The following is an 88,654-nucleotide window of genomic DNA, read 5'->3' on the forward strand; positions in this document are numbered from 1 at the left end:
CCTGCGGAAGTAGCTCAGTTGGTAGAGCTCCAGCCTTCCAAGCTGGTTGTCGCGAGTTCGAGCCTCGTCTTCCGCTCCAAAAACTTGATGAAAGTTTCTAAAGATCATCACCTGCGGAAGTAGCTCAGTTGGTAGAGCTCCAGCCTTCCAAGCTGGTTGTCGCGAGTTCGAGCCTCGTCTTCCGCTCAACAAAAAAGCCTGCATCTGCAGGCTTTTTTTTATTATATAGGGTAAAGACTGCCTCTATGGGGGTATGTCCTGTTTTTTTACTCTTGTTCAATCTCTATTTTAACGTACTTAAGTCAGTATCGGGATCAACTTCATATGCTGCTTTGTTCTGTTCAAAAATACGGGCAGCTAATGTCCCTTGCAATAGAATGCGATCGCCATAAACGGTGAGCCAGCTTCCCTCACGTAAGCCTACAACTGGCTGAGAATTTAGCGTGTGAAATTCATTAATTCTCGTTTCTCTTGTTTCCCCCATATGCGTAGATCCTGCTAATGGATCTAAATAATGTGGGTTGATATTGAAAGGAACGAAACCAAAAGTTTTGAACGAAGGAGGATAGGTAATCGGCATGTCATTAGTCGTTTCCATGGTCAATCCACAGATATTACTTCCTGCACTACAACCCAAATACGGTGTTCCATTTAGGACAACTGAGGTAATGGTTTGTACCAAATCATGCGCATACAGCTGTTTCACTAGCAAAAAAGTGTTTCCCCCTCCAGTAAAGATTCCCGCTGCTTGTTTGATCGCCTCTTTGGGATCGTCAAATTCGTGTAACCCTTTCACCTCTACCTGGATCGGTTTAAGCGCTTCTCTTACTTTTGCTGTGTAGTCGTCATGACTAATTCCTCCTGGACGGGCATACGGTATAAAAACAATTGTCGATCCCGCCCTAAAGTGGTTCGATAAAGTTGGTAATAGGTACTCCAAGAAACCCTGATTGTGTAAGGTTGAAGTACTCGCTATGATTATATTTTTCATGGTTACTCATTTAGAAGTAACAAAAATAGACTTTATTCGTCAAATGAAAAAGAAGGATTGATTTCAGTTCTTTTTATATTTAACATAACTTTACACGATTATAATTTTGCTTTATGCGATTATAAGATATTTTTACAGACTTCATTAATATATTAGTAGATGAAATTAGTTTTAACCTTTTTGCTGTTGATACTAGGTGTGGGGGTATTTGCTCAAGATAGAGTCCCTTTACACGGGAAAATCGTTTCTCGAAGCAAAGATCTCAAGGGGATTTACGTGTCCAATATTAATACGGGTGATGCTTTGGTAACAGAACAAGGTGGATATTTTACTATTCAAGCACAGGAAAACGATACATTAATGTTCTCCGGACCTTTGTTTATCGGGTACCGCTATGTTTTGGATGACATTGACTTTAAACGCGATATTATATTAATTCCCTTGGAGCCGAATGACTTGAATAGGCAATTGAATGAAATTGTCATTACCCATATGTCTTCTTCCTCTTTGGGACTCGTTCCATCAAATGTAAGACGGTATACTCCTGCGGAAAGACGACTCTATACGGCAACTTCCGGTAGTGGAATTATCCCAGTGAGTGCAATTGTCAATTGGATTAGTGGACGTACAGCTATGTTGAAAAAAGCCTTGAAGTACGAAAAACAAGAGATGAGAAAAGAGAAGTTCCTGAGTGTCATGGATGAATATGTGTTAATTAAAGAATACAGTATCCCCAAAGATTACGTGATTGGTTTTGCGTATTATGTTTCGGATGATGATTTGATGTCGGGCTTTTTAACTGCTAGTGTTGTGGAAAAAGAAAAAATAGCTTCTAGGACAGGAGTACTGGCAATGGAATTTCTCGATTTACTAGGCGATAAAATACATGCCACTGAGGTAAAGGATACTTTAACAATAGAATAGCGAAATTTAAGTCGATAGATTGTGAATAAAAAATAATAAACGTTGTAGATTTGTATCTTAACTAAAAATAGAGTTATGTTTGGAATAGGAGGCGGAGAACTTTTTTTTATCATATTAATCATTTTAATGCTTTTTGGTTCAGATAAAGTACCAGAAATGGCGCGAGCTTTTGGTAAATTCATGGCTCAAGTAAAAAATGCTACAAATGATATTAAACATGAAATCAACAAAAGTGCTGACGAATCAGGTATTAAAAAAGATATAGAAGAAGCTTTGAATTTGGAAGAGCATGTTAACCCGATTAAGGATATGCAACAAGAGCTCGAAAAGCAGAAAGAAGATATTGAAAATATTACAGGGCCAATTAAAAGAAGAAACTAATGTTAGATCGTCTTATTCAACTCGATAAAGAGTGGTTGATTTTTTTTAATGGATTAGGCAGTGAAGCCTATGATCCTTTTTGGTTGTTTATTACCAAACAGCTCAATTGGCTTCCATTTTTTGTGCTATTACTTTATTTAACCTATCGCAAAGTTTCCCTCAAAAAATTAGGAGTTATTTTGTTGCTATTAGCAGGACTTGTCGCTTTTACAGATCAAATGACTAACCTAGTAAAATATACTGTAGGACGACCTAGGCCGTGTAATACAGAAGATATTCAAGCTATGATTCGCATTGTGAAATGTAGCCCTAGTCTGAGTTTCTTTTCTGGACATGCATCAAACTCCATGGCTAATATGCTATTTATGTTTTTGCTGCTAAGACGCTACTACAAACACGGGTATTTGGTGTTTATATTTCCACTGATTTTCGCTTATAGTAGAATCTATCTAACCATGCACTTTCCCTTTGATATTTTAGTGGGGTATTGCTTCGGGTTAGCCGCAGGTACACTCTTCTATCAGATCTTCTTGTGGATCGAAAGAAAATATGACGATAAATTGATCTAATACAAAAAGGGATTTGGTTGCTGCCAAATCCCTTTTTTATTTATCGTACGCGAGATACTGTTAATCCATCTCGAATCGGAAGTAAAACCGTTTCAACTCGAGGATCTTCTTTCAAAAGCTTATTGTATCGATCTAAGGCAAGTGTGCTTTTGTCATTGGCTTTGATTTCTTCAATCACTTTGCCTGACCACAATACATTGTCCGACAAAATAATTCCTCCAGGATTCATTTTATTAATGATCAATTCAAAGTAATTGCTGTAATTTTGTTTATCAGCATCAATAAAAACTAAATCGTATTTTTTGTCAAGTTGTGGAATGATGTCTAACGCACTTCCCAAGTGTTGAGTAATTTGTGAGGCATAGGGAGATAGGTCAAAATACTTGCGCTGAAAATCGTACAATTCTTCATTGACGTCAATGGTGTCTATCGTTCCTTCTGCTTTTAATCCTTCCGCTAAGCTCAAGGTTGCATAACCAGTAAATGTGCCTATTTCCAAAATGTGCATAGGGTGTACTAGTTTGGAGATCATACTTAAGAAACGGCCTTGAAAATGACCACTAAGCATACGTGGTTGTAATACTTTTTGGTGTGTCTCTTTGTCGAGTTGAGCCAGTAATTCAGGTTCGTTCTCACTGTGTTTTGCCGCGTAATCTTCTAATTCTTTGGATATAAAGTGCATATAAGAAGCAATTTTAAATTAAGGGAATTGAGTTGCAAAGATAAAAGGCTTTTGGCAATTCAGCCCTATTTTGACGATTTTATAAGATTGAAGGCTAAATCCTCAAATTCAGCGAAAAAAATTGGTACATTTAACTATCAACAAGAATAATTGATTATGAAAATACTATGGAAATTCCTAAAAGGATTGCTTATACTTATAGCTGGAATCGTCCTACTGGCTTATTTATTTAAGGTAGATTACTTATTTACCGCTGTACGCACGATTTATTTTAATGGTTATAAAACGGCGTTTTTAGATGATTATCACTATTTTCCAACACGAAATATTCCAGCAGGTGAGGCACAACCTTGGCCTGTAGCGAAGGATTACAATACTGTTGCTCCTACAGCCGTTTTGGCAACTACCCACAAAGAGCTGCAAACCATTGGTTTTTTGATTATCAAAAACGACAGCCTTTGGCATGAGGCGTACTATGATTCTTATACAGCAAATAGCAAAACGAATTCGTTTTCCATGGCAAAGAGTGTGGTATCTGCTGCTTTGGGAAAAGCAATTCAACGCGGGGAGATTAAAAGTTTAGAGGATAAAGTAATTCAATACTTACCCGAGTTAAAGGGAAAATACAGCCAAGAGGTTACGGTGGGAGATTTGTCTTCGATGGCTTCTGGTTTGGATTGGGACGAAGGCTATTACAGCCCTTTTTCTATTGTAACGCGTGCCTATTTTGACAAAGATCTCAGAGGGGTGATGATGGGATTAGAGATAAAAGATCAACCAGGACAAGCATTTATCTACAAAAGTGGGGATACTCAATTATTGACCATGGTCTTGGAAAAAGCAACAGGTAAAACGCTAGCGGAGTATGTTTCTACTTATTTTTGGAAACCAATGGGCGCCGAAAATGATGCTTTATGGCAAATCGACCACAAGGGCGATGGAATTGAGAAATCATATTGTTGCTTTACGAGTGGAGCTAGAGATTTTGCTCGATTCGGCAAATTATATAAAGACTATGGCAAGTGGAATGGTGAGCAAATTCTCGACAGTGCTTTTGTAGCTAAATCAATTGTCCCTCGATTTCAAGCAAGTCCAGAGTATGGCTATGGATGGTGGTTGAAGCACTACAAAGGACAAGATTTCTTCTATATGCGTGGCCATCTCGGTCAATTTACCATCGTATCGCCTAAAGACAATGTAATTATTGTGCGTTTAGGTCATGTCAAAGGAGTGCAAACGGAAGAAGATCCGCATAGCAACGACCTGTACACCTATATTGATGAAGCTTATCAAATGTTAGCCCAACGAAATAAATAACCATGTTAGACCGAATTAATTTAGCGCATATTCTCTTTTTAGATATTGAAACAGTTCCTCAAGAGCGCGCATTTAGCATGTTGGATCCAGCTGTACAGGAGTTGTATGAAGAGAAAACGCGCTACCAACGCAAAGGCGAAATTCCTGCAGAGGAGTTTTATGCACAGGCAGGAATTTGGGCGGAATTTGGTCGTATCGTCTGCCTATCTGTCGGGTATTTTACCTACAAAATGGGAGACCGCCAATTTAGAACAACTTCTTTTGTTGGAGAAGAAGTAGATATTCTACAAGCATTTGCCAACTTGTTGAACGCACATTTTAATAGGGCAGAACACCTTTTGTGTGGTCATAATGCAAAGGAATTTGATTTCCCCTATATTGCCCGACGCATGATCATTCACGGACTGAAAGTGCCAGCCAAACTAAATCTAATGGGAAAAAAACCGTGGGAAGTTCCGCATTTAGATACCATGGAAATGTGGAAATTCGGTGATTATAAGCACTATACCTCCCTCAAATTATTGGCGCATATTTTGCAGATTCCCTCCCCTAAAGATGATATTCACGGAGCTGATGTCGCCCGTGTATACTATGAGGATCAAGATCTAGATCGCATTATGCGCTATTGTGAAAAAGATGTTATTACAGTGGCACAAATCGTATTGCGTTTAAGAGGTGAAGCTATTTTAGAACCGGATGAATTGCTGTCAGTCTAAAAAAAAATAGTTAAAAATATTCGTAAATTTGCTTTTTAATAAAAAATAATTTCTAGCTTTGTAGGCAGTAAAAAATAGAGAAAAATATACAATGTTAACAATTCAATCTTATTTTCATAAATCAATGTGGTGTTCAGCTCCAGAGGTGAATGGATTGGGATTGTTATTTTAATGAAGTAAAATAATAAAACAATATACAAAAAGCCTCTGTTGATTCAACAGAGGCTTTTTTTTAAAATTTTATATGATGAGCACGCGAATTCAGTATGTATCCAACCCAGTATGCTATATGTGGATGTTTAGAAAACATTCGCCTATGCGCTCGTTGCCAGAACTGAAGCAAACATCATCGTGTATTTTTTGATAAAAATAATTCAATGTAATATTTCAAGTCCTTTTGGTAACGTACGACGACCAAAAGGGCTTTTTTTTTGAGGTAAAGTGTCGTAGTAAAAAATTAGAAAAAATGAGTAATAAAGTAGTAAAAGTATTGGGATTTTCAGTACGAGAAAGTCAGTTGGCAATCAAAACAGCAAACTTTTCCTTCACTGTAAAAGATGGAAAAGAATTGGTCAAAGAAGCCCAAGTGAATTCAGAAGAATTAATCTTAGCCAAATTAGCGGGAAGTATCCATGCAATTGGAAACTTAATCGGTTTGACTTTAAACGTCGATTTAAAATCAATTCAAATTGAAGTAAGTGGCGTAGTAGATGAAGCTTTGCAGCAGCAACATTTGGATGCAGGGGTATTTAAAAAAATAGAGGTGGTTGTTAAACCGACGTCAACGGCTTCTATTGTTCTATTGAAAGAATGGATTGATGCGGTGAAATTAGCTTGTCCGGTGTTCGCAAATTTTAAACAACAAACACCAACTATCGTAACGTTGGTTAAGGAATACGATCATGTAAATGTAGCTTAATATGTCTGACTTTTGTTTTTTAATTGTGATTTGGTGTTCGTGCTAGAGCGAATCGCTTGTTGCTGCGACATTAAATCACAATTAATTATCTTATTTTTGTTTTGGACACCGTTAACTCATTTTTATGTCAGAACAAACACCGCTACTTCAGGTAAAGGATCTTCAAATTAGTTTTCAACAGAACAAAGATTGGAAACCGATTGTACACCAAGTGTCCTTTGATTTGTACCCCAACCAAATATTGGGGATTGTAGGCGAATCCGGATCGGGGAAATCGGTCAGTTCATTGGCTATTCTGCGGTTGTTACCTGAAAATCAAAGTAAAATTGTTGGGGATATCGTGTTTAATGGACAAGATTTGACTGCTTTTACTGAAGAAGAATACCGACAAATTAGAGGTAATAGAATCGCAATGATTTTTCAAGAACCTATGAGTGCACTCAACCCTTCGATGCGCTGTGGATCTCAAGTGGAAGAAATGCTTCGCTTACATACTAATTTAAAGGGAACTGCCTTAAAGAATAGAGTCATTGAATTGTTTGCGCAAGTAAAACTGCCTGAACCTGTAGAGGCATATCGAAAATATCCACATCAATTATCTGGTGGGCAAAAGCAACGGGTAGTGATTGCTATGGCAATTGCGTGTAAACCGACCTTGTTGATTGCCGATGAACCCACCACAGCACTAGATGTGACAGTTCAAAAAGAAATTATACAGTTGTTAAAAGCTTTACAAGCCGAAACCCAAATGGCGATGATTTTCATTTCCCATGATTTAGGTTTGGTATCGAGTATTGCCGATGAGGTGATGGTGATGTATCGCGGTCAAGTGGTTGAAAAGGGATCGACCTCGTCGGTTTTTAATGCGCCTAAAGAACGTTATACTCAAGCGCTATTGGCAGCACGTCCTTCGAGTCAGGTGCGTTTACAGCGCTTGCCTACGATTCAAGACTTTGTTGACAATCAAGTACCAACAGAAGTAATTAGCCCAGCAGAACGACAAGCTGCTCATGTTCAACTATATGCCCAATCGCCACTTTTAGTGGTCAAAGATGTGGCCAAAGACTATATTTCAAGTGTAGGCCTATGGAGCAAGAAAACCTTTCGCGCCCTAGATCAAATTAACTTCGAAGTATACGAAGGAGAAACATTAGGGCTAGTAGGCGAAAGTGGCTGTGGAAAATCAACCTTAGGCAATGCTATCTTGCAATTGGATCCCGCCTCTTCTGGCGCTATTTTTTATCAAGGAAAAGATATTACACAATTAAAAGGCAAAGCACTTCGTGCATTGCGCAAGGATATTCAAATTATTTTTCAAGATCCTTTTTCTTCTTTAAACCCCAAGCTAACAGTGGGACAGGCAATTATGGAACCCATGATCGTTCATCGATTATTCGGCAATAAAAAAGAGAAGAAACAAAAAGTGCTGCAACTTCTACAACAAGTAGGTTTAACGGAAGAAGCCTTTGATCGTTATCCCCATGAATTTTCAGGCGGACAACGCCAGCGTATCGGGATCGCACGCACCATTGCTGTACATCCCAAATTAATTATCTGCGATGAGTCTGTATCAGCCTTAGATATTTCGGTTCAAGCCCAGGTGCTCAACTTGTTGAATGAACTCAAAGAACAATATAAATTTACCTATATCTTTATTTCACATGACTTAGCTGTTGTCAAGTATATGTCAGACCAAGTGATGGTGATGAACAAAGGACAAATTGAGGAAAAAGGAGAAGCGGATGCTTTGTATGCTCATCCTCAAAAAACGTACACAAAAAAGTTGATTGCTTCTATTTTGGAGTAGGTTTGTGTACGAGGAAAATTATTAGTTGTTTGTTAATTTCAAAAAAAAATCAACACATACCCTTTGTAAGGTTGCAATGAGAATACACAGCAAAGCTTGTGGTAGATTACTGAAATGAAGGATCTAAAAGCATAGGGTGTTTCGATATATTATCATTTTTGTCTAACGGTCGATTGGCAATCGAAAGTGTTTCGTCAAAGTTGCTTTTTTTACTACTGTCTTACAGTGGTAGACGGATTCTTTGGATTCCTACATAGAATTAGACGGTGAAAAAGAAAGAAACGGAGAGAAGCTAGATTTTTTAACTCCCGGTTTTATTTTCGATATGAAAGTTACTCAAGAAAAATTAGTCTTGACTAAGTACAGTGGAGAAACCTTACAGTTTAAGCGTTCAACAAAAATGCTTGATGAGGTTGAATATCCTGCAATTTCAGTATCGGATAAAAAAGCATTAAATTCAACTAGCTGGAGATTGGAAAAGATTCAAGCATTTACTGGAGAACACCGATCTTTTGACCAAGGTGAACACGTGATTTATTCCTTTGGCAGCGATGGAGTGTTTGTGATTAAAAATGCTACTGCTGTGGAAGATAACACATTTGAACGGTTTCTAAAACCTAGAACATTGTCTTATTCGTATCGTTACGATTTTGCATTAGAAAATAGGGAGATACTCTATATAAATGATTTAGGCGGATATAGGATATTATTCACAAATGATGAGCTGAGGCTGGTACAAAATGATGGCTATCTACTTACATTCACGAAGGCATAAAAACGAAAAGGTCAAAAGCATTGCTTTTGACCTTTCTGATTAGAATCCTTGATATTCTACTTCTTTTTCGTCGAAAACGATGCCGTTTTCTTCTAGTTCTTTTAGAATCGGAGCATATACTTCCTCTTCAATTGGCATTTGTACCCCTGGTGTACTAATAATGCCTTTTACTATTTTTAAAGCGGCGATGGCTAACGGTAAACCTACAGTTTTAGCCATAGCTGTATAGGTTTGGTCATCTCCGATACAAATCATTGTCGAGTCAATTTGTTTCTTCTCTCCGTTTAATTCGTATCCAATTTTGTGATACATCACAATCATATCTTTGTCCTCTGGATCTAATGTCCAGCTATCGGCTAAGATTTTTTCCAAAATCTGTGCTGGAGTAGCATTTTTTAAACCAATGATTTTATCTGGATTAAACAGATCTAGTTCCAATAATTTTTCCCAAACAATATCATCTTGATCAATGTTTAAAGCGAGGCGCAGTTTCGTTTCTACAGTATCCGAAGGGTGGTATGGAAGATATAGGTTGATAAACTCGCGGTAAGACATCGTTTCAGAGTTGTCAATTACGTATGTATCATCCGTAATCCCTAATTCTACAAACAAGTTCCACGCTCTAGAATAGCCTACGCGGCGAATGGTACCTCTAAAGATGGTTTTCGCATCGTCTAAGCCGTAAACGCTTTGGTATTTTAAAGAATCGCGGTTGGCATAGGCTTCAAATTTCCCATAGCCTTTTACGTCTAAGAATTCAGTTCTTCTGAATACTTTGTTGTAGGGAATGTATTTATATTGTCCTTCTTGGATGAATTTAGCAGCACCACCTTGTCCCGCTAAAACTACATTACGCGGATTCCAAGTGAATTTGTAGTTCCATAGGTTGTTGTCAGATTCTGGAGCCATTAATCCTCCACAAAAAGACTCAAAAGAAATTACTTTTCCTCCTTTTGCTTTTACCTCGTGAATAATTTTCATGGCACTCATGTGATCGATACCTGGATCTAATCCAATTTCATTCATGAACACCAAGTTGTTGGCTTTTACTTCTTCGTCTAAAGCCGCCATAGCTGGGCTAATATAGGAAGCAGTTGCTAGGTGCTTTTTAAAGCGAATACAATCTTTAGCCAATTCAATATGCAAGGCTGCAGGAAGCATTGAAATGACAATATCGGATTGTTGTACCAATTCTTGTCTTTGTTCGGTATTAAATAAATCAAATTCCTTTGCCGTAGCATTTGGATGTCCCATTGCTTTTTTCTCTGCTAATGCTAAAGACAAGTCGCAAATGGTTAAATGAAGGTTTTCTGTCGTAGATTTTTCAAGTAAATACTTAATAAGTGAAGAGGCAGAACGGCCAGCGCCTACGATTAATATTTCTTTCATTATTTTGTTTTTGGTTGTTTTACGAGTTACGAAAGTAAGGAATTATATAACAAAGGGATATACTATTTGCTAAAAAAAGTTTTGATTGAAAATTGCTGTTACCGAAGAAGTAAAGCAAATTTTGCTTGACTAGTAGCGCATAGGAAGAGCTACATCTGTGTTCAATTGTTCCGGTTTGATTCTACTACAAAAGAAAATATATCTTCTCATTTTTGTACTTGCGATAGGGAGAGAGGACTCTTTTTTTTGATTTTATGGCGTTGAACTCCAGTAGGCTAGTTTAGTTGTGGTTGTTGATGGTTGTGTATAAAGTAAGAGGAAGTCACTATTTAAAAGGGTTTAGTTTCATTATGCGAAGGTTTTATCACGGGTAAAGCATGTTTTGTGTAGATTTATTTTCGGTCTTTCTCTCCTTGTGTTTAAAGGATAATTTGTATCTTCGATCTAAAAATAAATGGGACGAAAAATTATTATAACAGCAACATTATTAGGGGCACTAGGGATCATACTAGGAGCTTTTGGTGCACATGGTTTGAAAAAGATCGTTAGCGAATCCGCTGTAGCTTCCTATGAAGTAGGGGTGCGTTATCAAATGTATCACGTCTTTTTCCTTTTGTTTGTTGGACTATCTACTTTCTTTTCTGACAAGGTAAAAAAGAGAATTTTTACCTTAACATTGATAGGGGTATTGTTGTTTTCAGGATCAATCTACCTACTAACATTCAACGGTTTACCCGGATTTAACGTTAAGTTTTTAGGACCAGTGACGCCAATTGGAGGTGTCTTTATGATTGGAGCATGGATTTATGCTGCAGTTCAGACCCTTAAAACAGGAAAAAGTACGAAAAACTAGTTTTGTGTATCGTTATATTAAATTTATTTCTAAGTTTGCATATTAATTAAAAAGACAACATAACATAATGAAAATGGCTAATACGCAATCAATTTCACTTGAAAAATATGGTATTAAAGATGTTGTAGAGATTGTATATAATCCTTCCTACGATCTTTTATATAATGAAGAAATTAAGTCTGACCTCCAGGGTTTTGAAAAAGGACAAGTAACTGAATTAGGAGCTGTAAATGTTATGACAGGTGAGTTCACTGGTCGTTCTCCAAAAGATAAATACATCGTAAAAGACTCAGTTACTGAGAATACGGTTTGGTGGAACTCTCCAGAATCGCCAAATGACAATAAGCCAATTGACCAAAAAACGTGGGAAGCTTTAAAAGCAACTACTGCCACTGAGTTGTCAGGAAAAAAACTTTATGTTGTTGACGCTTTCTGTGGTGCGAATGAAAATACGCGCTTGAAAGTGAGATTCATTATGGAGGTAGCATGGCAAGCACATTTCGTGAAAAACATGTTCATCCGTCCAACAGAAGAGGAATTGGCAAACTTTGGTGAGCCCGATTTCGTTGTAATGAATGGTTCTAAAGCGACTTTTAAAGACTACAAAGCATACGGATTAAATTCAGAAGTATATATCGCATTCAACTTGACTGAAAAAGTACAAGTGATTGGTGGTACTTGGTATGGTGGTGAGATGAAAAAAGGATTGTTCTCTATGATGAACTATTACTTACCATTGAAAGGAATGGCTTCGATGCACTGTTCAGCAAATAAAGGAAAAGACGGAGATGTTGCTGTGTTTTTCGGCTTGTCTGGAACAGGTAAAACAACCTTATCTACAGATCCAAAACGCGAATTAATCGGAGATGATGAGCATGGATGGGATGATGAAGGGGTGTTTAACTTTGAAGGAGGTTGTTATGCAAAAACAATCAACTTGAGCAAAGAAAACGAACCGGACATCTTCAATGCAATCCGCAAAGATGCTTTGTTGGAAAACGTTACGGTAGACGCTAACGGAATCATCGATTTTAACGATGGATCAGTAACGCAAAACACCCGTGTTTCTTATCCAATTGATCACATTGAAAATATCGTAAAACCTGTGTCAAAAGCTGGTCACGCAACAAAAGTTATCTTCTTAACAGCAGATGCATTTGGCGTTATGCCTCCAGTTTCTAAATTGACACCGGAACAAACTAAATACTATTTCTTGTCTGGATTTACTGCTAAATTAGCGGGTACGGAAAGAGGAGTAACTCAGCCTGAACCTACTTTCTCTGCTTGTTTTGGTAAAGCATTCTTGTCTTTACATCCAACAAAATACGGTGAAGAGTTGGTAAAGAAAATGGAAGAGCACAACGCTACGGCTTATATGGTTAACACCGGGTGGAATGGAACTGGAAAACGTATCTCAATTAAGGATACACGTGCGATTATCGATCGTATCTTAGATGGTTCTATCGAAACTGCAGAAACGAAGATTATTCCTATCTACAACTTCGCAGTGCCAACTGCTTTAGAAGGTGTAGATACTAATATCCTAGATCCTCGTAACACCTATGCTGAAGCTAAAGAATGGGAAGACAAAGCTAAAAATTTAGCAGAGTTGTTCATCAAAAACTTCAACTTATACACAAATAACGATGCAGGGAAAGCGCTTGTAGAAGCAGGACCTCAATTGTAATATAGTACAAAAAAGGAAGCCAGTAGGTTTCCTTTTTTTTTTAGAAAAGGGAAAATGGAAAGGAGAGATAAGTCATGTCTTTACTCACTATGACGATCGTTAGTTGTTTGTTGGGAAGGCTAACATGAAAGAGGGTTTAGGTTCTACTTGAGATTATGCCCTCTTTTATTCTCCTATATCCAATCCAATCTAATAATAAAAAAAGGCTTCCACTTGTGGAAGCCTTTTTTTATTATTTATTTACCTTTTGAATGTATTTTTCAAGAGCCATAGTCATCGATGGTGCTTCAGGTGAAGGCGCCATAATATCTACGCGTAATTCGTGATCTAAGGCTTCTTTTTGTGTTGTTGTACCAAAAACAGCAATTCTGGTGTTGTCTTGGGTAAAATCAGGGAAGTTCATGAATAATGATTTGATTCCCGTTGGACTAAAGAAGGCTAATACATCGTATTTTACATCAGCTAAATCCGATAAATCACTCATAACAGTGCGATAAAACGTTCCTGCCGTCCAATCCACTTTTAACTCACCTAAAATTGTAGGTACTTCTGCATTTAATTGATCTGAAGCGGATAATAAGAATTTCTCGTCTTTGTATTTTTTAATCAAAGGAGCCAAATCAGCAAAGTCTTTTTGTCCGACATAAATTTTTCTTTTGCGATACACCACATATTTTTGTAGGTAAAAGGCAATCGCTTCTGATTGACAAAAGTACTTAAGCGTTTCAGGTACTTTATAGCGCATTTCTTCAGCAACACGAAAGAAATGATCAACTGAGTTCCTACTCGTCAAAATTACAGCTGTAAAGTTGTTTAAATCGATCTTTTGTTGTCTTACGTCCTTAGCTGGTACACCTTCAACGTGTATAAAAGGCCTAAAGTCAATTTTTACTTTATATTTTTGTTCGATTTCAAAGTATGGAGAGTTTTCTACTTTAGGTTCTGGCTGAGAAACCAAAATTGTTTTCACTTTCATAGTTTAATTCTTATTTAGGCTCTAAAGTTTTTAAATGCAAAGTATATTATAAAATAAGGAGCTATTTCAAGGGTGCAAAGATACAAAATAAAATAGAACAACTTATTTAATATCGTTTTTCGATTGTTTTTTATAAAAATAACGTATAAACTAAGATTTGTTAAGATTAACGTAATTCCAATTAGGCTAATGATCATTTGATTGACTATATCGTTGTAAAACAAGATCAAGTCAAGGCCCAATAGATACATGCCAATGTAATTTCTATAGGTTGCTTTTTGTAAATTAAAATGATCTACAAAGTCCTCTATCCCGAAGGTAATTCCGATAATTTTATCGATGAGGTATTTGCCAATAACAAAAAAACAGGTAAAATTCAAAATCTGAATAAAGGACAGCAAGCTATACTGCTCAATAAACCCAAACGACTTAGCAACAATTTGCAAAAAGAAGGTAATGGACAATAGTTGAATAGTCAGAAAAGAAAGGGTAAAACTATTTCGCAGGTTCGTATTGTCTTTGTAGATTTTGAGGTACTTGTCTGAAATAGCCAAGCGTGTAAATTCAGCAAAGCGGATGCTAAAAATAGTTCGGTTTATAGCAATGATGGAAAAGCCCACAAAAAATAGTAGGGTAGCCCAATCCTTGTTGGTTACAATTCTTTCAGTTAATAGTAGATTGTCCATATCATTTGCAAAATTAGCAAAAAAATGTATTTGTCTGACTTTGGTAATTATTTAAGGGTTAACTTTCTATAAAAAGGTTATTTTTGTATCCAAAGTAAAGACAATGAATGCAGGACTAGTTATTATTCCTACCTATAATGAGATTGAAAATATAGCGCAAATAATTGAGGCAGTACTTGAATTGCCCGAGTGTTTTCACGTGCTTATTGTGGATGATAACTCACCTGATGGTACAGCGGCTGTGGTAGAACAACTACAAGCGGAGTACGCAGGCTTACACTTGTTGAAACGAGAGGGGAAAAATGGACTTGGCACAGCCTATGTAGATGGTTTTAAATGGGCCTTGGCTCGAAATTACGCCTATATTTTTGAAATGGACGCTGATTTCTCTCATAATCCAAAGGATTTAAGTCGACTGTTAGCTAGCTGTCAAGCCAAAGGAGGGATGGCTGTGGGGTCGAGATATGTGACAGGCGTGAATGTAGTCAATTGGCCTTTGAATCGCGTATTGTTATCGTATGGCGCCTCCATTTACGTGCGTTGGATCACGGGTATGCCCATTAAAGACACCACGGCGGGCTTTGTGTGTTACACCAAAGAAGTCTTGGAAAGCATGGATCTCGATCGCATACGATTTGTGGGCTATGCCTTCCAAATTGAGATGAAGTACCGCGTCTACGTCAAAAAATTTCCGATCACTGAAGTCCCTATCATTTTTACTGATCGCACAAGAGGAGAGTCTAAAATGTCCAAAGGCATTATCAAAGAGGCCATTTTTGGGGTGATGAGCTTGAAAATTAGAAAACTACTAAACAAACTATAATGAACAACTACTTAATTAAAAACGGAAACTTAGTCAACGAAGGAATCGTCAAGAAAGGAGATATCCTGATTCAAGAGGGGAAAATCGCACGTATAGCCGATTCAATTGAAGCGACGGAAGGGATGCAGTGTATTGATGCAACGGGAAAATACGTCATTCCTGGGATGATTGATGACCAAGTGCATTTTCGCGAACCGGGATTGACGCATAAAGGTGATATCGAATCCGAATCAATAGCAGCTGTTGCTGGGGGGATTACCTCTTTCATTGAGCAACCCAATACGGTTCCTAATGCAGTAACCCAAGAATTGTTAGAACAAAAATATGATATTGCTGCCTCTAAATCTTATGCGAATTACTCGTTTATGATGGGGGGAACAAACGATAACTTAGCGGAATTATTGAAAACTAATCCGCGCAATGTAGCGGGGATTAAACTATTTTTAGGGTCTTCTACAGGAAATATGTTAGTGGATCGTCAAGATGTTTTGGAAAAAATATTTTCTAGTACGTCTATGTTAATTGCCGTACACGCAGAAGATGAAGGCACGATTCAGGCTAATCTGCAGCAACACAAAGCCCAATATGGCGAAGATATTCCCGTGCAATGCCACCCGATTATTCGCAGCGAAGAAGCGTGCTACTTGTCTTCTTCTAAAGCGATAGAATTGGCGAAGAAAACGGGCGCTCGTCTACACGTATTTCACCTGTCTACAGGGAGAGAAACGGCTTTGTTTCGCAATGACATTCCGCTAAAAGACAAAAAGATTACAGCCGAGGTTTGTGTGCACCACTTGTGGTTTACTGATAAAGATTACGATTCAAAAGGGAATTTTATCAAGTGGAACCCTGCCGTTAAAACGGAAAAGGACAGAGAAATGCTTTGGGAAGCGTTGTTGGATGATCGTATTGACGTTATTGCAACGGATCACGCTCCACATACCAAAGAGGAAAAATCAAAGGCATACGGACAAGCCCCCTCTGGTGGTCCCTTGGTTCAACATGCATTAGTTTCACTTTTTGAAGCCAAAAAACAAGGTCGAATTACTGTGGAAAAAATTGTCGAAAAAACAGCGCATAATCCAGCCATTCTCTTTCAAGTAGAAAAAAGAGGATTTTTAAAAGAAGGATATCACGCTGATATTGTGTTGATTGATCCAACGAACAGTTGGGAAGTGAACAGCTCGAATATATTGTATAAATGCGGATGGTCGCCATTTGAAGGTGAAACATTCTCTTCTAAAATAACCCATACGTTTGTCAATGGTTGCTTGGTTTATGAAAATGAACAAGTAAAAGATATTCGTTGCGGACAAAGATTGCTTTTTGAACGTTAGTAGTACAAAAATGAAAAATATACTAGTTGCCTTTTTTGCGGTTCTTTTTTTGTCGGCCTGTCAGGACAAGATAACAAAGCCCAATCCATTTATTGAGGAGTCGAAAATGGAAAATATCTTATATGATGTAACGCTATTATACGGTACGCAAAATACCAACTCCTTTTTTGCTGATACTGTACAGCCTATACGCATGGGGGATATTTTTAAAAAATACGATATTGATAGCTTGACCTTTGTCGAGAATAACCGCTATTATATCGCCTTAAAAAAGAATGTGTATTTCGATATGCAGACACGGGTGATGAATCGATTGAAAAAAGAAGAGCAACGCCTTGACACGCTTTCAAGTAAACCAGAACTAGAAAAAGTAAATGTATTGAAGCAAGCTAAAGAGCTTTACGATCCAACGTCAGATTCTTTAACTAGTACTACAGGAAGCAAAGCTGCGAAAGGCGATACACCTACTGCAGTGAAACAAATAAACAAAAGTTTGCTTAAATCTGCACCAATAAGTCGAAAAGTACAAGGAGTCGAGGAGGAGTAAATTAAGCATAAAATTGAAACTACTTAAAATCTTTGCTAGTAGCTGCTAAAAATTCGGTATAAGGCGAAAAAGTAAACGACAGCGTTTGTTTAATTTTCGAAGAGTCATAACAATACTTACTAAGAGAAGCTTTCGCGATTGCACGTGTAAAGCTTCTTTTTTTTGGGGTGACTAAAGAAACAAAGCCATCCAATCGCCAGGCAATTGATAGTCCAAGGCGGTTAACTTTAAAACGCGCGGTTTTTTTATGCAATAAATTGGCGATTTCACTTAGCAATTCTCGATTGGATACATTGGCAGCAACGAGCAGATAACGTTCGTTTTTACGAGGGCTGTGCATCAATTGACGCATAGCTGAAACCACATCTTCTACGGCTACGATTGCAGTAGTTCCCGCGGTATAAAAAGGAAATCCGCGCCCTACTTTAGAAAATAACGCACCACTGCCTTCGCTTTCAAACCCACGCCCAAAGATAACGCCAGGGTTGACAATTACAACGGATAAACCTTCTTGAGTGCCTCGCCATACTTCCATTTCTGCACCAAACTTACTCAAGGCATAATCGCTGTGGTAAAGCTCAGGATTCCATTCTGTTTCTTCTGTAATGGGAATTTTTGGGTCCAATGATTCGCCTACTGCGGCGATGGAACTGACATGACACAACTTTTTGACTCCATAAGCCAAACATAAATTAACAATATTAGCCGTACCTTCAATATTGGTTTTGCGCAATTTTTTTTCGTCTTTTGGATCAAAAGACACAAGAGCCGCACAGTGATACACATGGGTAACTGAAACAAAAGCTTCTTCTAGGGCAGGTAGATCTAGGATATCAGCTTTTTGCCAAGCGATGTGCTCAAATAATTCAAGGGCTTGATGTAAAGCAAAGACGTTTTTCGTTTTTGCTATACGCTTTTCATCTCGATAGATTGCACGAACATCTTGCTCCCCCTGTTGAAGAAGATGTAAAAGAAGGTAACTCCCTACTAAACCTGTGGCACCTGTAACCAATATCATAATAAACAAATGTAAAGGTTATGTTTTAGATTGTGAAAGAATAGGAGTAAAAGTTTTAAAGTAACGCCCGTATTTTCAGTGGATTGTTTTGAAGAGTTTGAAAGCAATAAAAATGCAGATGTATCAAAAAAAAGTTCTAATCACGCAAGGAATTGAACTATCTTTGCATAAAATATAATTAAATGAAAAATTTTATTGAAGAAGTGACTTGGAGAGGAATGCTCCACGACGTTATGCCAGGCACTGAAGAACATTTGTTGGAGCAGATGCGTGCAGCGTATGTGGGAATTGACCCAACAGCGGATTCATTGCATATTGGACATTTAGTAGGTGTAATGCTTTTAAAGCATTTTCAGATGGCAGGGCACAAACCAATTGCCTTAATTGGTGGGGCTACTGGAATGGTAGGAGATCCTTCTGGAAAATCTAATGAACGCAATTTATTGTCGGAAGAAGCTTTGCGTCACAATCAGCAGGCAATCAAAGCCCAATTAGAACGTTTCTTAGATTTTAACTCTGGTGCAGCTAACGCAGCAGAACTAGTGAATAACTACGATTGGATGAAAGATTTTTCGTTCCTAGAATTCATTAGAACCGTTGGAAAACACATTACAGTAAACTATATGATGGCGAAAGATTCTGTAAAGAAACGCCTAAATGGTGAATTCCAAGATGGAATGTCTTTTACTGAATTCTGTTATCAATTGTTGCAAGGGTACGATTTCTTGCACTTGTTCCAAGCCAAAAACGTAACCTTGCAAATGGGAGGTTCGGATCAATGGGGAAATATTACGACGGGAACGGAGTTAATTCGCCGTACGATAAGCGAAAAAGCTTATGCGTTGACTTGTCCGCTCATCACAAAAGCAGATGGAACAAAGTTTGGTAAATCAGAAGGTGGAAATATTTGGCTGTCAGCTGAGTATACATCTCCGTATAAATTCTACCAATATTGGGTAAATGTGTCAGATGCCGATGCTGAAAAATACATCAAGATCTTTACTTTTATCGGTCGTGAAGAAATTGAAGCTTTGGTAAAAGAACATCTCGAGGCTCCTCATTTACGCGTATTGCAAAAGCGATTAGCTGAAGAGGTAACAACGATGGTACACGGCACAGAACAATTGGAAAATGCAATTAAAGCATCGGGGATCTTATTCGGAAATTCATCTGCAGATGACTTGAAACAATTAGATGCTAAGACATTTTTAGAGGTTTTTGACGGAGTTCCTCAAGCCGAAGTAACCAAAGCTGATGTAGAAGCAGGAATGCCAATCATCGAAGTCCTAGCCGCTAAAAGTGGTTTTATGCCATCAAATGGTGAAGCTCGTCGATCACTTCAAGCTAACGCTATTGCTGTAAATAGAGAAAAAGTAACCGAAGACTATGTGGTTACTACAGCAGATTTGATCAACGATCAGTTCATCCTCCTACAAAAAGGAAAAAAGAACTACTTTGTTTTACATGTAAAGTAATCAAAATAAACACAATAGAACAAAAAAAGGCTATCTCTATACAACAGAGATAGCCTTTTTTGTATAAATCTACCATATACATGGTATTTACTCCATTGATCTGAGCTCTTATCTTTGCCCTATCAAAACAAAATGATAGTTCCTTGAGGCGACCAAGTTGGTCCGTCGATGGGATCAACATCTAAAAAAGTAGTATTATGCAGTCAATCGTTTTTTTACCTACAATGACTTCTTCTTTTTCTTATGATCAACATGGAGTGTCTTCTTCAGTGTCGATGAAGTGCTGCATGAATTTGTGTTGCATTTAGCACGCCTTCATTTCTAGGGTTTCCCGGGGGGGAATAAACCCATATCTTTTTAATTATAACATTTTTTTTATTAATGTATTGATGGAATTATTCGTCAATCAAAGGGATAATTTATGCAAAAAATTTTACAAATTGTTTTTGTTCTGATTGGAGTATATCAGATGCAAGCACAAGAAATTACGCTAAAAGGTACAGTTTCTGATGTTGGAGGAAGTTTACCAGGAGTAAGTGTAATCGTGGAAGAAACAGGTAAGGGAGTGGCAACAGATTTCGATGGAAATTACGCCATCAGAGTAGAGCCAAACCAAACCGTTGCCTTCTCGTTTATAGGGTATGTAACGAAAAAAGTAAAAGTTTCCAATCAAACGGAACTCAATATTTATTTAGAGGCGGCGGCCGAAAACTTGGAAGAAGTTGTTATTCATATACCGTATGGTACAGCGAATAAGAAAACGTATACAGGATCAGTTGGATTAGTTAGCGCTAAAACGATTGGACAGTCTCAAGTGAGCAATGTGTCAAGAGTTTTAGAAGGTTCGGTAGCAGGGGTTCAATCGTTTGCAGCAAGTGGACAACCCGGTTCGGAAGCGGAAATACGCATTCGTGGGATAGGTTCAGTCAATGCAGGTAGTAGACCTTTATATGTAGTAGATGGAGTGCCTTATGAAGGGGGTCTATCTACTATTGCACCGGCAGATATTGAATCTATTTCCGTTTTAAAGGATGCTACATCCGCAACTTTATATGGATCTAGAGCGGCAAATGGTGTGGTGATGATTACCACCAAAAGAGGGGTGAAAAATCAAGATCCTCAAATCGAAATATCGGCCAAGTACGGAACCTCTAGTAGAGCGCGAAGTGATTATAAAACCATGGGAACCAATCAATACATGGAAATGTATTGGGAAGCAATGCGAAATGGACGCATGGACACCGCGGGAGAAGATTGGGCAACTGCTTCTCAATATGCAACCGCAAACTTAATAAATGCTATAGGAATCAATCCCTATGGTTTAGATAACCCTGAACCTGTTGGAACAGACGGGAAGTTACGTGCTGGCTTACGTCCGTTGTGGAATGACGATTGGACAGATGCCTTGTCTCAAAATGCCAATTATACGGATTTGAATATTCGTGTATCGGGTGGAGGAGAACGTACAAGGTATTTTGTGTCGGGAGGATTCTTAAACAACCAAGGATATGTAAAAGAATCGGGCTTTAAGCGATTTAATTTCCGATCTAATATTGTGATGGACGCCAAAAGTTGGTTGGAGTTAGGACTGAATGCTTCGGCTTCACATTCCATTCAAGATTATCCTAAACAAGATGATAGTGCAATCTCAAACGTAATCGGATTTGGACGAAATATGCCTTCTTTTTATCCGATTTATGAACGAGACCTAACAACAGGAGCTTATATAATAGATCCTGAAACGGGAAGTCGAGTATTTGATTTCGGTAACTACAGAGCGAGTTCCTATGCACGTCACAATTTAGTGGCTACGCTTCCGCTAGACAAAGCAGAAAACAAAACGGACTTTGCATCTGTTCGCACCTACGCCCAAGTGAAGTTCTTAGATAATTTGAAATTTAAAACTTCATTAAACGTCGATTACAACAGTGTGTATAATCACAATGTAACCAACCCAGAAGTAGGACCATCAAGTTCTACCGGAGGTGGAGTAAGTATGAGAAATACTCGTACCACAAGTATGACCTATAACAACGTATTGAATTACGACCTCGACCTCGATGATAAAAATAGTATAGGTGTTATGGCTGGACAAGAGTTCTACCAATACAAATCCAACTATTTTGGCGGAATGAGAGAACAGTTAATTATGTTGGGCTATGAACAACCAGATGCGGCTTCTCGATTAGCTGATTTCTACGGAAAAGCAGATGAGTATAGCATCTTTAGTTTGTTCGGAAATCTGCAGTATTCATACGATAAGAAATACTATGTATCGGGATCTTTCCGCCGAGATGAATCTTCTCGTTTCGCTCCGGGACATCGTGCTGCCTCATTCTGGTCCTTAGGTGCTTCTTGGCGACTGATAGACGAAGACTTTATGCAAAAGTATAGAGATTCGTGGTTGAATGAATTAATGGTTCGCGCTAGCTATGGAGCTCAAGGGAATGACAATGTGGAATACTATGCATATCAGGCATTATTCGCCATTAATAATAATTTAGGTGATCCAGGTTTGGTTGCTTCTCGTTTAGGATCGTCCTCTGTAAGCTGGGAGACCAATATGAATCTAAACGTAGGTTTCGATTTCGGCATGTTCAATAACCGATTAACTGGTACACTAGAGTATTTCGAACGCGCATCTAAAGACTTGCTGTTTAATAAAGAATTATCACCTTCCCTTGGCTACAACTCTGTCCTGCAAAATATTGGGAAAATGAAAAACTATGGATGGGAATTGTCGTTAGAAGGAACTCCGATTCTGACAGATGATTGGAAATGGAGCGTTGGAATGAATATCACTACCTATAAAAATAAAATTCAAGCACTTCCAACAGCGGAGATGTTTAGCGGTACAAAAAAATGGGTAGAAGGAGGTTCGCTATATGATTTTTACTTGATTGAATGGGCAGGTCTTAACCCGGAGACAGGAAGACCTAGATGGTATGGAACAGATGCTAATGGCGAGCGTTTTATCACAGAAAATTACAGCGATTTAAAAGATAAAGACAAAGTGAAAAGTGGAAATTCTCTACCCAAGTTTTCAGGGGGATTCCAAACGGATCTTTCCTATAAAAATTGGCAGTTAATCGCAAACTTTTCCTATGCTGTTGGAGGGAAAATTTACAATAGCGATAAGTTGAGTTTGATGAGGCAAAACGCTGGAGGTACTTCGTGGAGTGTGGATATGTTAGATCGATGGACTCCAGAAAATACAGGTGCTGATGTAGCGCGATTGACAACGTCATCGGCTAATAGCTGGACCAATACCTCCACTCGATTTTTAGTAGATCGCTCGTTCTTAAAGTTGAAAAACTTGTCCGTAGCCTATAATTTTCCAAAAGAGTGGTTGCAGAAAGTAAACATAGGACAAGCTTCTGTTTATTTACAAGCTGAAAATCTACTTACCTGGACCAAACAACAAGGGTTAGACCCGGAACAAACGTATGATGGAACAACCTATTTCCGCTATCCTGCGATGAAAACAATTTCAGTGGGAGTAAACTTAAAATTATAAAAAGATGAAAAATTATAGCCTATATACTAAAACCTTATTCCTGCTATTTTCTTTTGTACTTATTTCTTGTGATTTAGATACTTCTCCTACTGATGCAGTAGAAGAAAAAGAAGTGTTCAAAACCGTTTCAGGAAGCGAAAAAGTACTAAATGGTAGTTGGGGGCAACTAATGGAAACATTTTCAACTTATGCAAACCCTGGTTTCGGATCTTTCTTGCGTACCAGTGATGCTATGGGGAACGACGTTGTATTGCAAACCAATAAGTATGGTTTCGGAAATCATTATCAATTTAGTGCCTTATATGGAAAAGGAGGAACTAATTCCCATAGCTGGAATTTGTCTTATAAGACCATTAATAATATGAACAATATTTTGGCTTATATTGACGATTCTAAGGGGGACGCAGGTGAAAAAAGAAGAATTAAAGGACAAGCCTATGCCTTGAGAGGGTTTATGTATTTGCATTTGGCCTCTTCCTATGCCTTTGCCATAGACAAAGATCCCAATGCATTAGCGGTGCCTATTTACTTAAAACCAACTACGGCTAATACTCAGCCAGGCAAACGCGCAACGGTAACAGAAGTGTATAACCAAGCCCTTGCTGATTTAGAGGAAGCCTTAGTACTAATCCCCGAAGGATATGTTCGCAAACAAAAATTTCAAATCGATCATACCGTCGTTTTAGGGTTGTTGTCAAGAGCTAATTTATATGCTCGAAATTGGCAGAAAGCTAAAGATTATTCTGATCGTCTATTGGTAAAGAACGATTATTTAATGACCGAAAATGAATATAAAACTGGATTCAATGACGTCAATAATCGCGAATGGATTTGGGGACATCCTCAAACGCCAGATCAAAGTGGGGCTTCCTATCAATTTCATTATTTAGATGTAACATCAACCGATAGTTTTTACTATAGTTTTAATGCTGATCCGCATTTTAAAGATCTATTTGATGACGGTGATTATAGAAAATCAATGATCAATTGGGCCCCTGATCCAGGTGCTAAAATAGAAAATGCCTCAGTGGTTTGGATGCGTTATGCAAAATTTAAATTTAAAGCAGGACAACTTGCCGATATCGTGTTGATGCGTACTTCAGAGATCTACTTGATCAATGCAGAAGCAAAAGCCAGACTAAACGATGGTGATGCGATCAATAAATTAAACGAAGTAAAACGAGCGCGTCATGCAGCCTTGGCTTCGAACCTGTCTGGAAATGATTTGGTAGAAGCGATCTTGCTTGAGCGAAGAAAAGAATTATTTGGCGAGGGATTTAGCTTAGTTGATATCGTAAGAAATCAAAAAAGCGTGGTTCGAAAAAAATACGAACTCGACAAGGTGGACTATACCTATGTGGTAAAGGATGAACAAGGCAAGGAGGAAGTAAAGACAAAAGTAATGACCGCTAATGGGCATTATGCGTTGAATCTACCTGATCAATCGCCTTTCGTGGCTAATAGTCCGTATTACCTCTATCAAATACCAGCAGTAGAAGAAAGAGAAAATCCGAACCTATAAAATAGTGAGTGGTTCATTAGTTGTTTATTTTATTCAATCAGTAATGGTGGAAAGAGGGTGTCTCAAAAGGCACCCTCTTTATTTTGTCTTAAAATGTCCCGTGTTGTATGTTGAATAAAATCAACAAGGTCAGTTTAAAAAAATCAAATACATGGATGGCTACAAGGTATTTTGGTTAGTATTAGAAGCAGATTCGCCAAAAAAGCTGTACAGTTATAGTAGGACGAGACAGGATGAGTCCATACTGTGTCCATACTGAGTCCATAGTGAGTCCATTAAAAACCACATTTCTAATAGACTCACTATGGATGCACAACGCAGGTATCCTAGTAGCAATAGTACGATACCCTCTAGAAAAAAGTTTACAACTAAATACCGTGGCTTTTGTGTATGTAGAGAAACAAGAGCCAACCATAGTGAACGAGAGTTGATTGAAGTGTCGTTTACTGTACACTATAAATAAACCACTTATTTTTAGGCCGCCTCTTTTCTATTTAATTTAGACTGCCTTTCTTTTGGACGTCTTAATTAGTCCTATAGAGCCGTCGAAATAGCAGGGCAATTAGAAAATAGCAACCTATCACAGGAACAATTTAAGTTTGCCTTTGTTTTCAGTGTGGTGCCAAAGAAAAGAAATGCCCAAATTGAAAAAGAAGAAAAGCGATTGTTTAGGAAAGTATTTTTCCGTTTATTCCTGAGATTATTTCCTTAATTTTGTAAGAGAAAGGTATGTTATGATGCACATTGCTATTTTAGAAGAAAAAGAATTGGTTCGTTTGGGCATCAAAACGATAGCAGAACAGGTGTGTCAAGAAGAAATTGTCTGGCATGATTTGCAAACAGTGCAAGAAATCCACTTGTTTTTGAAAAAGAACAGCACTGGCTATGTCTTTTTTAATCCGACTACTTACCACTTATTACAAGAAGTAGAGGCTATCTATGAATTGAAGACAGACTATGAACGCAGTACTTGGATTATGTGGTTGGAGGAATTGCCAGAGGCTTGGTTAAAAAAAATACTTCAAGTGAAATCGGTGATTGGATTTAATATGGTTCAACAAAGAAGCACGGTTCACGACCTCAAACAGGCGCTAACTGTAGTTTGTAAGAAAGAACACTATATAGCACCTTGTGTACAAGAGGTGCTCAATTCATACAGAACAACAGCCTTTAAGGTAGATCAAGTATTGACGAATGCGGAAAGGGAAATTTTAAAGGAAATTGCCACGGGAAAAATGACCAAGGAAATTGCTGCAGATCGCAACATCAGTATTCACACGGTGATTACCCATCGAAAGAATATCTTTAAGAAACTCGAAGTGAATAGCGTACACGATGCTACGCGTTATGCAATTCGAGCCGGAATTATTACAGTGAATGATTACTATATTTAAAAACAAAAAAAACTGCCTAGGCAGTTTTTTTTTATATCGGTAGTGGATTTTTGAAGATGTCTTGGTTTATTTCGTCAATATAGGCCAATACTTCGTCTCGTCCTGTTTTATCTTCTGATGAGGTTACAAAGTAAGGAGGCATCTCTTCCCAAACACTATTCAGTAATTGTTTCTCGTAATCAGCTACTAATTGGTGTACTTTGGTTTTTCCTACCTTATCTGCTTTAGTGAAGATAATGGCAAAGGGTATGCCTGACTCTCCTAAATACTCCATGAATTCCAAATCAATTTTTTGTGCTTCGTGTCGTATGTCAATTAAGACAAAGGCAGAAACCAATTGTCTGCGTTTTTCGAAATATTCTGTAATGAATTTTTGGAAAACGCTTTTGGTCTTTTTTGATACCTTAGCGTACCCATATCCAGGTAAATCGACCAAGAACCAATTCGAATTAATCTTGAAGTGATTGATCAATTGTGTTTTTCCTGGTCTAGAGGAAGTCTTAGCTAAGTTTTTCGAATTAGTAAGCATGTTGATAAGGGAAGATTTTCCAACGTTGGATCTCCCGATAAAGGCATACTCTGGTAAAGGCTCATTTGGGCATTTACTAACTTCAGAGTTGCTCATTACAAATGCTGCGGTATTTACTTTCATTGTTTTATATGTTGCGTTCGTTGAACCACTTGATCAATAGTTCATTGAATTCATCTGGGTGCTCCATCATGGCTGCATGCCCGCATTTATCAATCCAATATAGATCTGAGTCCGGTAGTAATTCGTGAAATTCAACAGCAACCTCTGGTGGAGTTACTTTGTCGTTCTTTCCCCAAATTAAACAAGTAGGAACATTTATTTTTGGTAAGTCTTTGGACATATTGTGTCGAATTGCACTTTTTGCAATTGTCAAAGTCTTAATCAACTTCATGCGATCATTTACTGTGGCAAAAACGTCGTCTACAATTTCTTTGGTTGCTACGGCAGGATCGTAAAATACGTCTTCCGCTTTTTTTCGGATGTATTCGTAGTCTCCACGCTTTGGATAACTATCCCCCATAGCACTCTCGTATAGTCCAGAACTTCCAGTCAAAACCATAGCTTTTAAATGTTTCGGATACATTTTAGCAAAGTACAAAGCAATATGTCCCCCTAAGGAATTACCTAATATAATAGCGTCTTCATAACCAATGCGTTCAATAAAGTCTTTGACAAATTTAGCAAAGGCTTTTACATTCGTTTTTAAAATGCTATTGGTGTATAAAGGCAATTCAGGGATAACAACTTTGTAGCCTTTTTGAGGAAAGAAATTTGTAACTCCATCGAAATTACTAAGACCTCCCATTAATCCATGTAAGATGATAATTGGTGTTCCTTCACCAACTTCCACATATCGGAATTTACCGTCTTCTTTTAAAGTTCGCTCCATTAGCTCTTACTTGCGATTTTTAAATTCTTACAAATATACATTTTTAATAGAGACATTTATTGTAATAAAAGGATAAAATCGAGTAAGGTGTGAAATAATTCAGAATATATAAGCTCTCGGCTATTCCTTTGTTTCAATTGCATAGGGCAAGTGTCAAACAACCCATTGATACCGCTGTGTCATAGAGTAGTTCTACCGAGTACAAATACTGTCAGCTGTAAGTGTACTTGGGTAAACGATAAGAAAGAAACTCGAAGTGAAGTGAGTTAATTTTAGAGTTTCTCTAACATAATTTCTCTTTTTCTCTTTCTTAAGCGAGGCGATAAGTGAGGGCGAAAAGAAAAACTGATTCAAATGTTTATGGCGGTTATCGACTATAGCACGGGTGAAAAATATAGCAGCATCAAGTAAGTTTTACCGCGGGAGTACAAAGGGGAGTTAGGATTAAAAGCGAGTAAATGAAGGCTTGTTTTTGTATGAGTAGGCGTTTGGTCGACAGTTGTTAAAAATATGAAAAAGCTGTATAGATAACAGAAGCACGGCATAATTTATGAGTATAAATCGCGCGAAACCAGCAAGTACGAACCATTGGTTCAGCTGATTGATTCTAGATAAAAACGAATCGTGAAAAAGGGGAAAAGCAACGGCTAGTAAAATGGATTAGATTGAAGTTTTTCTCTGAACATTTAGGCTGATTTAGGTTCGCATCCCGCAAAGCAAGTGCTGCATATTTGAATCTTTCAGCGGTTTATTCTTTGCTATCTCGTGGACGAATACGGCTTTTGGGTTGTGGAGCATAGGGTTAGATTTCAGAAAAAATAATGTGTTTTGCGATTAGTCGCCAATAAGATAGCCTATTTGGTTTTAAAAAAAAGACATCTCCAAATGAAACACTATTTAACACAAAGGGTGTTCTATTATTTTGTATTCCTTTTTTGTCTCCATGCTTCCGTAGTATAAAAGTAACGATTCCCTCAAAAGTGCCAGTGCGCTCGGGTGAAGTGAAGGAGCGTATTTTTTTTGTTTGCCAAGAGATTGAGCACCATGTTAAATCAGGTATCAAAAATCAAGACAACCAAAATAAGGTGTTTTGTCATCAAGAGCAATGAATTATAGGATTGTTTTTACGTATGCGGATGCTGTATCCTATAGTTTTGTGGTAGGCGGTGTGAAAATCGTTAATAGCAGGCTTTTTTTAGACAAAGGCGGGTGGTGAAATACAATATTCAAAGGTGTTTTTCTAAAGTGAAATTCACTTCTGTTTTGTGCGTTACGTTTATTTTAAAAAAAAGGTAAAATATTGGTTTTTGTGCGTTAAATATGTTTTTTAAGTTAAAAGTGTGGTAATTAATAAAAAGGGGTAGGTAGAGGAAATGAAACATCACTTTTGGTGATAAGTGAGTTCAAATCAATTAGTTTGATCGTAAAATGCGAGGATTTTGGTGGTAGAATCGCTGATTGAGGTCAGTAAATACGGTATATTTAGAAAACTTATCAACAAAGTGGGTAAAAGTGGGTAAAAGTGGTAAAAAAATAATTACATTTGCTAAGTATACATAAAATTAAATTTTGACGTCAATTATCGGTACATATGAATGTAAGGTCGATACCAAAGGTAGGGTATTGGTGCCTGCTTCTTTGAAGAAGCAGTTGCCTGCTATGGCCGATGGTTTCGTGCTGAAGAGATCGGTATTTGAAACGTGTTTAGAATTGTGGCCAATGGCTGAGTGGGAGAAGATGATGGTGAAGATCAATAAATTGAATCCCTTTGATAAAAAAGTAGATACGTTTATCCGTGCTTTTATGGCGGGGGTTAAGTTAGTTGATATTGATGATGCAGGTCGTTTGCTAATAGCAAAGGATCTGTTGCAGTTTGGTAACATTACAAAAGAGATTGTAATGGCATCAAAAGTGAATATCGTAGAGATATGGGATAAAGACCTGTATGAAGCTACTTTAGAACCGGATGATTTTGATTTTGGTGCATTGGCGCAAGAAGTAATGAGTAATATAAGTTTTGATGACTAACGATTTATACGCATATCATAGACCTGTTTTGTTGACAGAAACTGTAGATGGACTTAATATTCGTCCAGACGGTGTTTATGTTGATGTGACTTTTGGAGGAGGAGGGCACTCACGTGAAATTTTGAGCCGCCTGGGGGAAAACGGAAAATTATTTGCCTTTGATCAGGACGATGATGCCGTAAAAAATGCAATTGATGATCCACGATTTGTTCTGATAAATCAAAATTTCAGATACTTAAAACGTTACTTGAGATTTTACGGTGTGCGTGAGGTGGATGGAATACTGGGAGACTTAGGTGTTTCTTCCCATCAATTTGATGTAGCAGAGCGCGGATTTTCCACTCGTTTTGACGGAGAGCTTGACATGCGAATGAACCAAAATGGAGAGTTGTCTGCTTATCACGTGGTAAACGATTACGAAGAAAAAGATTTGAGATATGTGCTTAGCGTATACGGAGAATTGAAAAATGCAGGCTCAATGGCGTTTGCTATTGTAAAAGCAAGACAAGAGGGAGAAATAAAAAACACAGATCAGCTCAAACAAGTTTTATCGCGTTTTTTACCCGCACATAAAAGTGCAAAAATATTAGCACAAGTGTATCAAGCTATTCGAATTGAAGTCAATCAAGAAATTGAAGTCCTAAAAGAATTACTTGAGCAAAGTGTTGAGGTGCTAAAACCAGAGGGACGATTAAGTATAATATCCTATCACTCACTGGAAGACCGCTTAGTGAAGCGCTTTATGAAAAACGGTATGTTTGAAGGAGAGCCAGAGCGCGACATGTTTGGACGATTTGAAGTGCCATTGAAACAATTAGGTAAATTGATTGTGCCAACGGATGAAGAAATAGCAGTAAATAACCGAGCTCGATCAGCGAAGTTGAGAGTTGCAGAGAAAAAATGAAAAAAAATATAGCAAGTCCTGTAGATATAATAAAAGCAAAGATTCTTGTGAACGAGAATTCAGCAAAAACCTGGGGCTTTATTATATATGTGATTGTGTTGGGGATGATTTTGATTGGAAATACACAGCGATATGAATCCAAAGTATTTAAAATCGGGAAACTAACACATGAGGTGAAAATGCTACGTGCTGAGTTTGTGGCGACGCGTTCAGAACTAATGGAACTGAAAATGGAGTCGACAATCACGCGAAAATTAGAAGAAGAAGGAATATACCCTTCGGAAACACCCCCGCAAAAGATAAAGGTGTTGAAGGAGGAAGAAAATAAAACAGTGTGGAGTAAGCTATGGCCTTAGGTAACAAAAATATTTATATCAATATTTATGTCGTCACTGCGATAGTATTGCTGTTAGCAGGAGGGGTGGTTTATCGGTTGCTATTAATTCAGGGAGTAGAAGGGAGTGAGCTTCGACAAAAAGCGCGAAGTGAAAACCGAGTGAAAGAAGAAATAATAGAGGCCAATAGAGGAAATGTTTATTCTGCTGATGGAAGCTTATTAGCGACATCAGTACCGGTCTTTGAAATACGTTTTGACGGGGTTGCTCCCAAACAAGAAGTTTTTGAGAAGGAAGTAAAGCCTTTGGCTGATTCCTTAGCTGCGATGTTTACGAAGACTAGTGCTCATTATGAAAATTTGTTGCGCAAGGGAAGGGCATCGAAAAGCAGGTATATTCTAATCGCTCGAAATTTGAGCTATGTAGACTATGTGCGAATCAAAAATTTCCCCCTTTTTAAACGAGGAGGAAATGGCGGTGGATTTATATCTTCTCAGAAAACAGTTCGCCAGCATCCCATCGGAAGGATTGCGAAACGCACCATTGGGTATGAGCGCAAAAATGAAGATGGAACATTCGGAAGAGTGGGAATTGAGGGAGCCTTTACGGATTACCTCAGTGGTTTTGATGGCAAGCGAAAAATGCAAAGTTTGGCGAAGAATCAATGGAAACCCATTAATGATGAAAATGAAATTGAACCTATCGATGGAAAAGATGTTATCTCGACTATTGATGTGTACATTCAAGATATTGCCCATCACGCCTTGTTACAGTCGTTGGACAAATACAGTGCTGACCACGGTTGTGTGATTGTGATGGAAACAAAAACAGGGGCAATTCGCGCGATTTCAAACTTAGGGCGAGATCCACAAACAGGGGCTTATTACGAAACGGTTAATTATGCCGTTGGGGAAAAGCACGAACCAGGATCGACCTTTAAAATTGCATCGCTCTTGGCGCTCTTAGAAAAAAAACAAGTAGATACGGCCCGTGTTTACGATACGAATAACGGGATGGTTCGCTTTTACAACGCAAGAGTTCGCGATTCCAAACACGGAGGATATGGACAAATTTCGTTGGCAAGGGGAATCGAAGTCTCTTCGAATACTGTGATTACACAAGCGGTTGATGAGGCTTTTAAAAACGATCCCAAAGTGTTTACAGATTATTTGGGCTCATTGTGGATGGATAAGCCACTCGGAGTGAAAATAAAAGGAGAAGCAACACCTTACGTACCTAAACCAGGACAAAAAGGTTGGAGTGGACTAGCGTTGCCTTGGATGGCTTTTGGATATGGATTGTCTGTAACGCCTCTGCAAACGCTTACCTTATATAATGCTGTGGCAAATGATGGAGAAATGGTGAAGCCTTATTTTGTATCTGAGATCAAAGAATTTGATCAAACGATAGAGAAATTTGATAAGGTGGTACTGAATCCGCAGATTGCCTCGCCCGATGTAATCGCCCAAGTACAAGCTATTTTGGCGAATACAGTAAAGAAAGGAACCGGGAGAAAATTGTATTCCCCTAACTTTTCGATGGCAGGAAAAACAGGAACGGCACAGGTTAATTACGGCAAGGGAAAAGGATATGATTCAGATATGTATTACTCCTCTTCATTTGCAGGGTATTTTCCAGCAGAAAATCCAAAGTATTCTTGTATCGTGGTGATTCACAAGCCAGATCGATCCAAGAGTTATTACGGAGCAGATGTAGCAGGACCCGTGTTCAAGCGTATTGCACAAAAGATTTATACCGATGTGCCTACGACAAAAGAGCTAAGAGAATCAAATGATGTACCCGAGCGTATTGCCTCAAGTTATCAGTCTTTTACGCTTCAAAATCAGTTAGGTGATTCGGTAATGCCAGATGTGAGAGGAATGCAAGCGATGGATGCCTTGCCTTTATTGGAAAACTTGGGGTTGAAAGTCCAAGTAAAAGGAGTGGGAAAAGTGAAAACACAGTCCATTATAGCAGGACAGAAAATAAATAAGAATCAAAAAATAGTTTTAGAACTATCGTGAAAAAGATAAAAGACATCTTATACAAAGTAGAGATAGCGTCTATTGTTGGATCAACAGATTCCACAATAGACCATTTGGCTTTTGACTCGCGTCAAGTTAAGCCAAATACTCTGTTTATAGCCATTGTAGGAGAAGTAGCCGACGGACATGCCTATATCCAACAAGCTATAGAAAAAGGTGCAACGGCTGTTGTATGTCAAGAATTGCCAAGTGAATTGGCGTCAGACGTGGTTTATGTTGTGGTGGAGGATAGCAATCGAGCTTTAGCAGTTCTTGCAGCGAATTTCTATGAAAATCCCTCTCATAAACTAAAGCTAGTAGGAGTAACAGGAACCAATGGTAAAACGACTATTGCAACTTTGTTGTATACGATGTTTACCAATTTGGGATATAAGGTAGGGTTGTTGTCAACGGTAAATATCCGCATAGGCGAAACAGTATACGATACTTCGCATACCACTCCGGATTCAATTACGATCAATGCGTATTTGAATCAAATGGCAGAAGAGGGATGTGAGTTCTGTTTCATGGAAGTGAGTTCACATGGGGTGATTCAACACCGTACGTTCGGTCTGCAATTCGCAGGGGGAATATTTACCAATTTGACCCATGACCATTTAGATTACCACAAAACGTTTGCGGCCTACCGCGATGCAAAAAAAATGTTCTTTGATCAATTGAAAAAAGCAAGTTTTGCTTTAACCAATATCGATGATAAAAATGGACCGATTATGGTTCAAAACACCCAAGCCAAAGTATGTGCCTATGCCCTGAAAAATATGGCAGATTACAAAGGACAAATTTTGGAAAGCCAATTCTCGGGTATGTTGATGAAAATCAACCAACAAGAATTGTGGGTACAACTAATTGGCGCATTTAATGCCTACAATTTATTGGCCGTATTAGGTGCAACAGTAGAGCTGGGCATTCCGATGGAAGAGGCTTTAGTACAATTGAGTAAATTGACTAGTGTGGAAGGGCGTTTTCAATACATAGTTTCGTCTAAAAACGTGACGGCAATTGTAGATTACGCACACACGCCTGACGCCTTGGCCAATGTTATTGACACGATTAACAGCATCCGCACCAACAATGAACAGTTGATTACAGTTGTAGGTTGTGGCGGGAACAGAGATAAAACGAAACGCCCAGAAATGGGAAAAATAGCATCTGATTTAAGTAATAAAGTGATTTTTACATCAGATAACCCTCGATTTGAAGAGCCTGCAGCTATATTAAACGATATTGAAGCAGGTGTTGAACCCCAACACAAGATGAAAACGGTGGTGGTAGAAGATCGAAAACAAGCCATTAAACTGGCTTGCCAACAAGCTTCCGCAGGGGATATTATATTGATCGCCGGAAAGGGACATGAAACGTATCAAGAAATAAAAGGAGTACGAAGTCATTTTAGTGACTTAGAAATAGTAAAGGAGTTTTTAGAACTATAGAAAAAGAAAAACAATTATGTTGTATTACGTATTTCAATACTTAGATGGATTATTCAAGATACCTGGAGCAGGGGTGTTTCAGTATATCACGTTTCGTTCGGGCATGGCGATGATCTTCTCTTTGTTGATCTCGATTATTTATGGAAAACGCATTATTATGCGCTTGAGAACTATGCAAATCGGAGAAACGGTTAGAGAACTAGGTTTAGAAGGACAAAAAGAAAAATCGGGAACTCCGACAATGGGGGGAATCATTATCATCATAGCAACCTTAATCCCAGTGTTATTGTTTGCTAAGCTAGATAATATCTATGTTCTATTGCTTATTTTAACAACAATATGGATGGGAATCATCGGATTCTTAGACGACTATATTAAAGTATTTAAAAAAGATAAAGAAGGATTGAAAGGCCGATTCAAAGTAATTGGTCAAGTGGGATTAGGCCTTATCGTGGGGGCTGTTTTGTATTTTAATCCAGCTGTAACAGTTCGCGAAGTGCCAGCCAAGCATATGTTGAGTGAAGTGGCTGTAAGTCAATACGATGTAAAGTCTACTGCTACAACAATACCTTTCTTTAAGAATAACGAATTTGATTACAGCATGTTAATCAGTTGGATGGGAGAAGGAGCGGCAGATTATGCGTGGTTAGTTTTTATTCCCATTGTGATTTTTATCGTAACAGCCGTGTCAAATGGCGCAAATCTTACAGATGGAATCGACGGTTTAGCCGCAGGAACTTCCGCGATATCCACATTTGTGCTGGGTATTTTTGCCTTTATATCGGGTAACGTTGTATTTGCGAATTACTTGGATATAATGTATATCCCCCATTCGGGAGAAATGACGGTCTTTGTCTCCGCATTTATTGGAGCACTGATCGGATTTTTGTGGTATAATACCTATCCTGCACAAGTTTTCATGGGAGATACAGGTAGTTTAACCATAGGGGGAATTATCGCTGTATTGGCTATTGCTGTGCGAAAAGAATTGTTAATACCCGTATTGTGTGCCGTGTTTTTCGCCGAAACACTATCCGTGGTATTGCAAGTAAGTTATTTCAAATACACCAAGAAGAAATTTGGAGAGGGGAGACGTATATTTTTAATGGCGCCTTTACATCACCACTTCCAAAAGAAAGGGTATCACGAGAGTAAAATCGTTACTCGTTTTTGGATTATAGCCATTCTATTGGGTGTTTTTTGTGTGATATCATTAAAACTGAGATAAGAAAATGAGGGTTGTTATTTTAGGAGGAGGAGAAAGTGGAGTTGGTACAGCCTTATTGGCTGTAGAAAAAGGATATGACGCCTTTGTTTCAGATTATGGAGTAATTCAAGAAAAGTATAAAGAAGTTCTTATACATAACGAAATCGATTGGGAAGAAAAACAGCATACCGAAGCGAAGATTTTAAACGCAGACGTAGTGGTGAAAAGCCCTGGAATACCAGATAAGGCGCCCATCGTACAAAAAATTGTAGCAAAGGGAATTAAAGTAATCTCAGAAATTGAGTTTGCTTACCCTTTTAATGAGGCGTTGTCGGTAGGAATTACGGGTAGTAATGGAAAAACGACAACTACGATGTTAACTTACCATGTATTACACCAAGGCGGCCTAGATGTTGGCGTTGGGGGCAATATTGGTCAAAGTTATGCGGAGCAAGTAAAGGTGGATCCTGCAAAATGTTATGTTTTGGAGTTGAGTAGTTTTCAGTTAGACGGAATAGAAACTTACAGACCCCATATTGCAGTAATCACTAATATTAGTCCAGATCATTTAGATCGATACGACTATAAATATGAGAATTATATCGCTTCAAAGTTTCGAATTACGATGAATCAAACAGCAGAAGACTACTTGATTTATGACTATGACGATGTGGAAATTCAGAAATGGCTGAGCGAGCATGAGGTAAAAGCACAAAAGTTGCCTTTTTCTATCAAACATAAGTTAGAACGAGGCGCCTATGTGGAGGACGATAAAATTATAGTGAATATGAGTGATGAAAAATTTATATTACCTATTAAGGACGTGGCACTAGAAGGGATGCACAACGTAAAAAATGTTATGGCAGCAACAACAATAGCGCAGTTAAAGCGAATTAGAAAGAATGTAATACGAGAAAGTCTGTCTGATTTTCAGGGTGTGGAGCATCGTTTGGAAAAAGTATTGAAAATTGAAAATGTTCAATACATCAACGATTCAAAAGCAACCAATGTCAATGCTACATTTTTTGCATTAGAAAGCATGAAAACGCCAACCGTTTGGATCGTTGGTGGAGTGGATAAAGGGAATGATTATGATGAGTTAATGCCCTTGGTGCGCGAAAAAGTAAAAGCGATTGTTTGTTTGGGGATCGACAACCAAAAAATAAAAGCTGCTTACGAAAAGGTGGTAGATGATTTGGTTGAAGTACAATCCATGCATGATGCCGTTATTCAGGCAAAAGCATTAGCCGAAGGGGGGGACACCGTGTTGCTTTCACCCGCTTGTGCGAGTTTTGACTTGTTTACTAGCTATGAAGATAGAGGTAGACAGTTCAAAGAAGAAGTATTGAAATTATAAAATAAAATAAAGTAAAGGTAAATGATGAAAAAACTACTTTCATTGTTGTACGGAGATAAAATTATATGGGCATTAGCAATTTTATTGGCCATGCTCTCTTTTTTACCCGTGTATAGTGCGAGTACGAATCTAGTTTACACCATCGGAACAGGAAAGGCTACAACCGATTATTTGTTTCGACATTTCGTTCATTTATTTATTGGAATTTGCATCATGTGGTATTTTCACAAAAGAGACTATGCACTCTTTCGGAAAATCGCCATCATAGGTATGCCTATTATTGCTTTGCTCCTGTTGTATACTTTGTTAAAAGGAAATACTATTGGAGGAGCCAATGCAAGTAGATGGTTGAAAATCCCCTTGTTAGGACAATTTCAGCCTTCTTCTACCGCAGCGATTATTTTGCTGATGTATGTAGCGCAATACCTTACAGGTATTAAGGATGAGGTAGTTACGTTTAAATCGTCTTTTTGGCAATTATGGGTTCCTGTATTAGTCATTATTGGTTTGATTTTACCGGCAAACTTCTCCACAGCAGCCTTGATTTTTTGTATGGTCTGTGTACTGGTATTTATCGGAAAATATCCCTTTAAATACTTGATGACCATCATCGGAATTGGCGCCTGTTGTATGCTTGTATTTGTCTTAGTAGCCAAAGCTTTTCCCGGAGCATTTCCCCATCGTGTGGATACCTGGATTAGTCGTATTGATCGCTTTACTGGACCAGATGATGGAACGCGAGATTTGTATCAAGTAGAAAATGCTAAAATGGCCATCGCCAATGGCGGATTGTTCGGAGTAGGCCCCGGTAAAAGTGTGTTGAAAAACTTTTTACCTCAATCTTCTTCCGATTTTATCTTCGCTATAATTGTTGAAGAATGGGGATTATTTGGAGGACTATCTATTTTGGGTATATACCTCTTGCTGTTTTATCGCTTTCTCATTGCGGTGCATAAAGCGCCAACACTCTTTGGGAAACTCTTGGTAGCAGGATTGGGTTTTTATCTCATCTTCCAAGCCTTGATCAATATGGGTGTCGCTGTTTCACTTTTACCAACCACAGGTCAGGCCTTGCCCTTGGTTAGTAGTGGAGGAACCGCCATCTGGATGACTTGTTTTGCAATTGCGGTTATTCTCAGCGTGACCAAAAAAGAAGCAGAAATCCAAGCAGAAGAACAAAAAAGACAAGCAGAAGAGCAACTGGAACAAGAGATGTTACACGATTTGCACTTAGAACGATTAGAAAAAAATAGTAAAGAAGAATAAAAGCAAATGGAACGCAAACCGAAGTTTATACTAAGTGGAGGAGGAACAGGAGGACATATCTTTCCTGCATTGGCAATTGCCGATGAATTAAAGGTGAGATTTCCCGAAGCAGATATTCTTTTTGTAGGTGCAGAAGGAAAGATGGAAATGCAACGCATACCTCAAGCAGGTTATCCTATTGAGGGATTGTGGATCTCAGGTATTCAACGCAAATTGACCTTCGATAATTTAATGTTCCCGTTTAAGTTGTTGAGCAGCTTAAACCGTTCGAGAAAAATTATCAAGCGTTTTGCCCCCGATGTAGTAATCGGTACAGGTGGATTTGCAAGTGGAGCTGTGGTGAAAGTCGCAGCAGGAAAAGGAATTCCGACCTTGATACAAGAACAAAATTCCTTTCCAGGAATTACCAATAAACTGTTGGGAAAAGAAGTAGATAAAGTCTGTGTAGCTTATGATGGATTAGAACATTTCTTTCCGGCACACAAAATAATAAAAACGGGAAACCCAGTTCGTCAGGGGTTACTCGATATAGCAACAAAAAGAGACGAGGCCATCAGTTATTTTGGATTGGATCAATCAAAAAATACGCTGTTGGTGATTGGTGGAAGTTTAGGTGCTCGTAGAATCAATCAGCTCATCGAAGAACAATTGCCTTTGTTTAAAGCAATGGGGATTCAATTGATCTGGCAGTGTGGGAAGTTCTACTATGAGGAATATAAACAATACGACTCAGCCGATGTGCGTGTATGCGCATTTTTAGATCGCATGGATCTAGCTTATGCTGCTGCTGATAGTATTATTTCTCGTGCAGGAGCTTCATCAGTATCGGAACTTGCCTTAGTGGGTAAAGCCGTACTGTTTATTCCTTCGCCCAATGTAGCGGAAGATCACCAAACCAAAAATGCAAAAAGCATCGTAGAACAAGATGCCGCACTTTTGATTAAAGAAAGCGAGTTGAATGAAAAGTTTGTTTCGACTTTTACAGACTTGTTTAACGATAAAGAGAAACAAAATAGCTTGGGACAAAATTTTAGAAGATTAGCCTTGCCTCAAGCAACAAAAGATATAGTAGATCAGATCGTAGAATTAATGAAGAAGTAAAAAATGGATATAAATAGCATTAAGAGCGTATATTTTATTGGAATTGGAGGCATTGGGATGAGTGCTTTGGCTCGTTATTTTAAGTTCATTGGAAAAGAAGTCGCTGGATATGATAAAGTATCTACGCAATTGACACAAGAATTAGAAGCCGCTGGCATTGAGATTCACTATGAAGATCAGGTGGACTTAATCCGTGCGAATTATAAAGAGGTAGCCTCAACTTTGGTTGTTGTTACCCCAGCAGTGCCACAAGAACATGCTGAGTGGAGATATTTTAAAGACAATCACTTTGAAATAAAGAAGCGTTCAGAAGTACTCGGCATCATCACCAAAGATACCTACTGCTTTGCCGTAGCAGGTACACATGGTAAAACAACGACAACGAGTATCCTAGGGCATTTGTTGTTTCAAGCGGGATTAGATGTTACCGCTTTTGTTGGCGGAGTAGTTGAAAACTACCAAACCAATCTGATCGGAAGTGGTAAAACCATTACCGTTGTAGAGGCAGATGAATTTGATCGTTCTTTTTTGCGCTTGTTTCCCAACGTTGCTTGTATCACTTCAACAGAAGCGGATCACTTGGATATCTTTGGAACAGCACAGGAAATGGTAGTGGCGTTTGAGGATTTTGCACAGCGATTGCCAGATGCAAATAAACTCTTCGTTACCGAAGCAGTGAATTTAGAGGGCATTCAAGTCGGATTTGGGACTGCTTGTAGCTATCGTGCAACGAATATAAAAGTTGTAGACGGGTGGTATGTGTTTGATCTAGTTACGCCAAGAGAAACCCTAGAGGAGGTTTATTTTGGATTACCAGGAAGACACAACCTATCCAATGCGCTAATGGCTTTTGCTATGGCAAGTGATTATGGCGTGGATACGCAGAAATTAATCGAAGGCTTGAAGAGCTTTCGCGGGGTACGCAGAAGATTCTCTTATAAAATAAGAACAGAGAAATTAATCTATATCGACGATTATGCACATCACCCCACAGAGATTAAAGCGGCTAGCCAAGGCGTACACGAAATGCACGGAGACAAAAAAATTGTTGCCGTATTTCAACCGCACTTGTACAGTCGAACAAGAGATTTTATGGATGAATTTGCCACAGCACTTTCGACATTTGACAATGTGATCTTACTGGATATATATCCCGCACGCGAATTGCCAATCGAAGGAGTTACTTCTGCGAAGTTGCTTGAACAGCTAAGCTCAAAAAACAAACAGTTGGTGGCAAAAGAAGATTTAATCGAACATTTAAAAGCATCAGATGCGGAGATTATCTTAACCATTGGAGCAGGAGATATTGGAGAAATGGTACAAGAGATTAAAGTAGCTTTAGAAGGAAAATAAAAAATGAAAAAATTGTTGAAGAAAATAAAATGGTCTGATCTGCGCATTTTGATAATGCTAGGAGCCGTCATGTTTTTATATTCTTTTAGCAATGACAGAAACACACATCGAAACTTAAAAGGAGTAGAGATTGTTTTTAAGGGAGAAGAAACCCATTTTGTAACCTCTGGCGATGTAAGCGATATTGTAAGGCACCAAAGTGGAACTGTTACAGCACAAGACAGAACTACGATTGACTTGAATACGCTAGAAAAAAGCGTATTGCAGAACAAGTTAATCAAAGCGGCTGAGGTGTACCTAACTATTGACGGAGTTATGAAAGTCGAAGTCAATCAAAAAAAAGCAATTGGCCGAGTAGTAGGAGAGCAGGAATCGTATTATTTGGATGAGAATGGCACTAAAATGCCTTTGTCAACTAACTATGCAGAACGCGTTATTTTAGTCGAAGGTCGCATCAAAAGCGAAACACAAGAGCAATTGAAACAAATGTTAGAATTTATCAATGCAGATGAGTTTTTGAAACAAGAGATTACGGGGATTAGTATTCAACCTGGAGAGGTAATTTACTTGAAAAGTCGAGTAAATAAGTTTCAGATTCTATTTGGAAGTTTTAATGAAATGGAGCGAAAACTCCTAAATTATAAAGCTTTTATACAATATGCAATCGAAGAGAAAATAGAAATAGATAGTTATAAAAAGATCAATCTGAAATTTACCCAACAAGTGGTGTGTTCAAAATAAATTGAGTATGGAAAAAGAAAATATAGCTGTTGGTTTAGACATTGGGACAACGAAGATTGTCGCAATGATTGGTAAAAAAAATGAATATGGAAAGCTCGAGATTTTAGGTTTAGGAAAAGCTAAGAGTTTGGGCGTTAAGCGAGGGGTGGTGAATAATATTACACAAACCATCCAATCGATTCAACATGCTGTGGCAGATGCAGAGACTCAGGCAGGTTACAAGATTAAAAATGTTGTAGTAGGTATTGCAGGTCAACACATTCGAAGCATTCAGCACAGTGATTATATTAGTCGTCCAAATCCCGATGAGGTAATTGGAGATAAAGATATTGAACAGTTGATTAATCAGGTTCAGAAATTAAGTATGTTACCTGGGGAAGAGATTATTCACGTTTTACCACAAGAATTTAAAATAGATGGAGAACCGGGAATCAAAGAACCGGTTGGAATGTACGGTAGCCGATTAGAAGCTACGTTTCACGTCGTAGTAGGTCAGGCAGCTTTGATAAAAAATGCAGGACGTTGTATCAAAGACGCAGGACTGGAACTAGCGGGTATCACATTAGAACCACTTGCTTCAGCAGAGGCAGTATTGAGCCAAGAGGAAAAAGAAGCAGGTGTGGCTTTAATCGATATTGGAGGTGGTACAACTGATTTAGCCATTTTTAAAGATGGAATTATCCGTCATACGGCAGTTGTTCCTTTCGGTGGTAATGTCATCACAGAAGATATTAAAGAGGGATGTTCTATTATTGAACGTCAAGCGGAGATCTTAAAGGTAAAATTTGGTTCAGCTTGGCCTGGCGAAAATAAAGACAATGAGATTGTTTCTATCCCAGGATTAAGAGGAAAAGAACCCAAAGAAATTTCTTTAAAAAATCTTTCTAAAATAATAAATGCAAGGGTAGAGGAGATTGTGCAACTCGTTTTTTCTGAAATTAAGAGTTATGGATATGAAAATCCACAGAAAAAATTAATTGCGGGAATTGTTTTAACAGGAGGAGGATCAGAACTCAAACACATTAAACAATTAGTCGAATATATCACGGGTATAGATACGCGTATAGGGTATCCAAATGAGCATTTAGCTGGGGATTCGAGTTTAGAAGTTTCAAGTCCATTGTATGCAACGGGAGTTGGATTAGTTATGGAAAGTGAAAAGCACCGCAAAAAAGGAGCTGTTTCAGTAGAAGAACTCAAAGCAGTAGAGACGAAAGTCGAAGCAAAACCAGAAGAGAGAAAAGTTGTTTATCCAACGCCACAAACAGAGGCAGCGATAAACACACCAAAAGAGCCAGTTGAAGCGGTAAGCCAATCTCATGTGGATGCGCGCCCTTCACAACCTAAGGAAGAACCAAGAGAAGCGCAACCTAGTACAGCAGACCGCTTCGAAAGTAGTTTCATAGGAAACTTTTTTAGAAAAATTAAAGAATTTATTGAAAAGCAAGAATAATAAAACGATACGTATATGGAGAATACAGATTTCGGAGGAATAAAGTTTGATATGCCTAAAAACCAGTCAAACGTTATTAAGGTAATTGGTGTAGGTGGCGGAGGAAGTAACGCGATCAATCACATGTTTAAGCAAGGAATTAAAGGAGTGGATTTCATCGTTTGTAATACGGATTCACAAGCTTTAGAAAATAGTTCAGTGCCCAATAAAATTCAGTTAGGGGTTAACCTAACCGAAGGACTTGGTGCAGGTGCAAATCCTGAAGTAGGACAACAATCTGCTTTAGAAAGTATAGAAGAAATTGAGAAAATGCTCGATACCAATACCAAAATGGTGTTTATCACCGCAGGTATGGGTGGAGGAACAGGAACAGGTGCAGCTCCTGTGATCGCACAATTATCAAAAGAAAGAGATATATTAACGGTTGGGATTGTAACGATTCCTTTCCAATTTGAAGGAAAAGTTCGTCAAGAACAAGCGTTAAAAGGAGTTGATCGATTGAGAAAACAAGTGGATTCTCTTATCGTGATCAACAACAATAAGTTACGTGAAGTATATGGAAACTTAGGCTTTAAGGCTGGCTTCTCCAAAGCAGATGAGGTATTATCAACTGCTGCCCGTGGTATCGCTGAAGTTATTACGCACCACTATACGCAAAATATTGACTTAAAAGATGCAAAAACAGTATTGTCCGATAGTGGTACCGCTATTATGGGATCAGGAACTGCATCTGGTGACAATAGAGCAAAAGATGCGATCATCGATGCGTTAGATTCTCCATTGCTTAACGATAACAAAATTTCAGGAGCTAAAAATGTATTGTTATTAATCGTTTCAGGTACCAATGAAATCACAATTGATGAAATCGGTGAAATTAACGATCACATCCAAACCGAAGCAGGCCATAATGCTAATATTATTATGGGGGTTGGTGAAGATGAATCATTAGGGGAAGCTATTTCTGTAACAATCATTGCCACGGGATTTAACTACGAGCAACAAAAGAGTATCGTTAATTCATCAGAACCTAAGGTTATTATCCACACCCTAGAAGAAGAACAAAAAGTAGTGCGCGATTTAACGCAAACCGCTGCAACCCCTTCTTTTGGATTTACAACACCAGATCAACCCTTGCGCGTTTCTACTCCAGAGAGTGCGCAGGAAATTGAAACAGAAGAAGTAAATCCTCCGGTGGAAACACGTAAGGTGTTTACTTTAGAGGACGATTACGAAGAGGATGATCAACAGGACGATTTTGGTGGATCTGCTTTTCCTACTCAACCAACAGGAGAGATAGAGGAGCTAGCTTTTGAACGTAAAGCTACTGAAGCGTCTAATCTAGACGTGTTTTTCGAAATCGTAACACCAAAAACGGAAGCGCGCACAAGCGATCAGGTAAATAACGATCCTACTGCGTTTAAACAAAAGGATATCCGCGATATCCAGGTGTTTGACCCAGAGTTTGTCATCGTAACACCTAAAGTACAAGAATCAGCAGCGCCAATTGTACACCATTTTACAGATGAACTAGAAGAGATGGAAATGGCTTCTGCAGAAGCTAGTAGTCATGCTAATGAAGCGATGGCTCAAGCATCAGCGAAAAAAGAAGAAATTATTCGCTTCTCTTTGGAAGACTATATGGACAAAGAAGAAGAACTATCTTTAGCTAAACCTGTAAGCACACACAAAGAAGAAATCGCAGAAGAGTTTAAGTTTTCTGTACGCGCTGAGGATGCTCCCGTAGTAAATAAAGTAGAAGTAGAAGCTTCAGCTGATGATTATGACGAGATGAATCCAACAGAAATGAGTATTGAAGAATTCACGTTGAGAAGTCGTGCCGCAGAACGCAGAAGAAAGATGAAGGATTTTAACTATAAGTTCAACAACTCAACCGCGCATTATTCAGACTTAGAAAAAGAACCTGCTTATAAGCGTTTAGGCGTGGATTTAGATGAAGTAAACGAGGAGAACAACAAATCGAGAATTTCATTCGGAGTGGACGGAAATAACGATCCAAAATTGAGATCAAACAATTCGTTTTTACACGATAATGTAGACTAAATTAGCTATATCATAATAGCGTTTCAATATCAAACAGTAGTAAGCTTCCGTTTACTACTGTTTTTTTTTGCGCATAAGGGAAGCTGTTCATATTTTATCCTGTTTTTTTTAAAATTGTTGTAATTTTTCAATTATTGTTGATTATTTGTTAAATAATTCGTTTAAAGTGTTCGTTATGTGATTTTTGAGGTATGTTTTTTGGGTTGAATATATTTTATTTAACTCAATTGTATATGCGGAAATTATATTTTTTGATGGCAACCCTACTTTTATTTTCCTGCGCTAAAGATGATAGTCCTTTGGATAAACGAAAAGTAGAGCCTGGTGTTTACAAGCAATCAACAGCTTTTTGTTATTTAGAAGATGAGCTTGGTAATTGTTATGATGGAGGCCCTCCTATTGTCTTACCTGAAATCTTAATTGGTGTTCCAGGAGCTGGTGGAGGAACGGGAATTGGCGATTTGTGGCTAGAGATGTATCCTTCCATGAGTACACTTCCTAATGATGTCGCTGGCGGCGGAGGAGGATCTCCAAATAATGGCAACTTACATAATGGAGTGGAGGTGGATCAAAATTCACCCCAATATTTAAATGTGCAAAAAATTTTAAATGACACATTAATTGTTGGTAAATTAAAGGAAATTTTCATTCAGGCGACTCATTCTGCATCTGCAGAGGAAGGCAGGAGAGAAGCGGGGGCTTATGTTTTTTACGATGAGATTAGCGATAAGTTATATCTCGGCAATATTAAATATGGTGAATACATAAAAGGAGGAGCAGGAACGAATGGGGCTGTAAGTCTTGGTAGTGGAAGTGTTCGGTCTCATTCCGATGAGACTAACGTTATTCCTTTGACCGCACTGCCAATTGCAGCCTTTCATACTCATACTCCTTTGACCTATTTGCCTAAGGCTGATTATAGGAAAGTGGGCTTTTCACCAGCAGATATTGCCTTTGCAAAACGAAACAATGTACCCCTGATTTTATTGGATTATGTTGGTACAGAGGGAAGGGATGGAAATTTTTATATATACGGTGGTCATTCCATAGATGATCCTTCAAATTTTATTATTTATTACCCAAATCAGCATTAATTATGAAAAAAATAGAACTATTGATTTTGTTCCTATTGGTATCAGTTGGTGGTTTTTCCCAGCCCAATAGTATTTACGTAAAGGCCAAATACCTAGCCGATGAGGTAATCAAGAAATTGGAGTTTACTCAACCGTATACGGTTACCGATCGTACACCGGTTACTTTTGTGGAAAAAACAGCAACAAGTGGTGTAAGCGAGAATGCGTATATTGATACACCTTGGTATGGAGCTACCGAAGGAAAAGAGTTTATTGTGGTGGAATATGCAGACCCTAACCAAGAAACAGAATGGGGGTATCTCTATCAAGTGTATTTCTGGAAGGACCACACCTTGCCATTCATGGTTAATCGAGGAGATGGTATGGGACTAAATCTAAAATACAACGGCACCTCACAACCGTATTACCGGGTTCATTATGCTACGGATATACAGATATTCAAATATCCATCCTTAGTAGAACCCAACCAAGAATTAACCCTTCAGTATTTAGAAAGTGAATGGGTAGATGCTAGTGATTGGGTAACTGTGACTTCTTATGAATTTAGACCCGACAAAAGTAGAGGAGTTGAATTGATCTCTAGAACGGAGGAACCCTTGAGAGGAAATATTTTAATCACGTACAAAATTAAAGTTATCGCAGATGACGCTTGGGTTATTATTGAAAAGACGCAGGATGGTTATGATCTCAATCCTCTATGATTATAATGAGATACTAGGTTTTTTTTTTTTCATTTTTAACGGCCAAAAAATGACCTCTTTCATTAGAGGTCACTTGTTTGGCTTACAATGTCAAGCTTCTTATTCCATAGCTACTTTCGAAGAGATATGCTGTTTACGCTTGTATAAGGAATAGAACATTGCCTTATTGGTGTCAATCCAGTGTTTTCACGAAATAGCTAATCAAAAGGGGGGGGGATTAGGTGTAGTATTTTTTCTTTTACTTTTGGTTTTTCTGTATGCTGTCGTTTATTTTTTTTGATCTAAGCATAGATGATGAACAGATCTAACCCTTATTTTGTGTACTATTCACAGTAATTTCCTGTTCAACGTTGAGTCCATTACAAATGAAACCCCAGTACACTGCCGATGAGGTAGTGAGGAAATTGGTGATTACTGCGCCTTATCGGTAGGCACCTTGGGTATACGCAACCAAGAACGGTATTTTATTGTAGTGGAATACCCCGACCCAAAAGGAAAAACCGAAAGAGAAGAAGCATGCTCTGTCATTTAATGAACGCATAGGAATTCTTATAGGTCACCAGAAGATAAAGGAGAGTATAAAAGTAAAAATATTGGAATTTGCCTTGTTTTCTCGGCTTTTTTATATCTTTGCAAAACCAAATAAAAAATAGATATGAGTTTACAAGCCAAAATTATGGATGCGATGAAAAGCGCCATGAAGTCAAAAGATAGTATCGCTTTGGAGGCCCTAAGAGCTATTAAAGCAGAATTGTTATTAGCGCAAACTCAATCAGGCTCTAAAGAGGAGATCAGCGAAGACGAGGAGATTAAGATCTTACAGAAATTAGTCAAACAACGCAAAGACAGCGCGGCCATTTTCTCAGAACAAGGAAGAGCAGATTTGGTTGAACCTGAGTTAGCACAAGTGGCTGTTATTGAACAATTCTTACCCGAACAATTGTCTAATGAAGAAGTAGAAGCGATTATTGCTAAAATTATCGCCGATGGAAATCATGCCGGAATGGCTGCCATGGGACAAGTAATGGGAATGGCTTCAAAAGAATTAGCAGGTAAAGCTGATGGAAAAACAATTTCAACAATAGTAAAAAACCTATTGACAAAATAAATTTTTTGGTTGGTCCGCGTAGTTCAATTGGATAGAATATCAGATTTCGGCTCTGAGGGTTGAGGGTTCGAGCCCTTCCGCGGACGCAAATAGCCGGTTTACAGTGTTTTAAGTGATTTATACAAAAAAAACAGAAAACACTGTAAACCCCCTATTGGTAAGGGATTTATGATTCCCTTTTAAAAAAAATCATGTCAGACAAAATCTCAAAAAACCCATATTGTTTACCAAATTATTTACCACAAAAATCTATTGGTAAACAATTGAACAAAATCTCGTTCAAAATCTTTATTAAAAAAGATTATACTCGTGCAGATGGAACCAATGCGCTCTATATTCAATTAATCTTAGATAGAGTGATTAAGCGAATTCCTCTTACTATTTTTGTACCGATAAAGGATTTTGATAAAGTCGAGCCATATACTAGAAACGAACTGTAGCCCCTATTAGGATACTTCTTCCTCTTATAGGGATTCGCAAGAGGCTGCTGTTTAGTCCTTGATAGCTTGTAAAGGAATATTCTTTATTGTTTACTAAATTTTGTGCAACTAGAGTGAATTCTGTTCGATTAAATGTGTACGAAGCACTCATATCAATAAAAAAGTTTTGATAACTTTTGCTATCGTCTATAACGTTATAGTTGTGCTCTCCGTTTATTTTAATCTGTAAATAAGGTATAGCAACTAGTGCTACACTAATCTGTTGCGTGATATTGTGAAGTTTAGCTGTTGTTCGGTATACATTGCTTTCCCAAAGTGTAGTATCGCTTGCTAGATACTGAATTGAGAGCCAATCAAACATTTTATTATACACTTCAAAGCCTAGTCCCCATTTATTGCTGTAGTTAGCAAACACAATTTCTTGTTGTCCAATATTGTTTTTTCCATAATCAAAGGAAGAATGTAAGGCAAATGTTGTTTTTAGGGCAGTTGCTAATTTCGAGATTCTCCCTTGTATAGAAAATTGACCTGACTTTACTTGTTTTTTCTTTCTGGAGGTAAGTGTATAGTCTGTACGGTAATCAACGACCTCTAAACTATTTGACCTTGAAGGTTGGTAGCTCACCGAACAAGTGAAAAACAAAGCATGCACTAAATTGTGATGTTCAAAATCGATACGATAATGCATCAGTTTATTTCGCGAGGGCAAATCAGTGTATAAATTAAAATTTCTATAGGTAGTTTTAATCATACCTTGGAAATATTGATCTAGTTGACTGAGTGATTCACTATAGTTTATTGTTGCATTTAATTTCCACATTTGATTGATGTTATACGTTAACATCAAAGAAGGAGTAAAGAGAAAATTCCCACTATTTCGATTTACCCACATGTTGCGTTGTGCTGCGGTATGTTGCTGGTAAATAAAGGGAAAAACAAGGCTCATACTACCTTTTTTATAGTAATAGGTGTAGTGGGCAGTAAATGCAGCAGTATACTGTTTTAATTGCGTATTCGCGTGAAAAAGGGATTGATACGGATGAATAGAATCAGGGATATGCTGTAAGTTTAGCTGCGTTTTTAATTCGTCATTATTGTAGTAAAAGGCTAGTTTTAATGTCAATGGGTTTGCATATAAGGGAACTATCTTAGCGATTTGTGCTTTGAAAAGAAGGTGATTGTTGACTATTTTTTGATTGTCAAAAGCCTGCTCGCTAGGATTCCTAGTAGACGCTAAGTAAATGTGTTCGGGCTGATTGATAAATTTTATAAAAGCATCTACGGTATAGTTGTGGTCTTTTTTGCCGAAAATATATGAAAATCGATGCTGTACTATTGCGCTAGTTTGACGGGTTTTGTTGTGAAATGCAGCGTCGTTTGAACGTAAATACTCTCGACTAGTATCCCAATTTACACTAGCTTTTATTTCATTTTTCACATAGGTTGATTCACTGTTTTTTTCATATGTCGTTGATGCGCCAATGCGAGTAGTCTTGATAGCTAAATGGCGTTCCTCTTTTAGAGATAGGAGTTGACCATCCATTAAATCGTAGTCAGAAACATAATAACTAGCTTGTTTTTGGTGATTGTTGGTTGCGTCAAGTTTAAACCGTATGCTAGCATCTTTTGATAATTTTTTCAAGTGATTTAATGTAGCCAAATACGATTTGTTGAATGCATAGCGCTTTTCATCCATTGGTATCTGTTGAATAGTCGCCTTATTGAGATATAAAGGTGGAGGAGGTTCAAAAGAGAAAAGATCGTTATAATCGAGTTGTTCCCTAGTCTCTCTTTCGATAGCTATCCCTGTTTGATCTGTTTTAATTGTCGCTAAAGTTTGATTGTTCTTGTTAATGGCTGTGGCGAATGCTTTTGATTGAACTAAAAAGGGGGTTCCTCCGATAGCCGCTTGTAGTTCGCCAAAGGGTTTTTGCTTGTAATCCGCTTTAAATTTGATGTTGATTGCCGCTTTATCGCTGAATTCAATATCTTTTAACGCCTTTATATGTTGGTTGTTTTCAATAAGCTGTATCGATTGTACTGCGTCTATAGGTAAATTAGTTGTGGCGATAGTGTATTGATTTCCCAGTAAATCTAAGCCCTCCATATAAAAACGATTGATTGTTTTTCCTTGATAGCTAATTCCTCCGTTTGCATTAATTGTAAGACCAGGAAGTTTAGCAAGGACATCTTTTAAGTAGCGATCCTCTTTTGATTTAAAAGGAGTAATACTGTAGTTTATTGTATCGCCTACTTGTGTAATGGCTTGTGTTTTTATGACTATTTCATCCATTTCAATGGGCTTGGCTGTTAGTCTGATCTCTTTTAGGGCTAACAAATTAGGGTACAGTACAGTTTGATTCTCAAAGCCTAAATAGGAAAAAATGAGATAAGCAGGTGTATCACCCAGTTCGATGTAGATTTCTCCTGCTTTAGAGGAAAGAAGATAGTCTATTAGGTCACCTTCAGCAGTGTATAATTTACAAATTACCCCTTCTAACGCTTGTGTTGTTTCTCCATCTATCACGGTAATTTTCTTCGTACTCTCTTGACAATACGTCAGGGGGGGTCCGGATAGCAGGAGGAGGAAAGCAAAGAGATTGAATAGCTTCAGCATGAGTTTTTTTATAAGAGGATGTAAAACGCAGACAATAGGTTATTCTAATTCCATCGGGTTATACGGCCAGGATTTTGCCCCTGAGGTTTGGTAGACCTTTCCCGGTTCGGAATAGACTTTACCTTGTAAAGCTGCTCCTGGATCTATATGAAAATTTTTATTTGCTTTTTGATAATCCGCTCGACTTACCTTGACGATAGCCGGATTGATAACGAGATAAACTTCTTCGTTTTTAGTTTCTATACCTGTAGCAGTAAAGCGGTAGTCTTTTTTAGCATCGCTGATTTCCAGAATCAAACCTGGTAATCCCGTAAATAGATGAGGACCATCGCTAATGGGAATATCTTCTGCAAACCAAGCCGTATACAATCGCCCTCTAAAAGTAGTCGTTGCCTTTTGACAGCTATGCCCTAGTATTTCCTTAGTATCTTTGACAATTTTCCAATTTATTTTGGGAATGAGCTCTTGGTATTGATAAGTGGTTAGAGCGACTAATTCTTGAACTAGTAGCGTCGAAGTAGAAAAATCTTTGAAAATCACGCCGTTGTACGCGTAGTTTCTGTTGATTTTTAGTGATTCTGCAAAAGTATGTTGATCGGCTATTTTTCCTACGTTGGTATTATTGTAAGTAATGTACTGATCTTCGGTAACATCAACATATTTGCTTTTGGCGCCGAGAATTTGGAGAACCGTTTGTCCAGTTTTGACCTTTTTGCCTGTATTCGCTTCTATTGCATAATAAACCGTGAGCTTTGAAGATCCTACTATTTCTTTTTCTATTTTTTCGAATTTTGTTCCTCCCTGTGCGTGAAGGACAAGAGCGAAAAGATTCAGGACGATTATTGTGATTGTTTTTTTTATGATATTTAATTTTTAGTTCCTCCCGAAAATAAATAAATATCATTATTTGTAAAAATAATCCTTATTATTTTAACTAAAACTATTTGAAATATTTAATAAAAAGTAGCTTATGTTTGTATATTGTATTTTACATTTCAATGACTTCTAAATGAGGTTAAAACGGAAGTTAAGCCATCAAAACGACAAGATAACTCCGTTTATGAAGCAGTTAAGGATGTTCGGTAGGGGGGGATCAAGTACAATAAACAACTTGCATTTTGATGGGTAGGCAAAGAGGGTACAGTGTGCAAGATTAATTTTTTTAGAAGGAGAGAGAAGGATTATTGATCTATATAAGCTTAAATTTTATTAATTTTTGTAAAAAGTGATAAAAGTCATGTTTTATGCATGCATACCATCCTACATTTGTAGTGTAATAAAATACAGCTATAAAAAGATAATACCTTTCTTTTTACTCTAGGAGTAAGCAACGTTTGTCTTGACCAAGACAGTTTACTGTAGATAAAAGGAAGTGCTATGAAAAAGAAAAAGGATATTTTGTAGTTTGTGAGTTTGGCTACAGAATAGCATATTGTTGTTTGAAAAAAAAGCACTAATCGCTAGTTAGTGCTTTTTTTATGCTGTTATCTTTGGTATTTGCAACAACTGTGTAACCCGTTGTATGCTTCCTCTGAAGCCTTTATCTCTGCTGTATCATGTCCCGCTTTAGCAATTGCTTCTTGTACCTCTTTTCCTGTTGTCTTTTTCGGATTCAAGTAAACCGTTAATTGCTGATCTGCCACAGACCAATCAACGGAGCGAACACCTTTTACATCAAGGGCGGCTTTTTCGATTCGTTTTTTGCACATTTCACATTGTCCTTTTACGGCAATGATTTGTTTGGGTTGCTCTTTTTCTTGAGCAAAAAGCGCTACTGTTGCAAAAAGTGTTGCGCCTAGTGTAAACAATAATTTTTTCATTGTATAAGAGTTTGAGTTAATTAATCAAGTTTAAAACGCAATCCAGCATAGTACATAGCACCTGCAATTGGAGCATAGACCATGGAGGTATCAAAATCAGCATCAAAGGGATTTTGTGCATTGACAATCGGATTGCGTTGCTTGTAATTGCCAATGTTTTCACCCCCTAGATAGACCTCAAATTGAGGAGAAAATACTTTAGTCACTTGAAAGTTCATCAGCGAATAAGGGGTAGAAGTCTTTTTCATCTGATTAGCCGGTTCATATTGTGCTGTTGAGGTAATGCGTTGCTTACCTAACCAATTATACGTAAAATCGAACTTCCAATGGGCCCCATTGTCTTGCTCTTCCGTAGTGTATTCAACATTAGCAAATATGCGGTGTTTGGGCTGGTAGGCTTTTTCAAATTTTCCCGTTTTTTGATCTGTGCTAATATCGTAGTATTTATAAGCGGTGCGCAAGTTTAGATTACGCGCCAGGTTGTAATTGGTCTCGAGCTGAAAACTGTTGGCGTATGATTTGCCATCTAGGTTGTAAAACAACAGCTGATGTGAATGGTAATCCGCATCCACCACAATTTGATTGTCAAAATCCGTGCGGTAGAAGTCCAACGTTATATCTCCTTTTCGACCGATAAAATGAAAGTTTTGAGTAAAGCTCAGCCCATAATTCCAGGCAATTTCAGGATCTAAGTTGTATGTTTTTCCGTTGTTTCCCTCAATTTGAAACAAGCGATTTGTCGCAAAAAAGAGTTGATTCTCCGCAAAAACATTGGCAATGCGTTTTCCTCTTCCTGCGGAAGCGCGTAATACCCCATTGGTCCACGGATTGTAGCGCAAGTGCAAACGCGGCGTAGCAAATACACCCATGCGGTTGTGATAGTCCACGCGCATACCTGCAATAAGGCTGAAGTCTGTCGTGTTGTCGTACGTATACTCATAGAACGCACCTAACGCATTATCTGTTCGATTGAAATTGTCTGCAATCCCAGGAACAAAAACGTTTTCTGTGTATTGATCAAGCGTAAACGTTAGTCCTGTAGTAAATTTGTGTAAAGTATTGCTGATAATCGAATTGAAAACAAGGTTAGAATACAAGCTATTCTGTTTAATATCGTAGCGATTTAACCCAAAGTAAGAATCTTGTTTGTGGTAGTTGTACGCCACTTGTATACCCACACTTTGAAAAGGCAAATCAGCAAATACGTAGCCGAGTTTGGTCGATAAATCTAATTTTTCTGTATTGATTTCTGAGCCCCATACTGTGGTTGATCCCTTGTCTTTTTTCTTGTCAAAATTAACCTGCCCAGCTACTTTATTGTCTTTCATATAACGAGCGGTAATGAAATTTACCACCCCTTTTTCAGCGTTGATATACTGCCAACGGTTCATCACGTTGATTTGTTCTCCTTTAGGCATGTCTAGAAAACCATCGTGATTTTTGTCGTGATCTCCACTTCTCAAATTGCCGTGAATAAACAAGGAGGAGCTCCATTTGTCATTGATGTGATAATTTCCGTGAATGTTGGCTTCGAAACGCTCATCCGTAGAACCGTATAAGTTGACAAATAGCGGACGATCTGTCGCTGGTTTAATCAATTCGGTGTTTAATTGGCCCGAAATACTCTCATAACCGTTAATTACCGTACCCGCTCCTTTGGTTACTTGAATGCTCTCTACCCAAGTTCCTGGTGTAAAGGTCATCCCATATATTTGAGAAGCCCCGCGTACAGAAGGAATATTTTCCTCTGCAATTAAGATATACGGACTAGTTAGCCCCAACATTTTTATTTGTTTGGTTCCTGTAATAGCATCCGTATAGTTGACGTCAATGGACGGATTCGTTTCGAAGGCCTCGGATATATTACAACAAGCAGCTTTGAGTAATTCACCGCTGTTCATCGTATGCGTATTGGTCGTTCCTTTGATCGAACGACTCGTATTGCGCTGTTTGGTTTTGATTACCACCTCCTCTAGTGAATCTTCAGGCTGTAAGACGATGGTATAAGATTGATTAGCTTGTGTTTTGATGCGTTGCGTTTTATAGCCAATATAGGAAATGGTTAGCGCTTCCGAGTCTATAGAAGTCAGGGTAAATTTTCCCTGGGCGTCTGTTGTAACACCAATTGAGGCGTCGGCATAAAAAACAGAGGCTCCAATTACTGGAATTTGATTCTCATCTACAATTTGCCCTGTAATAGTTTGTTGTGCATATAGCGAAGTTCCCACAGTTAATACGGTGAGAGTAACTAAATTTTTTATCATTTTTTACGTGTGAATAGTAATACATAGTATAGGTTTGACCTGCAAAAAGAGGTCTAACAAAATGTAAAACAACAGTTAGGCGTAAAAAACGAGGCGACAATAGAGTTGATAGAGTGGAGGGGCGTTAGCCTCTAAGTAATAAGCTAGGGTCTCCTGTTTTTTAGCAGGAAGATATACCCATGGTGTAGTAAGTGTTGTCCAGCTGTAGTCTGGTAAGATAAAATCGAAATGTGGAGCGTAAACGTGTTGAATATTGTGGTCCGAAGGATTTGATTTGATCAAATCATTTTGACAACATTGCTTATCAGCAAATTTTTTGACTGCTTCTTCAATAGGCGTTTGAGTAGAACAACAGGATTTCTCTTCGCGTTGCGGTTCCGACTCTATAGTCGATTCCATCACACATCCCGATTCCAAATGCGTATGCGCATAGCGCAACGGACTATAATGGGCTTCGCCTTGACAATAATGCACGCTCATGGACCATCCTATATTCGAGAATAGGAAGATCAATAAAAACAGCATACTGACAAGACGTTTCTTAAGCATGAAACAAAAATAAGAAAAAAAGCATGATTTTGATTGTTTGGAAAGATTTTTGTGTAAAATATAGCGGTGAAAAAAGAAAAAATGCCTACGCCATATCGCGTAACTTTGTTCGATACATGATAGACTAAAGTTAAAGTAAATGCATACAACATATCAAACACTCTTAGATGAGGCAAGACAGATTATACATAGTGAGGATACTATAACTGCTAAATTACAACGTATTTGTGATCTCTTGGAAAAACGAGTGGCACACTATGATTGGGTTGGATTTTATTTTGCCGATGCTGAAAAACGCGTCTTGCATTTAGGTCCTTATACAGGCGAAGCAACCGATCATATTCTTATTCCTTTCGGGAAGGGAATATGTGGACAAGTAGCCGAGAGCAATCAAACTTTTTTGGTGGACGATGTCACCGCTCAAACCAATTATATTGCTTGTAGCCTTACAGTAAAAGCCGAAATAGTTGTGCCTTTATTTGTATCAGGGCAGAATATTGGACAGCTTGATATTGATTCACATACACTAAATGCCTTCACAAAAGAAGATCAAGAATTTTTGGAAGCGCTGAATGAATCAATCGCTTCCTTATATTTGTAATCAATTGCCAATGAAGGGAATATTATTTTTTTTAAAATAAATCATGAACTGTGATGTAGATTTAAAAAATAAAATTACCTTTGCAACTGAATTTTAGAACACTAGAATTCGTACATAAAAATCATTAAAGAATATTGGCATGTATTTAACAAAAGAAAAAAAAGCTGAGATCTTCCAACAACATGGAGGTGTAGCTGCAAACACAGGATCTGCAGAAGGACAAATCGCTTTGTTCACTTACAGAATCTCTCACTTAACTGAGCACTTAAAAAGAAATCGTAAAGATTACAACACGGAGCGTTCATTAGTTCTTTTAGTAGGTAAAAGAAGAAGACTTCTTGACTACTTAAAGAAAACTGAGATTAACAGATATCGTGAGATCATTAAAGTATTGGGTATTAGAAAATAATCAATATAGGAAAGAGGTGCCTGCGCGCCTCTTTTTGTTTTTTTGCCTTTAGCAGAGTTAGATCTGGTTTTTCATTGGGTTTCATATACTACACAACACACAACACAACACACACAACACATTTTACGTCTCTCTTCGGAGAGACAGAAACCCTAAAGTATTAAATTATTATGATTCCTAAGGTAACCAAAGAAATTATCGATTTAGGAGATGGACGTAGCATCTCAATCGAGACTGGGAAATTAGCGAAACAAGCAGATGGTTCTGTTGTTGTTCGTATGGGAGACTGTATGCTTTTGGCTACAGCTGTTTCTGCGAGAACGGCAAATCCTGGTGTGGACTTCCTTCCTTTAACTGTAGATTACAGAGAAAAATTCGCTGCTGCTGGACGTTTTCCAGGAGGCTTTTTTAAACGTGAAGCTCGTCCGAGCGACCAAGAAGTTTTGACAATGCGTCTAGTTGACCGTTGTTTACGCCCTTTGTTCCCTGATGACTACCACGCAGAAACGCAAGTGATGATTCAATTGATGTCTCACGACGAAAATGTAATGCCTGATGCATTAGCTGGTTTAGCTGCTTCTGCTGCTTTAGCTGTGTCAGATATTCCTTTCTACAACTCGATCTCTGAAGTTCGCGTGGGTCGTATTGATGGACAATTTATCATCAACCCTTCTAAAGAACAATTAGAGCAATCGGATATCGATATGATGATCGGTGCTTCGAAAGACTCTGTTTGTATGGTAGAAGGTGAAATGAGAGAAATCTCTGAACAAGAAATGATTGATGCAATTAAATTTGCTCATGATGCTATTAAAGTTCAAATTGAAGCACAAGAAAAAATGCGCGCAGCATTAGGACTTACTTACCGTGAGTACGAAGCTGAGCCAACTGATGCTGAAGTAGAAAAAATCGTGTACGACGCAGCTTACGCTAAATTGTACGAAATCGCTTCTCATGCAAGTGCTAAAAGTGAGCGTGGTGAGAAATTCGCTGAAGTATACGAAGAGGTTAAAGCTTTGTTCTCTGAAGAAGATTTAGAGGAAAAAGGGGAATTAATCAGCACTTACTTCAAGAAAACACAAAAAGAAGCTGTTCGAAACCTGATCTTGGATCAAAATATTCGTCTTGATGGTCGTAAAACTACAGAAATTCGCCCGATTTGGAGTGAAGTAGACTACTTGCCATCGGTTCATGGATCTTCTATCTTTACCCGTGGTGAAACCCAAGCGCTAGCAACGGTAACCCTAGGTACTTCTAGAGATGCTAATATTATTGATTTACCAAGTGAGCAAGGAGAAGAGCGTTTTTACTTACACTATAACTTCCCTCCATTCTCAACAGGTGAAGCCAAACCATTACGCGGTACATCACGTAGAGAAGTAGGTCATGGTAACTTAGCGCAACGCGCGTTGAAAAACATGATTCCTGCTGATTGTCCTTATACTATTCGTCTTGTGTCTGAAGTATTAGAGTCGAACGGTTCGTCTTCTATGGCAACTGTTTGTGCTGGTACATTAGCCTTGATGGATGCAGGTATCCAAATCACTAAACCGGTTTCTGGAATCGCTATGGGATTAATCTCTGATTCAAAAACTGGTCGTTGGGCTGTCTTGTCTGATATTTTAGGTGATGAAGATCACTTAGGGGATATGGACTTTAAAGTTACAGGAACGAAAGATGGTATCACAGCTTGTCAAATGGATATCAAAATCGATGGACTAGCTTATGAAATCATGGAACAAGCGTTAAAACAAGCGCTTGATGGACGTCTTCATATCCTTGGATTATTAGAAGAAACGATCGCTGTTCCAAATGCTACAGTAAAACCAAAAGCTCCTAAAATTGTTACTGTTACAATCCCTAAAGATTTTATCGGTGCAGTTATCGGACCTGGAGGTAAAAATATTCAAGCACTTCAAGCAGAAACAGGTACTACAATCGTAATTAACGAGGAAGGTGACTTCGGTGTAATTGAAGTATTGGGTACTGATGCAGCAGGTATGGATAAGGCTATTGCTTCTATCAACAATACAATCTTCTCTCCAGTAGAAGGAGAAATATACAAAGTGAAAGTAGTGAAAATGCTTGATTTCGGTGCAGTTGTAGAATTTGTACCAGGAAAAGAGACCTTACTTCACGTATCTGAATTGGATTGGAAACGCATTGAAAATCCTTCAGATGTATTGAAAATGGGTGATGAATTTGAGGTGAAATACATGGGTATTGATCCAAAAACAAAAAAACCTAAAGTTTCGAAGAAAGCACTTTTACCTCGTCCTCCAAGAGAAAATAAACCAGAAGGTAACAAACCAGAAGGTACACAAGGAGCGAAGAAAGAAGAAAGAAAATAATCTAAAAAACACCTCAATTGAGGTGTTTTTTTTTGTTATAAGGTTGACGGTTTGTCTGGGGGAGACTAGCACTCTGGCAGCGTATAAGGAGATGCAGTGTGTGAACTAAGAAAAAATGTTTTATTTTAGACAAATCTAAACTGTCAACCGTAAACTAATCATCATCATGGATAAAATAAATATTGGAATTATAGGGCTAGGAGGAGTAGGTGGATTCTATGGAGGCTTATTAGCCCATCACTTTGAAGCCGATTCCAGGATAAACATTCACTTTGTTGCTAGAGGAGCACATGGCGTTAAGATTAAAGATGCGGGCATTACCGTGCGATCAAAAGATACTGTTGTAGTTGGAAAACCGACACAAGTAGTGGAAAGCGTTGAGGCATTAGGTATAATGGATTATATCTTGCTTTGTACGAAGGAATACGATCTTGATGATGTCATTGTTGATTTAAAGAGAATCGTGTCTAAAAACACGGTTATATTGCCTTTATTGAATGGAGTAGAAGCCTTTGAGAAGCTTACTGAACATCTGCAAGCAGAAGTTTGGCAAGGATGTACCTATATGGTTTCTCGTTTAAAGGAAGCTGGGGTGATTGACAACCCAAGTGGAAGACAAAAGATTGTATTTGGTCGTACAGATAAAATCACCCAGCGTATGTTGGATTTAGATCAACTATTTAAAGCAGCGGGAATTACCTCTATTTGTACCCAAGAGATTGCTCGTGAGGTTTGGGAGAAGTACATCTTAGTGTCTTCTTCTGCTGTAGCTACCGCTTTTTACAACTGCTCGTTTGGGGTAGTCATGCGCGATCATCCGAAAGAGATTCATGCGCTTGTTACGGAAGCAGCTGAAATTGCCAGAGCTAAAGGTGTAAGTGTAGCTGCAGATGTCGTTGAGGTAATTATGCAACGCTTACAAGCAATTCCCTTTGATTCCACAACTTCCATGCACAGCGATTTTATCAGTAATAAAGTGAAAACTGAACTCGATGTAATGGCCACTTATTTTATTCGTGAAGGCAGGCGATTACACGTTGACGTACCTACGTATCAAAACATGTATAGCGCATTAAAAGATAAGCAAGGAAAGTATACTGCAGAATAAATAAGAGGGTGTCCCAAAAGGACATCCTCTTTTGTATGGTATAAAACTCGACTTTTCTCGTCGATTAAAAATGTTGCAATTGCCCAAGAGTAGTCATTATTCTTTAACGCATACCTAGGAATAGTCATATACCTATGTATAGCAAAAAAATACCTAAAATTAGATGGGATTCTATCTTGTTAGGCTTGTTAGACGATCCCCTTTTATGTGAAGAATACAAGGAGATACAACAAAGTCCCCAGTATTAGAACTACAGGGAGATATAGTTGGTTCCATGCTACTTTTTTCTTGAAGGCAAAGATCAACCACGCCAAGGGTAAACTAAAGAGAGCAGCAACAGAAGGAAGCCACAACATCTCATATATAGCACCTAAGACAGTAAAGGTGTAAATACCATTTTCTCCAACGCGTGATAGCAGCATAAAGCTTATAACCGATATAACGCTGCCAAATGAAAGCAACTGCAAAATCGTGGTGGTTTGTTTAGTTAGGTTCATATTATAGTTTTTGGTGAAGTAAAGATATACATTTTTTTAAATTGAGCAACAGCGTAGGTGAGCGATGATCTTTTACCAAATTACTACTTGATAATTAAGTAGTTAAAAAACACTAAGTTTGGTCATGTCTAAAAAAAGTCTTATATTTGCTATATCAGCTGTAAAGCGATTGTAAAAAATTGCTTTAAAATAGGCAGTATCGCAAAGGGCATCTCGCTCTTGCGTCTAGTAAGGACCTTTCTGGTTCTCCTATAATTAGGTTGTACGAAGTACCACCTATCAAATCACTCAACAAGAGTGTCTGTAAAGAATCTTTCTAGGGATTCTTTCTTTGATGAAATCGAAAATATCGTTTATTAATTAGCTCCATTTCGCAAGAAAGTTGGGGGCCTAAAATAGTAGTATATAATGACTAATTTTAAAGTAGGAATTATTGGCGCAGGACCAAGTGGGCTTGCTATGTTAAGAGCTTTTGAATCAGAACAGAAAAAGGGAAATCCAATTCCAGAGATTAAATGTTATGAAAAACAAGATAACTGGGGAGGTATGTGGAACTATACATGGCGTACAGGTGTAGGGAAATATGGAGAACCTTTACACGGAAGTATGTATAAGTACCTATGGTCGAACGGACCCAAAGAATGTTTAGAGTTTGCTGATTATACCTTTATGGATCACTTTAAACAGCCGATTTCTTCTTATCCACCGAGAGAAGTTCTGTTCGATTATATTGAAGGGCGTATCAAACAGAGTAATGCCCGAGACTATATTAAATTCAATACTGTAGCTCGTTGGGTGGATTACCTCGAGGATAAAAAACAGTTCCGCGTTATTTTTGACGACTTGGTAAAAAATGAAACCTTTGAAGAGTTTTTCGATTACCTCGTGTTGGGAACTGGACATTTTTCGACTCCGAATATGCCTTATTTCAAGGGAATTGACAATTTCCCTGGGACGGTCATGCACGCACACGACTTCCGCGGGGCAGATCAATTTATCGATAAAGATATTCTGTTGATTGGAAGTAGTTACTCTGCCGAGGATATTGGCGTGCAATGTTTCAAACACGGTAGTAAATCTGTTACAATTTCTTATCGCACCAACCCAATTGGTGTCAAATGGCCTAAAGGAGTAGAAGAGAAGGCAATTGTGACCCATTTTGAAGACAATGTAGCCTTCTTTAAAGACGGTACGTCTAAAGCATTTGATGCGGTTGTTTTGTGTACAGGATATCAACATAAATTCCCGTTCTTACCAGACAACTTGCGCTTGAAAACCAAAAACTGTTTGTATCCTGACAATTTGTATAAAGGGGTTGTCTTTAATGAAAACGAACGTCTGCTTTTCTTGGGAATGCAAGATCAATACTACACCTTTAATATGTTTGATGCTCAAGCTTGGTTCGCTAGAGATTATATGCTAGGGCGATTGCCTCTTCCTTCAAAAGAAGAACGCGATGCAGATATCAAAAAATGGCTGCAAAGAGAAGATCTAACTGAGTCTAGTAATGATCAAGTGGATTTCCAAACTGCTTATATCAAGGATTTAATCCAATTAACAGATTATCCAACCTTCAATATAGATGAAGTAGGTGAGATGTTTAAACGCTATTTAGATTCGAAAGAAATTGATATCCTAACCTATCGCGACCAAGTGTATACCTCTGTCATGACAGGAGTAACTGCAGAGGAACACCATACCGTTTGGATGAAAGAGTTAGACGATAGCTTAGAGCGTTACTTGGATGAGGTAGAAGTAGATGAAAAAGAACTGAGTAAAACGAACTATTACTAATTCAATCACGGATTGGTAAAAATATTTTTATTAAAAGCCTTGAAAACCTAGTTTTTAAGGCTTTTAATTTTTCAAACAGAACTACGGAAAAAATTATTTTTTCAAATATTGTAACTTTTTTAATGAAGTATACGTATAACTAATGTAGACCATAAGAACAAAGACAAATAAGGAGTAAAATAATATGAGACAACTTAAAATTACCAAGCAAGTTACGAATCGTGAAACTGCTTCACTCGATAAGTATTTGCAAGAGATTGGTAAAGTAGATTTGATTACTGCAGATGAAGAGGTAGAATTAGCACAGCGAATTAAGGCAGGTGATCAAAGAGCTTTAGAAAAATTGACTAAAGCGAACTTGAGATTCGTGGTTTCGGTAGCAAAACAGTACCAAAATCAAGGATTAACCCTTCCGGATTTGATTAATGAAGGAAACTTAGGGTTGATCAAAGCAGCACAGCGTTTTGATGAAACTCGAGGGTTTAAGTTTATTTCTTACGCGGTTTGGTGGATTAGACAATCTATTTTATCTGCTTTGGCGGAGCAATCGAGAATTGTACGTTTACCATTAAACAAAATTGGTTCGATTAACAAAATTAATAAGATGTACGCGTTATTAGAGCAGTCAAATGAGCGTCCACCTTCTGCAGAGGAAATTGCCGTTGAGTTGGATATGACTGTAAATGATGTAAAAGAGAGTATGAAAAACTCAGGACGTCACTTGTCGATGGATGCTCCTTTAGTTGAAGGAGAAGATTCGAACTTATATGACGTATTGCGTTCAGGAGAATCACCAAATCCAGACCGTGAGTTAATTCACGAATCACTGCGTACAGAAATTGAAAGAGCATTGGAAACCTTAACACCTAGAGAGGCAGATGTAGTTCGTTTGTATTTCGGTTTAGGAGATCAACACCCAATGACCTTAGAAGAAATAGGAGAAACTTTTGACTTAACGAGAGAACGTGTTCGTCAGATTAAAGAAAAAGCAATCCGTCGTTTGAAACATACATCAAGAAGTAAAATACTAAAAACGTATTTAGGATAATAAAAAAAAGGGATGCAAATTGCATCCCTTTTTTTTTAGTGTTGATATACAACGTATTTGATGTCATCTTCGGTAACTACTTTTGTTAAGTTGTGAGAAGATAATCCTTTCATGGCTTTATCCCATTTCTTACCACTTAAAGCGGCTTGTTCTTTTAATGAGCCAAGTTCCACTTTGTTTTCGTTCTTCGTTAGAATTTGGATGATGATTTTCTCTTCATCAGATAACTCAACGCTAGGAGCAGTTTTTTCTGGTCTCATTTGAGGGAAGAACAACACTTCTTGGATTGATGGGTTATTGGTTAAGAACATGATTAAACGGTCCATTCCGATTCCCAATCCTGAAGTTGGAGGCATTCCGTATTCTAAAGCGCGTAAGAAGTCTTGATCGATGAACATAGCTTCGTCATCTCCGCGATCTGCTAACGCCATTTGTGCTTCAAAACGCTCTCTTTGGTCGATTGGGTCATTTAACTCTGAGTATGCATTGGCAATCTCTTTTCCACATACCATCAACTCAAAACGCTCCGTTAACTCTGGATTATCTCTATGTGCTTTGGTTAAAGGCGACATCTCCTTTGGATAATCTGTGATATAGGTAGGTTGGATATAATTTCCTTCACATTTTTCACCAAATATTTCGTCGATTAATTTCCCTTTCCCCATTGTTTCGTCCACAGGAATTCCCATACCTAAGGCCGCTTGACGGATTTCATCTTCTGTTTTACCTGTAATGTCAAAACCAGTAAACTCTTTGATAGAGTCTGCCATAGTAATGCGTTTGTAAGGCGCTTTAAAGTCGATTTCATGTTCGCCAAAGGTTGCTTTAGTAGTTCCGTTTACCGCAATAGCACAGTACTCTAATAAGCGCTCTGTAAACTCCATCATCCAATTGTAATCTTTATAAGCTACATAGATCTCCATTGCCGTGAATTCAGGATTATGCGTTCTATCCATTCCTTCGTTACGGAAGTTTTTTGAAAACTCATATACACCGTCAAAGCCACCTACGATTAAGCGTTTTAGGTATAACTCGTTGGCAATACGCAAGTACAAAGGAATATCCAAAGCATTGTGGTGGGTAATGAACGGACGAGCCGATGCTCCACCGGGAATAGATTGCAATATAGGTGTTTCAACCTCCATGTAGCCTGCTTCGTTGAAAAACTGACGCATAGCGTTGAACAATTTTGTGCGTTTTACGAAAATGTCTTTGTGTTGTGGATTGACTACTAAATCTACATAACGCATTCTGTAACGCAATTCAGGATCTGTAAAAGCGTCAAAGGTATTTCCTTCTGTATCGGTTTTAGGTAATGGCAACGGACGTAGTGATTTACTCAATAGAGAAAGCCCTTGTACGCGTACCGTTTTTTCTCCTACTTGTGTTGTAAATAACTCTCCTTCTATTCCGATGATATCGCCTAAGTCGATTAGTTTTTTGTATACTTCGTTATATAGCTCTTTGTTCTCACCTGGACAAAGTTCATCTCTGTTGATATATAGTTGAATCTTTCCTTCACTGTCTTGAATTGTTGCGAAAGAAGCTTTTCCTTGAATACGCGAAGACATTAATCTCCCAGCCACAATTACCTTCTTACCTTCTTCAAAACCGTTCTTTATCTGCTTGGACGTATGATTTACTGGAAATAAGTTAGCAGGATAAGGATTCACACCAAGCTCTTGCAATTTAGCGAGCTTCTCTCTTCTGATGATTTCTTGTTCTGAAAGTTGCATAATAATTGTGAATTATGAATTAATTTATAAAGTGCAAATATAGGTAATCTTTAAAAATTAGGGGCATTTGTATCTTGCCAAATGTCAGTTAATTAGTTATTTGATGATTTCGCTTGTGTCCCAAAAGTGGCTTTAACTAAAATTATAGTCCTTATTCCTAAAAAAATGCCGAAATTTGTTGTTTATAAATTTGTGATTATGAGTGTTTGGAGAGTCATTCTATCAATAATTTTTCCCCCGATTGCCGTTTATGATAAAGGGTGTGGGTCGATACTAATTGTCTTTTTATTAACCCTTGCAGGTTGGATACCTGGGGTTATAGGTGCTTTAGTGATTCTCAATAATCCAAAATACAATAGATAAGTTTTACGAAATGAACAAAGAAATCACCCTTATTGATTTAGGTGAGAAAGATTATAAAGATACTTGGGAGTATCAAGAAGAGCTTTTTCAGTCTGTTTTAGACGTTAAAATAAAAAATAGAAGAGAAGACTTAAATGAAAAGACACCCAATTACTTTTTATTTGTCGAACATCCTCATGTGTATACTTTAGGTAAAAGTGGAGACATGGACAATCTTTTGCTCAATGAGGAGCAACTAAAAGAGAAAGGAGCTACGTTTTATAAAATAAATAGAGGAGGAGACATTACCTATCACGGTCCTGGACAAATTGTTGGTTATCCAATTTTAGACTTAGAAAACTTCTTTACAGATATCCACAAGTATTTGCGCTTGTTGGAAGAAACAATAATCTTAGTGTTGAAAGAGTACGGGATTGAATCGGAACGAAGTGAGGGGGAAACAGGTGTATGGCTTGGCGTGGGCACTCCTTTTGCAAGGAAGATTTGTGCCATGGGGGTACGTTCTTCCCGTTGGGTGACCATGCATGGTTTTGCCTTGAATGTCAATTCAGACCTTGGATATTTTGACAATATTATTCCGTGTGGAATTCGCGGTAAAGGAGTAACCTCTTTGCATGTTGAACTTGGAGTAGATCGCGTAGATGAAGATGAAGTACGCGAAAAGATCATCAAGTACTTTAGCGAACTTTTTGAAGCGACAATAAAAGCACAATAAAACAAGTTATGAAATCTCAGGTGGACATTCCTCTTGAGATTTTTTTTATCTTTGTACAAACAACACAAGAGTATGAAAAATATAAAAATTGCGCCATCAGTTTTGGCAGCGGATTTTGCCAATCTACAACGCGACATCGAAATGATGAATGACAGTCAAGCAGAGTGGTTCCACATTGATATCATGGACGGTGTTTTCGTGCCGAATATTTCGTTTGGAATGCCTGTTTTAGAAGCGATTAACAAGCATAGAAGCGCGAATAAGGTGTTGGATGTGCATTTGATGATTGTCGATCCTGATCGTTATATCAAAACGTTTAAGGAGCTAGGAGCGGATATTTTGACAGTACACTATGAAGCCTGTACGCATTTACACCGTACGATTCAAGCGATTAAAGCGGAAGGCATGCAAGCAGGAGTAGCCTTAAATCCACATACCCCTGTTTCGGTTTTAGAAGATATTATCCAAGATTTGGATTTGGTCTTGATTATGAGTGTGAATCCTGGGTTTGGAGGACAAAGCTTTATTGAGAACACCTATGACAAAGTACGTAGGCTGAAAGCAATGATTGAGGCTAAAGGAGCAAAAACAATCATTGAAATCGATGGAGGAGTCAATGACAAAAACGCAAAAGCCTTGGTTGATGCAGGTGCAGAAGCCTTAGTAGCAGGAAACTTTGTGTTTAAATCTGCAGATCCGAAAGCGACAATTGCAGCTTTGAAAGCCGTTGTAAAGGAATAACAGTAAAGCTAGGTACTATATATAAAAAAAGTAATTAAAAAAAAACCTCTTTGTCCAAAAGAGGTTTTTTTTTGTTTCTATGTAAAGAAAAAAAAGTGGCTTGAACATTACATCCAAGCCACTCAACTATAAAATGTGCGATTTTATTACATCATACCAGGCATTCCACCGCCCATTGGCATTCCACCACCGTTTTCGTCTTTAATATCTACTAAAGCACATTCAGTGATAAGGATCATACCTGCAACCGAAGCTGCGTTTTCTAAAGCAACACGTGTTACTTTTTTCGGATCGATTACACCTGCTTGTAGCATATCGATGTATTCGTTTGTTTTTGCGTTGTATCCGAAGTTGTTGTCTCCTTCTAATACTTTTGCTACAACTACAGAACCTTCTAAGCCAGCGTTTTCAACAATTGTTCTCAATGGAGCTTCAATTGCTTTAGCGATGATTTGGATTCCTGTTTCTTCGTCAGCATTTACTGCACTGATTGACGATAAATTTGCTTTTGCGCGTAGTAATGCAACTCCTCCACCAGCAACAATTCCTTCTTCGATTGCCGCTCTAGTAGCGTGTAGTGCATCGTCCACTCTGTCTTTTTTCTCTTTCATTTCTACTTCCGTAGCCGCACCAACATAAAGAACAGCAACACCACCTGCTAATTTAGCTAAGCGCTCTTGTAATTTTTCTTTATCGTAGTCAGATGTTGTTGTTTCCATCTGTGCTTTGATTTGGTTCACTCTGTTTTGAATCATATCTGAAGCACCACTTCCGCTCACGATCGTTGTATTGTCTTTGTCTATGCTCACGCGTTTACACGTACCTAGCATTTCCAATGTTGTGTTTTCTAACGTATATCCTTGCTCTTCAGAGATTACAACACCACCAGTTAAGATAGCAATGTCTTCTAACATTGCTTTTCTTCGGTCTCCGAATCCTGGTGCTTTTACAGCAGCAATTTTCAAAGCGCCTCTTAATTTATTTACTACTAAAGTAGATAATGCTTCTCCATCTACGTCTTCAGCAATAATTAATAAAGGTTTTCCTGATTGTGCAACAGGTTCTAATACCGGAAGTAATTCTTTAAGAGAAGATACTTTTTTGTCGTATAATAAAATGTAAGGAGAATCTAGTTCTACTTCCATTTTTTCTGAATTAGTCACGAAATAAGGAGATAGATAACCTCTGTCAAACTGCATTCCTTCCACTACGTCAACGAATGTTTCTGTTCCTTTTGCTTCTTCAACAGTGATGACTCCTTCTTTACCAACTTTTTCAAAAGCTTGTGCAATTAATTCACCAATAAATTCGTCGTTATTAGCGGAAATAGAAGCGATTTGTTGGATTTTATCCATTGATCCGCCTACTTCTTGTGCTTGGTCTTTTAGGTGATTTACGATTACTTCAACTGCTTTGTCCATACCGCGTTTTAAATCCATTGGATTTGCTCCAGCAGCTACGTTTTTCAATCCTTCTTTTACGATTGCTTGTGCTAATACAGTAGCAGTTGTGGTTCCGTCTCCGGCTAAGTCATTAGTTTTAGAAGCTACTTCTTTTACCATTTGAGCACCCATATTTTCAAGTGCATCCTCTAACTCAACTTCTTTTGCTACAGACACTCCATCTTTGGTTACAGTAGGAGCTCCGAATGATTTTCCGATGATTACATTGCGTCCTTTTGGTCCTAAAGTTACTTTAACTGCATTTGCTAAAGCGTCAACACCGCGTTTTAAACCTTCGCGTGCTTCAATGTCGAATTTAATATCTTTTGCCATGATCTAGTCTTGTTTTATTTTGTTATTGATTCAATTTATTAAACAATCGCTAAAATGTCGTCTTCACGCATGATTAGGTAATCCTTACCTTCCAATTTTAGCTCTGTTCCTGCATATTTACCATATAGTACAGTATCGCCTACTTGTACTGTCATGGTATGGTCTTTCGTACCATTTCCTACAGCGACTACTGTTCCTTTTTGTGGTTTTTCTTTCGCCGTATCAGGAATAAAAATACCAGAAGCAGTTTTTGTTTCTGCTGGTTGAGGTTCAATAAGAACTCGATCTGCAAGTGGTTTAATGTTTAATGCCATAGTTTAATAGTTTATAAAATTGAATTATTTATATTAGTTCTAAACGCTATAAAATAGTCATAAAGTGTGCCAAAGCTTGTATTGACAGCTATTGACAAAAAAAAATGCCAACTTGACAGTTGGCATTTTATATTCAAAGGGTTTGAATTTTTATTCTTGTGTAGTTTCAGGTGTTGAAGTCTCGCTTGTAGCTGGAGCTTCCGTTCCTGTTGCTGGTGTTTGTTCTTCTTGAGGCGCAGGAACAAGCTGTTGCTGTACTGGCATTTCTGCATTAGGATCTAAAATTTTAGAATCGCCAATTGCACCACCACTAAAGCTAATGCTCGACATTAAGATTAGGATAATTAACACCGCTCCTAAAGTCCAAGTACTCTTATCTAAGAAGTCATTCGTGTTTTTTACACCTCCTGCTACAGTAGATCCTCCGAAAGATGAGTCTAAACCTCCACCTTTAGGATTCTGTACCATAATAACCACAATTAATAAAAAACATACGATAGCAATCAATACTAAAAATACTGTAAATGTGTTCATGCTTATAAACTATTATGTTGTTGTAACGCTTTTATATCTAATATTTGGTTTGCAAAGAAACTACTTTTTTCTGGATATTTCAAAATTAAAATCTCATAAGCTTGTATTGCTTTTTGATATTTTTTTTGCTCCAAATAAATTTTGGCCAAAGTTTCCGTCATTAAACTTGTGTTCTCTTGTAGAGATAATTCAATATTTATGGGGCTTGCCGTCGCTTTTTTTGTTGGGATAATTTTAGGATTTGTTTCGATGAATTTATCAATCATGGCCTGTTTTTTCTCTAAACTTTCCTGAAATTTTTTTTCGTCTTTTGTAATTATCTCCAATTTTTCCGGTTCTTCTTGTGGTGAATCGTCACTTTCTGTGCTCGAATCTCTAAGAATTGGCTGTTGTTTGGATAATTGTAACCACTCTTGGAAGGAGTATTTTTCCTCTGCTTCAAAAGCTAAAGGTTTGCCAATTTCTAGCTTATTTTCGAGAACTTCAACTGGCGATTCTGTTCGGATTTCTTCCGGTGATTGCTCGTCGTTTTCTCGCTGTTTTTGTTGATCAAGAGTCAGCACAGTCGATTCGTCGGTTGTGGCAACTGAAACATTTGTTGGTTCAACAGTTGGTTCTGCTATACTTTCTTGCTGCTTAGGATTTTCTTCAACTGATCTTCTGTCTTCTTTTGTAATAGCATAGGCTACCTTGGAAATACTTTCTAACAAGGCACTGATGTTTTGCTCGGGCTCTCTGTCCTTATTCTCTTTGACGTCCTGTTTGTCTGTTGGGAGGGGGGCTGTAGCCTCTGGTTGCTGTTCCTCTTCTTTTGGTAGTTCCAATGGACGGTATACTGTAAAATCATCTGACACAATGAAATTAAACAGAATGTCACGATCGAGCGTATAAGCCGCTGTCTTCTTTAGTTCCTGATTGTAAGAGGTGCTTTCGTTTGAATATAACGCTTTGAGGTATAAGCTCCTGATCGCTTGTACATACGGGTACTGCTCAAGTAGTTGTTTCAACTCTTGAATATCTGATCGTTTGATTTGAGTAGGATCAGCTAAGTAGGTATGCAATGTGTTTATATTCAATGTTTTATTCTTTTATATTTTTACCATTTCGCCAAAGACTCATTGAAGACATCTTGTGTAATGCGTTCGAAAATTTCGTCTAATGCTGTGTTTAATGTTCCTCCTACTAATTGTGCATTGGCTTCGTAATCATAGTAGAACGAGAATCGCTTTTCAAAATCGTCTTCCGGATTTTTCTTGTTTATAAATCTCACGTTTACTGCTATATACAAGCGGTTTTGTGCGGCTCTTTGATCAGCTGTCGCCGTCATTGGGCTGATTCTATAGTCGACAATTTCTCCTTCATAGACCAAGTCTGCATCGGAGTTTGTCAGGGTTAAACTAGTTTGACCTTGAATTAAATCCTGTAAAGCCAAGGTAAACGTACGTTCAATACCTGGCTCTACTAAAGGGGCATTGTTCTGGAAGTAATTGACTTGGAATGAATCGGCATCAATTTTTCCTGTACCAGTAAAGTTATAATATTTACAGCTTTGTAAAACTAAAGCTATAAAAAGAATTGCAAGAATAGGGCTAAACTTCTTCATTTATAAGTTGTATTGTTTGATCTTTCGATACAGTGTTCGTTCTGAAATTCCCAGTTCTTCGGCTGCGGCTTTTCGCTTTCCTTTGTTTCGATCAAGTGCTTTTCGAATTAATTCGACTTCTTGTTCCTCTAGGTTTAGAGGTTCGTCTTCTACCGTTTCTGCGATGAGGTATTCTTCGTCATCTTCGTCATCGTCAACTAAAGTAGGATGAAAAGTAGGATGATTGGTTTGAACAGGGTGTATGTTTGTATTTTCCAATTGCAGAATATCCGTAGGATTTGTTGGATAGTCTACAGATTCAGTAGAGTTGTTGCCATAAATACGTTGAATCAAATGCTGATTGCTTTCTTGTACTTGACCTTTGTCTTGTTTTAAGAGCTCTAAGGTTAGTTTTTTCAGATCAGTGATGTCATTGCGCATGTCAAAGAGAATTTTATACAGAATTTCACGTTCTGTACTGAAATCACTTTCTGCTTTTTTGCTTTGTACAACAGAGGGCAGTTGTCTATCGTGATTGGGTAAATACGATTGTAAGATAGGGAGGGTAATCTCGCGATTTGTTTCCAAAACTGAAATTTCCTCTGCCACATTTCGCAACTGTCTAATGTTTCCGTCCCAGCGATAGCGAATTAAGAAGTTCGCAGCATTGGCATCGAGACGCACAGGGGGCATTTTGTATTTATGTGCAAAATCGGAAGCGAATTTTCGAAACAACAAGTGAATATCTTCACCTCTTTCTCGAAGAGGAGGAAGGGTTATTTCAATGGTACTCAAGCGGTAGTATAGATCTTCTCTAAACTTTCCTTTTTGAATGGCCTCCATCATATTGACATTGGTTGCGGCAATAATTCGGATGTCTGTTTTTTGAACTCGAGACGAACCTACTTTGATAAATTCGCCATTTTCTAAAATACGCAATAAGCGCACTTGTGTGGTTAGGGGTAATTCCCCGACTTCATCTAAGAAAATAGTTCCGCCATTGGCTTCCTCAAAATAGCCCTCACGGGTGCTAATTGCACCAGTAAAGGCGCCTTTTTCGTGCCCAAATAGTTCACTGTCAATGGTTCCTTCTGGAATGGCCCCGCAGTTCACTGCAATGTATTTGCCGTGCTTGCGATGAGAAAGCGAATGGATGATTTTTGGAATACTTTCCTTTCCTACTCCACTTTCTCCTGTTACTAAAACTGATATATCCGTCGGAGCAACCTGAATTGCTTTTTGGATGGCACGGTTTAGTTTGGGATCATTTCCTATAATTTCAAATCGTTGTTTTATCGCTTGAACATTTTCCATGTAGTGAACTTTTTGATAGCGCTGTTTTTAAATGGGATTACCCTTGCATAGGTGAATAGCCAATAGCTTTACCTATAAGGGTTGCAGAAGTACAATCTTCGATAAATACTTCTACGAAATCTCCCACTTTATAATTTTCTTTCGGGAACACAACGGTTGTGTTTTGAGAATTTCTTCCGCTCCATTCTAAATCAGAACGCTTGGATGATTTTTCAATTAACACTTCAACTGTTTGTCCTACAAAACGTTGGGTACGTTCTAAACTGATTTTTCCTTGTAATGAGATAATTTCACTTAGACGACGTTTTTTTACTTCTTCTGGAATGTCGTCTTCTAGTTTACGAGCAGCAAGTGTACCTGGTCGTTCAGAATAGGCGAACATAAATCCAAAGTCATAACGCACGTGTTCCATCAAAGAAAGGGTGTCTTGGTGATCTTGTTCGGTTTCAGTTGGGAAACCTGTAATCATATCTTGAGAGAGTGAAATCTCTGGAATTAAGGCGTAGATTTTGTCCACTAGTTCGATGTATTCTTCTCGGGTATGCTGGCGGTTCATCTCTTGTAAAATACGCGTACTTCCCGATTGAACTGGCAAGTGAATATATTTACAAATATTGTTGTGACGGGCAATTACCTCAATCACCTCCATGTGCATGTCCTGTGGATTTGACGTTGAGAAGCGGAATCTCATTTTCGGAAATTTCGTCGCGCATAAATCCAAAAGTTGAGCGAAGTCAACCGCTGTAGCTTTCTGAATTTCAGTGGCTTTGTCAAAATCTTTTTTCAATCCCCCTCCATACCAAAGGTAGCTGTCTACGTTTTGTCCTAATAAGGTAATTTCTTTAAATCCTCTTTCGTGTAAATCTTGAATTTCTGAAATAATACTGTGAGGTTCTCTACTGCGTTCTCGTCCTCTTGTAAATGGAACAACACAGAATGTACACATATTATCGCAACCTCTTGTGATTGAAACGAATGCAGTTACCCCGTTACTTTGTAAGCGAACTGGTGAAATATCGCCATAGGTTTCGTCTTTGGATAAAATAACGTTGATGGCATCACGCCCTTCGTCTACTTCTTTTAGTAGGTTTGGTAAATCTTTGTAGGCATCGGGTCCAACAACCATATCTACAATTTTTTCTTCTTCTAAGAATTTGCTTTTTAATCGTTCCGCCATACAACCTAAAACCCCAACTTTCATTCCTGGGTTTTTTCGTTTAATGCGGTTGTATTGATCTAAGCGTTTGCGTACGGTTTGTTCGGCTTTGTCGCGAATAGAACAAGTGTTTACTAAAACTAAATCAGCTTCTTCTAAGTTATTGGTTGTATTATATCCAGCGTCAGATAAAATGGAGGCAACAATCTCACTGTCAGAAAAGTTCATTTGACAACCATAGCTTTCTATAAAAAGCTTTTTGGTGTTGTCTTTATTTTGTTCTAGCTGTAAGCTTGTTCCTTGTTTATTTTCGTCAATTACCTTTTCCATATGATTATTTAAAAGGGAGTTTTATTTTAGTTTACAAAGATAGTTTAAATTTATTTGCTGACAAGTTGACAGCTTTATATTTAATAGTATTTTGAGAATTGGACAAGGAAGGTTTTAGAACAGAATAAAGAGGAAGGGATAAGGGGAGTCAAGAGCTAGGAGATAGTGAAAATTACTTGTTCATCCTTTAAGGGTTCCTGTAAATGGATTGATGTAAAAGAGGTGCTTGTATGACTGTAATTCGTGTGGAATCGGATGTAAAAAGAGGGAATGCGCTAATTTAGCGGGGTTATTAGGTATAAATTACTTTTGTTTTTTTACTTTTGAGCAATTTCTGTATGCATGCATTGATTAGGTGCAAAAGAGGATTTTTTGGTAATCAACGTTAAAAAAGTATATATTTTTTAAATCATCGGGAAGGATTTTAAGAGAAAGTGTGAATAATATCGGTTGAAGTGGAAATATTAAGAAAAAACACATATTTTTGCTTCACAAAATAATGAAGTATGGCAAAGAATTTAGTGATCGTGGAGTCGCCTGCTAAGGCAAAAACAATAGAGAAATTTTTAGGAAAGGACTATCAAGTAGAATCTAGTTATGGGCATATAGCGGATTTGCCTTCAAAGGAGATAGGAGTAGATGTAGATGATAATTTTAAACCCAAGTACGAGGTTTCAAGTGATAAAAAAGCAGTCGTAAAAAAATTAAAGGACCTTTCTAAAACAGCAGAAGTTGTTTGGTTAGCTTCCGATGAGGACCGCGAAGGAGAAGCTATTGCTTGGCATTTGGCGGAAGAATTAAAATTAGATCAAAATAAAACGAAGCGCATTGTTTTTCACGAGATTACTAAATCAGCAATATTAAAAGCGATTGAAAACCCAAGAGGTATTAATTATAATTTAGTAAACGCCCAACAAGCTAGACGTGTTCTAGATCGTTTGGTAGGATATGAACTATCTCCTGTATTGTGGAAGAAAGTAAAAGGGGGATTGTCTGCAGGACGTGTGCAGTCGGTGGCTGTTCGACTGATTGTAGAAAGAGAAAAAGAAATCAACGAATTCAAAGTAGAATCTTCCTATGTTATAACAGCAGAGTTTAAAACTGCTGAGGGAAAAGTTGTCAAAGCGCGTTTGTCGAAAAACTTTACAAGTGAGCAAGAGGCAAAAGATTTTTTAAACCTTAATATAGGAGCGGATTACGCGATTAAGGATTTAGAAACAAAACCCGCAAAGAAATCGCCAGCGGCACCGTTTACAACGTCAACGTTGCAACAGGAAGCGGCGCGTAAGTTATATTATTCCGTTGGACAAACGATGATGTTAGCACAGCGTTTGTATGAGGAAGGATTTATTACCTATATGAGAACGGATAGTGTAAACTTATCCGAAGAAGCTACCAAAGCAGCAGCAGCTGAGATTGCAAAATCATATGGTTCCGCTTATGTACAATCGAGAAGTTATGTAACGAAAAGCAAAGGGGCTCAAGAAGCGCACGAGGCCATTCGACCTACGAATATGGCTTTGCACTCAGTGCCTTTGGACCGCGACCAAGCGCGTCTATATGATTTGATCTGGAAGCGTACATTGGCTTCTCAGATGAGTGATGCTAAATTAGAGCGTACAAATGTGAAAATTGGCGCAAATAATTACAGTGATTTATTCGTTGCCACAGGAGAAGTACTGTTGTTCGATGGTTTTTTGAAAGTCTATTTAGAAGGACACGATGACGAAGAAGAGGAAGTAGAAGGAATTTTACCACACTTGAAAGTTGGAGAGTCTCTTTTGTCTAATTCGATGGTAGCAACACAGCGCTTTAGCAAGCCAGCAGCGCGCTATACAGAAGCTTCTTTAGTAAAGAAGTTAGAGGAGTTGGGAATCGGGCGTCCTTCAACCTATGCACCGACCATCTCGACGATTATTGCGCGTAACTATGTGGAAAAAGGAACTACAGAAGGAAAAGAACGCCCCTATAAAGTGATGACGCTAGCTCAAGCTACTGTTACGGAAAAGGTACTTGTTGAAAAAACAGGATCAGATAAAGGGAAAATGATTCCTACGGATATTGGAATTATCGTAAACGACTTCTTAGTAAAGAATTTCAAAACTATTTTAGATTATAATTTCACGGCAAAAGTGGAGGAAGACTTTGATGCGATTGCTGCTGGAGAAGAGGATTGGGCAAAGATGATGCGTGAGTTTTACGATCACTTTCACCCCACTGTAAAAGATGTAGAGGAAAATGCAGAGCGCGAATCAGGCGAGCGAATCTTGGGAACAGATCCAGCTTCAGGTAAACCTGTATTGGTTCGCCTTGGTAAATTTGGACCTATGGCGCAGATCGGTGACGCAGAGGATGAAAATAAACAATTTGCAAGTTTAGCACCGGATCAAAATATTGGTACCATCTCTTTGGAAGAAGCACTAAAACTCTTCTTATTGCCTAAACTGTTAGGAGAGTACAATGGAGAAGAGGTTGAAGTGAACAACGGCCGTTTTGGACCTTATGTACGCGTGGGTAAAACGTTTATTTCACTGCCAAAAGGCGTTGAGCCGTTAGATGTATCTTTTGAAACGGCTTTAGAATATATTAAAGAGAAGGAAGAAGCAGATCGACCAATTGCTACGTATAAAGATTTGCCTGTTCAAAAAGGAGTGGGACGATTTGGTCCCTATCTGAAGTGGAATGGTATTTTTATCAACGTCAACAAAAAGTATGATTTTGACAATCTTTCGAATCAAGATGTGATCGAATTAATTGAAGATAAAATTCAAAAAGAAAAAGATAAGGTCATTCACGATTGGACTGAAGAGGGCATTCGCGTTGAAAAGGCAAGATGGGGAAGATCTGTTATCTTAAAAGGGAAGGTTAAGATTGAGCTTTCTAAAGATGTTGATGCACAAGCATTGACTTTAGAAGAAGTGAAAGCGATGATTGAGGCAAAAACGCCTGCTAAAAAGACAAAAGCAGCTGCGAAAACCACGGCAAAAAAGCCTGCAACTAAAACGGCTGCCAAAAAGCCTGCAGCTAAAAAAACGACAACAAAGAAATAATTGAATAGCAGTTATGTTAGAACTTTTACGTCCAGTTAGTGTCGAGTTTAGGAATTATATAGATGGATTGCCCAGCCAGAGCTTGGGTAAGAAGGTTCATTTTCACTCCGGTGGAGATTTCGATAAGTATGATCAATATAAGATTGCGCTTATAGGAGTTACCGATAACAGGGGATTAGCCTCTGGGGTTGATACGGTTGATTTACTAAAGGTTCGAAAATCATTCTATACGCTATTTCCTGGGAATTGGCATCTTCGAATTGTGGATTTAGGAGATATAGCACCTGGAGAATCTGTTGAGGATACATATTTTTTGTTGGGAAAGGTTATTGCAGATTTAGTTAAAAATGGCACGATTCCCATTGTAATAGGGGGAAGCCAAGACTTAACCTATGCTTTATACCGTGGCTATGACAAATTGGAACAGATGGTCAACTTGGTTTGTATTGATCACAAATTAGATGTTGCCAAGGATGGAAGTCATGCAGCAGAAAGTTTTCTGTCGCGAATTATTTTAGAAGAACCGAATAATTTATTCAATTTTTCAAATTTAGGCTATCAAACCTACTATAATTCTCAAGAAGAGATCGATTTAATTGAAAGTTTATACTTTGAAGCATACAGAGTTGGTGAAATTATTAATAATATTGCACTGGCAGAACCCGTTTTGCGGGATGCGGATATTGTAAGTATAGATATAAATGCTGTAAAGTCCAGTGATTCTGGTAATTTTGAGACTTATAATCCCAATGGATTTGATGGACGAGAAATATGTTCTTTGGCGCGTTACAGCGGTTTAAGTGACAAGGTTAGCACTTTTGGTGTGTTTAATTACAATAATCAAGTAAGTGAAACGTTGTTATTAGGACAACTGATGTGGTATTTTATAGAGGGTGTTAATTATCGCTATAACGAATATCCGTTTGCTTGTAAAGATAACTACATCAAATACATAGTACCGTTTGACGACTATGAGAATTTAGTGTTCTACAAGAGCGATATATCAGGCAGGTGGTGGATCGAGGTGACTATTGGTGGGGGTGTTAACGAAAAGTTAACAAAGAAAACATTGTTGCCATGTAGTTATCAGGATTACGAAAATGCTATTGCTCAACAACTGCCTGATCGGTGGTGGAGAGCATTTAAAAAGAGTTTAGTTTAGCTTAAAAAAATTTAACATTTCCATATGTTAAATATAAACTAAATTTTTTTTAGCTTTGTTTTTGAAAATTAAAAATAATTGAATACGTTTACATTTTTAAGAAGTATATAAGAAAACCTAAATAATATATGAAGAAGATCATTACGTTAGGAGCAGTTTTAGCTTTGGTATGCAGCTGTGGTACTGGAGATCGAGGTGAGTTGTTAGGAGGAATTGAAGGGAAGAGATGGTCAACGACGAAGCCTCATGGTATGTCTTTAGTTCCTGGAGGGACTTTCACAATGGGACAATCAAACGAAGATTTCCTTGGTGCACAGGATGCTCCAACAAAAACGGTAACGGTTGGTTCGTTCTATATGGACGAGACGGCAGTTACAAACAACCAGTATAGAAAATTTGTTGAGTGGGTAAAGGATTCGGTTATCCGAACTCGTTTAGCTATTGCAGCTGATGATATGGGGTTAACTCCCGATGGTGGTGGTATTGGTGCATATGCGTTTTTAGATAATGAAGAAAATCTAGATCGTATGACGCCGTATCAGCGATACATGTATGAAAACTACTATAGTATGGATACTAGTGATGATATGTATGCTGGAAGAAGATTAAACAAAAAAGTAAATTTACCTGCTACAGCTGATCGTTATCCAGATGAGTACTATGTAGAAGTTATGGACTCTTTGTATATTCCTGCTTCAGAAACGTACAACGGGTTAGGTATGTTTGATGCATCTAAACTTAAATTCAAGTATACGTATGTGGATTTAGAAGGAGCAATGAAGGACAAAGGAACGGATCCTCGCGGGAAACGCAACAGACATCTAAAAACGGAAACTTTATTAATTTATCCAGATACAACGCGTTGGATTAAAGAATTCCAATATTCGTACAACGAGCCAATGCACAACGATTACTTCTGGCATGAAGCTTTTGGAGAGTATCCAGTAGTAGGAGTAAACTGGCACCAAGCGCGCGCATTTGCAGCGTGGAGAACGCTTTATAAAAATACATTTTTGCGTTCTAAGCGTTTACCTTCAGAAGTACACGAGTACAGATTGCCAATGGAAAGCGAATGGGAATTTGCAGCTAGAGGTGGTTTAGAAGGAGCTATGTACCCATGGGGTGGACCTTATACAACAGACGAAAAAGGATGTTTTATGGCGAACTTTAAACCAAGTCGTTTTGATTATGCTGCGGATGGAGCTACTTATACAGCAGAAGCACGTGCTTATCCACCAAATGGATATAATCTATATAATATGTCTGGAAACGTGGCAGAATGGACAAGTTCTCCTTACGATTCTTCATCTTATGACTTTATGTCAAGCTTAAAACCAAAAAACAGAACATCTGATACACCGTTAAAAGTAATCAGAGGAGGATCTTGGAGAGACCCTGCTTATATGTTACAAGTTGCAACCCGTGATTCTGAATACGCTGACTCAGCTAGATCTTATATCGGATTTAGATTAGTACAATCAGTTTCTGGATCGATGTCGAGAAGCAACGCCGCTAAAATGGCACGATAATTTTGAACCAAAACAATTATAGATTATAGACAAACAATTAAAACAATTAAAAAATTATGGCAATACCTAAAAAAGTAATGAACTTCTGTTATGGAATGGGGGCTTCAGTTGTAATTATCGGTGCATTATTTAAAATTACGCACATGGAGTTAGGACCAATTAATGGAAATAATATGCTAACTTTAGGATTGGTTGTGGAAGCTCTTATTTTTGCGATATCTGCTTTTGAACCAGTTGATGACGAGTTAGACTGGTCTAAAGTTTATCCTGAATTAAAAGGAGGAGAACCAACACAAGTTAGAGGTGGTGGTAGTGCTGTAGGATTTGTAGGCGGAGGAACAGAAGAGCAAGGAATGTTATCTAAGAAATTAGATGATTTACTTAAAGAGGCAAAAATTGATGGTGAATTAATGAGTAGCTTGAACAGAAGTATCAGAAACTTTGAAGCGGCATCAAAAGAAATTGCTCCAACAGTAGACTCAGTTGCTTCTACAAGAAAATACGCTGAAGAAATGTCATTGGCTGCTGCACAATTAGAATCTTTAAACTCTATGTATAAAGTTCAATTAGAAAGTGCAACACGCAATGCTGAGATCAATAAAGAAGTTGCTGAAAATAACATCAAATTAAAAGAGCAAATGTCTGCTTTAACGAGCAACTTATCTTCTTTAAACACAGTTTATGGAGGTATGCTTTCTGCAATGGGAAACCGCAGTGCTAATTAATTTATAATCCAGATAAAGTTATAAATAATGGCAGGAGGAGCAAAATTGACGCCTAGGCAAAGGATGATTAACCTTATGTATCTTGTGTTCATCGCGATGATGGCACTTCAGATGTCAAAGGAGGTTTTATCAGCTTTTGGTATGGTAAACGACAAATTTGAATCGGCGAATGAATCGGCGGTTGGTAATAATGAAGCTTTATTAGGAGGTCTTGAAGCTAAATCAGCGGATGATCCAACTCGTTTCGGCGAGCCTTATAAAAAAGCGAAGCAAGTAGCGGCTGTTACAAAAGAGTTTTACGACTATGTAGCGGGTGTAAAGAAACAAATTACAGACCCTTTAGAGGCACAACGTGTTGATGGTAAATTACCAGCAGAGCGTATGGAAAAAGGAGATGTGATTGATCAAGCTTGGTTTAACGGTGATAAATACTCTGCAGAAGGGGAAGCATTCATCGGAGCAATTGAAAAATACAAAAGCGATATTTTAGGAATAGTTGGGGAAGATGTCAAGTTTCAACCAATTGTTGTAGATTTACAAAAGCGTTTTGATATTTCAGATGTAAAAGATGCAGAAGGTATTGTAAAACCGTATTTGAATTACAATTTTCAAGGGTTTCCAGCTATTGCTTCTTTGACGAAGTTATCAGCAATGCAAAATGACGCCATGATTCTTGAACACGATATTTACAATAGCTTATTAGGAAACACGTTGAGTCAAGCGGCTTCAATGCGTAACTATGCTGCCATTGTGATTCCTGAAAAATCTGCTTTCTTTGCTGGAGAGCAATTCAAAGGAAAAGTGGTTTTAGGACGTTATGACAAATCTACAGTTCCTACAGAAGTTGTGGTAAATGGACAAAAAGTGGATTTATCAAACGCTTTAGAGGACGGACAAGTGAAGTTGAGTTTCGGTACAGGTAACGTTGGAGAACATGATGTAAAAGGTAAATTTACATTTATGGAAGACGGAAAACCAGTTGAAATCGATATCAAAGGAAACTATGTTGTTGTTCCTAAACCGAATTCTGCGAATATCTCTGCTGATAAAATGAACGTAGTTTACCGCGGAGTGGCCAACCCAATGACAATTTCATTTGCGGGTATCTCTGATGATAAAGTAGTAGCTAACGCTCCTGGTTTATCAAAAGGAGGAAAAGCTGGACAGTATACTATGCGTCCACAAGCAGGTAGAGAGGTTACAATTAATGTATCTGGAAAACTACCTGACGGATCAACGGTAAGCGATAAAAAAGTATTTAGAATTAAGGATATTCCTGCACCTCGTGGTACAGTTCGCGGTGAATACGCTGCGAAAGGTCCTAAGTCTAACTTAGAGATCGTTACAATTGGTGCAAAATTAGAAGATTTTGATTTTGAATTAGGTCTAACAGTGACAGGATTTGTATTGCAAGTTCCTGGACAACCTTCAGTTGTTGTTCAAGGAAATAGAATGAATGACAGAGCGAAAGCTGCGATTTCAAAAGCAAGACTAGGAGATGTAGTTGTTATTTCTGATATCAAGGTACGTTTAGACGGTGCGGGTGATTATGCACTGAAGAAAACAGCGCCTTGTACATTCGAAATCATGTAATTTCGAAATAAATAAAAGAAGAAAACTTTGAATAATATGAACTGGAAAAAAATTTCACTATTTGTAGCATTTTCGATATTCTCATTGCAATCATTTGCACAAAGCAACTTGTTAAACGCCAAGTCTGCTGAGGAAATTGGAATGAAAAGTATTCAAGAAATATACGTACAAAGCGAAGGACCAATTCCATACGGGTATGTAGCAGATAAGGACATCCTATTTGGTATAAAAGTATGGGAAAACATTTCTCTAGAAGAGAAAGCTAATGAGTCTTATTACTATCCAATCGAAGAGGTTGTGGGCGATGGAAGAAAATCTATGTTCCAAGCTATAATTGATGGTATTAAGTCTGGAGCTATCACAGAAGTATATGATGATAGTGACTTTAAAAGAAAAAGAACGTTAAAGGAACTTGAAACATCTTTCGTTAAAATTGATACTACAGATGCTGGTATTGAATACTATAATGCTGGTGAAAGAATTCCAGAAGAATATATTCAACGTGTAGAGTTACGTCCATCTGATGTAAAATCGTATCACGTCATGGGAATGTGGTATTTTGACCGCAATGAAGGTCAATTGAAATACCGCCTTTTAGGTATCGCACCAGTAGTAGTCGATTTGTACACCAAAGGTGCAGAGGTTGAAAACGCTGTTGAGCTTTTCTGGATTTTCTTCCCGAATGCTAGAACGACACTGTTTGAAGCGAAAGTGTTCAACTCTAAAAACCCAATGAATCCAATGAACTTTGATCATTTGTTAAATGCTAGACGCTTTAGCTCTACGATTTATAAAGCAGATAATCAGTACGGGGATTCACGTATTAACGATTATATCAAAGGTGGAGAGTTAAGTCAATTATTTGAAGGCGAACGCATCAAAGAATTGATCAGAAACCTTGAAGATGATTTATGGAATTACTAATTTTGTAATTACTAATTTATAAAGCTCTTATCTAAATTAGATAAGAGCTTTTTTATTATTTAACCTATGGTGGATTATATTGTTGTTGGAACAGGATTAGCAGGAATCGCTTTTACTGAGAAATTGGCTCAAGAAGGTAAAACCTTTATTGTGATTGATGCGGAAGAACGATCCTCTTCTTTAGTGGCTGGAGGAATGTACAATCCCGTTGTTTTAAAGCGATTTACGGACGTTTGGAAAGTCAACGAACAATTGGCCTTAGCGGATGTTTTTTATCCCGCATTGGAAGCCAAATTGCAAATTAAGTGTTGGTATCCAATGGATTTGTACCGTCGATTGGCTTCAGTTGAGGAACAAAACAATTGGTTTCAAGCAGCTGATCGTCCTAATTTAAGTGCTTTTTTATCCCCAGAAATTGAAAAGAAAAAGATAGATGGAGTAGATTTGTCATTCGGTTTAGGGAAAGTAAACGCAACAGGTTACTTGGAAACGGATGATTTAATTCCGGCTTATCGTCAATATTTGTCGCAAATCGGTTGTTATAAAAAGGAAAGCTTTGACTATGATGCGCTAGTGTATACTGCAGAAGACGTTTCTTATAAAGGGATTCACGCGCGTAACATTGTGTTCGCAGAGGGATTTGGTATGTTACAGAATCCTTTTTTCAATACGCTTCCTTTAGATGGTACAAAAGGCGAATTGATGATTGTGAAAATTCCGAATCTCAACTGTGATTTTATGCTAAAAGCAGGCGTGTTTTTAATTCCGATTGGTAATGATCACTATAAATTAGGAGCTACATATAATTGGGAAGATAAAACTGATGTGCCTACAGCAGCTGGAGCTGCAGAACTTTTGGATGGTCTGCGCAGTTTCATAGACTTGGATTTTGAAGTGATCGAACACCTAGCTGGTGTTCGTCCAACGGTAAAGGACAGACGTCCATTGTTGGGGAGAAGTTTGGAATCTAATCGTATTTATGTATTAAATGGCCTTGGTACACGCGGTGTTTTACTCGCCCCTTACTTGGCTGAACAGTTGTATAATTATATTGAAAATAATATAGCGTTGGATGAAAATATATCCATTCACCGCTACAAAAAGTTTAAATTAAAGAAGTAATATTTATGTTGAATATACATAATTTGTCTGTTTCGTTTTCAGGCGAATATTTATTTGAAAACGTTACATTCAGAATTGGTGCTGGTGATCGCGTTGGGTTAGTAGGAAAGAATGGCGCTGGAAAATCAACAATGCTGAAACTTTTGTCTAGAGATATGGAACCAGATACGGGGAGTATCGCTATGGAAAAAGAGCTAAAAATAGGGTTCTTACGTCAGGATATTGACTTCATTCCTGGTAGAACGGTTTTAGAAGAGGCTTACCAAGCTTTTGAAGAGATTAAAATAGTAGAAGCTACTTTAGATAAAGTAAATAAAGAGTTAGCCGAACGTACTGATTACGAATCGGAATCCTATTCCGAATTGATTGAGAAATTAAGTGATTTAACCCATCGTTTTGAAATCATTGGCGGATATAACTACGTGGGAAATACGGAGCGTATTTTGCAAGGATTGGGGTTTAAACGAGAGGATTTCGAAAATCTAACGGATACTTTCTCTGGGGGATGGCGTATGCGCATCGAATTAGCAAAATTATTACTACAAGACAATGATGTGCTTTTACTGGATGAGCCAACCAACCACTTGGATATTGAGAGTATAATTTGGTTGGAACAGTTTTTAAGAAGCTATCCTGGAGCTGTAGTTATTATCTCCCACGATAAAATGTTCCTAGATAATGTAACGAATCGCACCATTGAAATTTCATTAGGAAAGATATACGATTTCGACAAGCCTTATTCTGAATATTTAATTCTACGCGAAGAATTGCGCGAAATGCAATTGGCGGCGCAAAAAAATCAAGCGAAGAAAATTGAAGAAACAGAGAAGTTGATTGAGCGTTTCCGCTATAAAGCAACCAAAGCGTCTATGGCGCAATCGCTGATCAAAAAATTGGATAAAGTAGAGCGTATTGAGGTCGATGAAGACGACAATGCAGTTATGAACATATCGTTTCCGGTGAGTATCGACCCAGGTAAGGTAGTATTGGAAATGGAAGGTGTTACCAAGCGCTTTGGCGATAAGGTTATTTTTAAAGACGTCAATTTTTTAATAGAACGCGGCAGTAAAATTGCCTTTGTCGGACAAAATGGTCAAGGAAAATCAACGTTGATCAAAGCAGTGATGAATGAATTTGACTATGAAGGCTCGATCAAATTAGGACATAACGTACAAATCGGGTATTTCGCACAGAATCAAGCGGATTATTTGGATGGAGAAAAAACACTTTTAGATACGATGTTAGACGCTGCAACCGATGGGAATCGCGTAAAAGTGCGCGATATGCTTGGTGCTTTCTTATTTAGAGGAGATGATGTTGAAAAGAAAGTAAAAGTGCTATCTGGAGGCGAGCGAAATCGCTTGGCTCTGTGTCGTATGCTTCTTTCGCCTATTAATGTATTGCTAATGGATGAGCCGACCAACCACTTGGATATTAAATCGAAGAATGTGTTGAAACAGGCCTTGCTGAATTTTAAAGGAACCTTGATTTTAGTGTCGCATGACCGTGATTTCCTACAAGGATTGACCAATCTTGTCTACGAGTTCAAAGATCAAAAAATCAAAGAATACCTTGGAGATATTAATTATTTCTTGGAAGAACGCAAAGCGCAAAACATGCGTGAAATTGAAAAGAAAAGCGATAAACAAGAACCTCAAGTGGTAAAAGTGGCAGAGAAAAAAGCGGAGGCTTTATCATATGAGGATCAAAAAAAGCAGAAAACACTGCAAAATCGATTGAGTAAAATTGAAAGTGAGATCAGTGAGTTGGAAAAGAAAATCGCCAAAGACGATGAGCGTTTAGCAGTAGATTATGAGAAACTCATGCAAGATGAAGCTTTTTTTAGCGCATATGAGAAGAATAAAAAGAAAGTAGAGGCATTGATGCAGGAATGGGAAGATGTTGCTGCAGAGCTAATGTAAAGGAGAATATAGAAAAGGTTTGTGCAATTCGCTCAAACCTTTTTTTATGTTCTGTGTTTTTTTAGGTGTTTTTTGTTTATTTTTAAGAGAAAATAAAGATTATGAAACGCATTTTTTACCTTACTTGTCTAAGTACACTAGGACTATGGAGCAGCGCTACTGTTGCGCAATCTAAAGAAAAACTCAACCCTTCCGCTGTTGCGACAGCTACGTTTAATCTAGCCGATTTGAATCAACACAATTATTCTTATGTAATAGAGATTCAGAATCAAGTTTATTCAGGTTATAGTAGCTTAGGATTGAATCCTAAAATGATCAAAGATATTACGCTGGAAAAAGGAGCTTTTGCAATGGATGGATTTACCTACGATCGCAAAATTAAAATGGAAACCAAGGATGCTAAACAACTGCAATTACTCACCTTACAAGAATGGTCGAAAGATGCTGGATTAGTGGATAGTCATGTTGTTTTTTTGCTCAATCAAACCGTATTGAATGTTAAGCCTGAATATGTATTGATAGACAAAAATTTTATCTTAGATTCTGAAGTTGTTGTTTTGGATCAATTGGGCTTTGAAAAACCAGTTACAGTCGTTAAACTGCGTACCAAAACCAAAGAAAATTTTAAATCAGGAGCGAAGATCAGTAGCAGATAATTAATACGATGGTGCTTATAGCTGCATTTAGCATATTGGACTTGGTGATCTTTTAATCCTATATCCGTTTTTTTAGTTCTAATGTATTGTTAAGTGTTTGGAAGGACGCTTGGCTTTGTCGTATCTTTAATAGTTGTCGAATGAAAAAAGATAGACCTAAATACAGAAAGCAAGCCAGCTTTGGTATAGGGGGTATTAATTAAGTGTGTAGAAATGAAACTATTAGATCTTTTTAAAAAGAAAAAAGAAAATAAATCAACCTTCCCAGAAAACGAGTTAGAGCGCTATTTAATGGAAGCATCTTCCAATGTTGATGCTCAAAAGTATTTTTATCAAAAGTTAATCTGGAACCAATTGATTGTGTTGACTCCTGATTATTTAGAAGTAGCCGAAGGAGAACAAATCGTAGAAGAAAACAGCAAATTGAAATTGGTCTCTTTTGAGGGAGGTAAAATTCCTGTTTTTACTTCGTTGAACCGCATATTTGATCAAGAGATCATCAAGGAAAAAGTATCCTATATTAGTTTAAAAGGACAAGATTTATTCGCTATGACCAAAGGGGCATCGTTTATTTTGAATCCTTATTCCCCTTATGGGAAAGACCTGGTTCCTGAGGAGATCGAACAGCTGATGAATGGGACAATTTACGATCGCATTGATGCGGATGAGGCTGAGCGAATTCGAACGGAGAAATTCTCGAATCTTTACAATTTAGCTTGTGACAAACAAGAAGGACTAATTCTATTAGGCGGATACCGCATGGAGGTATTGGATCCTGCAGATCAAAAGAAGTTGGAGGAGTCAGTGGATTACTTTCAGCAGTGTTTGCTTTTAATTGAAGACCATTGGCCGAGTATGGTATTGATGGCTAAAGCCCTGCAGCGTTTAGGACGTCATGAAGAGGCTCTCGTTCTATTGGAACAAGCGTTTGCAATTAACCAAGAAAACCACTCCATTCCGATGGAAGCTGCTTTAGAAGCCGTTCACTTACGCGATTTGGAAAAAGCGCTGTACTATTCAGCAGCATCCATGAAGCGAAAACCTGATGATTTTGCTTTGATGGGTAATCATGCCATGAATTTGGTTTTGGCAGAACGCGATCATGAAGCGTTGGCTTTAATTGAGGAAGCATTGGTATTAGAACCTCAAGATGAAGTCAATGAAAACGTAAAAAGCTTAATTTTAGAAGTTATGGCGGGTGATCGTGCACGCCCAACGATAGAAGAGACTATAGGTAGTTAAAATGCTTAACTCTTAAGTACAAAAAAAAGACTTAATCAAATGATTAAGTCTTTTTGGCTTTGTAGCGGGAACAGGACTCGAACCTGTGACCTTCGGGTTATGAGCCCGACGAGCTGCCTACTGCTCTATCCCGCGCTATTGTGGTGCAAATATACAAACTAATTATGATACAAAACAAATAAAAAGGAATAAAATATAATTTATATACCTATTATAGGGGTATTGGTCTGATTTTTAGTTGTTTGTTTTTTGATGTAATTGCTTTTTTTATTATTTCATGTTCTAATTCAACAGCTGCTCACTTTTTTCTATCTCTTTTATTCTTTCTTGTTCTGGTGTAAGCTTTTGTTTGCCATTGCCTGGAAAACTACCATCTCCAAATTCTTGAGCTTCTTTAGAGCATTTATACAATAAAGTGGCTCGAATTCCAAGTTTTCGAGCTAATTCTGATTTGCTTGTTCTTTCTTTAGCCAGTTCAACGGCTTGCTTCTTAAAAGCAGTATTGTAGGTCTTTTTAATTATTTTCTTAGTTCAAGGATAAGTTTTTATGCTTAACTCTTTGTCCAGACTAAGTTAGCAAGTCCACTAATCGCATTTTCAACAAGGTTGTTTTTTTACCTTGGTCGAATACTATTCTTTCACCTCCTCCTTCGCTTTTTCTTTCATTTGTAAGAGGAATTGACGGATGTCATTTGGACTATAAGGCTAAAAATACCTTTATCAAAATTTCTTCAATTGGCTTCTGTTTGGTCCATGTTTTA

At 37.9% G+C, this 88,654-nt stretch carries 75 protein-coding genes and 4 tRNA genes; 55 read left to right on the plus strand and 24 right to left on the minus strand.

Annotation, left to right across the window (positions count from 1 at the left end; all coding sequences use genetic code 11):
- Positions 1 to 3 precede the first annotated feature (3 nt).
- Positions 4 to 79, plus strand: a tRNA-Gly gene (locus HX062_RS05880).
- A 34-nt stretch (positions 80 to 113) separates the two neighbouring features.
- Positions 114 to 186 (plus strand) — tRNA-Gly (locus HX062_RS05885).
- Positions 187 to 283: 97 nt separating this feature from the next.
- Here HX062_RS05885 and pepE read toward each other — a convergent pair.
- Positions 284 to 991: a dipeptidase PepE gene (gene pepE / locus HX062_RS05890; RefSeq protein WP_286466783.1), complete on the minus strand. Its 708-nt coding sequence runs from the start codon at positions 989 to 991 to the stop codon at positions 284 to 286.
- A gap of 159 nt (positions 992 to 1,150) precedes the next feature.
- Here pepE and HX062_RS05895 point away from each other — a divergent pair, with 159 nt between their 5' ends.
- The 3 genes from HX062_RS05895 to HX062_RS05905 all read left to right on the plus strand — a co-directional run bounded on the left by HX062_RS05895 (position 1,151) and on the right by HX062_RS05905 (position 2,865).
- Positions 1,151 to 1,915 carry a hypothetical protein gene (locus HX062_RS05895; RefSeq protein WP_286466785.1) on the plus strand — a complete coding sequence of 255 codons (765 nt, stop codon included), beginning with the start codon at positions 1,151 to 1,153 and terminating at the stop codon, positions 1,913 to 1,915.
- A 75-nt stretch (positions 1,916 to 1,990) separates the two neighbouring features.
- Positions 1,991 to 2,296, plus strand: a complete 306-nt coding sequence (locus HX062_RS05900) for a Sec-independent protein translocase subunit TatA/TatB (RefSeq protein ID WP_182627818.1) — start codon at positions 1,991 to 1,993, stop codon at positions 2,294 to 2,296.
- Positions 2,296 to 2,865 (plus strand): phosphatase PAP2 family protein, encoded by a 570-nt coding sequence (locus HX062_RS05905; RefSeq protein WP_286466786.1) that lies wholly within the window; start codon positions 2,296 to 2,298, stop codon positions 2,863 to 2,865. Before HX062_RS05900 ends, HX062_RS05905 begins: the two co-directional genes overlap by 1 nt.
- Positions 2,866 to 2,905: 40 nt before the next feature.
- On the opposite strand, the gene HX062_RS05910 is transcribed toward HX062_RS05905, so the two are convergent.
- Positions 2,906 to 3,547 (minus strand): O-methyltransferase, encoded by a 642-nt coding sequence (locus HX062_RS05910; RefSeq protein ID WP_182627814.1) that lies wholly within the window; start codon positions 3,545 to 3,547, stop codon positions 2,906 to 2,908.
- A 156-nt stretch (positions 3,548 to 3,703) separates the two neighbouring features.
- Between HX062_RS05910 and HX062_RS05915 the strand changes: the two genes are divergently transcribed.
- From HX062_RS05915 to HX062_RS05935, 5 genes are all read left to right on the plus strand, one after another.
- Entirely contained in the window at positions 3,704 to 4,864 is a 1,161-nt protein-coding gene (locus HX062_RS05915) for a serine hydrolase domain-containing protein (RefSeq protein WP_286466787.1), read from the plus strand.
- A 2-nt stretch (positions 4,865 to 4,866) separates the two neighbouring features.
- Positions 4,867 to 5,580, plus strand: a complete 714-nt coding sequence (locus HX062_RS05920) for a 3'-5' exonuclease (protein ID WP_286466788.1) — start codon at positions 4,867 to 4,869, stop codon at positions 5,578 to 5,580.
- Positions 5,581 to 6,046: 466 nt separating this feature from the next.
- Positions 6,047 to 6,499: an OsmC family protein gene (locus HX062_RS05925; protein WP_182627808.1), complete on the plus strand. Its 453-nt coding sequence runs from the start codon at positions 6,047 to 6,049 to the stop codon at positions 6,497 to 6,499.
- A 124-nt stretch (positions 6,500 to 6,623) separates the two neighbouring features.
- On the plus strand, positions 6,624 to 8,306 hold the full coding sequence (locus HX062_RS05930; RefSeq protein ID WP_286466789.1) for an ABC transporter ATP-binding protein: 1,683 nt from the start codon (positions 6,624 to 6,626) through the stop codon (positions 8,304 to 8,306).
- 241 nt (positions 8,307 to 8,547) lie between these two features.
- A complete protein-coding gene (locus HX062_RS05935; RefSeq protein ID WP_182627804.1) occupies positions 8,548 to 9,081 on the plus strand; it encodes a hypothetical protein in 534 nt (177 codons plus the stop codon).
- A 39-nt stretch (positions 9,082 to 9,120) separates the two neighbouring features.
- On the opposite strand, the gene HX062_RS05940 is transcribed toward HX062_RS05935, so the two are convergent.
- The gene (locus tag HX062_RS05940) at positions 9,121 to 10,470 is read right to left on the minus strand and encodes a saccharopine dehydrogenase family protein (RefSeq protein ID WP_182627802.1); all 1,350 of its coding nucleotides are present in this window, start codon (positions 10,468 to 10,470) and stop codon (positions 9,121 to 9,123) included.
- A gap of 454 nt (positions 10,471 to 10,924) precedes the next feature.
- Between HX062_RS05940 and HX062_RS05945 the strand changes: the two genes are divergently transcribed.
- The gene (locus HX062_RS05945) at positions 10,925 to 11,323 is read left to right on the plus strand and encodes a DUF423 domain-containing protein (RefSeq protein WP_182627800.1); all 399 of its coding nucleotides are present in this window, start codon (positions 10,925 to 10,927) and stop codon (positions 11,321 to 11,323) included.
- Positions 11,324 to 11,390: 67 nt separating this feature from the next.
- Positions 11,391 to 13,010, plus strand: a complete 1,620-nt coding sequence (gene pckA, locus HX062_RS05950; protein ID WP_430530241.1) for a phosphoenolpyruvate carboxykinase (ATP) — start codon at positions 11,391 to 11,393, stop codon at positions 13,008 to 13,010.
- Positions 13,011 to 13,242: 232 nt separating this feature from the next.
- Here the strand turns inward: pckA and HX062_RS05955 are convergent, their stop codons facing one another.
- Both HX062_RS05955 and HX062_RS05960 read right to left on the minus strand, forming a co-directional pair.
- Positions 13,243 to 13,986, minus strand: coding sequence for a uroporphyrinogen-III synthase (locus tag HX062_RS05955; RefSeq protein WP_182627796.1), 744 nt, complete (start codon positions 13,984 to 13,986; stop codon positions 13,243 to 13,245).
- Between the two features lie 14 nt (positions 13,987 to 14,000).
- Complete coding sequence (locus HX062_RS05960; RefSeq protein ID WP_182627794.1) at positions 14,001 to 14,672, minus strand: DUF4271 domain-containing protein; 672 nt, start codon at positions 14,670 to 14,672, stop codon at positions 14,001 to 14,003.
- Between the two features lie 103 nt (positions 14,673 to 14,775).
- On the opposite strand from HX062_RS05960, the gene HX062_RS05965 reads away from it, so the two are divergent.
- From HX062_RS05965 to HX062_RS05975, 3 genes are read left to right on the plus strand one after another with little or no spacing between them, the layout of a single operon-like run.
- Complete coding sequence (locus HX062_RS05965) at positions 14,776 to 15,495, plus strand: polyprenol monophosphomannose synthase (RefSeq protein WP_182627792.1); 720 nt, start codon at positions 14,776 to 14,778, stop codon at positions 15,493 to 15,495.
- Complete coding sequence (locus HX062_RS05970; RefSeq protein ID WP_286466791.1) at positions 15,495 to 16,832, plus strand: dihydroorotase; 1,338 nt, start codon at positions 15,495 to 15,497, stop codon at positions 16,830 to 16,832. Before HX062_RS05965 ends, HX062_RS05970 begins: the two co-directional genes overlap by 1 nt.
- A 10-nt stretch (positions 16,833 to 16,842) precedes the next feature.
- A complete protein-coding gene (locus tag HX062_RS05975; protein ID WP_286466792.1) occupies positions 16,843 to 17,379 on the plus strand; it encodes a DUF4296 domain-containing protein in 537 nt (178 codons plus the stop codon).
- Positions 17,380 to 17,398: 19 nt separating this feature from the next.
- Here HX062_RS05975 and HX062_RS05980 read toward each other — a convergent pair whose 3' ends face one another.
- A complete protein-coding gene (locus tag HX062_RS05980; RefSeq protein ID WP_286466793.1) occupies positions 17,399 to 18,397 on the minus strand; it encodes an NAD-dependent epimerase/dehydratase family protein in 999 nt (332 codons plus the stop codon).
- 182 nt (positions 18,398 to 18,579) lie between these two features.
- Between HX062_RS05980 and tyrS the strand changes: the two genes are divergently transcribed.
- The 4 genes from tyrS to HX062_RS06000 all read left to right on the plus strand — a co-directional run bounded on the left by tyrS (position 18,580) and on the right by HX062_RS06000 (position 26,305).
- On the plus strand, positions 18,580 to 19,872 hold the full coding sequence (tyrS, locus tag HX062_RS05985; RefSeq protein ID WP_182627785.1) for a tyrosine--tRNA ligase: 1,293 nt from the start codon (positions 18,580 to 18,582) through the stop codon (positions 19,870 to 19,872).
- Positions 19,873 to 20,293: 421 nt separating this feature from the next.
- Positions 20,294 to 23,389, plus strand: coding sequence for a SusC/RagA family TonB-linked outer membrane protein (locus HX062_RS05990; protein WP_286466794.1), 3,096 nt, complete (start codon positions 20,294 to 20,296; stop codon positions 23,387 to 23,389).
- Between the two features lie 4 nt (positions 23,390 to 23,393).
- Positions 23,394 to 24,911 (plus strand): RagB/SusD family nutrient uptake outer membrane protein, encoded by a 1,518-nt coding sequence (locus HX062_RS05995; RefSeq protein WP_182627780.1) that lies wholly within the window; start codon positions 23,394 to 23,396, stop codon positions 24,909 to 24,911.
- Positions 24,912 to 25,645: 734 nt separating this feature from the next.
- Positions 25,646 to 26,305: a response regulator transcription factor gene (locus HX062_RS06000; RefSeq protein ID WP_182627778.1), complete on the plus strand. Its 660-nt coding sequence runs from the start codon at positions 25,646 to 25,648 to the stop codon at positions 26,303 to 26,305.
- A 31-nt stretch (positions 26,306 to 26,336) separates the two neighbouring features.
- Here HX062_RS06000 and yihA read toward each other — a convergent pair whose 3' ends face one another.
- Entirely contained in the window at positions 26,337 to 26,957 is a 621-nt protein-coding gene (gene yihA, locus HX062_RS06005; protein WP_182627776.1) for a ribosome biogenesis GTP-binding protein YihA/YsxC, read from the minus strand.
- A 4-nt stretch (positions 26,958 to 26,961) separates the two neighbouring features.
- The gene (locus HX062_RS06010) at positions 26,962 to 27,726 is read right to left on the minus strand and encodes an alpha/beta fold hydrolase (protein ID WP_182627774.1); all 765 of its coding nucleotides are present in this window, start codon (positions 27,724 to 27,726) and stop codon (positions 26,962 to 26,964) included.
- Positions 27,727 to 29,295: 1,569 nt separating this feature from the next.
- Between HX062_RS06010 and mraZ the strand changes: the two genes are divergently transcribed.
- The 17 genes from mraZ to HX062_RS06095 all read left to right on the plus strand — a co-directional run bounded on the left by mraZ (position 29,296) and on the right by HX062_RS06095 (position 47,996).
- Positions 29,296 to 29,754 carry a division/cell wall cluster transcriptional repressor MraZ gene (gene mraZ / locus HX062_RS06015; RefSeq protein WP_182627772.1) on the plus strand — a complete coding sequence of 153 codons (459 nt, stop codon included), beginning with the start codon at positions 29,296 to 29,298 and terminating at the stop codon, positions 29,752 to 29,754.
- Positions 29,747 to 30,658 (plus strand): 16S rRNA (cytosine(1402)-N(4))-methyltransferase RsmH, encoded by a 912-nt coding sequence (rsmH, locus tag HX062_RS06020; RefSeq protein ID WP_182627770.1) that lies wholly within the window; start codon positions 29,747 to 29,749, stop codon positions 30,656 to 30,658. The genes mraZ and rsmH overlap by 8 nt, the downstream gene beginning before the upstream one ends.
- Positions 30,655 to 31,014 carry an FtsL-like putative cell division protein gene (locus HX062_RS06025; RefSeq protein WP_182627768.1) on the plus strand — a complete coding sequence of 120 codons (360 nt, stop codon included), beginning with the start codon at positions 30,655 to 30,657 and terminating at the stop codon, positions 31,012 to 31,014. Before rsmH ends, HX062_RS06025 begins: the two co-directional genes overlap by 4 nt.
- A complete protein-coding gene (locus tag HX062_RS06030; protein WP_182627767.1) occupies positions 31,005 to 33,017 on the plus strand; it encodes a PASTA domain-containing penicillin-binding protein in 2,013 nt (670 codons plus the stop codon). The genes HX062_RS06025 and HX062_RS06030 overlap by 10 nt, the downstream gene beginning before the upstream one ends.
- Positions 33,014 to 34,468 carry a UDP-N-acetylmuramoyl-L-alanyl-D-glutamate--2,6-diaminopimelate ligase gene (locus tag HX062_RS06035; protein WP_182627765.1) on the plus strand — a complete coding sequence of 485 codons (1,455 nt, stop codon included), beginning with the start codon at positions 33,014 to 33,016 and terminating at the stop codon, positions 34,466 to 34,468. The genes HX062_RS06030 and HX062_RS06035 overlap by 4 nt, the downstream gene beginning before the upstream one ends.
- Before the next feature lie 16 nt (positions 34,469 to 34,484).
- Positions 34,485 to 35,696, plus strand: coding sequence for a phospho-N-acetylmuramoyl-pentapeptide-transferase (gene mraY / locus HX062_RS06040; protein WP_182627763.1), 1,212 nt, complete (start codon positions 34,485 to 34,487; stop codon positions 35,694 to 35,696).
- A 4-nt stretch (positions 35,697 to 35,700) separates the two neighbouring features.
- A complete protein-coding gene (murD, locus tag HX062_RS06045) occupies positions 35,701 to 37,032 on the plus strand; it encodes a UDP-N-acetylmuramoyl-L-alanine--D-glutamate ligase (RefSeq protein WP_182627761.1) in 1,332 nt (443 codons plus the stop codon).
- Between the two features lie 24 nt (positions 37,033 to 37,056).
- Positions 37,057 to 38,298 carry an FtsW/RodA/SpoVE family cell cycle protein gene (locus HX062_RS06050; RefSeq protein WP_182628003.1) on the plus strand — a complete coding sequence of 414 codons (1,242 nt, stop codon included), beginning with the start codon at positions 37,057 to 37,059 and terminating at the stop codon, positions 38,296 to 38,298.
- Between the two features lie 6 nt (positions 38,299 to 38,304).
- Complete coding sequence (murG, locus tag HX062_RS06055; protein WP_182627759.1) at positions 38,305 to 39,399, plus strand: undecaprenyldiphospho-muramoylpentapeptide beta-N-acetylglucosaminyltransferase; 1,095 nt, start codon at positions 38,305 to 38,307, stop codon at positions 39,397 to 39,399.
- 3 nt (positions 39,400 to 39,402) lie between these two features.
- Positions 39,403 to 40,752, plus strand: a complete 1,350-nt coding sequence (gene murC, locus HX062_RS06060; protein ID WP_182627757.1) for a UDP-N-acetylmuramate--L-alanine ligase — start codon at positions 39,403 to 39,405, stop codon at positions 40,750 to 40,752.
- Positions 40,753 to 40,755: 3 nt separating this feature from the next.
- Positions 40,756 to 41,493 carry a cell division protein FtsQ/DivIB gene (locus tag HX062_RS06065; protein ID WP_182627755.1) on the plus strand — a complete coding sequence of 246 codons (738 nt, stop codon included), beginning with the start codon at positions 40,756 to 40,758 and terminating at the stop codon, positions 41,491 to 41,493.
- Between the two features lie 7 nt (positions 41,494 to 41,500).
- The gene (ftsA, locus tag HX062_RS06070) at positions 41,501 to 42,946 is read left to right on the plus strand and encodes a cell division protein FtsA (RefSeq protein WP_182627753.1); all 1,446 of its coding nucleotides are present in this window, start codon (positions 41,501 to 41,503) and stop codon (positions 42,944 to 42,946) included.
- A gap of 15 nt (positions 42,947 to 42,961) precedes the next feature.
- Positions 42,962 to 45,007 (plus strand): cell division protein FtsZ, encoded by a 2,046-nt coding sequence (ftsZ, locus tag HX062_RS06075; protein ID WP_182627751.1) that lies wholly within the window; start codon positions 42,962 to 42,964, stop codon positions 45,005 to 45,007.
- A 254-nt stretch (positions 45,008 to 45,261) separates the two neighbouring features.
- A complete protein-coding gene (locus tag HX062_RS06080) occupies positions 45,262 to 46,101 on the plus strand; it encodes a hypothetical protein (RefSeq protein ID WP_286466799.1) in 840 nt (279 codons plus the stop codon).
- A gap of 2 nt (positions 46,102 to 46,103) precedes the next feature.
- The gene (locus tag HX062_RS06085) at positions 46,104 to 46,802 is read left to right on the plus strand and encodes a hypothetical protein (RefSeq protein WP_182626863.1); all 699 of its coding nucleotides are present in this window, start codon (positions 46,104 to 46,106) and stop codon (positions 46,800 to 46,802) included.
- A gap of 655 nt (positions 46,803 to 47,457) precedes the next feature.
- Positions 47,458 to 47,910, plus strand: coding sequence for a GatB/YqeY domain-containing protein (locus HX062_RS06090; RefSeq protein ID WP_182626862.1), 453 nt, complete (start codon positions 47,458 to 47,460; stop codon positions 47,908 to 47,910).
- Positions 47,911 to 47,922: 12 nt separating this feature from the next.
- Positions 47,923 to 47,996 (plus strand) — tRNA-Arg (locus tag HX062_RS06095).
- A gap of 337 nt (positions 47,997 to 48,333) precedes the next feature.
- Here the strand turns inward: HX062_RS06095 and HX062_RS06100 are convergent.
- From HX062_RS06100 to HX062_RS06120, 5 genes are all read right to left on the minus strand, one after another.
- Complete coding sequence (locus HX062_RS06100; RefSeq protein WP_286466800.1) at positions 48,334 to 50,967, minus strand: TonB-dependent receptor; 2,634 nt, start codon at positions 50,965 to 50,967, stop codon at positions 48,334 to 48,336.
- 39 nt (positions 50,968 to 51,006) lie between these two features.
- Positions 51,007 to 51,831 carry a GLPGLI family protein gene (locus tag HX062_RS06105; RefSeq protein WP_353620072.1) on the minus strand — a complete coding sequence of 275 codons (825 nt, stop codon included), beginning with the start codon at positions 51,829 to 51,831 and terminating at the stop codon, positions 51,007 to 51,009.
- A 620-nt stretch (positions 51,832 to 52,451) separates the two neighbouring features.
- Complete coding sequence (locus HX062_RS06110) at positions 52,452 to 52,787, minus strand: heavy-metal-associated domain-containing protein (protein ID WP_182626859.1); 336 nt, start codon at positions 52,785 to 52,787, stop codon at positions 52,452 to 52,454.
- Between the two features lie 20 nt (positions 52,788 to 52,807).
- Positions 52,808 to 55,051 (minus strand): TonB-dependent receptor plug domain-containing protein, encoded by a 2,244-nt coding sequence (locus HX062_RS06115; protein WP_286466801.1) that lies wholly within the window; start codon positions 55,049 to 55,051, stop codon positions 52,808 to 52,810.
- A gap of 75 nt (positions 55,052 to 55,126) precedes the next feature.
- Entirely contained in the window at positions 55,127 to 55,600 is a 474-nt protein-coding gene (locus tag HX062_RS06120) for an HYC_CC_PP family protein (RefSeq protein ID WP_255492401.1), read from the minus strand.
- 139 nt (positions 55,601 to 55,739) lie between these two features.
- On the opposite strand from HX062_RS06120, the gene HX062_RS06125 reads away from it, so the two are divergent.
- The 4 genes from HX062_RS06125 (at position 55,740) to HX062_RS06140 (ending at position 60,069) form a co-directional block, all read left to right on the plus strand.
- Complete coding sequence (locus HX062_RS06125) at positions 55,740 to 56,201, plus strand: XrtF-associated fRMsr-like GAF protein (RefSeq protein ID WP_182626857.1); 462 nt, start codon at positions 55,740 to 55,742, stop codon at positions 56,199 to 56,201.
- A gap of 139 nt (positions 56,202 to 56,340) precedes the next feature.
- Entirely contained in the window at positions 56,341 to 56,610 is a 270-nt protein-coding gene (rpsO, locus tag HX062_RS06130) for a 30S ribosomal protein S15 (RefSeq protein ID WP_002987657.1), read from the plus strand.
- A 170-nt stretch (positions 56,611 to 56,780) separates the two neighbouring features.
- Complete coding sequence (locus tag HX062_RS06135) at positions 56,781 to 58,961, plus strand: polyribonucleotide nucleotidyltransferase (protein ID WP_286466802.1); 2,181 nt, start codon at positions 56,781 to 56,783, stop codon at positions 58,959 to 58,961.
- A 166-nt stretch (positions 58,962 to 59,127) separates the two neighbouring features.
- The gene (locus tag HX062_RS06140) at positions 59,128 to 60,069 is read left to right on the plus strand and encodes a ketopantoate reductase family protein (protein WP_286466803.1); all 942 of its coding nucleotides are present in this window, start codon (positions 59,128 to 59,130) and stop codon (positions 60,067 to 60,069) included.
- Positions 60,070 to 60,272: 203 nt separating this feature from the next.
- Here the strand turns inward: HX062_RS06140 and HX062_RS06145 are convergent, their stop codons facing one another.
- Positions 60,273 to 60,566, minus strand: a complete 294-nt coding sequence (locus HX062_RS06145; RefSeq protein WP_182626854.1) for a hypothetical protein — start codon at positions 60,564 to 60,566, stop codon at positions 60,273 to 60,275.
- Between the two features lie 408 nt (positions 60,567 to 60,974).
- On the opposite strand from HX062_RS06145, the gene HX062_RS06150 reads away from it, so the two are divergent.
- Complete coding sequence (locus HX062_RS06150; RefSeq protein ID WP_182626853.1) at positions 60,975 to 62,360, plus strand: trimethylamine monooxygenase; 1,386 nt, start codon at positions 60,975 to 60,977, stop codon at positions 62,358 to 62,360.
- A 184-nt stretch (positions 62,361 to 62,544) separates the two neighbouring features.
- Positions 62,545 to 63,408: a sigma-70 family RNA polymerase sigma factor gene (locus tag HX062_RS06155; RefSeq protein ID WP_002987652.1), complete on the plus strand. Its 864-nt coding sequence runs from the start codon at positions 62,545 to 62,547 to the stop codon at positions 63,406 to 63,408.
- Positions 63,409 to 63,443: 35 nt separating this feature from the next.
- On the opposite strand, the gene lysS is transcribed toward HX062_RS06155, so the two are convergent.
- Complete coding sequence (lysS, locus tag HX062_RS06160; protein WP_182626852.1) at positions 63,444 to 65,144, minus strand: lysine--tRNA ligase; 1,701 nt, start codon at positions 65,142 to 65,144, stop codon at positions 63,444 to 63,446.
- A gap of 198 nt (positions 65,145 to 65,342) precedes the next feature.
- Here lysS and HX062_RS06165 point away from each other — a divergent pair, with 198 nt between their 5' ends.
- From HX062_RS06165 to rpe, 3 genes are all read left to right on the plus strand, one after another.
- A complete protein-coding gene (locus tag HX062_RS06165) occupies positions 65,343 to 65,507 on the plus strand; it encodes a YqaE/Pmp3 family membrane protein (protein WP_286466804.1) in 165 nt (54 codons plus the stop codon).
- A gap of 10 nt (positions 65,508 to 65,517) precedes the next feature.
- Positions 65,518 to 66,222, plus strand: a complete 705-nt coding sequence (gene lipB, locus HX062_RS06170) for a lipoyl(octanoyl) transferase LipB (protein ID WP_182626850.1) — start codon at positions 65,518 to 65,520, stop codon at positions 66,220 to 66,222.
- A gap of 72 nt (positions 66,223 to 66,294) precedes the next feature.
- Positions 66,295 to 66,963 (plus strand): ribulose-phosphate 3-epimerase, encoded by a 669-nt coding sequence (gene rpe / locus HX062_RS06175; protein ID WP_286466806.1) that lies wholly within the window; start codon positions 66,295 to 66,297, stop codon positions 66,961 to 66,963.
- A 146-nt stretch (positions 66,964 to 67,109) separates the two neighbouring features.
- Here the strand turns inward: rpe and groL are convergent, their stop codons facing one another.
- The 7 genes from groL to miaB all read right to left on the minus strand — a co-directional run bounded on the left by groL (position 67,110) and on the right by miaB (position 73,968).
- Complete coding sequence (groL, locus tag HX062_RS06180) at positions 67,110 to 68,738, minus strand: chaperonin GroEL (RefSeq protein ID WP_182626847.1); 1,629 nt, start codon at positions 68,736 to 68,738, stop codon at positions 67,110 to 67,112.
- A gap of 38 nt (positions 68,739 to 68,776) precedes the next feature.
- Positions 68,777 to 69,052, minus strand: coding sequence for a co-chaperone GroES (locus HX062_RS06185; protein ID WP_182626846.1), 276 nt, complete (start codon positions 69,050 to 69,052; stop codon positions 68,777 to 68,779).
- A gap of 150 nt (positions 69,053 to 69,202) precedes the next feature.
- Positions 69,203 to 69,586: a preprotein translocase subunit SecG gene (gene secG / locus HX062_RS06190; protein ID WP_182626845.1), complete on the minus strand. Its 384-nt coding sequence runs from the start codon at positions 69,584 to 69,586 to the stop codon at positions 69,203 to 69,205.
- 2 nt (positions 69,587 to 69,588) lie between these two features.
- A complete protein-coding gene (locus tag HX062_RS06195) occupies positions 69,589 to 70,662 on the minus strand; it encodes a tetratricopeptide repeat protein (RefSeq protein ID WP_286466807.1) in 1,074 nt (357 codons plus the stop codon).
- Between the two features lie 20 nt (positions 70,663 to 70,682).
- Complete coding sequence (locus tag HX062_RS06200; protein ID WP_182626843.1) at positions 70,683 to 71,189, minus strand: LptE family protein; 507 nt, start codon at positions 71,187 to 71,189, stop codon at positions 70,683 to 70,685.
- A complete protein-coding gene (locus tag HX062_RS06205; protein ID WP_286466808.1) occupies positions 71,190 to 72,482 on the minus strand; it encodes a sigma-54 interaction domain-containing protein in 1,293 nt (430 codons plus the stop codon).
- A 37-nt stretch (positions 72,483 to 72,519) separates the two neighbouring features.
- Positions 72,520 to 73,968, minus strand: coding sequence for a tRNA (N6-isopentenyl adenosine(37)-C2)-methylthiotransferase MiaB (miaB, locus tag HX062_RS06210; protein ID WP_182626841.1), 1,449 nt, complete (start codon positions 73,966 to 73,968; stop codon positions 72,520 to 72,522).
- Between the two features lie 506 nt (positions 73,969 to 74,474).
- Between miaB and topA the strand changes: the two genes are divergently transcribed.
- The 10 genes from topA (at position 74,475) to HX062_RS06260 (ending at position 87,893) form a co-directional block, all read left to right on the plus strand.
- Entirely contained in the window at positions 74,475 to 77,018 is a 2,544-nt protein-coding gene (gene topA / locus HX062_RS06215) for a type I DNA topoisomerase (RefSeq protein ID WP_286466809.1), read from the plus strand.
- A 13-nt stretch (positions 77,019 to 77,031) separates the two neighbouring features.
- On the plus strand, positions 77,032 to 78,180 hold the full coding sequence (locus tag HX062_RS06220) for a formimidoylglutamase (protein ID WP_182626839.1): 1,149 nt from the start codon (positions 77,032 to 77,034) through the stop codon (positions 78,178 to 78,180).
- 128 nt (positions 78,181 to 78,308) lie between these two features.
- A complete protein-coding gene (gene porK / locus HX062_RS06225; RefSeq protein ID WP_182626838.1) occupies positions 78,309 to 79,709 on the plus strand; it encodes a T9SS ring complex lipoprotein PorK/GldK in 1,401 nt (466 codons plus the stop codon).
- Positions 79,710 to 79,765: 56 nt separating this feature from the next.
- Positions 79,766 to 80,434 carry a type IX secretion system motor protein PorL/GldL gene (gene porL / locus HX062_RS06230; RefSeq protein ID WP_182626837.1) on the plus strand — a complete coding sequence of 223 codons (669 nt, stop codon included), beginning with the start codon at positions 79,766 to 79,768 and terminating at the stop codon, positions 80,432 to 80,434.
- Positions 80,435 to 80,461: 27 nt separating this feature from the next.
- Complete coding sequence (gene porM, locus HX062_RS06235; RefSeq protein ID WP_182626836.1) at positions 80,462 to 82,027, plus strand: type IX secretion system motor protein PorM/GldM; 1,566 nt, start codon at positions 80,462 to 80,464, stop codon at positions 82,025 to 82,027.
- Positions 82,028 to 82,063: 36 nt separating this feature from the next.
- The gene (gene porN / locus HX062_RS06240; protein WP_182626835.1) at positions 82,064 to 82,951 is read left to right on the plus strand and encodes a type IX secretion system ring subunit PorN/GldN; all 888 of its coding nucleotides are present in this window, start codon (positions 82,064 to 82,066) and stop codon (positions 82,949 to 82,951) included.
- 66 nt (positions 82,952 to 83,017) lie between these two features.
- Entirely contained in the window at positions 83,018 to 84,073 is a 1,056-nt protein-coding gene (locus HX062_RS06245) for an NAD(P)/FAD-dependent oxidoreductase (RefSeq protein ID WP_182626834.1), read from the plus strand.
- A 5-nt stretch (positions 84,074 to 84,078) separates the two neighbouring features.
- A complete protein-coding gene (locus HX062_RS06250) occupies positions 84,079 to 85,995 on the plus strand; it encodes an ABC-F family ATP-binding cassette domain-containing protein (RefSeq protein ID WP_182626833.1) in 1,917 nt (638 codons plus the stop codon).
- Between the two features lie 101 nt (positions 85,996 to 86,096).
- On the plus strand, positions 86,097 to 86,651 hold the full coding sequence (locus HX062_RS06255) for a hypothetical protein (protein ID WP_286466811.1): 555 nt from the start codon (positions 86,097 to 86,099) through the stop codon (positions 86,649 to 86,651).
- A gap of 213 nt (positions 86,652 to 86,864) precedes the next feature.
- The gene (locus tag HX062_RS06260; protein WP_182626831.1) at positions 86,865 to 87,893 is read left to right on the plus strand and encodes an SseB family protein; all 1,029 of its coding nucleotides are present in this window, start codon (positions 86,865 to 86,867) and stop codon (positions 87,891 to 87,893) included.
- 62 nt (positions 87,894 to 87,955) lie between these two features.
- Here the strand turns inward: HX062_RS06260 and HX062_RS06265 are convergent.
- Positions 87,956 to 88,028, minus strand: a tRNA-Met gene (locus HX062_RS06265).
- 147 nt (positions 88,029 to 88,175) lie between these two features.
- On the minus strand, positions 88,176 to 88,415 hold the full coding sequence (locus tag HX062_RS16205) for a transposase (protein ID WP_182626877.1): 240 nt from the start codon (positions 88,413 to 88,415) through the stop codon (positions 88,176 to 88,178).
- Between the last annotated feature and the right edge of the window lie 239 nt (positions 88,416 to 88,654).

The sequence above is a fragment of the Myroides sp. DF42-4-2 genome (assembly GCF_030326445.1).
GTDB lineage: Bacteria > Bacteroidota > Bacteroidia > Flavobacteriales > Flavobacteriaceae > Flavobacterium.

Excerpts from the sequence above, each read along its gene's own strand:
- HX062_RS06255 (WP_286466811.1), top strand. The coding sequence starts at position 86,097 with ATGAAACGCATTTTTTACCTTACTTGTCTAAGTACACTAGGACTATGG.
- HX062_RS05915 (WP_286466787.1), top strand. The coding sequence starts at position 3,704 with ATGAAAATACTATGGAAATTCCTAAAAGGATTGCTTATACTTATAGCT.
- HX062_RS06065 (WP_182627755.1), top strand. The coding sequence starts at position 40,756 with ATGAAAAAATTGTTGAAGAAAATAAAATGGTCTGATCTGCGCATTTTG.
- HX062_RS06260 (WP_182626831.1), top strand. The coding sequence starts at position 86,865 with ATGAAACTATTAGATCTTTTTAAAAAGAAAAAAGAAAATAAATCAACC.
- HX062_RS06135 (WP_286466802.1), top strand. The coding sequence starts at position 56,781 with ATGATTCCTAAGGTAACCAAAGAAATTATCGATTTAGGAGATGGACGT.
- HX062_RS06115 (WP_286466801.1), bottom strand. The coding sequence starts at position 55,051 with ATGATAAAAAATTTAGTTACTCTCACCGTATTAACTGTGGGAACTTCG.
- HX062_RS05940 (WP_182627802.1), bottom strand. The coding sequence starts at position 10,470 with ATGAAAGAAATATTAATCGTAGGCGCTGGCCGTTCTGCCTCTTCACTT.
- murC (WP_182627757.1), top strand. The coding sequence starts at position 39,403 with ATGGATATAAATAGCATTAAGAGCGTATATTTTATTGGAATTGGAGGC.
- HX062_RS06250 (WP_182626833.1), top strand. The coding sequence starts at position 84,079 with ATGTTGAATATACATAATTTGTCTGTTTCGTTTTCAGGCGAATATTTA.
- HX062_RS06140 (WP_286466803.1), top strand. The coding sequence starts at position 59,128 with ATGGATAAAATAAATATTGGAATTATAGGGCTAGGAGGAGTAGGTGGA.
- HX062_RS06220 (WP_182626839.1), top strand. The coding sequence starts at position 77,032 with ATGTTAGAACTTTTACGTCCAGTTAGTGTCGAGTTTAGGAATTATATA.
- HX062_RS06000 (WP_182627778.1), top strand. The coding sequence starts at position 25,646 with ATGATGCACATTGCTATTTTAGAAGAAAAAGAATTGGTTCGTTTGGGC.
- murG (WP_182627759.1), top strand. The coding sequence starts at position 38,305 with ATGGAACGCAAACCGAAGTTTATACTAAGTGGAGGAGGAACAGGAGGA.
- HX062_RS06245 (WP_182626834.1), top strand. The coding sequence starts at position 83,018 with ATGGTGGATTATATTGTTGTTGGAACAGGATTAGCAGGAATCGCTTTT.
- lysS (WP_182626852.1), bottom strand. The coding sequence starts at position 65,144 with ATGCAACTTTCAGAACAAGAAATCATCAGAAGAGAGAAGCTCGCTAAA.
- HX062_RS05945 (WP_182627800.1), top strand. The coding sequence starts at position 10,925 with ATGGGACGAAAAATTATTATAACAGCAACATTATTAGGGGCACTAGGG.
- mraY (WP_182627763.1), top strand. The coding sequence starts at position 34,485 with ATGTTGTATTACGTATTTCAATACTTAGATGGATTATTCAAGATACCT.
- murD (WP_182627761.1), top strand. The coding sequence starts at position 35,701 with ATGAGGGTTGTTATTTTAGGAGGAGGAGAAAGTGGAGTTGGTACAGCC.
- HX062_RS05970 (WP_286466791.1), top strand. The coding sequence starts at position 15,495 with ATGAACAACTACTTAATTAAAAACGGAAACTTAGTCAACGAAGGAATC.
- rpsO (WP_002987657.1), top strand. The coding sequence starts at position 56,341 with ATGTATTTAACAAAAGAAAAAAAAGCTGAGATCTTCCAACAACATGGA.
- HX062_RS06200 (WP_182626843.1), bottom strand. The coding sequence starts at position 71,189 with ATGAAGAAGTTTAGCCCTATTCTTGCAATTCTTTTTATAGCTTTAGTT.
- HX062_RS05980 (WP_286466793.1), bottom strand. The coding sequence starts at position 18,397 with ATGATATTGGTTACAGGTGCCACAGGTTTAGTAGGGAGTTACCTTCTT.
- HX062_RS05930 (WP_286466789.1), top strand. The coding sequence starts at position 6,624 with ATGTCAGAACAAACACCGCTACTTCAGGTAAAGGATCTTCAAATTAGT.
- HX062_RS06090 (WP_182626862.1), top strand. The coding sequence starts at position 47,458 with ATGAGTTTACAAGCCAAAATTATGGATGCGATGAAAAGCGCCATGAAG.
- HX062_RS06085 (WP_182626863.1), top strand. The coding sequence starts at position 46,104 with ATGAAAAAAATAGAACTATTGATTTTGTTCCTATTGGTATCAGTTGGT.
- HX062_RS05925 (WP_182627808.1), top strand. The coding sequence starts at position 6,047 with ATGAGTAATAAAGTAGTAAAAGTATTGGGATTTTCAGTACGAGAAAGT.
- HX062_RS06080 (WP_286466799.1), top strand. The coding sequence starts at position 45,262 with ATGGCAACCCTACTTTTATTTTCCTGCGCTAAAGATGATAGTCCTTTG.
- miaB (WP_182626841.1), bottom strand. The coding sequence starts at position 73,968 with ATGGAAAAGGTAATTGACGAAAATAAACAAGGAACAAGCTTACAGCTA.
- HX062_RS06145 (WP_182626854.1), bottom strand. The coding sequence starts at position 60,566 with ATGAACCTAACTAAACAAACCACCACGATTTTGCAGTTGCTTTCATTT.
- HX062_RS05905 (WP_286466786.1), top strand. The coding sequence starts at position 2,296 with ATGTTAGATCGTCTTATTCAACTCGATAAAGAGTGGTTGATTTTTTTT.
- HX062_RS05995 (WP_182627780.1), top strand. The coding sequence starts at position 23,394 with ATGAAAAATTATAGCCTATATACTAAAACCTTATTCCTGCTATTTTCT.
- tyrS (WP_182627785.1), top strand. The coding sequence starts at position 18,580 with ATGAAAAATTTTATTGAAGAAGTGACTTGGAGAGGAATGCTCCACGAC.
- HX062_RS05920 (WP_286466788.1), top strand. The coding sequence starts at position 4,867 with ATGTTAGACCGAATTAATTTAGCGCATATTCTCTTTTTAGATATTGAA.
- porL (WP_182626837.1), top strand. The coding sequence starts at position 79,766 with ATGGCAATACCTAAAAAAGTAATGAACTTCTGTTATGGAATGGGGGCT.
- HX062_RS06050 (WP_182628003.1), top strand. The coding sequence starts at position 37,057 with ATGAAAAAACTACTTTCATTGTTGTACGGAGATAAAATTATATGGGCA.
- HX062_RS05895 (WP_286466785.1), top strand. The coding sequence starts at position 1,151 with ATGAAATTAGTTTTAACCTTTTTGCTGTTGATACTAGGTGTGGGGGTA.
- HX062_RS06185 (WP_182626846.1), bottom strand. The coding sequence starts at position 69,052 with ATGGCATTAAACATTAAACCACTTGCAGATCGAGTTCTTATTGAACCT.
- groL (WP_182626847.1), bottom strand. The coding sequence starts at position 68,738 with ATGGCAAAAGATATTAAATTCGACATTGAAGCACGCGAAGGTTTAAAA.
- HX062_RS05965 (WP_182627792.1), top strand. The coding sequence starts at position 14,776 with ATGAATGCAGGACTAGTTATTATTCCTACCTATAATGAGATTGAAAAT.
- HX062_RS06010 (WP_182627774.1), bottom strand. The coding sequence starts at position 27,726 with ATGGAGCGAACTTTAAAAGAAGACGGTAAATTCCGATATGTGGAAGTT.
- HX062_RS06120 (WP_255492401.1), bottom strand. The coding sequence starts at position 55,600 with ATGCTTAAGAAACGTCTTGTCAGTATGCTGTTTTTATTGATCTTCCTA.
- yihA (WP_182627776.1), bottom strand. The coding sequence starts at position 26,957 with ATGAAAGTAAATACCGCAGCATTTGTAATGAGCAACTCTGAAGTTAGT.
- HX062_RS06125 (WP_182626857.1), top strand. The coding sequence starts at position 55,740 with ATGCATACAACATATCAAACACTCTTAGATGAGGCAAGACAGATTATA.
- HX062_RS05990 (WP_286466794.1), top strand. The coding sequence starts at position 20,294 with ATGCAAAAAATTTTACAAATTGTTTTTGTTCTGATTGGAGTATATCAG.
- HX062_RS05910 (WP_182627814.1), bottom strand. The coding sequence starts at position 3,547 with ATGCACTTTATATCCAAAGAATTAGAAGATTACGCGGCAAAACACAGT.
- porK (WP_182626838.1), top strand. The coding sequence starts at position 78,309 with ATGAAGAAGATCATTACGTTAGGAGCAGTTTTAGCTTTGGTATGCAGC.
- ftsZ (WP_182627751.1), top strand. The coding sequence starts at position 42,962 with ATGGAGAATACAGATTTCGGAGGAATAAAGTTTGATATGCCTAAAAAC.
- HX062_RS05960 (WP_182627794.1), bottom strand. The coding sequence starts at position 14,672 with ATGGACAATCTACTATTAACTGAAAGAATTGTAACCAACAAGGATTGG.
- HX062_RS05955 (WP_182627796.1), bottom strand. The coding sequence starts at position 13,986 with ATGAAAGTGAAAACAATTTTGGTTTCTCAGCCAGAACCTAAAGTAGAA.
- pckA (WP_430530241.1), top strand. The coding sequence starts at position 11,391 with ATGAAAATGGCTAATACGCAATCAATTTCACTTGAAAAATATGGTATT.
- HX062_RS05900 (WP_182627818.1), top strand. The coding sequence starts at position 1,991 with ATGTTTGGAATAGGAGGCGGAGAACTTTTTTTTATCATATTAATCATT.
- porM (WP_182626836.1), top strand. The coding sequence starts at position 80,462 with ATGGCAGGAGGAGCAAAATTGACGCCTAGGCAAAGGATGATTAACCTT.
- porN (WP_182626835.1), top strand. The coding sequence starts at position 82,064 with ATGAACTGGAAAAAAATTTCACTATTTGTAGCATTTTCGATATTCTCA.
- pepE (WP_286466783.1), bottom strand. The coding sequence starts at position 991 with ATGAAAAATATAATCATAGCGAGTACTTCAACCTTACACAATCAGGGT.
- HX062_RS06110 (WP_182626859.1), bottom strand. The coding sequence starts at position 52,787 with ATGAAAAAATTATTGTTTACACTAGGCGCAACACTTTTTGCAACAGTA.
- HX062_RS06025 (WP_182627768.1), top strand. The coding sequence starts at position 30,655 with ATGAAAAAAAATATAGCAAGTCCTGTAGATATAATAAAAGCAAAGATT.
- secG (WP_182626845.1), bottom strand. The coding sequence starts at position 69,586 with ATGAACACATTTACAGTATTTTTAGTATTGATTGCTATCGTATGTTTT.
- HX062_RS06205 (WP_286466808.1), bottom strand. The coding sequence starts at position 72,482 with ATGGAAAATGTTCAAGCGATAAAACAACGATTTGAAATTATAGGAAAT.
- lipB (WP_182626850.1), top strand. The coding sequence starts at position 65,518 with ATGAACAAAGAAATCACCCTTATTGATTTAGGTGAGAAAGATTATAAA.
- rpe (WP_286466806.1), top strand. The coding sequence starts at position 66,295 with ATGAAAAATATAAAAATTGCGCCATCAGTTTTGGCAGCGGATTTTGCC.
- HX062_RS06100 (WP_286466800.1), bottom strand. The coding sequence starts at position 50,967 with ATGCTGAAGCTATTCAATCTCTTTGCTTTCCTCCTCCTGCTATCCGGA.
- topA (WP_286466809.1), top strand. The coding sequence starts at position 74,475 with ATGGCAAAGAATTTAGTGATCGTGGAGTCGCCTGCTAAGGCAAAAACA.
- HX062_RS06155 (WP_002987652.1), top strand. The coding sequence starts at position 62,545 with ATGAGACAACTTAAAATTACCAAGCAAGTTACGAATCGTGAAACTGCT.
- rsmH (WP_182627770.1), top strand. The coding sequence starts at position 29,747 with ATGACTAACGATTTATACGCATATCATAGACCTGTTTTGTTGACAGAA.
- HX062_RS06150 (WP_182626853.1), top strand. The coding sequence starts at position 60,975 with ATGACTAATTTTAAAGTAGGAATTATTGGCGCAGGACCAAGTGGGCTT.
- ftsA (WP_182627753.1), top strand. The coding sequence starts at position 41,501 with ATGGAAAAAGAAAATATAGCTGTTGGTTTAGACATTGGGACAACGAAG.
- HX062_RS05975 (WP_286466792.1), top strand. The coding sequence starts at position 16,843 with ATGAAAAATATACTAGTTGCCTTTTTTGCGGTTCTTTTTTTGTCGGCC.
- HX062_RS06165 (WP_286466804.1), top strand. The coding sequence starts at position 65,343 with ATGAGTGTTTGGAGAGTCATTCTATCAATAATTTTTCCCCCGATTGCC.
- HX062_RS06030 (WP_182627767.1), top strand. The coding sequence starts at position 31,005 with ATGGCCTTAGGTAACAAAAATATTTATATCAATATTTATGTCGTCACT.